This is a genomic window from Aliivibrio logei (assembly GCF_001691055.1).
GTDB classification, from domain to species: domain Bacteria; phylum Pseudomonadota; class Gammaproteobacteria; order Enterobacterales; family Vibrionaceae; genus Aliivibrio; species Aliivibrio salmonicida.
In genome coordinates, this window is sequence record NZ_MAJU01000024.1 from 181068 (window position 1) to 280484 (window position 99417).

Here is a 99417-nt window from a genome sequence, read left to right on the forward strand (position 1 = left end):
TGAATATGGATTACTTAATTCTAGAGACCGATTGCCCATATTTAGCACCAGTACCTCATCGTGGTAAACGTAATGAGCCAGCGTACACACAATTAGTCGCGCAACGTGTGGCGGATTTGCGTGAGATGAGCTTGGCGGATGTGGATGCGATTACGACGGCGAATGCGAAAAGACTTTTTGGGATTTAAGAGAAAAAAATAGAGTTCAGAATTAAACCCTGCATTCACAACCCCTCCTAGCCTCCCCTTATATCGACATTGGTGATCACATAAGATATTTACTCAAGGGGAGGAACGGTATTGTGATCGCTGAATATCCGCAACAATGAAAGTTCTCCCCCTTTGTCTATGAATTACTGGGATCGATAATATCAATATAAGGGGGAGTTAGAGGGGGTTGCTGATACCATATTTCATCAAGATTCTAAATCAGCTTTTGCTCTTATAGAAGCGAAGCGTTCTAGCCTCTAGTTAGCGCAGCGTATAGGTTTTTACTTTGTCCCAAACAAGAAAAACCCCGCTAGACTCTCGTCTAACGGGGTTATAACTTTACTCGCAGCAATCCAGCTACTAATGGTGCTCCATGCATCAAATCCTTGATAGTATGCTGATTCCTTCAGCTTATTCCTTTCTCGCCATCCTAGCGGTGTCCTTGATCTTATCCTGATCCGTTAACAATCCGTAGTTAACTCTCTTCGCTTGTTCCTTGAGCGGTATCCTTTACATCATCCTGATGTGTAATCCGTTTTGCCTCAATCCTAGAGGTGTCCATCGTCTTTCCTTAGTAGCAACCATCCTAGTTACTATTGCGTCCATTCAATGTCCATTTTGCTATCCGTGCCGATTACTAATCCTAAGTAACCGAGTGCCTCATCCTGAAGCGTACCAAATCCTTGGCTAGTTCCTGTTCCGTGTCAGCATCCTTCCGACACCAATAAGATTACGCTTTTCATTATTTTCAGCAATAGACTAAATTCAAACTTTTGCAAAAAGAATTATCCTACTTTCAATAGTAAAATTAAAAAAACATATACATCAATAACTTAACTAGTAATTAGTTCAATTTAGACATGAATAAAGCGAAAATGCGCACTTGTTTGTGAGAGATCTCGCACACGGGTAATGGGGTTTTGGGAATAAGGATTCAGATCGCTACGCTTAAAGGTTTCAAGAGTGAGCGTGGCAAGTGATAAATACAACTAGAAACGATACGCTTAGCTGACTAGAAACTATAAGATCAAGGCAAAATACGGAGCAATTAACACCTGCATTCGCAACCCCTCCTAACCTCCCCTTATATCAACATTGGAGATTACATAAGATACTTACTCAAGGGGAGGAACAGTATTGTGATCGCTGAAATATCCGCACAAAGAAGGTTCTCCCCCTTTATCTATGAATTACTGGGATCGATAATATCAATATAAGTGGGAGTTAGAGGGGGTTGCTGGCACCATAATCTATTAAATTCAGAATCAGCTCTTGCTCTTATAGAAGCGAAGCGTTCTAGCCTCTAGTTAGCGCAGCGTATAGGTTTTTACTTTACCCCAAACAAGAAAAACCCCGCTAGACTCTCGTCTAACGGGGTTATAACTTTACTCGCAGCAATCCAGCTACTAATGGTGCTCCATGCATCAAATCCTTGATAGTATGCTGATTCCTTCAGCTTATTCCTTTCTCGCCATCCTAGCGGTGTCCTTGATCTTATCCTGATCCGTTAACAGTCCGTAGTTAACTCTCTTCGCTTGTTCCTTGAGCGGTGTCCGTTACATCATCCTGATGTGCAGTCCATTTTCCTCAATCCTAGAGGTGTCCATCGTCTTTCCTTAGTAGCAACCATCCTAGTTACTATTGCGTCCATTCAATGTCCATTTTGCTATCCATGCCGATTACTTATCCTAAGTAACCGAGTGCCTCATCCTGAAGCGTACCAAATCCTTGGCTAGTTCCTGTTCCGTGTCAGCATCCTTCCGACACCAATAAGATTACGCTTTTCGCTTTTTTCAGCAATAGACTATTTCACTATTTTTGCAAAAAAAAACATGAGACATTCACCAATAAAAACAAATAGATTTAAATTCAACAACTTAACTAAAATTCACGCTAATAAGTGCAAAAATAAAGCGTTAAATCTCACTCGCTTGTGAGAGATCTCGCACAAGCCCTTTCCATTTTGTCTCTTAGTCTTCGTATAGCAGGAAAAATGAAGCGTGACGATGATCACTTTACATACTTTTTCATCAACACAAGACCCGATTTAAAATCCAAAAATCAGGCATAAAAAAAGCGCTGATATAATATCAACGCTTTTTATTTTCGCTTCAATCAAGCACTACGCTTCATCTTGCTCCAAATCATCATCTGTTTTCTCTCTCACATAGAAACGAGAGAAGAACAAACCAAACTCAAACAAAATACACATAGGCACTGCAAGTAAGGTTTGAGAGATAATGTCTGGCGGTGTTAGCATCATACCAACAACAAAAGCACCCACGACAATATATGGACGTTTTTGTTTTAACGTTTCAGGCGTTGTCGCTCCCGTCCAACACAATAAAATGATGGCAACAGGAATTTCAAACGCAATACCAAACGCTAAAAACAATGCTAATACAAAATCAAGGTAACTGGAGATATCCGTCGCTACTTGTACGCCTTCCGGTGCAATGTTCGTAAAGAAGCTAAACACCAATGGAAACACAATAAAGTAGGCGAAAGAAACACCTGCATAAAACAGCATTGAGCTTGAAAACAGTAAAGGCATGACAAGTTTCTTTTCATGCTTATACAATCCAGGAGCCACAAATGCCCACACTTGATAAAGAATCACCGGAACAGCGACAAATATCGATGCCACCAAAGTCAGCTTTATAGGCGTGAAAAATGGTGACGCGACATCAGTTGCAATCATGGTTGCACCCGCTGGTAATCTTTCAACCAAAGGGGCAGATAAGAACTCATAAATGTCGTTAGCAAACCAAACTAAACCTAAAAACACCACGATAACGGCAATTAATGCCTTTAAAAGACGGTTTCTTAACTCTAGTAAATGAGTGAGCAACGGCTGAGAGTGTTCAACTGATGACATAATTACTCTGCTTTTATTTTAGAGGTAGAGTCAGATGCAACGGAAGTTTCAGTGTCTGCACTCGGTGCTTTTACTTTTTCTTCTGGTTTTGCATATGGACGAGTGACATCTGCTGCCGCTTGTTTTAACTCTTCAACTGATTTTTTAAGTTCAGGTGATAAGTCATCCATATTCATCTGTTCTGCTTTACGCAAGTTCTCTTGAAGTTCTTGAATCTTCAATTCTTGAGTCAGCTCATCTTTGACGTTATTCGCCATGCTTTTTGCTGCCCCAACAAACTGCGCTACTGATCGGATCGCTTTTGGTAAACGTTCCGGTCCTAGTACCACTAGCCCAACAACAGAGATCAGTATCAGTTCCCAAAAACCGATATCAAACACGAATTATGCCTGCTCTTTGTCGTTTTGCTTTTGTTTTTCTACTGTTTCTGCTTCTTTTTTCTCTAAGTTCTGAGGAACAAAATCCGCGTCTTTCTTCGCGTCTTTCGCTGATTCATCTTCACTTATCGCTTTTTTAAAGCCTTTAACAGCAGAACCCAAATCACTGCCTACACCGCGTAATTTTTTCGTACCAAATAACAGAACGATAATTACTGCAATTATAAGAAGTTGCCAAATACTAATACCACCCATGCTTGTTTCCTCAGCGTGTTAGGGTTAAAAAATTGCTCATCAGAATAACGTTTATCGACGATATGCTCGCCAGCTTAATAGCCAAAACGTAATTCCTATAGCAGCACTAATTGATGCTAACGCAGTAATGTTACTGGTTAATAACACCGCAGAACAAATCAGCAGAGTTGCTCCAACATTAAATAGGAATTGTCCTTTTGCCTGTTGACGCTTACTTTGACGATAACCTGCGTAAAGTTTATCCATTCGTTGATTAAGAACTTTGCCTTGGCGCAAACTGTCATAAACTAAATCAGGTAGTTCTGGCAGTTTCTCAGCCCAAAATGGCGCTTTCTCAGTCAAAGCAGTCAAAAAGGCTGCCGGTCCAATTTGTTTTGCCATCCACGTTTCTAGAAACGGTTTGGCGGTTGCCCACAAATCCAATTGAGGATATAGCTGTCTGCCTAATCCTTCCACATATAATAACGTCTTTTGCAATAAGACTAATTGCGGTTGCACTTCCATATTAAAGCGACGTGCTGTGTTAAATAAATTCAATAACACATGACCAAAAGATATCTCACCTAATGGTTTAGCAAAAATCGGTTCACAGACAATACGAATAGCAAATTCGAATTCTTCGACATTAGTATCTGCCGGAACCCAACCTGAATCAATATGTAACTGTGCGACTTTACGATAATCGCTATTAAAAAAGCCAAGTAAGTTCTCCGCTAAATAGCGCTTGTCTTCTTTATTGAGTGTTCCAACAATACCACAATCTAACCCAATCCACTGTGGATTCTCTGGATTATCCGGATTTACAAATACGTTACCTGGGTGCATATCTGCATGAAAAAAGCTGTCACGAAATACTTGAGTAAAGAAAACCGAGACACCACGTTCAGCCAGTAGCTTCATGTTGGTGCCATTTCTCTCTAGTTGTTCGATGTCAGAAACTTGAATGCCATAAATACGCTCAGACACCATCAAGTGTTCAGAACTGACATCCAAAATAACTTCAGGGACATACAGCTCTTCACTGCCTTCAAAGTTGCGACGCAATTGCATTGCATTGCTCGCCTCTCTTCTTAAGTCTAGTTCATCGATTAAGGTTTTCTCATATTCTTCGATGACCTCGACCGGCTTAAGACGGCGCGCTTCTGGTATGTGCTTCTCTACCAAGGTAGCCATGCGATACATCAGGCGAATATCCGCCTCAATCACTGGACGAATATCAGGACGAATAACCTTAAGGACAATCTCACGACCAGACTCTTTCAGTTTTGCGGTGTGTACTTGAGCAATCGAAGCGGATGCTAATGGGACAATATCAAAATCCGTAAACCAATTTTCTAATGGTCCACCCAATGATAACTCCATTTGATCTTTTGCTAACTGGCCATCAAAGGGGGCGACCTGGTCTTGCAGTAAAGCTAATTGATCAGCTAAATGAGGAGGAAAAAGATCACGACGCGTAGACATCATTTGACCGAATTTGATCCAAACCGGACCCAATTCTTGCAATGCTAACCGTAAACGCTCACCCAATGGTTTTTCTGGATAGCGATTCTTAATCCAAAATAACCCTTTGCGTAAACGTTTTGGTAATTGAGTTAATGCATGATCAGGCAATAGCTCATCCAATCCATACTCAAGTTGAACCTTGGTGATTTGATATAAGCGTTTTAGCTCTGATGGGGTCATGCGCGCTCCATTGATGCTGTCTGTAATAATTGCGTCAAGCGAGCGTCTAATTGTGCGAGGTGTTTTTCAACATCAGACACTTGATCGCAGAAGTACGCAACCTCTAAAGGCGGCGGGGCAATCTTCCATTCTTCCGTTAGGACTTCTGCAGCATGACGAGTTTGACGCGTCACTTGCTTTTTAATCCAGCATGCACTGCCTTTAACGCCACTCACCAATGTATGTGCAACAATGTCTCCCGTATATTGAGACAATTTCTCTTCAACATCCGGTTTTAATTCTGTTAATAATGCAGAGAATTGCTGAGCGAGGTTAAGATCACCTTCAAGCACCAACTTATCTTGCTTTATTAATTGAGTAATATTGTTTTGCTCTCGCAATTGCGGCAACACCGACAAATTCAACGCAAGATAACAATCAACCTCACCTTCAAATTTAGACAAGATATCAACGTGCTGTTGGCTAAAGATAAAATAGAGATCTTTATTTAATTCATTCAGATGAACATGAATAATTTTCTCTTTTAATCGATGCAATGCAGCTTTGCTCTCTGGCGCTTCTTTTAGCAGGGCGTTTAACCCCGTTTCAATCACACCTGTTACAAACGGATCTAATGGCATCATTTTATCCTATTAAAATTTGTAACCACGATGCAGAGCAACAATACCACCAGTTAAGTTGTAGTAGTTTGCTTGCTCAAAGCCAGCCTCTTCCATCATGCCTTTCAGTGTTTCTTGATCTGGGTGCATACGAATAGATTCAGCAAGATAACGATAACTGTCAGCATCGTTCGCTATCAATTCCCCGATTTTAGGCAACAGGTGGAATGAATAAGCATCGTAGATTTTTGATAATGGTTCAAGGATAGGTTTTGAGAACTCAAGAACCAACAGACGACCGCCCGGCTTTAACACGCGAAACATCGAGCGTAATGCTTTGTCTTTGTCTGTCACGTTACGCAGACCAAAACTGATCGTAATACAATCAAAATGGTTATCAGGAAAAGGCAGTTCTTCAGCATTTGCTTGTACGTAGTTCACGTTACCAACAATGCCCATGTCTCTTAATTTGTCACGACCAACATTCAACATTGAGTTGTTAATATCAGCCAAAATAACTTGGCCTTTCTCACCAACAATACGAGAAAACTTAGCCGTTAAGTCGCCTGTACCACCAGCTAAATCAAGCACTTTATGTCCAGGACGTACGCCACTGCAATCAATAGTGAAGCGCTTCCAAATACGATGAACACCACCAGACATAAGGTCGTTCATGATATCGTATTTTGCCGCTACAGAGTGAAATACTTCAGCAACTTTCGCTACTTTTTCTTCTTTTGCTACTGTTGTAAAACCGAAGTGTGTGGTCTCTTCGGTAGAGTGCGTTTTGTCCGTCATTTTAAGTCCTCTAGAGATAATATGTTGCCCCCTTCTTATCCTGTGGGATCAACAGCGCTCTAGTCTACTTTATCCGACCCACTATCACCAAGCGTTTGCATGGCATCTGCTTCAAAAGATTGCTCAATAAGACGACGATTTATGTCTCGTTTTACTTCTACACCAAGCTCTTTAAAGCTTTCCGCTTGGCGAATAATGTTTCCTCTTCCTGTTGCCAATTTATTCATTGCGCCTTGGTAGCTTTGATTTGCCTTATCTAATGCACCGCCGACCGCTTCCATGTCATCCACAAACAATCGCATTTTGTCGTACAGCTTGGTGGCACGTTCAGCAATAATTTTCGCGTTTTGATTCTGTCTTTCATTGCGCCATAAGTTACTGATGGTTCTGAGTGCAACCAATAATGTTGTTGGGCTTACAATGATAATGTTCTGCTCCATTGCATCCGAGATTAACGAAGGATCGGCTTCAATCGCCACCTGAAAAGCAGGCTCAACTGGAATAAACATCAAGACATAATCCAAGCTGCGTAAGCCATTTAATTTGTGGTAATCCTTTTTGCTTAAACCACGTAAATGAGCACGAATGGCCATAAGGTGTTCATCAAGCGCTTGCTCTTTTTGATTAAAGTCATCACTGTTAAAAAATCGCTCGTAGGCAACTAAGGTCATTTTGGAATCGACCACGACATCTTTCTCGTCAGGTAAGTGAACAATCACATCAGGATAAAAGCGCTTACCCTCATCGTCATCCATACTGACTTGGGTATCGTACTCATGACCTTCACGTAACCCCGATTCTTTTAACACTCGACCAAGAACAACTTCACCCCAATTACCTTGTTGTTTGTTGTCACCTTTTAAGGCGTTAGTCAGGTTTACCGCTTCTTGTGTCATGCGTTCATTAAGCTGTTGTAAGCTGCGAATCTCATGCACTAAGGTGTGACGCTCTTTGGCTTCAAAACCAAAGCTGTCGTTAACCTGTCTTTTGAATCCTTCAAGCTGTTCTTTTAATGGCGACAACAAGCCCTCTAAACTCACTTTATTTTGTTCATCAACGGTTTTCGTTTTTTGCTCAAACAATTGGTTGGCTAAATTCTCGAACTGTTCCTTTAAACGCAGCTCTGCACGCTCTAGTATCTCGAGTTTTTCTTGGCTTGCTTTGCGTTCTTCTTCGTGTCGCGCTTCTTGTTCACGCAATTCAGCTTCAATATTGGAATTCGTTTGACGAGAAAACTCAAGTTGCTGTGTGAGAAATTCTTTTTCTTTTTGAATGGCATCAAAGTAACGCAGTTTTTCCATCGCAGCCATTAGACGACCATGAAATTGCTTTTGCTCTTGAACCAGTTTATCTCTTTCAATGTCTAGCTCATCAAGCTCTGCCTGTTGCTTATCTACCTGTTGATTAAGTTGACTCAACTGAGTACTCGCGAGTTTTTTTTCTGACTCTAATGATTGCTCTAATAATGCCAATGCTTGTTCGTTACGGCTTTTCGTTAATGTATAGGCGACTGCGTAAGCAACCACTGCTCCTGAAAAACCAAACAACAAATGCCCACCAAACTGATTCAAAAAATCCATAATTTACTCAACACAAAAACGAATCTTTATAGGATATTTTGATACTGGATAAATGTCCAGTTAACACTATTTCGTCACCGCAGGTAAACTCCAGATCTAAATGGATTTCTAATAGAGAAGAATAACAATGAATGAACGCCGTGCATTAGGATTTGGGATCGCTGCCGTCCTCTTATGGTCGACTGTCGCGACCGCATTTAAAATTACCCTAGAACACTTTACTCCCATCCAAATGCTGACGATTGCCTGTGCTGTTTCAATTTTAGCGTTAGTGGGGGTTGCCGCTTATCAAAAAACCTTATCACAACTAACAAGCACCTTTTTTGCCAACCCTTTGTATTACATTTTATTAGGTGCCATTAACCCATTGGCGTATTACTTGGTTTTATTTAAGTCTTACGACCTATTACCAGCCTCTCAAGCACAACCAATCAACTACAGCTGGGCAATCACATTAACATTAATGGCCGCTGTATTTCTTGGTCAAAAAATCCGAAAACAAGATTGGATTGCCTGTGTGCTTGGGTATGTTGGTGTCATTATTATTGCAACCAAAGGGGACGTTCTAGGTTTAGAATTTGACAGTCCATTAGGCGTTGGCCTCGCGTTATTTTCAACATTATTATGGGCAAGCTATTGGATTTTAAATGCGAAAAATAAAGCAGATCCTATTTTAGGATTATTACTGGGGTTCTTAGTTGCCTTACCCGTTGCGGTCGGTTTAAGCATTTATGAAGGTGCCCCTTGGGAGCAAATCCCAATGAGTGGCTGGTTGGCGGTGTCTTATGTGGGTCTATTTGAGATGGGCATTACGTTTGTATTGTGGTTATCTGCATTACGACTCACGCAGAATACCGCTCGTATTAGTAACCTAATCTTTGCTTCTCCTTTTATCTCTTTATTACTCTTGGCTAATATCATTGGTGAAGAGATCCACCCGTCCACATTAATCGGTTTGCTTATGATTATTTGTGGTCTGGTTGTTCAGCAATTCTATGGCAAGAAAAAAGAACCTATATCGGCCGCACAAGTTAAATAATAAAGTTATCAATAGAGGATTTGACGATAAAAAAAGCAGCGGAGTTCGCTGCTTTTTTTATTTATAACCTTTACTTGCTTGCTAAATACGCTTGGAAATCTGCTAAAGAGACCCCTTCTTTTGCCATTTCTTCTGCAAGTTTTTTTGTTGTCTCACCTTTGCGTTCTTCAATTACCACTTGGAATTGGTAAATCAGATCACGCAATGTAGGAACAGACACTTGACGCGCAGCACTTCTTACGCGCTCTTGGCTTTGGTTACCCAATTCAGAAAGAAGTTTACCAAACATTAATTTCTCTGGTGACTCTTCCATCTGCTCTAGGACACGAGCCATTTCAATAATAGACATCGACATTGCGTGTTTTGCCTTTTAATTAACGATTAAAACGAGATAAGGGGTGAATATACACTAAAACCATCTTATCTCGATCTATTAAAAAAGCAATATTGCTGTTTTTTTATTCATCAATTGAAATTATTCAGTAATTGGATCTGAATGCCATCGTTTACCAACGCGACTTAATAGAATCAGCAAGCCTGGGATGAGAAGCCACATCATTAGTGCTAAGAGTTGTGCTGAAGGGAGTGCTAATCTTTGCATTGTGCCAACAATGATTCCCGCACCACTCATTTGAAACAGCCCTAATAATGCTGCCGCAGTTCCTGCTCTATCACCGAATGGTGCTAGTGCCTTACCTGCCGCCGAACCCAGTACCCATGCGAAGCCTACTGACGAGAAGAAAATCGGGATCATAAACGCCCAAGCTTGCTGAATATGTTGGAACCCTAACATTAACCCACCAGCAACCACTAAAATACTGAGGCCGAAAAGTAATGCATTACGAGTTCCGAATTTGATCATGAATTTTGGTGCAGCAAAACATGCCATGATATTTAATACCGCATTTACCGCAAACCAATTGGTAAACTCTTGCATTGTAAGCCCAAGTTTATCCATCAGTAATACCGGTGCCGATGTTACATACGCTAAAATGACGCCCATCGCTAACATACATAATGTCGCATGGAACAAAAAGGCGGGATGCTTTAGCACTGACCAATAACGAGATGGACTGATCAATCGCCCTGTTTGTAAGGTATTTGATGGTTTTGTTTCTTTATAGTTCAACGCGATAATCACAAAACTAACTAATGCAAATCCGGCCATGAAACTGAAGTTTGAACGCCAACCAAAATGCATCGTTAAATAACTGCCTAAAATTGGTGCTAATGCAGGAATAAAACAAATCGCGCCATTCAAATAACTGATCATTCGACCACTCTTCTCTGCACCAAATGAGTCTCGTACTGATGCGAACGCCGCAACAGAAGTCGCACAGGCACCAAAACCTTGAAGTAAACGAGCCAATAACAGCATTTCCATTTCTTGAGCTGAATACGCTAATGCCGCACTCAAACCATAAATAACAATACCAGTAAGAGCGATAGGACGACGACCATAACGATCCGCTAGTGGACCAGCAAACAATTGGCCTAATCCCATACTGAACATGAACCACGTTATCGTGTCTTGTCCTAATGTTGATGCAACTTGGAATTCGCTTACCATCATCGGTAATGCAGGCAGATAAATATCAATCGCTAACGGACTGAATAAAACGAGCATCACCATAAGAGTGATCAATTGTTTATCTGATGGTCTTGAGCTTGGCGTGTGCATGTTTCGTGTTAACTCCTAATGTTTGAATCGGGAGTGTACTCAATTAGAGATATGAACAGAAATGGTTTATATTCAGATCTAACATTCTAATTTGGAATATCTCTATGTTCTTCGAAAAGTTAGCGAGAATCGACCTCAATTTACTTTTAACTCTTCACCTATTATTGGAAGAGAAAAGTGTTACTCGTGCCTCTCAACGATTGTGTTTAAGTCAATCGGCCGTCAGTAAAAACTTAGCTAAATTACGAGAACAATTTGATGATCCCCTTTTTACTCGTACCGCTTACGGGCTTCAGCCCACAGCAAAAGCAAGAAACCTTCATGGACAGCTTCATGTTTTATTAAGCCACTTAGAAAGTATTACTGAAGCGTCTGAATTTGACCCTCAATGCAGCCACTATCGCTTTCGGGTTGGTTTAGTGGAAAGTACCTATCCATTACTATTACCTCGTTTCATGTCCTACATATTAAATGAAGCGCCCAATGTTATGCTCGATACCCATGCATGGGATAAAAATACCTTAAAAAAATTGCAATCAGGTGAAATGGACATTGGTATTACCGGCAAAGATTTAGACCCGAAATACGCGAACATTACGATGCAAATGCCATCAGATGTTCGAGGACAAGAAATCTATCGAGATAATCAAATGTGTTTGGTGCGTCCTGGTCACCCTGTATTAGATCAAGAATGGAATTTAGATACGTATCTAGAACAACGTCATGTTCAAGTGCGGTGCGATGGCAAAGACCAATGGTTGCTTGATTATAAACTTGCTGATCGCGGCCTTGAACGCAGCATCAGTATTATCGTTCCTGACTTTAATAGCGCAGCAAGTCTATGCACTCACACAGACTTAGTGTTCACCGCCCCAAGTCACTTTATTAAACTCATCGCAAAACAACTTAATCTTGTTGTATTGCCCCTGCCCACAGAGTTACCCCAGATGGCCTACACACTGTTTTGGCATCAACAAAAAGACAATGATGCTGCCAATTGCTGGCTACGCAATACCATAATTAATCACTGCCAAGATTTATCAGCATCAACAATTGCAGACCTCGAATAAAAGCGCTAGGTTATAACCAAATAAAATCGATATTTTCTGCCTCTCCACATACGGACAGATCAATAATAAGGACACTTCAGATGCACCTACACACTTCTCAGCGTATTGAACAACTTCGCTCATGGCTTGCTCAACAACATTTAGATGCACTTATTATTCCTCATGAAGATGAATTTTTAGGTGAATACATCCCTGAGCATAACGAACGTCTGTTATGGGCAACAGGATTCACCGGTTCAGCTGGTGCCGCCGTCATAACAAAAGACAACGCCGCGATTTTTGTTGATGGCCGTTACACGGTTCAAGTTCGTAAACAAGTGCCAGCAGAGGTATTTGAGTACCGTCATTTACATGAAGAACCTTTATTAGAGTGGATTAAAAATTCTCTACCTACTGGCTCAAAAGTTGCCATCGACCCTCGTATGCATACCGCACAGTGGTTACGTAATGCTAAAGCAGTTATTGAAGGACACGCCTCTCTTGAGATGCTAAACAGTAATCCAATCGATCGCTTATGGTCAGATCGTCCAGCAGTTAAAGTGTCTGACGTTCGCTTAATGGGATTAGCGCTTGTTGGTCAATCAAGCGCAGATAAACGTAAAGAAATTGCAGGTGTCATCGCAAATAAAAAGGCAGACGCCGCTCTATTAACGCAACTTGATTCTATTTGTTGGTTACTGAATGTGCGTGGTTTGGATGTCTCTCGCCTTCCTGTTTTGTTATCTCACGCCATCATTCATGCCGACGAAAGTGTCGACTTTTTCCTAGACCCAACACGTCTTCCTACCAACTTCATTGAACATGTAGGTCAAGGGGTTCGAATTCACAAACCTGACGCACTGCAATCGACTCTGCAATCGCTTGTTGGTCAAAAAGTCTTGGTTGATTCAGCAACATCGAACGCATGGATGTCATTGATTTTATCTGACGCTAAAGCCGAAATTATAGAAGCGGCTGATCCATGCCTATTACCAAAAGCCGCCAAAAACGAAACAGAAAAATCAGGAATGAAAGCGTGTCACATTCGTGATGGTGCCGCGATGGTTAAGTTTTTAACGTGGTTTGATGCAGAAATCGATGCAGGAAAATTGCATGATGAAGCGGTACTTGCGGATAAACTTCAAGGTTTCCGTGAAGAAGATGACACTTTGGCTGATTTAAGTTTTGATACCATTTCAGCCGCCGCAGGTAATGCATCGATGTGTCACTACAATCACGAAAACCAACCTGAGCTAGGTAAGCTACAAATGAACAGCTTATACCTTGTTGATTCAGGCGGCCAATATCCAGATGGCACAACCGACATTACGCGTACACTTCCTGTTGGAACACCAAGTGATGACATCAAGCAGCAATTCACCCTTGTTCTAAAAGGCCACATTGGATTGGCATCAGCACGCTTTCCAAAAGGCACTTGTGGTCATCAGTTAGACATTCTTGCTCGTCAACATTTATGGGCACAAGGCTACGACTATGATCATGGAACGGGTCACGGCGTTGGACACTTCTTAAGTGTTCATGAAGGCCCACAGCGCATCGCTAAAGTCGTCAATAATACCGCTCTACTTCCGGGTATGGTTCTGTCTAATGAGCCAGGATATTACCGTGCAGATGAGTTTGGTATTCGTATTGAAAACTTAGAATTAGTTGTCGAAATAGAAACCAAAGGCGATTTCTCTGTTCTTGGTTTTGAATCATTAACACGTTGCCCAATCGACAAACGTCTCATTAATGTTGATATGCTAAATCGCCCAGAACTGGCTTGGTTAAATTCCTACCATCAGAAAGTGTGGAATGACGTCAGTCCATTAGTGAATGGCGAAGTAAAAGAATGGCTAAAACAAGCAACAGAAGCGCTTAGCTATGAAGATTAATACATCGCTTTAAACAACTAAAATAATACGACCACGTAATCGACAGTGGTCGTATTATTGTCTAAAACGTTTCACGTGAAACATGCTTGTTATCACGCTGCATTGTAATACGATGTATAACCTAGCTTCACCTACCGCACAATATCTCATTAATAACAGTCCTCTCAATTAAGTAATACAGAACGATAAACTGGTCACATACAAACAGCGTTTTATAGGTAATCCTCCCTTTGAATTTAAAGGAATAAACATAGGATTACGTATAATGAAAAAAACGCTTTTAGCTCTTACCGTGTCGAGTATTATCGTAAGTACCCCCTCATTCGCGTCGGCACCAAATACAGATTTAAATTTGATGCCATACCCTCAATCTGTAGAGTTAAAATCAGGGAAACTGCCCATTGATAACAATTTCAGTATTTATATTGATGGTTATAAATCGGAACGCATTCAACAACTGGCTCAACGAGTCATTAAACGCATCGAAGCACAAACCGGCTTACCTCTTCTTTCCCCATTTTCTAATTCAGAGAAAAACGCCACTTTAATTATTCGAGTCAATAAAGCCGCAAAAAAAGAGATTCAAGACAATCATATTGATGAGTCTTACCAACTATCCGTAAACCAAAAGCAAATCATCTTACAAGCTGAACGCCCTTATGGCGTAATTAGAGGTGCAGAAACTTTCCTTCAACTTATCACAACATCAAAGAATGGTTACTCTGTTCCTCAGATAATAATTGAAGACCAACCTCGTTTTCCATGGCGTGGCGCTTCATTCGATTCCTCACGTCACTTTGTTTCAATCGAAACGATTAAACGTCAGATAGATGGTTTCGCGTCTGCCAAAATGAATGTGTTTCACTGGCACCTTTGGGATGACCAAGCCATTCGCATTCAAATTGAAAGCTACCCTAAATTATGGCAAAAAACCGCTGACGGTGATGTTTACACCAAAGAAGAGATTAAAGACGTTATTGAGTACGCACGGTTACGCGGCATTCGAGTGATCCCTGAAATATCATTACCGGGTCATGCCTCTGCGGTAGCTCACGCCTACCCAGAATTAATGTCGGGTGAAGGTAAACAATCTTATGAGCAACAACGAGCTTGGGGAGTATTTGTCCCTTTAATGAACCCTCTCAACCCTGAGTTATATATCTTCTTCGACAACGTATTCAGTGAAGTTACCGAGCTGTTCCCTGATGAATATATTCACATTGGTGGTGACGAACCAAATTATCAGCAATGGAGTGAAAATAAAAAAATCCAAGCCTTCATCAAAGAAAATAACATTGATGGTAATCGAGGTCTTCAATCTTACCTAAACGCACGCATTGAAAAAATGTTGAATGACAAAGGTAAGAAGATCATGGGTTGGGATGAGATTTGGCACAAGGACCTACCAACTTCTATCGTGATTCAAAGTTGGCGTGGGCACGACAGTATTGGACAAGCTGCAAAAGAAGGTTACGCAGGATTATTATCAACGGGATTTTACTTAGATCAACCTCAACCGACTAGCTACCATTACCGCAACGATCCAATGCCAAAAGGACCACAAGTCGATGACCAACAGCATCAAGGTGAAAGCTTTGAAACCTACACATGGCAAAAACCAAGAGGCAAAGGTGGCCCTCGTAAATGGAGGAGATGTATCCTCTTTGGCTAGTTTTGCAAACTATGCTGAACCAGCGCAATATTACGCACGTAACTGGGCTAAATTTAATGCAACCAATCCTAAAGGCGAATTATACAATCAATATGAAAGGTTAAATCGTTTTGTTGATGCCGTACCTGTTGAAAGTTTGGCCGTATTAAAAATGATGAGTTTGGCAACAACGGCGACAAATACCCCCTCAGATTTACAAGAATTGAAACGCCACTATCAAACGGTGTTAGACAGTGCCATAAAATCAAAACCTATTTTTGAAAACAACATTGCTTCTATCGATACTGCACCATTAGCCGAAAAGCATAAAGAGGTGGCAACCGCCGCTTTAGGGCTTATTGCAATCCTAGAAAAAGGAAAGAAACCAACACCAACACAGCTTCGTCACGTTATCTCTGTAACCACAGCAGCATCAGGAATGTACGATGAAATGATCGTTGCAATCGTTCGTCCAACAGAAGAGCTAGTGCGTCAGCTACGTAAACAATAAAAACCACCCTCGACGATAAAAGAAAGCCGTCACCATCTTAATGGTAATGACGGCTTTTTAATTTCAATACAGCAAAAAAGAGGAAAGAAGTTTCACGTGAAACACGGTTCGTCGTGATAGTTCACTAACCCGAATAACTTCGCTCCCAATCTTTCCACACCGGTTCAAATCCCCTAGCCTTAACCGCTTGTGCAACCGCAGACGCTGATCGCTCATCACTAATAGCAAATTGCTCTAATGCCTCTTCGTTATTTGCGTAACCTCCAGGTTGAGTTTTTGATGCTGCAGAAACAGAGGTAATACCAAGCGGTAATACATTATTTCTAAAATGTTCAGACTCACGAGTAGACAGTGACAATTCAACTTCCGAATTTAATAAACGGTATGCACAGATTAACTGTACAAGCTGTTTATCACTCATGATTGATTTGGGTTGCAAAGCGCCTTCACATGGACGCAAACGTGGAAAGGAAATCGAGTACCTTGTTTGCCAATACGTACGTTCCAAGTAATCTAAATGTGCAGCAACATAAAAACAATCGGTGCGCCACTCTTCTAAACCAATCAAGGCACCAATGCCGATTTTATCAATCCCTGCTTTGGCTAATCTGTCCGGCGTTTCTAAGCGGTAGTTAAAGTCCGTTTTGTTACCTCGCAAATGATGTTCCGCATACGTCGATGGATGGTACGTTTCTTGGTACACCATCACGGCATCTAAACCCAATGTTTTTAGTTCTGCGTATTCGTGTTGATCTAATGGTTGAACTTCCATAGCCAAATAATTAAATGACCGCTTAATTTGAGGAACCGTATCACGGAAATAATTCATCCCAACTTTGGTTTCATGCTCTCCAGTCACCAAAAGTACACTGTCAAAATTCATCGCTTTAATCGCATCAATCTCATTAGCAATTTCATCTTGATTCAAGGTCTTTCGTTTAATTCGATTCTCCATCGAGAACCCACAATAAGTACACGCGTTTGCACATAGGTTCGAAAGATAAAGAGGAATATAAAACCCCATGGTATGACCAAATCGCTGGCGAGTCAGTCGTGCGGACTCTTGAGCCATTTGCTCTAAATACCCTTCAGCGGCTGGTGAGATTAACGCTTTAAAATCGTCTAAATTACGCTTTGGTTTGTTCAGCGCTCTTTCTACGTCTTGCGCTGTTTTACTGTAGATGGAGAGTTTGACCTCATCCCAATTCAGTTTTTTCCATTCATCAGTAAACGTCATCGTCTTTCCTTAGTCTCGGGAGTTAATCCAAGAATGCCGTTAATGGACTCGATGCCACCGCTTGAGAACTCACAGACGCCAACCCATTTTCATACGCTAACCGTCCAGACAGAACCGCCAACTTAAATGCCGTAGCCATCGCCACTGGATTTCTTGCTGCCGCAATCGCGGTGTTCACCAATACCGCATCAGCACCCAACTCCATCGCAAAGGCCGCATGCGATGGCGCGCCAATTCCAGCATCAACGACAACCGGCACTTTTGCTTGATCGATAATAATCTCTAAAAAATCGCGGCTCACAATGCCTTTGTTTGACCCAATAGGCGCCCCCAATGGCATCACTGCCGCACAACCGACTTCTTCAAGTCGTTTGCATAACACCGGATCAGCGTGACAATAAGGCAAGACAATAAATCCTTGGCGAACTAATTCTTCCGCCGCTTTTAATGTCTCAATCGGATCGGGCATTAGGTATTTTGGATCAGGGTGGATTTCCAATTTCAACCAATTAGTTTGCAACGCCTCTCTGGCTAACTGAGCCGCAAAGATCGCTTCTCGGGCATTTTTAGCGCCTGAAGTATTAGGCAGTAAATTAATGCCCGCCGTAATAATTGGCTTTAAAATATCATCCTCAGGATTGCTCACATCAACTCGTTTCAATGCCATCGTTGCAAGCTCAGAACCCGATTCAATTAATGCCTGCTGCATTATTAACGAATTGGGGAATTTTCCTGTTCCAGTAAACAAACGAGAATAAAATGGTGTATTTGCGATAATCAATGGTTGTGTCATATCAGCCTCCTGCAATGGCTTGGAATAAAGAAATCGATTCACCGTCAGATAAACCACGTTGTTGCCATTCACTTCGAGGAACAATTTGTTGGTCAATAGCTAACGCACACCCTTGAGTTTCTATTTGTTGATGAGACAGAAACATGAATAACGTCATTTTATTTTCAACCCGATGCACAACCCCATTTAATTCCACACTAATTAAATTACTCACTGACCGATTCTCTCTCTTTATGATGTGTTTCACGTGAAACACCTTGTAAATCACTTGGTGACTGACAGACAGGGCAACAATGGTCTTTGGGAATATCCATCGTCGACCAAGATAATGACTTACCATCAAATTGATGAAGTGAACTCCATTTCACCCACTCAGGTTGCGTTAAATACTTAATTGTCTCTAAGGCTTGTAGATTACCTATCATGCCAACCACTGGCCCAACAATTCCGAAAGATTGACAGTTCTTCGTTTGTTGGCTTTCAATAAAAGGGAACAGACAGTGATAACAAGACGACAATGTATTACCTAACTCATCACTCTTATTTGAAAACAACATCAATTGCCCTTGCCAACCAATCGCTGCGCCAGAAATTAAAGGCACCTGATGTTGAACACAGGCGGCATTAATATTGTGGCGTGTTATTAAGTTATCAGTGCAATCCAGAACAACATCGACCTGAGTAATGAATCGTGAAAGCGCAGGTTCTGTTAGATGCTTCGTTATCACCTCAATCGTGATCGTCTTGTTTATCGATTGCAGTTCTTGAGCCATCGCTAACGCTTTATTCTGTTTTATACTCTGCTCACGATAAACCACTTGCCTCTGTAAGTTACTAAGTTCAACGTCATCGCCATCGGCAATAATTAACGTTCCCACACCAGCAGCAGTCAAATACATTCCAACAGATGATCCCAACCCTCCGCAGCCAACCATTAGCACGGTGCTATTTCGAAGAGACAACTGTCCTCGCTCACCAATATCAGGCAACATGATTTGTCGGCTATAACGAAGGAAATCTTGATCATTTAATCCTTCCATCAATAAATTACTCATCCATCACCTCCAGTGTATTTTGCGATTTAATAAGGTAATCGGATGTTCTTGGTTGGGCTAAAATCGCAGAAAACTGATTGACGGCTTTTTCTATATTGTCGGCTTGAGTGATAGCTCGAACGACCGCAATGCTATCAACTCCGGTTTGCCACACTTGCTCAGCCACCGTTAAATCAATACCACCGATAGCAACGGTTGGTGTTTCACCCGCTAATTTTCTGTTGTTCGCTAAGTTAACTAAACCTTGAGGTTCTGATGGCATTTCTTTGGTCGGCGTAGGGAAAACATGACCAAGAGCTAAGTAACTTGGGTTCAATGCTTTAACGGTCATTAACTCACTGTCATCGTGAGTAGATAATCCTAAACAAATACCGGCATCAGAAATGGCAAGTAAATCCGCTACTTCAATGTCTTCTTGCCCAAGGTGAATACCAAACGCGCCATGCTTTATTGCTAGTTGCCAATAATCATTAATAAAGACTTGAGCATCATATTCACGACCGAGTCTAATCGCTTCAATGATCTGATTTTCTAAATCAGGTTGTTCCGGGGTTTTAATTCGTAATTGAATGGTTTGAACATTAAGTTTAAGTAATGTCTCTATCCATGACACATCATCTACCACCGGGTAAAGGCCAAACTTTTCTCTATCGATTGCAGGAAAAGAATACATCGTTTGATCTCCTGAGTGGTGTTCCACGTGAAACACCACCATTCATGATTAAAATAATAATGGTAACTGTCGTTAGCTTTTCACGGGTTCTGCATCTACAGCAGGATGGTACAACTCAGAACCAGAGGCCTTAAACTCTGCTGATTTTTGGCGCATACCTTCAAGTGGGTCATCGAGCATTTTGATATTAATCGCTCGGTCTAACGCCACTTGTTCTGTGTCTTTGGCATACTCTCGAACTTCTTGTGATATTTTCATTGAACAGAATTTAGGCCCGCACATTGAACAAAAGTGTGCAACCTTGCCTGACTCTTGAGGCAGTGTTTCATCATGAAATTCACGAGCGGTAATCGGATCAAGTGACAGATTAAACTGGTCTTCCCAACGAAATTCAAAACGGGCTTTTGATAAGGCGTTATCTCGAATTTGGGCACCCGGATGACCTTTGGCTAAATCACCCGCATGAGCGGCTAATTTATAGGTGATCAAACCAATCTTAACGTCTTCTTTATTTGGTAGGCCTAAATGTTCTTTCGGTGTGACATAACAAAGCATTGCACAGCCATACCATCCAATCATGGCCGCACCAATCCCCGAAGTAATGTGGTCATAACCAGGGGCAATGTCAGTCGTTAATGGACCTAATGTATAGAACGGAGCTTCATGACAATGCTTGAGTTGCTCATCCATGTTCTCTTTGATCATATGCATTGGTACATGACCCGGCCCCTCAATAATCACTTGAACATCGTATTCCCAAGCAACTTTAGTTAACTCACCGAGCGTTCTCAATTCAGCAAACTGTGCTTCATCATTCGCATCCGCAATTGAGCCCGGACGTAAACCATCCCCTAAAGAAAGAGAAACATCGTACTTTGCACAAATCTCACAAATTTCACGAAAATGCGTATATAAGAAACTTTCTTGATGATGCGCTAAACACCATTTTGCAATGATAGAACCGCCACGAGAGACAATTCCGGTGACTCGTTTCGCCGTCATTGGTACATAACGAAGCAGTAAACCGGCATGAATCGTAAAGTAATCTACACCTTGCTCCGCTTGCTCAATTAAGGTATCTCGCATGACTTCCCAGTTTAGATTCTCAGCCACGCCATTCACTTTCTCTAGTGCTTGGTACATCGGAACCGTGCCAATGGGTACTGGGCTATTACGAAGGATCCATTCACGTGTTTCGTGAATATTACGACCTGTCGATAAGTCCATCACCGTATCACCGCCCCAACGTGTAGACCAAACCAGCTTCTCTACTTCTTCTTCAATCGACGAACTGACCGAAGAATTACCAATATTGGCATTAACTTTAATTAAAAAATTACGACCAATGATCATTGGCTCTGTTTCTGGGTGGTTGATATTGGCAGGAATAATGGCTCGCCCTTCGGCGACTTCGTTACGTACAAATTCAGGGGTAATTTCTTTTGGAAGGTTGGCACCAAAACTGTGGCCAGGATGCTGATGATTTAGTTGTTCATCTGCAAATTTTTGACGACCCATGTTTTCACGGATCGCGATGTATTCCATTTCTGGGGTAATGATACCTTGGCGAGCATAGTGTAATTGCGTCACACATTGTTGAGGTTTGGCTCGTCGAATCGTGGGTAAATTGCCATAACGAAGTTCATCAAGTGTTTCATCAGACAGGCGTTCTTGAGAATAAACAGAGCTTACCCCTTTCAACACTTCAGTATCAGTGCGGCCTTCTATCCAACGTTCGCGTAATTTAGGCAACCCTTGGTAAACATCAATGTCGTAATTTGGGTCGGTATAGACCCCTGATGTGTCATAGACTTGAATGGGTTCGTTTGGTATCAGCGTTGGATTTTCTTTTGTTCCACCGACTAAGCTATCAGCCAATGATATTTCACGCATTGGAACACGAATATCAGGACGAGAACCGTCGATATAGATTTTTTTTGAATTGGGATAAGGTTGAACAGAAAGCGACTCAATGTTTGATTTAGCATCCAAACGCGCTTGTTTACGACTTGACGACATAGCAAAATTCCTTGTAATAATTAGGATAATTGCTTGTCGGATTATGTAGCAAGAGGTTCTTAGTGTGCGTAAATATAAAGTAGAAAAATCGTCTACTTAATTCAAGGTATCTGCTGAAAATGACACTTTGCAGTTACAATGATATGACAGCACTAAGTGATAAATTATCTCTTGTTCCCTTCGCAGGTATTAGCCTGATCAGGTTCTACGGATCCCGCAACGCGGTCTCAGCTCGTACTTTAAAAAAGTACTAAGCACTCCGACAAGTTTCTTTCAGAAGTTCTTGGTGAAAAACTGAACGAGTGCGGAGTATAAAGAAAGGAATAAATCACAGCAAATATTCCATTGAAGAAATAATAAAATATCGAGAAAAAGAAAAAGCCACATTAATATGCGGCTTTGTTAGCGATTTGTATCAGATTCGACTAAGTAAAGAATGTCTTATTGAGCAATCATGACATCACATTTCAATTTATCAGAAACTTCATCACCAAGAGTACGCCCCCAGTGAATTTTACTTTTATGGTAACCAATGATCACGAGATCGGTATTGATTTTATCCCCAATCTCACTGATGTGTTTTACGATATTTCCATCAGCAATATGTACAGCGCGAACAGGATAAGGTGATTCTTTAGATAATATAGATAACTGCTCTATTCGCTTAAACTCTAACGCGTTATGGCTCGATTCTAGCTCTAGCTCAACATCCATGTAATTAACATCACCGATGCCGACCTCTACAAAAATGACATGCAATTCTGCGTCATTTTGTTTTGCAAGAACCCCTGCTTTAACCATTAACTTATGTGCTTTACTGTCATCAGGATTTAATGCGAGTAAAATGGTTTGGTATAACTTCATATCTTGCTCCTGTGAAAGAATAACTTACGACGCTGATACTATAAAACTATAATCAACCTGCTGCAATTAGAAGCATGATTAAGTAATCACTGCCATTTTTGTATTTAAAAGAGATATTGATAAAAATTCATATCCAACTATGTTATTAATAAGCTAGCTTTCTATTTTAATCGAGGTATCAATGAATCAATTTATGCTATTGGGCTTTATTGCTTTTGGTGGCGCATTTGGGGCTTGTGCCCGCTATTTGATCTCAGAACTTTGTGTCGTTCTATTAGGTAAAGGCTTTCCGTATGGAACCTTAACCGTCAATATTGTCGGCTCTCTTATCATGGGTGTATTAATGTCTTCTCTTAACCAAGGCATTATTGAAGCCGCGCCTTGGCGTCCAATTATAGGGCTTGGATTTCTTGGAGCACTAACGACGTTCTCTACATTCTCGATGGATAATGTAATCTTGATGCAACAAGGAGAAGTAATCAAAGCGGGTCTAAATATTTTACTGAATGTAACCTTAAGCATCACAGCCTGCTTTATTGGCTTTCAATTAATGAAAAGCTAATCTATCTGCTTTTTAGTATGTTCTTTACGAGCAGACATAAAAAAGACGCTTAATAATAAGCGTCTTTTTTAGTTTCAATGAGTCGTTATTATCACCACGTTCTTACGGGTGTGTAACCACTTATCATTATAGCCATTTTCGTATTTACGCTTTCGAATCCTTTCCAAAGTTTTTTCGTTACTGCTGTTTTTTTATTTCTTGGTTGTTGCTTACCGTACATAGCTTCATTAAGCATGTTCTTTGCAGCAATTTGACCAAGATAAACAGAACCTAAATCGTAATTCATTTTATAAAACCTTAGAGATTAATTAAGCAGCGAATTGTACTGCTTACCCTCTAAAAAACAAGATCTAGATCACACTTTTATTTCAGTAATAAAATAGGACATTATCGAATAGTTGGCGTTGCTAAGTATGTAGACTTACGAACACCTTCCCCAAATGTACTCTGGATTAACGCCGTCATCTCTTGCGAATTTATGGAATCAGCCGTCTTTTGAATATTCAATAACGCATCAATTCCATAGCCATGTATTGTGTACCTCGTAAATAACCAGGCTTGTTGTGATGAGTTATTTTTCATTGGAGACAAATCAACCACTAACTGTTTTGCAGCAGAACGGGTTTCTTCCTCAGACACTCCTTTTAATAAATCAGTAATCACTTTATCTATCGCTGATTCAATAAGCTCCGCATTTTTTGGAGCAACTTGAGCGCCAACAATCCAATTACTTCGTAATTCACCATCAGAGTTTATGATTTCTGTATAAGGCGCATAATCTAAGCTCAGCTCTTCACGTACATAAGACATCAAACGTTTAGAGACAATGCGTTGCAGCATATCTTCCATAAACAAGGATTTTGCAGATTGCTTCTCATCAGCCTTATTCGCAATAAAATGAGCAATATAGTGACTGTTGTTTTCGGTATTAACTGCCATTGTAAAACTAGGCTTAAATGGTTCTTTGTAACCAGCGGCATAATCAACAGGTTCAGAATTAACGAATTGAATACTAGCAACATACTGACGCAATAACGGTTTTAACTCTGTTGGTTTAAGATCAGCAACAATCACTAATTGATAATTTCTATTCTGTTGGAATAATAATTGATGAACTTGTTTTATTTGCTCATCAGTGACGTCAACCACTCCATCGCCTTCCAGTAATCGATGACTGCTCGTTACTACATACGTATTGTGGTTAATGGCTTGAGTAAATTTACCCAGTGGTGTTTTTAGGTAGGCAGTGCGGTTTTGATTAAACTCCTGTTTTACCGCTTTAAGCTGCTCTCCATCGACTTTAATCTCAGACATCAATGCTGATAAAACGGCAAAACTTTCAGCAACCCCTTCTCTATTAGTTAAGACTTCAAGACCATGATGAGTAAAGTTAATATATGGATAAAGCTCAATATCATTACGTCTTAGGTGTGCATCTAACTGAGACCCGGTAAGGTCGCCCAATCCACTGCGACTAACAACAGGAATCGCTATGTTTGCTGCGGGAAGTAAATTCGGAGTCAACGCGGCCATCCCACCTTTACTCGCTAACGAGATACTGATGTCATTTCCAGAGTTTACATCTCTTAAATACAGAACATTAATGCCATTATCTAACGTCCAACTTGTTAAGTTTCTTTCGCTCGATATCAACGTTTCTGAAAGAATACTTCCAGACATAGCAGGAACAGGGAAAGCGGAGGTAATATTATTAAGCAAAGGTTTATTACCCTGCTTGTTATACAGAGACCTTAACTCAGGGATCGCTAGTTTAGTGGCTTCAATACTTTCACTCGCATCTAAACTAATACCAAATTGGTAAGAACTTGATAGAAAATCATGCATATGTTGATTAATAGCCGTAAGGTCTACCATAGAAATAAAGGCTTCCAAGCTTTCTTTATAACCTAAAATAGACTGACTTGGTTGCTGGTTAACAATATTCATTGATTTGTTTTCTGCATGATCAACCGCGTTTAAATCGTCTCGGTTTTTACCCATATTATCTAATTCATATTGATAATATTTTACGATGTCCTCTAACTCATTAGCCGTTGCACCATAATCACGTAAAGAAGCCAACACCTCTAAAAATTGCGTTTCGCTTTGCTCTCTATAACGTGTCGGAAATGATACTGAAGAAATGGAGTAACGACGGTCTGAAACAAAGTATTCTGTCGAATAAATCCATTGAGCGGGCATTGCTGCATCTAAAAATGCAGCATTCATTCTTTGTTCAATTAATTCTTGAGAAATATAATCTAACCAAAGCTGGTGTTGTTTTTCTCTACTTTGAACATTCGCGTTTCCACGATCAATAATCATATTGATGCTTGGCGCTTCACCACCCGCAATATAGCCAATAAAATCAGATGTATTTAATACCTCCTTTTCCATTGTTGTTGCCGCAGTTGTGCCTTTTTCCCAAGAAGTGAAGTGTTTTTTAACGAGCTCAGTCGCTTGCGCTAAAGTAACGTCCCCCGTGATAACGATCTCAGCCAATTGTGGTTGATACCATTTCTTATAAAACTCGCTTAATGTTTCTGAAGACGCGGACACGACCGATTCTTTATTACCAAGAGGATCATAAGCATCATATGAGTTGTTGGTCATGTGCTCATAAAATTGTGTCGATGTATCCTTCTCTTCAAACCGAGAATATCTAAACTCACCAAGAATAACGTCTTTCTCTTTCTCTACCTCTTTAGAAGAAAGCTCGATACCATCCCCAATATCTCGCATCCATGTAAGGGCGTTATTTAATTCACTGTTATTTGGAAGATCTAACTTATAAACGGTTTCTTCATAAGAAGTATAAGCATTAATATCAGCACCGAAGCTGAGTCCTGCATTTTCAAATAAAGAAATGACGTCATTTTGAGAAAAGTGCTCACTTCCATTAAACGCCATATGCTCAACAAAATGTGCATATCCTTTTTGATCTTGTGTTTCTTGGAATGAACCAGAATGAATAATCAATCTTACTGATACCTCTTTTTCAGTATCTGGATAGATATGATAACGAAGTCCATTATCAAGTTGTTCGCTGACCCAATTAGGATCTGTTTTTATTGGTGTAACGGAGTGAGTTGCGCAGCCTGTAACGAATAAAGAAAAAGCTATTGGTAACCAATAAGTTCTCATAATACATCCTAGTTATTATATTTATATTTTATAAGGCTCTGATCTAAATATAAAGTATCTATAAATGCAAGGAATTAACGTAAATGATTGCTATTCTCAATGGTTTTTTTGTTACTTGCGAAATCCGCCACAATTTACTCAAACCGCAGACAGCAAAAAGGCTTGTATCTTTCGATACAAGCCTTCTCTAAATATGGCAAAGCTAGAGTAATTCGAACTCCCAGCACGCGCGTTCTTATGGTGGGGGAATCCGTTGCTCTTTTCTATACTCTAGAAATGGAAAAACCCCAGCATTTCTGCTGAGGTCTTAAATATGGCAGGGGTGGAGAGATTCGAACTCCCAACACGCGGATTTGGAATCCGCTGCTCTGCCAGTTGGAGCTACACCCCTGTTATGCGTGCTATTGTAATGACTTAAACAATAAAATCTACTATTTCTGCGCTAAAAATATGAATCTAAATGAAAAATTCTACTTCTATCGCACTATTCCATCCAAAACGAACAGAAATTAGCCTTGTTTAACTTTCTCTACAAATTGATCCACTCGTTGCCAGTTCGTATATTCCACTTCTTTCGTTGGGTCAGTCTCTCCCCCCGTCATTCTCATGATTAATTGAATCATAAATCGATCAAAGAAGTTATAGCGCGGATAAAATAAGGCGCCAGCAAACGTGTCTTGCAAACAAGGGACCCAAGGAGATCTCATTAAAAACTTTTTAAAATACGCACTGGTTTCTGGCGTATCTTTCCCCTCTTTACGAGCCGTCAGATTTACAATGAAAAATGACGCTTTGGCTTGTTCTAATGAAATTTGGTGCTGTTCGATAAACTGATACAACTTCTTATTTAAATGCCCATAACGAACAGATGCACCAATAACAACGCGGTCATAATCTGAAAATGCAACGCTCAATGGTTGATGCACATCCATTAAGTCACATTGACAATCTGAACCTAACTTCGTTGCTATGTAATTCAAAATTTTAATCGTTTGACCTTCACGGCTCGAATGAAGAAGTAATACTTTTTCCACAATAACCTCTTTTATTAATCTTGAGTGTTAACTACGCCAAAACGTCGGCGTAAATAAAATAAGGAGTGTAAACACTTCCAAACGACCAAATAACATCGAGATGATTAAAATCCATTTCGCTGAATCATTTATATCACCAAAGTGTACAGCAACCTCACCTAAACCAGGCCCTAAATTGTTTAATGTTGCCGCCACCGCTGAGAATGCGGTCAATTCATCAATGCCTGTCGCAATCAATGCCAACATACAAATAACGAACACTAATGTATAAGCAGAGAAAAATCCCCATACGGCATCAACCACTCGTTGTGGTAATGCCTTACTGCCAATCTTAATCGTATAAATAGCTCTTGGATGAATCAATCGTTTAAGCTCACGCATTCCTTGTAATGACAATAATAAAATACGTATCACTTTCATTCCACCGCCGGTAGACCCCGCACAACCACCAATGAATGAAGAAAACAGCAACAACACAGGTAAAAATAATGGCCACTCAGCAAAACTGGTGGTTGTAAAACCCGCCGTTGTTGAGATAGAAACGGTTTGAAATAATGCCTGATCAACAGCGGTACCTATCGAATCATAAGTACTGTGTTTCAATAACAACAAAAACGTAATTAAAAATAACAACACTTGAATAAAGATAAATGCTCTGAATTCTGGATCTTTCCAATAGTACTTAGGATGTACACCACCAGACGCAAAAGCGGCAAAGTGTAGAGAGAAATTACACGCTGAAATAAGTAAGAACACCACTGTAATCGCATTAATTACGGGGCTATTAAAATACCCCATACTTGCATCATGGGTAGAGAAACCACCAATAGCGATTGTTGAGAAACTATGAGAGATGGCGTCAAACCAATCCATCCCCGCAGCCCAAAATGCCAATGTACAAGCAATGGTTAACGTTAAATAGATATACCAAAGCACCTTAGCGGTTTCAGCTATTCGCGGAGTCATCTTAGAATCTTTTACCGGTCCAGGAATTTCAGCACGATAAAGCTGCATCCCACCGATACCAAGAACAGGAAGAATCGCAACGGCGAGTACAATGATACCCATACCGCCAAACCACTGAAGCAGTTGTCGATAGAATAAAATCGCTTTTGGTAAGTGGTCTAATCCTGTAAGAACGGTAGCACCAGTTGTCGTCAAACCAGAAAAGGACTCAAAAAAGGCATTGGTTATCGAAATATCAGGTGAACCAGATAATAAAAACGGCAATGCACCCGCACTACCAATTACCATCCAAAATAAGACTACAATGAGAAACCCATCGCGAGATTTTAATTCTTGTTTGTGCTGTCTATTGGGGAACCAAAGTAGCCCTCCACCGGCAAGTAACAAGAAAAAAGTAATAACAAAAGGCACACCGGCACCATCACGATAAATAAACGCGACAAGAGCGGGGGCTAACATGAAAAAACTGAACACCGCGAGTAAAATACCCACAATGCGGATTATTGATCGAAACTGCATGATTTATTGAACGCTTCGCGTCACTCACATCCTAATGGTTTATATGAATTGAATTTATTATTGTGTTGGAAATTCAATTTTGGCCCCGCTTTTATTAATCACAGCGGTTTTAAATTCGTTAATAACGCGTTTTTCTAATTCTAAGGTCATGACAACCCTATCACTATAGTCAGCGCTAATTTGTTGCCCTTCAAATTGATGTAGTAATGTTTCGACCAAGCTCACTAAGTTATAGTCACAATGTAAAACAACCGTCGCCGTAATTCGTTTTTCTTCTGTTTCAATCAGCTTTAATGCTTGTTGTACACCGCCGCCATACGCCCTTACTAACCCACCAGTACCAAGCTTGATACCACCGGAGTAACGCGTAACTACCGCGGTAATTTCACCAATACCACAACCACTTAATTGAGCCAGAATTGGTTTACCTGCAGTTCCTGAAGGTTCACCATCATCACTAAATCCCCACCTCATTGAGTCTTCAGGTCGTCCAGCTACAAAGCCCCAGCAATGATGTCTTGCTCCGGCGTGTTTCGCTTTAATTTCGGCAACAAATTGTTTTGCTGCTTCAACAGAGGAAGTTCTCGCGAGGTAAGTAATAAATACGCTTTTTTTGATCTCTTCTTCAAACACCGCCATTGCTTTAGGTACTTGATATGGTTGATCACTCATAGACTACACTGATAGCAAAAATGGAACCTTAAAGTGTATCACTTCTGATGAAATTTATTCTTTTAAGCTGAGCTTTATTCTTTTCATCACAAAAACAAATTTGTGATCAACCAATACAAACGTAAATAAAATGTTAAATTTAGTTTGCCATCTGTTTAAATTAGCACCACTATTAACTGGTCAAACCAGACTACTATAATAATGAATACTCAACTCTGGTTCTCATTTCATGGAGATAGAAAATGATTTATCAAGGTGAAAACCTCTCTGTAGATTACATCGAAAACGGCATTGCTCACTTAGTCTTTAATGCGGCTGGCAGTGTTAATAAGCTCAATATTGCGACCCTACGCTCGCTAGGTGAAGCCATTGATGTTCTCTATAAGCAAAAGGATTTACAAGCACTGTTACTTTCATCAGGTAAAAGTGCTTTTATTGTTGGTGCTGATATTACCGAGTTCTTAGGGTTGTTTGATACACCAGAAGAAGAACTCAGTGATTGGTTACATCAAGCTAATGTAATTTTTAGTCGACTGGAAGATCTTCCTGTACCGACACTATCTGCAATTACTGGCTTTGCTCTGGGCGGCGGTTGTGAATGTGTACTTGCTACCGATTTTAGATTGGCGGATGACACCGCGTCGATTGGCTTACCAGAAACCCAACTCGGAATCATGCCTGGCTGGGGCGGTTCTGTTCGTTTACCTCGCTTAATAGGTGCCGATCCCGCAATGGAAGTCATCACAACAGGTAAACCAAAACGCGCTAAAGATGCATTAAAAATAGGAATGGTCGACGGTGTTGTTTCACGTGAAACATTGATTGATGCCTCAGTATCTATACTGAAACAAGCGATCGATGGTCAACTAAATTGGCAACAACGTCGTGAACAAAAGAAAGCCCCTATTCAGCTATCCCCTCTAGAAGCCGCTATGTCGTTCAATGTCGCCAAAGGCATGATAATGAAAATGGCTGGGAAACATTATCCTGCACCACTAACTGCCGTTAAATCTATCGAGCAAAGTGCAAACATGCATCGTGATGACGCTTTGGCGATTGAGAACAAACACTTCGTGGCTCTCACTCGTACTGACGTCGCAAAATCATTGGTTGGTATTTTCTTAAATGACCAATTAGTAAAAAGCAAAGCAAAGCAAGCCGTCAAAAACAGCGAGCCAGTTAAAAATGCCGCGGTACTCGGCGCAGGGATCATGGGCGGTGGTATAGCCTATCAATCGGCATCAAAAGGCGTGCCTGTCTTAATGAAAGACATTGCACAAACGTCATTAGATTTAGGGATGAACGAAGCCTCGAAACTGCTTAATAAGCAATTAGAACGCGGGCGATTATCTGGACTAAAAATGGCACAAGTACTTTCATCTATCACACCATCACTCAATTATGGTGGCATAGAGACGAAAGACGTTATCGTTGAAGCCGTCGTCGAAAACCCAACCATCAAAGCGGCGGTATTAGCTGAAGTCGAAAATGAAGTTAATGAACACGCCATCTTAGCGTCAAATACCTCAACCATTCCAATTTCACTGCTCGCTAAATCATTAAAACGTCCAGAAAACTTCTGTGGTATGCATTTCTTTAACCCTGTTCACAGAATGCCATTAGTGGAAGTTATTCGTGGCGAGAAAACCTCACAACAAACCATTGATCGCGTAGTGGCTTATGCTTCTCAAATGGGCAAAACACCTATCGTTGTGAATGATTGCCCAGGGTTCTTTGTGAACCGTGTTCTTTTTCCTTATTTTGCTGGCTTTAGTTTATTGCTGCGTGATGGCGGGAATTACCAACAAATCGATAAAGTGATGGAAAAAGAGTTTGGTTGGCCAATGGGCCCTGCTTATTTACTAGATGTCGTGGGGATTGATACCGCTCATCATGCACAAGCGGTTATGGCGCAAGGTTTCCCAGAACGCATGGCGAAAAATGGCCGAGACGTTATCGATGCGATGTTTGAAGATGAACGCTATGGCCAAAAAAATGGAATTGGCTTCTATGCTTATGCCCTTGATAAAAAAGGCAAGCCGAAGAAAAACATTGATGAAAAAACCAATGCCATTATTGCCACAATAACCGACTCAACTCAACCTTACACCTCTGAGCAAATTAGCGCTCGTATGATGATCCCAATGATTAACGAAGTCATTCGTTGTTTAGATGAGGGGATTATCGCTTCTCCAGCAGAGGCTGACATGGCCTTAGTGTATGGATTAGGTTTTCCTCCATTTAAAGGCGGCGTATTCCGCTATCTGGATTCTATCGGTCTAGAAACGTATTTAGACATGGCCACAGAGTTTGAGCAATTAAGTCCGGTTTACCAAGTGCCTGACAGCATCAAACAAAAAGCAGCGGCTGGAGAGTGTTATTACCCGGCCCCGAAATCATCTGTTTCATCACCATCGGTTTAAGGAAGAATTTATCATGAAAAATGTCGTTATTGTTGATTGCATTCGAACACCGATGGGACGCTCTAAAAATGGGGTATTTCGTCATACTCGTGCCGAAGATTTATCCGCACACCTCATGAAAGGGTTATTAGAAAGAAACCCAAACGTTGACCCAAACCAAATTGAAGATATCTATTGGGGTTGTGTGCAGCAAACCTTAGAACAGGGCTTTAATATTGCTCGTAATGCATCGTTATTAGCAGGATTACCCAAATCCATTGCCGCAACAACAGTTAACCGCTTATGTGGTTCATCGATGCAGGCTCTACATGATGCCTCTCGTGCCATTATGGTTGGAGATGCCGACATCTGCATTATTGGTGGTGTCGAGCACATGGGCCATGTACCAATGAACCATGGGGTTGATTTCCACTCTGGCTTATCAAAAAACGTAGCTAAGGCTTCAGGTATGATGGGGTTAACGGCTGAAATGCTCGGCAAGATGCATGGTATCTCTCGTGAACAACAAGATGCCTTTGCTTTTGCTTCTCATCAAAAAGCACATAGAGCGACGATTGAAGGTCACTTCGATTCTGAGATTCTTCCGATGGAAGGTCACGATGAGAATGGGGCGCTAACGCTAGTGAAACACGATGAAGTCATTCGTCCAGAAACAACCCTTGAAGGTTTGGCAGCTCTGAGGCCGGCTTTTGATCCCGCTAACGGTACCGTTACCGCAGGTAGTTCATCAGCATTATCGGATGGGGCTTCCGCCATGCTGATCATGAGCGAAGAAAAAGCAAATGAACTAGGATTAACCATTCGAGCGAAAATTCGTTCAATGGCGGTCTCTGGCTGCGATCCCGCCATTATGGGTTATGGACCTGTTCCTGCTACAAAAAAAGCATTAAAACGTGCTGGCCTATCCATAGATGATATTGACCTATTTGAGCTGAACGAGGCTTTTGCCGCTCAATCACTGCCTTGCATTAAAGACTTAGGTTTATTTGATGTGATGGAAGAAAAGATAAACTTAAATGGAGGGGCAATTGCGTTAGGTCACCCATTGGGTTGCTCAGGTTCTCGTATTGCCACCACATTAATTAATAATATGGAGCGCACAGGTGCAAAACTGGGCGTAGCCACCATGTGTATTGGTTTAGGGCAAGGTATTGCAACGGTCTTTGAACGACCTTAGGAATAGATTGATACGCTAGAAACTAAAAAAGTCGCCTTCTGGGCGACTTTTTTCGAGTTGATACCTTATTCGGTATCGCTTGTTATCTTATTTTTTTAAGATAACTTTAGTATCACGCGCTTGGTGGAACCAAAAACGCTTTCTGCCTGTTGATTTAGACATGAGATATCCTTCTTAACTTTAGTATAAACATGCATCAATACGATGCGCTTGTTTAGCCTGAGAAGAGATATTTATCTTATGTAATTTATACATAGAGAAGTTGTACGTTCTTTACCTTTTCCATCTATTTACACTTTAAAAAGAGATTCTCTTTAAAAAAATAAGTAGGTAGCCTAATAACGATATTAGGTATAAAGCCAACGCATTTCACAACTTCGATAGCACACGGTCATATTACATTATAAATAGATCCAGTTAGGCTTATTCGCTGCTAACGATCTGCTGAAATGTTCAATTATTAATAATTGGAAAAGTGAAATGAAACACGGAGATAATAGCTTTTTCGAAGATATTTTTCTGAGGGTTTGACTTGTACTTATTGCTTGTATTAATAACTCTATACATCAGAGCAAGGGTGCAAAATAACACGATCCAATAAAAAGTAAAGATCTTATTTGCTCTTTTCGAATTTTTTTTCATACAATGATCTATGCATAAAATGCATAGTCACCATGTTTAAGTATCATTTTTTTTCCGAAAAACACTCACCTATACTTAACCCATCAATCAAATGCAGAGTTTGATTCTCTATTTAATATCATTGGAGTTCGTTATGTTTAAAGCACTCATTTTGAATCAAGAAGAAAGAAACACTATTGCCGCAGTTACTAAAATCGATGAATCTCAACTGCCAGAAGGCAATGTGAAAATTGATGTTAGCTACTCTTCTCTTAACTATAAAGACGGTTTAGCGATTACAGGTAAAGGGCGTATTGTTCGTAACTTCCCGATGATCCCTGGTGTTGACTTAGCCGGTGTCGTTTCTCACTCTGATGATGCTCGCTACAAAGCAGGCGATGAAGTCGTTCTTACTGGTTGGGGTGTTGGCGAAGGTCACTGGGGCGGCATGGCTGAAAAAGCAAGCCTAAACGGTGATTGGTTAGTTCCTATGCCAAAAGGCCTAGACGCTAAAAAAGTCATGGCGATTGGTACTGCTGGCTTCACTGCAATGTTATGTGTACAAGCGATTGTTGATGCAGGCATTAACCCAGAAGACGGTGAAATTTTAGTGACAGGATCAAGCGGCGGTGTGGGCAGCGTGTCTATCACATTGTTAAACCAACTTGGTTATAAAGTAGCGGCAGTAACAGGCCGAGCTTCTGAAAATGGCGAGCTACTTAAATCACTAGGAGCAACTCGTATTGTTGAACGTAGTGAATTAGAAGAACCAGCAAAACCACTAGAAAAACAACTGTGGGCTGGCGCGATTGATACCGTTGGCAGTAAAGTACTTGCTAAAGTATTAGCTCAGATAAATTACAACGGTGCCGTAGCGGCGTGTGGCCTTGCGGGTGGATTCGATCTACCAACAACAGTCATGCCATTCATCCTACGTAACGTTCGTTTACAAGGTATCGATTCGGTTATGTGCCCTCGCGAAAAACGCATTAAAGCATGGGAACAACTATCTACGCTTCTTCCTGAGTCATTTTATGCTCAAGCAACAAAAGAAGTGTCATTAGATGGTGCTATCCAAGCTGCTGAAGACATTACGAACGGTCAAATTACAGGTCGTGTCGTTATCAAAATCTAGTTTTATAATTAGATAAAAAATTTAACGCTGAGCCCTACCTAGCTTGGTGTTAATGTGAAAACATCAGTAAATTAAAGGCAGCTTAATCGCTGCCTTTTTATGCTTAGTCTCTGCAACACCAATCAAACAAAACCAATATCTTCAATGCGTTTTTCAATTAATTTCCCACACTCTTCTTTTACAACTCTACGTAACCAACTTTGCGCGGGCGATGTATCGCAACGAGAATGCCAAATTAATGAATAATCAAACGGTGTAAATTCAAAAGGTAATGGTTTAATCACTAAGTCATAACGTTCAGCAACTAAATAAGCTAAATCGGCTGGAACCGTAATAATTAATGGCATCCGGTCGACAATCGCTAAAGCCGCTTCTAAATGGTAAGCCCTTAATACTTGTTTGCGATCTCGTTGGCCAATCAACGCGGTATCTAACAATGCTTTTACACCATCACTGATCGCAATCATCGCATGTGGATACGATAAATAATCGTCCAATGTCAGTAATGCATGAGACAACGGATGATGCTTTGATAAAAGACATAACACTCCAACCTGCCCTAATACTTCTTGTTTTAATGGAGATACGGACCCGATAGGACGACAAATTGCCATGTCGACTTTCTCTGTACTCAATTGTTTAAACAAGTTTTCATGATTAAGAGACGTAAACTCTAAAGATATATTTGGGGCTTGTTCGTAAATCTTAGGTAATGCATAAGGTAGAATTGTCTGCATTGCATAATCGGTCGTTGCGATCAAAAAGTGTTGATCACAATGCATAGGGGTAAAATCACTGGGCGTAAGCAACTGACGTAACGACTCTAAAGGTTGATTTATTTGCGCACAAATTTCTAATGCTTTTTCTGTTGGAACCAGATGCTGCCCTTGTCGAGTAAATAAAGGATCACCTAGTAAATCACGCAGCCGACCCAGCACCCGACTCATCGCTGATTGACTTAAATTCAGGCGAATCGCCGCTTGGCTAACGCTGTTTTCTTCTAACAGAACTTTTAACGCAACCAATAAATTTAAATCACGACGATAAACTTCTTCTAATTCCATAACCTAACCCATCAATAGAGAACGCCTTTATGGCATTACCGACATTTTAACGGTTTTATAGATAAAAAAAATCCCGCTTTTCACCTACGTCTTATTTAATATCAAGAATACGTGATAATACGGGAAACTGGAGTCGATATATTTCAGTTACATTCTGAGGTTAATGATCTTTATCTTCAATAGCCTCTGATTCACTCCATGTTTTTAGTTCAATCGTTAACGCTATCATAACTGAAGCTAAACTAATTAATGGAAAGAGGCTCATGGTGTTAGGTGTGCTGAAAACCAATGAACAGATAGTGACAAAACACAGCACGCAGTAAATAGTAAGGCGATCTATTTGAGTAAGCATAATGGCGATCCTTCTTTTATTACTTTTCTACAGGAGATGTTATAAACCATAAAAACAACAACTTAACCGTTCCATGTTAATTTATTGTTACTTTAAACCTACTCCATTTTCAGTTCTTTGCCAACGCGTATTGATTATTTTTTTTACAGCAGTATGATCTGGCTCGCCTTTAACTGTAAAGAGATATAAACATGACCATCAATTTTGATAATGCGACACACATACTAGAAGCTGAAGGATTACGCTGTCCTGAACCTGTCATGATGGTTAGGAAAACAATTCGACAGATGGCCGATGGCGATACATTACTGATTAAAGCTGATGACCCATCCACCACCCGAGATATTCCAAGCTTTTGTCGCTTTATGGATCACGAACTCATTGCAGAAGACACTGAAACACTCCCTTTTCGATTTCTGATCCGTAAAGGGCTTTCTGCGTAAAACAAAAAAGGCAGCCACGAGGCTGCCTTTTCTTAATCTGTTCGAGAATTAATGTCTCTTATTTCTCTTTGAAGTATGTCCATCTGATGTTGCAGATCACGCATTTCTGTTTTCATCGGTAATATATAACGAACTCGAACCCAAGCTTCAACGGATAGCCCCAAAGTAACAAGAGCACCTACAACCATAGGTAACCACATCTCGGTTAGCACCATAGCCAATAAATTCAAAGCAAATGCGGTCGAAAATAAGTAACACTGGCTTTGAGGAGAAATAGCTAAAAAACGTGTCATGATATGCTCCTTTCCTTAAGAAACGTCTACCAATACAACAAATCCTAACCGTAGATTACCACCTTATTTACTTAACCAACGTGGCGATTATCACACTCTACTCCGGTATTTTGTGAAACTTTAATGACAGTAAAAAACCTACTTTTTCTCACCGGTATACACCACCATGACACTGTCTGATTCATTCTTTCGAATAAACGCATAGTAAGGCTCACGCTTGATCACTTGATGCTCACCATTCGCAATTGATGAGTGATTATTTCTAAATTCGATGAGCTTTTTCCAATGAGACTGCAACGACCAACGTTGATCTTTTATCTCATTCCAATTCATCTTACTGTATATCCCTCCCATTTTGGCCGTTTCATCCCCATACCAAATAGAAACCGCATTAGGAGAAAGTAGTAACGCCGTTGCTGCATCACGGTAATCCGCGTAATTATCTGCGTTTACACTGCCCACTGAAGAATCAGATAACGATTTACCATCAAACCAAGTCAATCGAGTCATACTTGGTTTTTCAGCTTGGCTTTGAGTTACGTACTCAGCATTAAGCTTAGTGAGGCAGTGCGGTTCATCATTGCTTTTTAAAGACAGCATTTGATCGCTAAAGTAATTCTGTTGCTGTAAATCAATCACACGAAAAGACGCATTTTCTAACGCTTTGTACGCGTTGTCTTTGTTCCACAGAGTAAAAGCGTCTTTCCCTTCTTGCTCGATCTTCTGAGTTAACTCTGGTGTTGAATTAGAAACAACAAAACCATCAATCCCAAACTCTGACACCCATGCACTCATCCATCCAGCTAGGTACTCATTTTTTGTCTTTTCACTGCTTTTTACTTTAGTTGACGGCTTATTCGCAAAAAATGCAGGCAACGTGATCGCGTTTTCATTATTTTCTTCCATCCATGCTTCTGACCACCAATCAGGTATATCACCATTCTTATTTTTAAAAGCATCTAAATAATGTGTTAAGTTTTGACCTTCTTGTGGTTGCCATTCACTCCAATAGCTTGGTAACGCATCCGGATTATTCGGCTGAATTGAAAATTGCTGTAAATCCGATAAGGTTGGTATTGACGGTGCCGTATCCACACTCCACATCACTCGCATACCCAATTGGTGCGCTAGGTCGACAAACGTTCGCATTTCTTGCTCACTCCCCATGTTGGTATCCAGTTGCGTCCAATCGAGAGTCGCACCACCGGCATAAGGGTATTCAGGAGAATTGCCGCTCTTATTGGGTAACCACCCATGCACTTGCTCTAGAGGAGTGGAGATCCATACGACATCAACGCCTAATTCGGCTAAGTAATCGAGTTTTTTTGTTAAGCCAACAATATCTCCGCCCTGAAAGCCCTCCTTTGTGCTTTGGCGTCCATAACTGTGATCATTCCAACTGTTCCCATTAAAGAATCTATCCGTTGCGATGTGGTAGAACGTCGCACCATCCCAAGAGAAGCGCGCTTTTTCTTCTTCTGATTCCAACAGTAATACGCCACCACTGTGGCGACTTGGTGTTAGCGTTATCTCTCCATTAACCACCTGAGCAATATTCCCAGTATAAGCATCGGTGATCACATCACCGTTTGCCCATAAATCAGACACAGAAACAGTCACTGGTTGAATGCCTAATACGGGACAAATAGCGGTGTTATTGTTTGAGCTTGTGGTTGATTCAATTTGATTTGATGAATCAGCTGTTGATATTGAATCAGAACTATCTGTCGAGGTTAATGACGTACTTTGACATCCTACCAATAGCGAAAGGGAGATAAACGTTGCACAAACAGATAATTTCATCGAAATCAGCAGCCTAAATAAAAGAGAAGAGTGCCAATTGTAGTCACTGTTATCGATATAATTAACCTCTAATTTTCGAAAACACGATATTTAGACAAAAAAATACCCCGCCATAGCGAGGTATTTCATCAGATATATGAATTTCTATTTTTGAAGAAGAGAAATATCAGCAATATCTAAGAATAAGTTACGTAGCTTATTCAACAAAGTTAGACGATTCAGCTTAAGCGCCTCATCGTCAGCCATTACCATTACACCATCAAAGAACGCATCGACAGGCTCACGTAGCTCAGCTAAGCGGCTTAATGCTTCTTGATAATTACCAGCAATAAATACTGGCTCTAGTGCTTCTGCTAGGATTTCAACTTTCTCAGCCAATACTTTCTCAGCGTCTTCTTGAAGAAGAGCTAGATCGATTTCTTGAGCCAGTTCGCCATCGAATTTCGCCAGGATATTACCTACGCGCTTATTCGCTGCCGCTAGAGACTCAGCCGCGTCTAATTCACGGAAGTGAGATACCGCTTTCACACGTTGATCAAAATCAGCAGGCTTGGTTGGACGACGAGCAAGTACCGCTTGGATGATGTCTACACTGAAACCTTCATCTTGGTACCATGCACGGAAACGACCTAACATGAAATCAATCACATCAGTGTCTACGTTTGCATTCGTTAATTTATCGCCAAACAAAGATTGTGCTTTAGCAACAAGGTCAACTAAATCTAAGTTGTACCCTTTTTCAACGATGATACGTAAGATACCTAACGCAGCACGACGAAGTGCAAATGGATCAGAGCCCTTAGGAGCTTGACCAATGCCGAAGATACCCACTAGCGTATCTAGCTTATCTGCCATTGCTACTGATGCAGACACATCGGTACTTGGTAAGTCATCACCCGCGAAACGAGGCATGTATTGCTCGTAAAGCGCTAATGCGACTTGTGCATCTTCACCATCGTGAGTTGCATAGTGCATACCCATAACACCTTGAGTATCTGTAAATTCAAATACCATTGAGGTCATTAAGTCACACTTAGCCAGTAGACCTGCACGTTGCGATTTCTCAACGTCCGCACCAATTTGCTCAGCGATGTAGCCAGCAAGTTCAGTAATACGGTCTGTTTTGTCTTTGATTGTACCCAATTGCTTCTGGAATATTGCTTGTTCTAGTTCTGGCAGACGATCGATAAGCGGACGCTTACGGTCTGTATTGAAGAAGAATTCAGCATCAGCAAGACGTGGGCGAACCACTTTCTCATTACCTTCGATAATGTGACGAGGTTCTTTAGATTCGATGTTAGTAACAAAGATGAAGTTAGGAAGTAGGTTCTTCTCTTGGTCGTACACAGGGAAGTACTTTTGATCGCCCTTCATTGTGTAAACCAACGCTTCAGAAGGAACATTCAAGAACTCTTGCTCAAACTTAGCGGTTAATACCACTGGCCATTCAACAAGAGACGTTACTTCTTCAACTAATTCGTCTTCTAGATCCGCAATACCGCCAACCGCTTCTGCTGCTTTTTTAGCACCAGCAAGGATGATGGCTTTACGCGCATCGTAGTCAGCCATTACTTTACCGCGTTCTTCTAAGATCGCAGGGTATTGGTCAGCAGAATCAATCGTAAACTCGCTTTCACCCATGAAACGGTGGCCACGGATAGTACGAGTAGAAGCAACACCTAAGATAGTGCCTTCAATCAGTTCGTCACCCAATAGGATTGTCAGTGTTTTCACTGGACGAATAAATTGAATGTCTGAGTTACCCCAACGCATTGCTTTAGGAATAGGTAAACCAGCCAGGGCTTTTGCTGCTAATTCAACAACAAGTCCTTTAACCGGTTGGCCTTTTACTTCTTCTTTATGAAGTAGCCATTCGCCTTTGTCTGTTTTTAGACGCTCAGCCTGCTCAACCGTAATACCGTTACCACGAGCCCAGCCTTGAGCTGCTTTAGTCGGATTACCGTCAGCATCAAATGCAGAAGCGATTGCAGGACCACGCTTTTCAACGATTTTGTCTGCTTGGCCTTCATCTAATTCAGCGATTTTAAGCGCTAAACGACGAGGCGTTGCATACCACTTAATGCCTTGATGAGCTAAACCAGCTGCTTTAAGGCCGGCTTCAAAATTTGCAGCAAACGCTTCAGCTAATGAACGAAGTGCTTTCGGTGGAAGCTCTTCAGTCCCTAATTCGATTAGAAAATTCTTCGCCATGATTACTTCTCCTCTGTCGCTGTTGGTTTAGTTGAGCGACACATTGGGAAGCCTAGCGCTTCACGTGATGCGTAATAAGCTTCTGCAACCGATTTAGTTAGGTTACGAATACGAAGAATGTAACGCTGACGCTCTGTTACAGAGATCGCTTTACGAGCATCTAGCAAGTTAAATGCATGACCGGCTTTTAGAATGCGCTCGTACGCTGGAAGAGGTAGCGGCTTTTCAAGTTCAAGCAACTCTTTACACTCTTTCTCGCACTGATCGAAGAATCCAAATAGGAAATCAACATCGGCGTGTTCAAAGTTGTACGTCGATTGCTCTACTTCATTTTGGTGGAAAATATCACCGTAAGTAACTACGCCTTGAGGGCCATGGTTCCAAACAAGATCATAAACCGAGTCTACTTCTTGAATGTACATAGCAAGACGTTCGATACCGTAAGTGATTTCACCTGTTACAGGTTTACACTCAAGACCGCCAACTTGTTGGAAGTACGTAAATTGCGTTACTTCCATGCCGTTTAGCCAGATTTCCCAGCCTAAACCCCAAGCACCCAATGTTGGGTTTTCCCAGTTGTCTTCTACGAAACGAATATCATGGACAAGAGGATCGATACCAAGCACTTCTAAAGAACCTAAGTACAGTTCTTGAATATTATCTGGAGAAGGCTTTAACGCTACCTGAAATTGATAGTAGTGCTGCAGACGGTTAGGGTTTTCACCATAACGGCCATCCGTAGGACGACGAGATGGTTGAACATAAGCGGTAGCCATTGGCTCTGGGCCAAGCGCTCGCAGACATGTCATTGGGTGAGATGTACCTGCGCCCACTTCCATATCTAATGGCTGTACAATCGTACAACCCTGTTGTGCCCAATAATCCTGCAGCGCGAGGATCATTCCCTGGAAGGTTTTGATATCGTATTTTTGCATAATTTAATTCGCGCGATCGTTGATAAATATAACCAAGAAGTATACCTCGCAGACCTCTTGGGGAGTAGTGAAAATAGACACTTTGTGTAAATTCACCTCACCTTTGTGGCTGAATATATAAAAACACGACTCATCTTGGTGCTTTATCTCTGTTTGGTGTTGAGGTATGTTGTTAAAACAATCAATACATCCACTCTCTAATTATCACGGTAGTCGTAATGAAGTTTACTCAATTTGGCGAAAAATTTACTCGTTACAGCGGGATCACCCAATTAATGGATGATTTAAATGATGGCTTGCGTACCCCTGGTGCAATCATGCTCGGTGGCGGTAACCCTGCGGGTATTCCTGCCATGCTCGACTACTTTAAAAGTGCCTCACAAAAGATGCTCGATTCAGGTGAGCTGATCGCTGCCATGGCAAATTATGACGGCCCACAAGGTAAGGACAGCTTTGTTAAGGCCCTAGCTAAGCTGCTTAAAGAAACCTATGGTTGGGACATCAGTTCTAAAAACATTAGCCTAACCAATGGTTCTCAAAGTGCGTTCTTTAGCTTATTCAATTTATTAGCGGGAACTTATGCTGATGGCTCTAAAAAGAAAATTTTATTGCCCCTCGCGCCTGAATACATTGGTTATGCCGATTCTGAATTAGAAGTTGATAGCTTTATTTCTTACCGTCCAGAAATTGAATTGCTCGATAATGGTCAGTTCAAATACCACGTTGATTTTAGCCAATTAAAAGTGGATGACACCATAGGCGCTATTTGTATCTCTCGCCCAACAAACCCAACAGGCAACGTGATCACCGACGATGAAGTGATTAAACTGGATAAATTGGCACGCGAGAATAATATTCCCTTAATTCTTGATAATGCTTATGGCACCCCTTTCCCAAATATTATTTTTGAAGAAGTCACGCCGTTTTGGAATGAAAACACCATTCTTTGCATGAGCCTTTCTAAATTAGGTTTACCGGGCTTACGCTGTGGCATTGTGATTGCCAGTGAAAAGATGACAGCAGCCATGACCAACCTAAATGGCATTATCAGTTTAGCGCCGGGAAGTATGGGACCTGCGATAGGTTTACACATGATTGAGTCTGGTGATTTATTACGTTTAAGTGAAGATGTCATTCAGCCTTTCTACCGTCACAAATCTCAAGCTGCGGTTAAGATGCTACAAACGGCGATTACCGATCCTCGTTTCCGCATTCATAAACCTGAAGGCGCGATTTTCTTGTGGCTATGGTTTGATGAGCTGCCAATCACAACCATGGAACTGTACAAACGCTTGAAAGCACGCGGCGTGCTGATCGTCCCGGGCGAGTATTTCTTTATTGGTCAAGACGACAGCTGGGATCACGCTCACCAATGTTTGCGTATGAACTACGTGCAAGATGAAGCAATGATGCAAAAAGGCATCGATATTATTGCGGAAGAAGTGTTGAAGGCGTATTCAGAATAACCAAAATAGACTTAGCCTTGAGTCATTAATATGATGACTCAAATAATGGTTTGTTGCTTTGGAATCAGCAATTCTGTTTGTCATCATCAAATGAACAGCGCTTACAAATGCCATCTATTGATGATGGAAAAGCAATAATCCATAAATTCATAGCTCAGCGAATAGCAGACACAAAAAAGGCGCTATCACAGCGCCTTCATTTCAAATCTTTACCAATCTACGATTAGCTTTCCAGTAAATTATTGCCGTTAATAGCAATCTTACGTGGTTGCATCGCTTCTGGAATTTCACGTTCTAAATCAACATGCAGTAAACCATTTTCCATGGTTGCGCCCACCACTTTCACGTAATCCGCTAATTGGAATTTGCGTTCAAAGTTACGCTCTGCAATCCCTTGATATAGGTAGGTTTTTGTTTCATCCGTTTCAGGACGTTCACCACGCACAATCAGCATATTTTCGTGTTGAGTCAAATCGATTTGTTCTTCAGCAAAACCCGCCACCGCCATGGTTATACGGTAGTTATGTTCTGATTTTTGCTCGATATTGTACGGAGGGTAACCGCCATTTGTTTTTGCCGTGTTATTTTCCATTAGATTGAAAAGACGATCAAAACCAATTGCTGAACGGTACAGTGGAGTGAAATCTACATTACGCATAATACTATCCTTTACTTTAAGCAATAGTGAGGACAACTACCCCAAACTTGGGTCCTTAGTTGACTCTATCAAATTATAAGACTTTCCATTTTGGACAAGTCATTTTCAAAAGACCCTTTCGGCATCCTCTTCATAACTAGATATGCGGCTCAGTGGGTTTACTTTCAAGAGAATAGCCAAAAATATTTTCCATTCCCGTTCAAAACCAACACTAACCAACTGAACGATAAACGAAAATAAAATCCAAATTTCAGACAAAAAAAAGCACCGCCAACAGCAGTGCTTTCTAATAACTCTAAATTCTAAGTTGAGATAAATTGCCGCTGTAATCGCTTAGTTCAAGGAGAAGGCGCGGAGCTTATGAACATAAGTGAGCACCTTCGACGCAGAAGTCAGTGATTACAGCAAATATTTACTCAAATTAAACGTCTAGGTTAGCAACGCGCAATGCATTTTCTTCAATGAAGTTACGACGCGGCTCAACATGATCACCCATTAGCGTCGTAAACAACTCATCCGCACTTACTGCGTCATTAATCGTTACTTGCATCATACGGCGAGAATCAGGATCCATCGTTGTTTCCCAAAGCTGCTCAGGGTTCATCTCACCCAGACCTTTGTAACGCTGTAAGTACACACCACGACGAGAGTCTTTAATTAACCATGCAATGGCTTCATCTAACGTTTCGATCGTTAGTTTACGCTCTCCACGCTGTACGTAAGCGCCTTCTTCAATCAGACCATTCAGTGATTCTGACAATTCAGCAATACGGCCGTACTCTTTCGAGTTAAGTAAATCAGCACTTAGTACGTATTCATGTTGAACACCGTGAGTACGAACAACAAGCTTCGGCTGGTGAATGTTTAACTCTTCGTTAAACTGCAGCGCAGCTGTGTATTGGCTTGCGCCTGTTTCATGCTCATTCAATGCGATAACTAACGCTTCAGTCCATGCTTGAACTGTTGCTTCGTTTTCACACTCATCTTGTGTTAAACGTGATGTATAAACTAAACGATTTAACAATGGCAAAGGGTAACGGCGACTCATACGGTCAAGCAGTTTCATTACACTGTTAAATTTACGAATTAAGTTTTCAAGCTCTTGACCAAAAATTGATTCGTGAGGATTAACAAAAAGCGAAGCATTATCTAACGCTTGCGTTATTTGATATTCAGCCATCGCTTCTTCATCTTTAATGTATTGCTCTTGTTTGCCTTTCTTTACTTTGTAAAGAGGTGGTTGAGCAATGTAGATGTAGCCACGTTCAATCAATTCTGGCATTTGACGATAGAAGAACGTCAATAGCAAAGTACGGATGTGTGAACCATCGACATCGGCATCGGTCATGATGATGATGTTGTGGTAACGCAATTTATCCGGATTGTATTCGTCACGACCAATACCACAACCTAATGCAGTGATTAGCGTACCAACCTCTTGAGAAGAGATCATTTTATCAAAACGTGCTTTTTCTACGTTTAGAATTTTACCTTTAAGCGGAAGGATCGCTTGGTTTTTACGGTTACGTCCCTGCTTGGCTGAACCGCCAGCAGAGTCCCCTTCCACTATGTATAGTTCAGATTGAGCAGGATCTTTTTCCTGACAATCCGCAAGCTTACCAGGAAGACCAGCGATATCTAACGCGCCTTTACGACGAGTCATTTCACGAGCTTTACGAGCCGCTTCACGTGCGCGAGCCGCATCAATGATTTTAGAACAAACCATTTTAGCTTCGCCTGGGTTTTCCGCTAAGAATTCAGCTAATTTTTCATTCATTGCCGATTCAACCGCAGACTTCACTTCTGAAGAAACCAGTTTATCTTTAGTTTGGCTTGAGAACTTAGGATCAGGCACTTTAACAGAAACAACGGCAGTTAGGCCTTCACGAGCATCATCACCTGACGCAGATGATTTTGCTTTCTTAGAAAAGCCTTCTTTGTCCATGAACGAATTCAAAGTACGTGTTAACGCAGAGCGGAAGCCAGATAAGTGAGCACCGCCATCACGTTGTGGGATGTTATTCGTATAACAGAAAATGTTCTCTTGGTAAGAGTCATTCCACTGCATCGCTACTTCTACAACAATACCGTCTTCTTTGCGCTCAGCATCAAAATAAAATATTTTCTGGTGAACTGGTGTTTTGTTACGGTTCAAGTGAGTAACAAACGCTTTGATGCCGCCTTCAAACATGAAGTGATCAGATTTATCTTCTTCACGCATGTCTTGTAGACGGATAGATACGCCAGAGTTTAAGAAAGAAAGCTCACGTAAGCGTTTTGCTAGAATGTCATACACAAATTCAATATTTGCGAACGTTTGGTCACTCGGCCAAAAACGGATTTTAGTACCCGTAGTATCGGTTGTACCAATAACGGCTAGTGGCGCCTGAGGAACACCATGACAATAAATTTGTTGGAAAATTTCGCCTCGACGATTAATCGTCAGCTCCACTTTCTCTGATAATGCGTTTACAACCGAAACACCAACACCGTGAAGGCCACCCGATACTTTGTATGAGTTATCATCAAACTTACCACCTGCGTGAAGTACCGTCATGATAACTTCTGCAGCAGATACGCCTTCTTCTTCGTGAATTTCAGTTGGTATACCACGACCATCATCACTTACAGAAACAGAGTTATCTTCATGAATCGTAACTATGATGTCGCTACAGTGACCAGCAAGAGCTTCATCGATTGAGTTATCGACAACCTCAAACACCATGTGGTGAAGACCAGTACCGTCGTCGGTGTCGCCGATATACATACCCGGACGCTTACGTACCGCATCCAGACCTTTTAGTACTTTAATACTCGATGAATCATAATTTTCTGACATGAGTTACTCTCGCGTTTTTATCCTTGGGCTATTTTGCCATGTTCTATCTCAAACATCTTGCTTTCTTCATCATGCATATCTGCAATCTGTTCAGCAGTAATTGAACTAATAAACACCTGTGCCTTTGTTTGTTTCAAATATTGAGCCAACAATTGGCGGCGGTGGCTATCCAGTTCAGAAGCAAAATCGTCTATTAAATAGATGCACTGTTTTCCTGTTGCTTCAGTTAAATGCTGTCCTTGTGCTAATCGTAACGCACATACCATCAACTTTAGTTGACCTCTAGACAGCACATCTTCAACAGGAGTACCGGCAACTTTAATTCTTAAGTCGGCTTTATTTGGGCCGCCGACGGTATAACCCAGCTGCTTATCTCGCTCAAAGTTTCGTTTAAGCAATTCCGCATAAGGAGTCTCTCTCTCCCAACCACGGTAGTATGACAGCTTTATGTCGTATTCTGGTAAGAATGCCTGACATATTTGTTGAGTTGCTTCAGATATGTGATTGATGTAATCCACTCGCCACTGATCTATCTTCTCAGCAAGGCTGGCAAGTTCCAAATCCCAATAACTCAACTCTCGATAGCTTTGTGCCGTTTTTAATAAGGCATTTCGTTGTTTGGTTAACCGTTTCACTCGGCTCCATGCTTCATAAAAAGCAGGTTCCACGTGAAACACTCCCCAATCAATAAAGGCACGACGGAACTTAGGTCCATCAGTTACCAACTCAAACCCTTCAGGATGAATCAGTTGCAGTGGTAAAACCTTGGCTAATTGTGCCAGTTTTTGACCACTTTCTCCGCCTATTTTTACTTCCGTTGTGCCGTCTCTCTGTTTATTTATGCCAATTGGCAATTCAAACTGCTCTGGCGTAGTAAATCGACCATGAATAAAAAGCTCGTCACAGCTATTTCGAATAATTCGACCTGTTAACGAGCTTTTAAAAGAACGCCCGTGTCCGAGCAAGTATATCGCTTCAAGGACACTGGTTTTCCCACTTCCATTAGGACCGATAACAAAATTAAAGCCGGTAGATAATTGAATATCACACGTTTCAATATTGCGAAAATCATTAATAATTAAACGTGATAACGGCATCTATTTTTGTCTTTTACAGACGAATTGGCATAACAACATATTGTGCTTCATCGTTCGCACAATCTTCCACTAATGCACTCGCATTTGCTGTTGTCATCGAAATTCGTACTCGTTCACATTTCAACGTATTAAGTACATCTAGTACATAGCTAACGTTAAAACCAATTTCAATGTCTTCACCTTGGAAATCGACATCTAAGATTTCTTCTGCTTCTTCTTGCTCTGGGTTGTTCGCTGTAATACGCATTTGGTTGTTTGCCAAATTAACACGAACACCTCGGAATTTTTCATTCGATAAAATAGCAGCACGCGCAAACGCTTGACGCAATTCATCACAATCGGCTTCTAGTGTTTTATTACTGCTTTGCGGCATTACTCGTCGATAATCAGGAAAACGACCATCAACAAGCTTAGAAGTGAAGATAAAGTTATTCACTTCAGCCCGTACATTTGAATTACCAAACTGTAACGTAACACTCTGTTCTGGCGAGTCAAGAAGGCGCACTAGCTCTTGAATACCTTTGCGTGGCATGATCACTTGTTGCTCAGGAAGTTCTGACTCTACTGGCATGTTACATACTGCCATTCGGTGCCCATCTGTCGCAACGGAGCGAAAAATAGTCCCCTGAGTTTCAAACATCATGCCATTAAGGTAATAACGAACATCTTGGTTTGCCATTGAGAATTGCGTACTTTCAATTAGCTTACGAAGTTGTGCTTGAGAAAGCGTAATTTCAACTTCACTTTGCCAGCCTTCTATATTCGGAAAATCTTGAGCTGGTAAGGTTGCTAATGTAAATCGGCTACGTCCAGAACGAACTAAAACACGATCGCCTTCCAAAACAATAGTAATATTTGCACCGTCAGGTAAACCACGACAGATATCTAAGAACTTACGAGAAGGCACCGTAATCGCACCCGCTTCAAAATCCCCTTCTAACAGAATATTACTAATAAGTTCTACTTCAAGATCTGTTGCTGTCATCGACAGTTGACCATTTTCAACTTGAAGCAAAATATTACCTAAAATAGGCAATGATGGACGGCCACCTAAGGCTCCAGATACTTGTTGCAGCGGTTTTAATAAATGGCTGCGTTCAATAGAAAATTTCATAATACTCGTTTATATAAAAGTAGATAAATAGCTTACGATGATAATGTTCTGATCAGATTAGAGTAATCTTCTTTAATATCATGGCTTTCTTCGCGTAACTGAGCGATTTTACGACAAGCGTGAAGCACTGTCGTATGATCTCTGCCACCAAATGCATCACCAATCTCAGGTAAACTGTGGTTCGTTAGTTCTTTTGATAACGCCATCGCTAGTTGACGTGGACGAGCAACTGAACGAGAACGGCGTTTAGACAATAAATCAGCCATTTTAATTTTATAGTATTCAGCGACTGTCTTTTGAATATTATCAATTGTCACTAGCTTTTCTTGCAAGGCTAATAAATCTCGCAACGCTTCACGAACAAAATCAATCGTAATCGCACGACCAGTGAAGTTAGCATTAGCAACGACACGGTTCAAGGCGCCTTCCAGTTCACGTACATTCGAACGTAAACGCTTCGCTATAAAGAACGCAACTTCATCCGCTAAGTGAATCTGATGATCTTCTGCTTTCTTCATCAAGATAGCAACACGGGTTTCTAATTCTGGTGGTTCAATCGCAACCGTAAGACCCCAACCAAAACGAGACTTTAGACGGTCTTCTACGCCATTAATCTCTTTAGGGTATCGATCTGACGTTAGGATAATTTGTTGATTGCCTTCCAATAGCGCATTAAACGTATGGAAGAACTCTTCTTGGGAACGCTCTTTATTAGCAAAGAATTGAATATCATCGATCAATAAGGCATCAACACTGCGGTAATAACGTTTAAATTCTTCGATCGCGTTATTTTGCAATGCTTTTACCATATCTTGCACAAAACGTTCTGAGTGCATGTAAACCACTTTTGCGTTTGGTTTACGTTCAAGAATGGCATTACCAACCGCTTGCAATAAATGCGTCTTACCTAAACCAGTGCCGCCATATAAAAACAATGGATTATAAGCCGTTCCTGGATTATCAGAAACCTGACGAGCAGCAGCCAAACCAAGTTGGTTTGATTTACCTTCTACGAAGTTAGTAAATTTGTGTTTAGGGTTCACGTTTGAGCGGTGATTTAGATCATCAACAGGCTCTGGTCCTCTTGATTCCCATGGTTTATGCAATGATTGTCTTGCTTGCATTTGTGCAGGAGCCGACGTTGCAGCAGCGACATCAGCCGCCGTTCTTTGTGGGCGAGGTGGTGCAGATATAGGTTTGCTTCCCACTTCAAAACGTAAAGTAGGTATATCACCACCACAGAACTCATTTAATAACGAGTTAATGCTATTTAAGTATTTATCACGAACCCAATCGAGAACAAATCGATTTGGGGCAAATAGCGTAAGGGTATTGTCATTTAATTCAGCTTGTAGGGGTCTAACCCACATACTAAATTCTGCGGAAGGTAATTCTTCTTGAAGGCGCTGTAAACACTGCAGCCAAAGCGATGAAGACACGGACAACCCCACTCATTATATTAATTGCAAAAGGTCGTTAATTTTATACTGTGGATAACTAGAGTGCCAGTGTTAGATCGAAGATCCAGTGAATAAGATCGAAGTTATTCACACTGATCACGCTTTTTTACCTAGATCGACACACTTTTTACCTTACTTATACCCAAAACCATCAACAGGCGGTTAAAAAATGACTTAAATGATTATTTAGTTATTAAAAATAACCATAGGGTATTTAGAGCTCACTCGCAAAAAACGTATCATGCATATCACAGTCGATAACGAGATATCATTATGAAATGGACAAAACAAATTCTAACCGGTTTAGCACTCACTTTAGCTGCAACTCAATTTGCTCAAGCCGCCACTGAAGTTAAAGTTGGGATGTCTGGTCGCTATTTCCCATTTACCTTTGTTAAGTTGGACAAACTGCAAGGGTTTGAAGTGGATTTATGGGATGAAATTGGTCGTCGTAATGACTATAAAATAGAATATGTAACAGCGAGTTTCTCTGGCTTATTTGGTTTATTAGAAACGGGTCGAATTGATACCATTTCAAATCAAATAACAAAAACAGAAGCACGTGAAGCAAAATATCTATTTGCTGACCCTTATGTTGTCGACGGCGCTCAAATTACCGTACGTAAAGGCAATGAAAGCATTAAAGGCATTGAAGACCTGGCCGGCAAAACCGTTGCCGTGAATTTAGGGTCTAACTTTGAGAAACTGTTGCGAGATAACGACAAATCGAATCAAATTGACATTAAAACCTACGATACAGGCATTGAACACGATGTCGCTTTAGGCCGCTCGGATGCGTTTGTAATGGATCGTCTTTCTGCTGCACAATTGATTAAAAAATCAGGTTTGCCTCTACAACTTGCTGGCGAACCTTTTGAAACCATTGAAAACGCTTGGCCATTTGTAAAAAATGAAAAAGGCCAAAAACTTCAACAAGAAGTAAATAAAGCCCTGTCAGAAATGCGTACTGACGGTACCTTGGCTGAAATATCTCAAAAATGGTTTGATGCAGACGTAACAAAATAACCGCAGTAATGTAAAAGTGAGTATTCACTTCGATAAAAATGACACAAAACCCACTATCATTACCCTTTAGTGGGTTTTGTGTTTATTGCTTATCTGATTTATATAGCTGACACTATCTACCGCACTTTTCTTTAAACCAATAATAGAGAGCATCATGGGATTTGATTTTGCGTATATGATTGAGCTCTTACCTATACTATTTAAATACTTAGGTACGACACTCGAAATGGCAGTATGGGGGTTATTCTTTGCCTTAGCGCTCGCGTTAGTGTTAGCGAACCTAAGAGTATTTAAAGTCCCTGTACTTGATCAACTCAGCCAACTTTACATCAGTTTCTTTCGAGGTACGCCTTTATTGGTGCAATTGTTTCTTCTTTATTATGGGCTTCCTCAAGTCTTTCCTATTTTTGTTGGCTTAGATGCATTTAGTGCTGCTGTCATAGGCTTAACACTTCATTTTGCTGCCTATATGGCAGAAAGTATTCGTGCCGCGATTATCGGTGTTGATCGCAGTCAAATGGAAGCCAGTCTTTCGATAGGAATGACAACCTCTCAAGCGATGCGCCGAATCATTCTTCCTCAAGCCACACGAATTGCGTTGCCTTCTTTAATGAATTATTTCATTGATATGATTAAATCGACGTCATTAGCTTTTACACTCGGTGTTTCTGAGATTATGGCAAAAGCACAGATGGAAGCTTCTTCCAGTTTTAAATTTTTTGAAGCGTTTTTAGCGGTTGCTCTTATCTATTGGGGTGTCGTCATTATTCTTACTCAAGTCCAAACTTGGGCTGAAAAAAAATTAAATAAGGCCTATGTACGATGATAAAAATAACCAATCTACATAAAAGCTTTGGAACCACAGAAGTCCTCTCTGGCATCGATTTAACGATTAATAAAGGAGAGATAATTGCGATTATAGGATCGAGTGGAACGGGTAAATCAACGCTACTCAGATGCATCAATTTTCTTGAAACCGCAGACAAAGGCACCATAACAATCGATGATGTCAGTGTTAATACAGAAAAATATACCAAAACAGAAGTACTCGCATTACGACGAAAAACAGGGTTTATCTTTCAAAACTACGCCCTTTTCGCCCACTTAACGGCAAGGCAAAATATTGCAGAAGGCTTAATAACTGTCCACAAGTGGAATAAAGCCGATGCATTAAAACGATCACAACAAATCTTAGATGATATTGGACTCCGAGACAAAGGGGATAGCTATCCTGCGGCCCTCTCTGGAGGACAACAACAACGTGTTGGTATTGGTAGAGCAATGGCATTAGAAACAGAGTTGCTATTGTTTGATGAACCCACGTCAGCACTCGATCCTGAATGGGTAAATGAAGTTCTGACATTGATGAAAAAACTGGCTACCCAACATCAAACGATGTTAGTCGTTACGCATGAAATGCAATTTGCCAAAGAAGTGGCTGATCGTGTTATCTATATGGCCGATGGAAAGATCGTAGAACAAGGAACACCAGAGCAGATTTTTGGTTATCCACAGGATCTGAAATTAAAGAAATTCTTAAATCAAGTTGGGATCGCATAAAGATCCTTGCGCTCTCGCTCACAAAAAGTATAATTCACCGTCCGGAAAATACGTGGAACCTCTTATTGACTATTTTTCTGCCAATGATTACAATTCCGCCTCTTTGTTGAGAGGCGTCGGAATGTACGTCCCACGCCGGGTTTAAATTAAACCTAAAAACTACTGATCAGTAATAAGGTAATACCAATGAAACGCACTTTCCAACCTTCAGTTCTTAAACGTAAACGTTCTCACGGTTTCCGTGCTCGCATGGCAACTAAGAACGGTCGTAACACAATTAACGCTCGTCGTGCTAAAGGCCGTAAGCGTCTATCTAAGTAATCACCAGATTATTTTGATGAATTACGACTTCTCTCGGGAGTTACGCTTGTTAACTCCCGAAGATTACAAATCAGTTTTCAAGCAAGCTCACCGAGCCGGCTCACCTCACTTCACCATTCTTGCCAGAGAAAATTCACTATCACACCCTCGTTTAGGTCTTGCTGTTCCTAAGAAGCAAATTAAAACTGCTGTTGGTCGCAATAAGTTTAAACGTATAACTCGTGAAAGTTTCCGCAATAAGCAACATTCCTTACCTGCGAAAGACTTTGTGGTTATCGCTAAAAAGAGTGCTCAAGAATTGAGTAACGAAGACTTTAACAAGCTATTAGATAAATTATGGCATCGCCTGTCTCGCCCTTCTCGTGGATAGCAATCGGTCTTATCCGTTTTTATCAACTCGTCATCAGTCCAATGATTGGACCTCGCTGTCGATTTACTCCAACGTGTTCACATTATGCAATTGACGCACTAAAGTCACACGGTTTAGTAAAAGGGTGTTGGCTAACTGGCAAACGTCTATTAAAATGTCATCCTTTGAATGATGGGGGCTATGACCCCGTCCCACCCAAGCAGCATAAAGACAGAGAACAATAACGATGGATACCCAACGTAATATTCTGTTGCTTGCACTGGCTTTAGTTTCTTTTTTACTTTTCCAACAATGGCAAGTAGAAACTAATCCGCAGCAACCAGCTACAGTTAGTACCGTTCAACAGACACACAAGAACGGTGATGTTCCAACTTCGTCAACAGCAAACAGTGATGCACCAGTGGATTCAGCTCAGTCTGATAAACTGATCACAATTACGACTGATGTGCTTACTTTAAAAGTAGATACATTAGGCGGTGACATTATTGAATCTGTTCTTAATAAATACGATGCTGAATTAGACTCTAAAGCAAAATTCGTTCTTCTTAAGAATGATGCTGATCATAGCTATATTGCTCAAAGTGGTTTGATCGGTCCTCAAGGTATTGATTCAAATACCGGCCGTGCACAATTTACGGCTAAAAAAACAGATTACGTTTTAGCTGATGGCCAAAACGAATTACGCATTCCTTTAACATTAGAGAAAAACGGTATTACTTATACTAAAACTCTAATCGTTAAGCGTGACAGCTACGCAATTGATGTTGAATATACGGTGAACAACCAATCTTCAGCACCAGCGACAGTAGAAATGTACGCAAACTTAAAGCAAAACTTATTGGATGACGGTGGCAGTTTAACAATGCCTACGTACCGTGGTGGTGCTTATTCAACTGAAGACACTCGCTATAAAAAATACAGCTTTGATGACATGGAAGATAAGAACTTATCTATCGACATGACAAATGGTCAAGGTTGGGCTGGTATGTTGCAACATTATTTTGCATCCGCTTGGATCCCTCGTAACGTTAATGACGCAACACTGACGACTCGTGTTGCTGGTGATTACGGTTACATTGGCGTTCGTATGCCTTCAGTAACGATTCCTGCAGGTCAAGAAGATACGTTGACTGCTACGCTTTGGACAGGTCCAAAACTTCAACCACAAATGGCAGCGACTGCTAAATACTTAGATTTAAGTGTTGATTACGGTTGGTTATGGTTCATCGCTTCTCCACTTCACAAACTATTGTCTTTCATTCAAAGCATCGTTGGAAACTGGGGTCTAGCAATTATGATCCTAACGTTCATCGTTCGTGGTGCAATGTACCCGCTAACGAAAGCACAATATACATCAATGGCTAAAATGCGCATGCTTCAACCTAAGTTGGCAGCAATGCGTGAACGCATTGGCGATGACCGTCAACGCATGAGCCAAGAAATGATGGAGCTTTATAAGAAAGAAAAAGTAAACCCATTAGGTGGTTGTTTACCTATCGTTCTTCAAATGCCAATCTTTATTTCGCTATATTGGGCACTAATGGAATCCGTTGAACTTCGTCATGCACCATTCTTTGGTTGGATCACGGATTTATCAGCACAAGACCCGTACTACATCCTGCCGTTGTTAATGGGTGCGAGTATGTTCTTAATCCAGAAAATGAGCCCTACAACAGTAACGGATCCAATGCAACAGAAGATCATGACATTCATGCCTGTTATGTTCACCGTGTTCTTCTTATGGTTCCCTGCTGGCCTAGTTCTTTACTGGTTAGTATCAAACGTCGTAACGTTAATTCAGCAAACTCTGATTTATCGTGCACTTGAGAAAAAAGGCTTACATTCTAAGTAAGTTAACTTTCTAAAGAAATAAACAAAAGGCGGCCATTGGTCGCCTTTTTTGTTTTATCGGCTTACAATATGCTCAAGCAATAGACATTAAGAATAATCATGACATTACATACAGACACCATCGTTGCACAAGCAACTGCCCCTGGACGAGGCGGCGTAGGCATCATTCGAGTATCAGGTCCTAAAGCTCAACAAGTCGCCCTAGAAGTCGTAGGAAAGACACTTAAGCCGCGTTACGCTGAGTACACGCCATTTAAAGATGATAATGGTTTAGAACTTGATCAAGGTATCGCCCTGTATTTTCCTAATCCACATTCTTTTACTGGTGAAGATGTTCTAGAGCTTCAAGGACATGGCGGTCCTGTCGTTATGGATATGTTGATTAAACGCATCTTAAAAATTGAAGGGATCCGAACGGCTCGCCCAGGAGAGTTCTCAGAAAGAGCTTTTTTGAACGATAAAATGGATTTAGCCCAAGCAGAAGCCATTGCCGATTTAATTGATGCAAGTTCAGAAGAAGCAGCAAAATCAGCACTTAATTCATTACAAGGTGTTTTCTCTAGAAAAATAAACACCTTAGTTGAATCACTTATTTATCTGCGTATCTACGTTGAAGCTGCGATAGATTTCCCAGAAGAAGAAATCGACTTTCTGGCGGATGGCAAAGTGAGTGGTGACTTACAAGGCATTATTGATAACCTTAACGCGGTTCGCCAAGAAGCGAATCAAGGTGCCATTATGCGTGAAGGTATGAAGGTAGTTATTGCAGGTCGCCCAAACGCAGGTAAATCGAGCCTTCTGAACGCATTATCAGGCAAAGACAGCGCTATCGTTACTGATATCGCAGGCACAACCCGTGATGTCTTGAGAGAGCATATTCACATTGATGGTATGCCATTGCATATTATTGATACCGCAGGTCTTCGAGAAGCGTCAGATGAAGTAGAACGTATTGGTATAGAACGCGCGTGGCAAGAAATAGCCCAAGCAGACCGAGTTTTATTTATGGTTGATGGCACAACAACTGATGCAACTGACCCTAAAGTTATCTGGCCTGAATTTCTAGATCGATTACCTAAGAATATGGGTATGACAGTCATTCGAAATAAAGCCGATCAAACCGGTGAAAATCTTGGTATTTGCCACGTTAACGATCCTACTCTTATTCGCTTATCAGCAAAAACAGGTGAAGGTGTTGATGCTTTGCGATTGCATTTAAAAGAATGCATGGGCTTCTCTGGCAATCAAGAAGGTGGCTTTATGGCACGCAGACGTCATCTCGAAGCATTAGAAAAGGCATCTGAACACCTTGATATCGGTCAGCAACAACTTGAAGGTTATATGGCAGGAGAAATCCTTGCTGAAGAACTAAGAATCGCTCAACAACACCTAAGTGAAATAACCGGTGAATTCAGTTCTGATGACTTATTAGGGCGGATTTTTACTTCTTTCTGTATTGGTAAATAAATCCTTCCAGCATAAACACAATCAATAATGGGCTATTACGGCCCATTTTTTATAGGAAAAATTCATGAAAAACGCATCAATTATTACAGGTAGCACCCTTGGTGCTGCTGAATACGTTGGCGACCATATCGCAGATTTATTAGAAGAAATGGACTTTGCTACTGATATTCATAATCAACCAATTCTCTCTGAAATTGATACAAAAGGCCTCTGGATTTTGGTCGTATCAACACATGGTGCAGGGGATTATCCAGACAACATAAAGCCTTTTATTCAAGAGTTAGAAGAAGGTTCGCAAGACTTATCAGACGTCGAGTTCGCCATCATCGCTATTGGTGATTCTAACTACGATACCTTCTGTGCTGCTGGAAAATCATTACAAAAAGTACTTCATAATCGCAATGTAAAAGAAATATTTCCATTATTAGAGATTGATGTCACTCAAAATCCAATACCAGAGGAACCTGCTGAGTTGTGGTTAAAACAACACATATGTTAATAAAATGATGCAATGCATGAGTGAAAGTTATTAAATAAGCAAAACCTTTATTGTGGATAACTAGGCTATGATCCAGTGATCAAGTCATAGTTATCCATTGAATAAGATCTTACCCTCTCCCACCTTGTGGATAAGTAAGCTTTTTACCCACAAGCAGTCCGATCGAAGATCAACGTTAAATAACATCTTTAGATCGATCCAAAGATATTGATCTCGTTGATCATTTAGCACTTATCCACAGAGATCGACGATCTATATAATAGATCTAATAAGAGATCTCTTTAAAAGATCTTATATATATTAAGTGATCTTAAATTTTAAAACTTCATCATTTTTTCATTTCTCTCAAGCCTAGAAAAAGGGTAAAATACTCCTCCTTGATTAAATTCATCCAACTCTTTAAAACACCTAAGGTCTAATCATGTTTTACCAAGAAAACTTTGATGTCATTGTTATTGGCGGTGGTCATGCTGGTACAGAGGCAGCACTTGCTGCAGCTAGAACCGGACAAAAGACACTCTTACTTACTCATAACATTGATACATTAGGTCAAATGTCGTGTAACCCAGCAATTGGTGGGATCGGCAAGGGCCATTTGGTAAAAGAAGTCGATGCTTTAGGCGGGTTAATGGCTGAAGCCATTGATCACAGTGGTATACAATTTAGAACACTGAATGCATCGAAAGGACCAGCAGTTCGAGCAACTCGTGCCCAAGCCGATCGCGCGTTATACAAAGCCTACGTACGTTCTGTATTAGAAAATCAACCAAACTTAACCTTGTTTCAGCAAGCGGTAGACGATTTGATCATTGAAAATGATAAAGTTATCGGTGCTGTCACTCAAATGGGCCTTAAATTCCGTGCTAAATCAGTTGTACTGACTGCTGGCACATTTTTAGGGGGTCAGATACATATCGGAATGGAAAACTTCTCAGGAGGCCGTGCAGGAGATCCTTCTTCGATCACTCTTGCTCAACGTTTAAGAGATCGTCCGTTTAGAATAGATCGTCTGAAAACAGGTACTCCACCTCGAATTGATGCAAGAAGTGTTGATTTCTCCAATTTAGAAGCACAACCCGGTGATAATCCAACCCCTGTATTTTCCTTTTTAGGTAACCGTCAACAACATCCACAACAAGTAAATTGTTTTATTACTCACACTAATGAAAAAACGCATGATGTCATTCGTAAAAATTTAGACCGTAGCCCTATGTATGCGGGAGTTATTGAAGGTATTGGTCCACGTTACTGTCCTTCAATTGAAGATAAAGTAATGCGTTTTGCAGATAAAGACAGTCACCAAATATTCATTGAGCCAGAAGGACTAACAACCCACGAATTGTACCCGAATGGCATTTCAACAAGCCTTCCCTTTGACGTTCAATTACAAATTGTTCGTTCAATGAAAGGATTCGAAAATGCACACATTGTGCGTCCAGGTTATGCGATAGAATACGATTTCTTTGATCCTCGAGATTTAAAAGCAACGTATGAAACGAAGTTCATTGAAGGCTTATTCTTTGCTGGTCAAATAAACGGAACGACCGGTTATGAAGAAGCGGCTGCGCAAGGCTTAATGGCTGGTTTAAATGCAAGCTTATTCTCTCAAGGAAAAGAAGGCTGGAGCCCGCGTCGTGATGAAGCCTACATGGGCGTATTAATTGATGATTTATCAACGCTTGGCACAAAAGAACCTTACAGAATGTTCACTTCTCGTGCTGAATACCGCTTATCATTACGTGAAGATAACGCTGATTTACGCTTAACTGAACAAGGTCGAGAACTTGGACTTGTTGATGATATTCGTTGGTCTCGTTTTAATGAAAAAGTAGAAAATATTGAAAAAGAACGCCAACGTTTAAAAGATATTTGGATCAATCCAACGTCTGAAAATATAGATCAAGTTAACTCGATCTTAAAAACACCGATCGTTCGTGAAGCAAGTGGTGAGGATCTTCTTCGTCGCCCAGAAGTTACGTATTCATCATTAATGACAATTGAAAAATTTGGTCCTGCTAGTGATGATCAACAAGCGTCTGAACAAGTTGAAATTCAAACTAAGTACGCGGGTTATATTCAACGTCAACGTGATGAAATTGAAAAATCATTACGTCATGAAAATACAAAATTGCCGTTTGATTTGGAATACAACAAAGTTAAAGGTCTTTCAAATGAAGTAGTCGCAAAATTAAGCGACGCAAAACCTGAAAGTATTGGTATAGCATCTCGAATTTCAGGAATTACACCGGCTGCGATTTCAATTTTGTTAGTTCATTTAAAAAAACATGGTTTATTGAAGAAAGGTGAGTAACGTGACCGATTTATCTCAACAATTCGATCGTTTGATTGCTCAAACTGATTTAACTGTCTCTGAATTGCAAAAAGAACAATTACTTGGTTATGTCGCTCTACTTCATAAGTGGAATAAAGCGTATAACTTAACCTCAGTAAGAAACCCAAGTGAAATGGTAATTAAACATATCTTGGATAGTATTGTTGTTAGTCCAAATCTATCTGGTGAGCGATTTATTGATGTTGGTACAGGTCCTGGTTTACCAGGGATACCATTAGCTATCATGAATCCTGAAAAGTCATTTACACTGCTCGATAGCTTAGGAAAGCGAATTCGCTTTATTAAACAAGTGATTCATGAATTAAAAATAACCAATGTCACTCCGATTCAAAGTCGTGTTGAAGACTTCCAACCGGAAGAAAAGTTTGATGCAGTCCTAAGTCGTGCGTTTGCGTCAATGACAGACATGGTGAATTGGTGTCATCATCTACCAAAAGAAGATGGTGTGTTTTTGGCATTAAAAGGGATCTACTCAGAAGAAGAAGCAAATGATCTTCCTGAATGGTGTTCAGTCAGAGATGTAGTGACATTGATCGTTCCGGAGTTAGAGGGTGAAAGACACTTAGTCACCTTAACCGGAAAAAAATAATGGAATGAGGTTAATGTGGGAAGAGTTATCTCTATTGCGAACCAAAAAGGTGGCGTAGGCAAAACAACAACGGCGGTGAACCTTGCCGCTTCAATGGCTGCAACAAATCGTAAAGTATTACTGATTGACTTAGATGCTCAAGGTAATGCTACTATGGCCAGTGGCGTAGATAAATATGATGTAGATGCAACGGCTTATGAGTTGTTGGTTGATGAAGTGCCTTTTGATAAGGTAGTTATAGAAGAAACCTCTGGTGGTTATGATCTCATAGCCGCTAATGGTGACATTACAGCTGCTGAAATTAAATTGATGGAAGTGTTTGCGCGTGAAGTTCGTTTACGCAATATGATCTACCCAGTTCGTGGTAACTATGATTTCATCTTTATTGATTGCCCTCCTGCATTAAATCTCCTTACAATTAACGCCATGGCTGCGTCCGATTCTGTATTAGTCCCTATGCAATGTGAATATTATGCACTAGAGGGGCTAACCGCATTAATTGACACTATTAGTAAATTAGCGGCAGTAGTTAATGCAGATTTGAAAATTGAAGGTCTACTTAGAACCATGTATGACCCTCGAAATCGATTAGCTAATGATGTGTCTGATCAACTTAAAAAACATTTCGGAGATAAAGTGTATCGCACTGTTATTCCTCGTAATGTTCGATTAGCGGAAGCGCCAAGTCATGGTAAACCTGCAATGTATTATGATAAATACTCAAATGGTGCAAAAGCATACCTTGCTCTTGCCGGAGAGATAATCCGCCGTGACGAACTGGAAAAAGAAAGGGAAACAAAAATTCATGAGTAATAAACGTGGTTTAGGGAAAGGACTTGATGCGCTATTAGCGACAAGCTCATTAGCTCGTGAAAAGCAGACTGCCGCTGTTCAAAGTGAGTCATTAGCAAAAAATTCTCAATTAATTGAGCTTGGTATTCATCAATTAACTCCTGGTCAGTATCAACCGCGTAAGATCATGGAAAAAGAAGCCTTAGATGAACTTGCTTTGTCTATTCGTTCTCAAGGGATTATTCAACCTATCGTTGTTCGTGAAATTGCACCATTACAATATGAAATTATTGCAGGTGAACGACGTTTTAGAGCGGCAAAACAAGCTGGGTTAAAACACATTCCATGTGTTGTTAAAGTCGCTGAAGACAAAGCCGCTATTGCGATGGCTCTGATTGAAAACATTCAACGTGAAGATTTAAATGCGATTGAAGAAGCTCAGGCGTTAGAACGTTTACAGAGAGAATTTGAATTAACGCATCAACAAATTTCGGATGTGATAGGTAAATCTCGCACTACGGTTACTAACCTATTACGCTTGAACGCATTATCTGATGAAGTTAAAGCATTAGTTGAAGCTAAATCTTTAGAAATGGGTCACGCCCGTGCTTTGTTAGCTTTAGAGTCTGAATTACAGATTGAATTAGCGCATATTGTCGTGAAAAAGAAGCTGACTGTTCGTCAAACTGAACAACAAGTGAAGAAATTATTAGCGCCTGTTGTTGAAGTGGAAGTCAGTGAGAAAGACGCTCAAATTGAAGCTCTATCTACAAAACTGTCAGAGACTTTGGGTTCAAAAGTCGTTATTACGCAAAATACGTCGGGTAAAGGTAAGTTAACGATTAGCTTTGACGAGGCTCACAAATTAGAACAACTGATTACAAAGCTAGAAAGTTAAATGTGATATAAAGCAGTAGTTGACATTATTATTGTATTTTTCATCGTAAAACTTACTGTTTTGTTCTCATAAATGTAACTATTTGATGCTATTTGATTGCATTCATATTAGTGCAACGTATAATTTTTGCAAAATCTTCACCTTGTGTTGATTTATATCAAGGTAAAGATGCTTTTAAGGAAGAATACATGGTAGCTACGTTAGCTAGACCTGGCCGTTTGCTAGCCAAACGACTGATTATGATCCAGCTTAGCGTGGTTATTTTCATGGCAGTAGGAATGAGCTTAGCCGTTAGTGCTAGCTGGGGGATCTCTGCGTTTATTGGGGGTGGCATTTATGTCATTGCTAATGCGGTATTTGCAGGGTGTGCATTTATGTTCAGTGGAGCAAGAGCGGCTAAAAAGGTTGCTGTTTCTTTCTATGCTGGCGAAGTGTTAAAAATTCTTATAACAGTCGTCTTATTTTCTGTTGCCTACGTGTATATGGAGGTGGAACTTGTTCCCCTCAAACTAACCTATTTGCTGGTACTGGGTATTAATATCTTTGCACCAGTTCTCTTTATTAACAACAGAAAATAGGAAAAGTTATGGCTGCGCCAGGCGAAGCGCTAACACAATCTGGATATATTGAGCATCACCTATCAAACCTGTCTCTTGCGAAACTAGGTATGGTTGCTGATGAAACAAGCTTCTGGAACGTACATATCGATAGCCTGTTCTTTTCTGTGCTTACAGGGATGTTATTCCTTTGGGTTTTTCGTTCTGTAGCAAAGAAAGCAACAACAGGAGTACCAGGAAAGCTACAATGTTTTGTTGAAATGGTCGTGGAATTCGTTGCTGACAACGTTAAAGAAACTTTCCATGGACGCAATCCATTAGTTGCTCCACTGGCACTAACTATCTTCTGCTGGGTTATTTTAATGAACTTGATGGATTTAATTCCAATCGATTTCTTACCATACTCTGCAGCGCATTGGTTAGGTATCCCTTATCTTAAGGTGGTTCCTTCTGCTGATGTGAATATCACCATGGCAATGGCGTTAGGTGTTTTTGCGTTGATGATCTATTACAGCATCAAGGTTAAAGGACTTGGCGGGTTCGCTAAAGAATTAGCACTTCACCCGTTTAATCACCCAATCATGATTCCATTCAACCTACTATTGGAAGTTATTTCGTTATTAGCGAAGCCTCTTTCTTTAGGTATGCGTTTGTTTGGTAATATGTTTGCTGGTGAGGTGGTGTTTATTCTTATTGCGGCAATGCTACCGTGGTATTTACAATGGGTAGGTGCACTACCTTGGGCTATCTTCCACATTTTAGTTATTTTGATTCAGGCGTTCGTATTCATGATGTTGACAATCGTTTATCTGTCAATGGCTCATGAAGATCCTGATCATTAATTTTAATAAAATATATTTATCAATGGCACTTTGCCGACAACAACAAAACTGGAGAAAGTAAATGGAAACTTTACTGAGCTTTTCTGCAATCGCCGTAGGCATCATTGTAGGTCTTGCTTCACTTGGCACAGCGATTGGATTCGCAATTCTTGGCGGTAAATTCCTTGAAGGCGCTGCACGTCAACCTGAAATGGCTCCAATGCTACAAGTTAAGATGTTCATCATCGCTGGTCTATTGGATGCGGTTCCAATGATCGGTATCGTTATCGCGCTACTATTCACATTTGCTAACCCATTTGTTGGTCAACTAGCGGGCTAATTGCCACTGCTAATTGAATTTTTGTAGCTGATTCTTAACGAGGGGTAGCTGTTTTGAATATGAACGCAACTCTGCTTGGTCAAGCAATCGCTTTTGCTCTGTTTGTTTGGTTCTGCATGAAATATGTATGGCCACCAATCATGGAAGCGATAGAGGAACGTCAGAAGAAAATTGCTGACGGTTTATCTGCCGCTGAACGCGCAGCTAAAGACCTTGACTTGGCACAAGCGAATGCTTCTGATCAATTGAAAGAAGCAAAGCGCGCTGCAACTGAGATCATCGAACAAGCAAATAAGCGTAAAGGTCAAATTTTAGATGAAGCTCGTGAAGAAGCTCTGACAGAACGTCAGAAGATTCTTACTCAAGGTGAAGCTGAACTTGAAACTGAACGCAACCGTGCTCGCGATGAACTGCGTAAACAAGTTGCAACTCTGGCTGTGATTGGTGCTGAGAAAATCTTGGAGCGTTCTATTAATTTAGAAGCGCAGAAAGATATTCTTGATAACATCACTGCGAAATTGTAAGTAAAAGGGGCCAAGATATGTCGACAATGACAACCATCGCACGCCCCTACGCGAAAGCAGCTTTTGACTTTGCGGTCGAAAAGAACGAATTGAACCAATGGGTTCAAATGTTAACTTTTTGTTCAGAAGTTACAAAAAATAAAGACATGGCTCAATTGCTAGATGGTGCAGTTGCACCAGAAAAATTAGCGGAAATCTTTATTTCTATTTGTGGCGAACAACTGAACGAGTTTGGACAGAATCTTATTCACATAATGGCTGAAAACGGTCGTTTGAAGGTTCTACCTGATGTGTTAGATCAATATATCTTTTTACAACATGAGTTTGAAAAAGTGATTGATGCTGAAATTATTTCGGCAATTGAACTAACTGAACAGCAGAAAGCTGACATTGGCGCCAAACTTGAAGCTCGTTTAGAGCGCAAAGTGAAGCTGAATTGTAGCGTAGATGAGGCCCTGTTAGCTGGGGTCATAATTCGAGCCGGAGACCTAGTCATTGATAACTCAGTTAGAGGCCGTTTGAGCCGACTGAGTGAAACATTGCAGTCTTGATGGGGAATGGAGCATGCAACTTAATTCCACGGAAATTAGCGATCTGATCAAACAACGTATTGAAAAATTCAACGTTGCAAGTGAAGCTCGTAATGAAGGTACAATCGTTTCTGTAAGCGACGGTATTATTCGTATCCACGGCCTTGCTGATGTTATGCAAGGCGAAATGATAGAACTACCTGGTGGCCATTATGCACTAGCACTTAACCTTGAGCGTGACTCAGTGGGTGCTGTTGTAATGGGCCCTTATGCTGACTTACAAGAAGGCATGAAAGTTACAGGTACTGGTCGTATCCTTGAAGTACCAGTAGGCCCAGAAATGTTAGGTCGTGTTGTAAACACACTTGGCGAGCCTATTGATGGTAAAGGACCTATTGATGCGAAATTAACTTCTCCAGTAGAAGTGATTGCACCTGGTGTAATCGATCGTAAATCAGTAGACCAACCACTACAGACTGGTTATAAGTCAGTTGACTCAATGATCCCAATCGGCCGTGGTCAGCGTGAGCTAATCATCGGTGACCGTCAGACTGGTAAAACAGCAATGGCGATCGATGCGATCATTAACCAGAAAGATTCTGGTATTTACGCTATCTATGTTGCGATTGGCCAAAAGGCATCAACAATTGCTAACGTAGTTCGCAAATTGGAAGAACATGGCGCACTAGCGAACACTATCGTTGTTGTTGCCTCTGCTTCTGAATCTGCTGCGCTGCAATATCTTGCACCGTATTCAGGTTGTGCGATGGGTGAATACTTCCGTGACCGCGGTGAAGATGCTCTGATTGTTTATGATGATCTATCTAAGCAAGCAGTAGCTTATCGTCAGATTTCTCTACTATTGAAACGTCCACCGGGCCGTGAAGCGTTCCCTGGCGATGTATTCTATTTACACTCCCGTCTACTAGAGCGTGCTGCTCGTGTAAGCGAAGCGTACGTTGAGAAATTCACTAATGGTGAAGTGAAAGGTAAAACAGGTTCTTTGACTGCTCTACCTATCATCGAAACTCAAGCTGGTGATGTATCTGCATTTGTACCAACTAACGTAATCTCGATTACTGATGGTCAGATCTTCCTACAAACAGAACTGTTCACCGCTGGTGTTCGTCCTGCTGTAGATCCAGGTATCTCTGTATCTCGTGTAGGTGGTGCTGCGCAAACTAAGATCATTAAGAAACTGTCTGGTGGTATTCGTACTGCTCTTGCACAGTATCGTGAACTTGCAGCATTTGCTCAGTTCTCATCTGATCTTGATGAAGCGACTAAAAAGCAACTTGATCACGGTGAGAAAGTAACTGAGCTTATGAAGCAGAAACAGTACGCTCCAATGTCTGTTTTTGATCAAGCATTAGTTATCTTTACAGCTGAGAAAGGCTATTTGAATGACATCGAGCTTTCTAAGCTTGCGGATTTCGAAGAAGCGTTGCTGTCGTATGCTCGTGGTCAATTTGCCGATCTAGCAAAAGAGATCGACTCATCGGGTGCTTGGAATAAAGAAATTGAAGATCAGTTCGTGAAACTGGTTGAAGATTTCAAAGCAACCCAGACCTGGTAATTCGTTGGTGGCCTGTTATGGGTCACCCGAAAACGGAGAGTAACGATGGCCGGTGCGAAAGAGATTCGTAACAAGATCGGGAGTGTTAAAAGCACTCAAAAGATCACGAAAGCAATGGAAATGGTAGCCGCTTCTAAAATGCGTCGCTCGCAAGAGTCGATGGCAGCGTCTCGTCCGTATGCTGACACAATGCGTAAAGTAATCGGTCATTTAGCGCTTGGTAACCTTGAGTATCGTCATCCGTATCTTGAGGAACGCGAAGCTAAGCGTGTTGGTTACATTGTTATTTCTAGTGATCGTGGTTTGTGTGGTGGCTTAAACATTAACTTGTTTAAAAAAGTCATGGCAGGAATGAAAACATGGTCAGAAGATGGTGTTGAAATTGATTTAGCCGTTATCGGCTCTAAAGCAACAGCATTCTTTAATAACTATGGTGGTAACGTGATTGCTCAAAATTCTGGTCTAGGTGATAAACCTAGCTTAGAAGAGCTGATCGGTACTGTTGGCGTTATGCTTAAGAAATACGATGAAGGCCAACTGGATCGCTTGTATGTAGTGAACAATAAGTTCATTAATACTATGGTACAAGAGCCAACAATTGACCAATTACTTCCTTTGCCTAAATCTGAAGATGAAGCAATGAAACGCACTCATGCTTGGGACTATATTTATGAGCCTGAGCCAAAACCATTACTAGATGCCCTATTGGTTCGATACGTTGAATCACAAGTGTATCAAGGTGTGGTTGAGAATTTAGCCTGCGAACACGTAGCGCGAATGATTGCGATGAAAGCAGCAACTGATAACGCTGGTGACATTATTGATGAACTGCAACTTGTGTATAACAAAGCCCGTCAATCGGCTATTACACAAGAGCTTTCTGAAATTGTTTCAGGCGCATCAGCGGTTTAAGCATAGGTATTTAAACAGTTTAGAGGATTAACGATGACTACAGGTAAGATCGTACAGATCATCGGTGCGGTAGTCGATGTAGAGTTCCCACAAGGCAGTGTACCTCGTGTATACGATGCTCTGAATGTTGTTGATGCAAAAGAACGTCTTGTTCTTGAAGTTCAACAGCAGATTGGCGGTGGCGTTGTTCGCGCAATCGTAATGGGTAGCTCAGATGGTTTACGTCGTGGCTTAACAGTAGAAAATACTGGCGCGCCAATTACTGTTCCAGTGGGTACTAAAACGTTAGGCCGTATCATGAACGTTCTTGGGGACGCGATTGATGAGTGTGGTGAAATTGGTGCTGAAGAGCATTATTCAATTCACCGTGCAGCGCCTAGCTATGAAGAGCAGGCAAACTCGACTGAACTTCTAGAGACGGGTGTTAAAGTAATCGATTTGATTTGTCCATTCGCTAAGGGTGGTAAAATCGGTCTATTCGGTGGTGCTGGTGTAGGTAAGACTGTCAACATGATGGAACTTATCAATAACATCGCACTACAGCACTCTGGCCTATCTGTGTTTGCAGGTGTAGGTGAGCGTACTCGTGAAGGTAATGATTTCTACTTTGAAATGCAGGAAGCAGGTGTTGTAAACATCGAACATCCTGAAGAATCAAAAGTAGCGATGGTTTACGGTCAAATGAATGAGCCACCGGGTAACCGTTTACGTGTTGCTTTGACTGGTCTAACAATGGCAGAGCGTTTCCGTGACGAAGGTCGTGACGTTTTACTATTCATTGATAACATCTATCGTTATACGCTTGCCGGAACTGAAGTATCAGCTCTGCTAGGTCGTATGCCATCAGCAGTAGGTTACCAACCTACACTAGCTGAAGAGATGGGTGTTCTTCAGGAACGTATCACTTCAACTCGTAGTGGTTCTATCACTTCAGTTCAAGCGGTATATGTACCTGCGGATGACTTAACGGATCCATCTCCAGCAACAACGTTTGCTCACTTAGATGCGACAGTTGTACTTAACCGTAATATCGCATCTATGGGTTTATACCCAGCGATTGACCCGTTAGATTCTACATCTCGTCAACTTGATCCACTTGTTGTTGGTCAAGAGCACTATGATATCGCACGTAATGTACAATCTACATTACAGCGTTATAAAGAGCTAAAAGACATCATTGCTATCCTAGGTATGGACGAGCTATCTGAAGAAGATAAGCAAGTTGTATCTCGTGCCCGTAAGATTGAGAAGTTCTTAACTCAACCTTACCATGTAGCAGAAGTATTCACAGGCGACCCTGGTATTTACGTATCACTTAAAGACACATTAGCTGGCTTTAAGGGTTTATTAGCTGGTGATTACGATGACGTTCCTGAGCAAGCCTTCATGTACTGCGGTAGAATTGAAGATGCGCTTGAGAATGCGAAGAAGCTATAAGGCTGATTAGGAGGCGATATGGCAGCAATGACCTTTCATCTGGACGTTGTAAGTGCTGAGAAAAGTTTATTCTCAGGGCTTGTTGAAACGATTCAGGTGACCGGTAGCGAGGGTGAACTTGGTATTTTCCATGGACACACACCGCTGCTGACCGCTATCACGCCTGGTATGGTGCGTATTGTTAAACAACATGGCCACGAAGAGTACATTTATGTCTCTGGTGGTATTGTTGAGGTTCAACCTGGTTCGGCAACTGTTCTCGCAGATACCGCTATCCGTGGTGAAGACCTAGACGCAGCTAAGGCAGAAGAAGCTAAACGCAAGGCTGAGGAAAATATTAAGAATCAGCATGGCGACATTAACTTCGCTCAAGCGGCCAGTGATTTGGCTAAAGCGATCGCACAGCTTCGAGTTATCGAACTGACAAAACGTTCGCGTTAATCAAGCACCATTAGAAAGAAGGCGGCCTATTGGTCGCCTTTTCTTTGGCTGTTTTTCGCAATTCTTACTTATCTTTCATCTTATTCCATGCTTTTTAGCATATAATTTAGCCCGCATATTAATTCCATTGGTTATTTATGAATAATATTCATGAAGTAAATAATGGATTTAGTGTTTTTGGTATTTAATAAAGCTAGGCAAATTAAGTCAGCATAAAAAATAGAATGGGCTTTTTATGAACTTCAGTGCAGTAATTCTTGCAGCGGGTAAAGGCACTCGCATGTATTCAAATAAACCTAAAGTACTTCATACTTTAGCGGGTAAACCGATGGCGAAACATGTGATCGATACGTGTGAAGGCTTAGGGGCTAAAAATATTCACCTTGTTTATGGTCACGGTGGTGATCAAATGCAAGCTGAGTTAGGCCAAGAGAGAGTAACTTGGGTACTTCAGGCTGAACAACTGGGTACAGGTCATGCCGTTAATCAAGCATCACCAGAATTTTCTGATGATGAAAAAGTATTGATCCTTTATGGCGATGTTCCATTGATCAGTACTGCAACGGTTGAAAACTTATTAGATGCTCAACCTACTGGTGGTATTGCTCTTTTGACTGTCGTCTTAGATAACCCGATGGGTTATGGTCGTATTATTCGTCGTAATGGCCCTGTCATTGCGATTGTAGAGCAAAAAGACGCGACAGAAGAGCAGAAGCTCATTAAAGAGATTAACACCGGTGTGATGGTTGCTACGGGCGGTGATTTAAAGCGCTGGTTAGCGGCGTTGAAAAATGAAAATGCACAAGGTGAGTATTATCTAACGGATATCATTGCTGCTGCTCATGATGAAGGTCGTGCAGTTGAAGCGGTACACCCTGTTAGCCCTATTGAAGTTGAAGGGGTGAATGATCGTGCACAATTGGCTCGTTTAGAGAGAGCATATCAAGCAGCGCAAGCTCAGAAACTGCTAGAGCAAGGCGTAATGCTTCGTGATCCTAGTCGTTTCGATCTTCGAGGATCATTGCAATGTGGTATGGATATTGAGATCGATGTCAATGTGATCATTGAAGGCAATGTTACCTTAGGTGACAATGTTGTCATTGGTGCTGGTTGTGTACTTAAAGATTGTGAGATTGATGACAATACAATTATTCGTCCGTACAGCGTGATTGAAGGCGCAACGGTTGGTGAGAAGTGTACTGTTGGTCCATTTACTCGTTTACGTCCAGGTGCAGAATTGTGTAATGATGCGCATGTAGGTAATTTTGTTGAAGTCAAAAATGTACGTTTAGGTGAAGGCTCAAAAGCAAATCATTTAACGTATTTGGGTGATGCAGAGATTGGTAAGCGTGTAAATGTTGGTGCTGGTGTTATTACTTGTAATTATGATGGTGCAAATAAATTTAAAACCATTATTGGTGATGATGTGTTTGTTGGCTCAGATAGCCAATTAATTGCTCCTGTTACTATTGGTAATGGTGCAACGATTGGTGCGGGTTCTACAGTGACTAAAGATGTCGCCGAAAATGAATTGATGATCAGTCGTGCAAAAGAGCGCCGAATTGAACATTGGCAACGACCAACAAAAAAGTAAGATGAGTTAATCAAATTAAGAAGAAGTCATTATGGCTTCTTTTTTTATGCCTATTCGCTTGATATTTATTCGTGTTATTTAAATAACAGGTAAAAAAAATGCTGACCGAAGTCAGCATTTTTTAAAATTCAATTCGAAAGTTCGAATTATTCGCCAACAACGTTGCTAGCTTGTGGGCCTTTTTGACCTTGTTCAACTTCGAAAGAAACCTTTTGGCCTTCTTTCAGAGTTTTAAAACCTTCAGATGCGATTGCACGGAAGTGAACGAATACGTCAGCGCCGCCGTTATCTTGAGTAATGAAGCCGAAACCTTTCTCTTCGTTAAACCACTTAACGATACCAGTTGTTTTAGACATAGTGTATATCCTAATTTTTTTAATTAAATAATTCGCATAATGCGAAGTTGTAGCCATAAAGAATTATTTATTTGAGGTAAAACATATGTAAAAAAGCTTCAAGCATAACTGGTAAAGCAGTATAACGAAGGTTTCAAAATCATAATATTACAGATAAATAGGTCTGTTTACAGGCCGAGAAAAATAATAGCACTTTTTAACTGATTGTATAGCATAATTTCAAAAATCTATGAAAATAAGGCCAGTTTTTTTCTGACCTTACTCATTACTTATGGTGTTATGAGAGAAAGAATTGATAAGCTGGGTTATTAGTTTCATCTTTGCATTGATAGCCAAGCTCTTCTAAATGCTTAGAAAAATCAACAAGATCTGAATCTCTCAACTCAAAGCCACATAAGACTCGACCGTAATCAGCACCGTGGTTACGGTAGTTAAATAAGCTTATATTCCAATGTGTACCTAATGTACTTAAAAATTTAACAAGTGCACCGGGGTATTCTGGAAATTCGAAGCTGTATAGACGTTCTTTAAGTGGTTTTAGTGGTTTTCCACCGATCATATAACGGATATGAAGCTTTGCCATTTCATCATCAGAAAGATCAACAACAGGATAGTCACCTTGTTGTAAGTCATGAATGATATTATTCAGCTCTTCTTGCCCATCTTGTAAACGAACACCCACAAATATATTGGCTTTTTTATCGTCATGATAACGATAATTGAACTCTGTAACCGCCCTTCCACCAATAAGATTACAAAACTCAAAGAATGCTCCCTGACGTTCTGGAATAGTAACGGCAAGTAACCCTTCTCGTTTTTCGCCTAATTCACAGCGTTCTGATACATAACGTAACCCATGAAAATTAGTATTTGCACCTGAAAGCACCGTACTTAGTTGTTTATCTTTGAGTTGATGCTGGTCAGCGAATTTCTTTAATCCAGCTAAAGCGAGTGCACCTGATGGCTCGGCAATTGCTCGAGTGTCTTCAAAGATGTCTTTTACTGCGGAACAAATCTCATCGCTAGAAACGGTAATATGACCATCAATATATTGTTGGCATAAACGGAACGTTTCATCACCAATTCGTTTAACGGCAACCCCATCAGCGAACATACTCACTTGATCGAGAACTACAGGCTCTCCAGCATCTAAAGCGGCTTTTAAACAAGCTGAATCTTCTGGTTCTACGGCGATGACTTTTATCTCTGGCATGAGCTGTTTAATGAGAACGGCAACTCCCGCGGCTAAGCCACCACCACCAACCGGAACAAAAATATAATCTAAATGCCCATTTTGTTGCAGCATTTCCATTCCAATCGTTCCCTGACCAGCAATCACTAAAGGATGGTCAAATGGGGGAACAAACGTATAACCGTGAAGTTGTGATAATCGTTCGGCTTCGGCTTTGGCTTCATCAAAGTTACTGCCGTGAAGGATTACTTGGCCACCAAAACCTTTAACCGCTTCTACTTTTATATCAGGGGTGGTACGTGGCATAACTATTGTGGTTTTAATTCCGAGTTTCGTGCCTGATAATGCCATTCCTTGCGCATGATTTCCGGCAGAGGCTGCGATAACCCCTGCTTTCTGTTGCTCTTCGGTTAAGCTCGACACCATATTGTAAGCGCCGCGAAGTTTAAACGAGTGAACGGGTTGACGATCTTCTCGTTTTAATTGAACTCGGTTTTGAATTCGTTCAGACAAACGGGGCATGTCTTGAAGCGGCGTTACTGTCGCCACATCATAGACCGGTGCCCGTAAGATCTGACGCAAGTATTCTGCGCCAGTTTGATAAGAAGGTGTTGTCATAAATTTACCCTTCTAACTTAGATCTATCACGTACCGCGCCTTTATCTGCACTGGTCGCCATCATTGCGTAAGCTTTTAGTGCAAAAGAGACTTCACGTTGACGATTAACAGGCTTCCAACCTAACTTATCTTGCTCTGCACGACGCTCGCTTAATTCCGCTTCTGGTACATCAAGCGTGATAGAGCGGTTTGGAATATCAATAGTGATGATATCCCCTGTTTTGACTAAACCAATTGTGCCACCACTTGCGGCTTCAGGTGAGGCGTGGCCAATAGAAAGACCAGAAGTGCCACCAGAGAAACGGCCATCAGTAAGAAGTGCACACGCTTTACCTAATCCCATTGATTTTAGATAAGTCGTTGGGTACAACATTTCTTGCATACCTGGGCCGCCTTTAGGACCTTCGTAGCGAATAACAACCACATTTCCTGCTTTTACTTTTCCGGCTAAAATACTTTCTACAGCGGTATCTTGGCTTTCAAAAACAATGGCAGGGCCTTGGAATTTAAGGTTATCTTCATCAACACCAGCGGTTTTTACAATACAGCCGTCAACCGCGATATTACCAGAAAGAACCGCTAGGCCACCTTCTTGGCTAAAGGCATTTTCTTTGGTTCGAATACAGCCATTTTCACGGTCATCATCAAGGCGATCCCAACGACAATCTTGTGAGAACGCTTTTGTAGTACGGATTCCTGCAGGGCCAGCACGGAAGAATTTAAGTACCGCTTCATCGTCTGTTTGCATGATGTCGTATTGTGCTAATTGTTCTTTCATGGTTAAACCAAGCACAGTATTGGTATCGTTATTAAGTAACCCTGCACGATCTAACTCACCAAGGATAGCCATAACGCCACCTGCACGGTGAACGTCTTCCATGTGATATTTAGGTGTTGAAGGTGCCACTTTACATAGATGAGGTACTCGACGAGACATCTCATCAATATCATCCATATCAAAATCGATTTCGCCTTCTTGAGCGGATGCTATTAGGTGAAGAACGGTATTACTTGAACCACCCATCGCAATATCTAGCGCCATTGCATTTTCGAACGCCGCTTTGTTGGCAATATTACGTGGCAGAGCCGAATCATCGCCTTGCTCGTAATAACGCTTAGTTAGAGTAACGATGCGTTTACCTGCATTGATAAACAATTCTTCACGATCGGCATGAGTAGCAAGCATTGATCCATTACCCGGTTGAGATAACCCTAATGCTTCAGTTAAACAGTTCATTGAGTTGGCGGTAAACATACCAGAACATGAACCACAAGTTGGACACGCTGAACGTTCTATTTGCTCGCTTTGTGCATCAGAAACCGTTGGATCAGCGCCTTGGATCATGGCATCAACTAAATCAAGTTTAATGATTTGATCTGAAAGTTTAGTTTTGCCTGCTTCCATTGGGCCGCCAGAGACGAAAATTACTGGGATATTTAGACGCATTGCCGCCATCATCATTCCTGGAGTAATTTTGTCACAGTTTGAAATACATACCATGGCATCAGCACAGTGTGCGTTTACCATGTATTCAACGGAATCTGCGATCAGTTCACGAGATGGCAATGAGTACAACATGCCTCCGTGTCCCATTGCGATGCCATCATCGACAGCAATGGTATTGAATTCTTTGGCGATACCACCTGCTTTCTCAATCTCGCCTGCCACTAATTGCCCCATGTCTTTAAGATGAACATGACCGGGTACAAATTGGGTGAATGAATTTACTACGGCAATAATTGGCTTGCCAAAGTCTTCTTCTTTTACGCCAGTAGCACGCCATAATGCGCGTGCGCCAGCCATATTACGGCCATGAGTGGTGGTAGCTGAACGGTATCTGTTTTTAGGAGTGGTAGACATATTGTTTAATCCTTTAAATTTTTATCTTATGTTCGATGTAATGTAGCGACATTAACGGTGGTTATGTCCCAAAGCTTCTCTATTTGATTCGTTAGAAGGCTAATGGGACGATCGCTTTCAACAATAATTTCGATAGCAGCGACACCATCTGATTGGTTTTGAGTCGCAAGCACTTGTTTAATGGCAAAGCCACGGTGACGAATGACGCGCAATACTCGTTCTAATAGAACGGGCTTATCCGTCGCTTTTATCTCTAAAATATAACGTTGTTGCATGCTCTATCCCTCTACCATGTCTTGGTTTGCTGCACCCGGTGGAACAAGTGGCCATACGTTCTCTTCTTCAGAGATAAGTACATGCAACATATAAGCTGTTTTGCTTTCTAACATCTCTTTTAATGCTGGTTCCACTTCTTCTTTGCGTGTGATCGTTTTACCTGGAATGTTGAAGGCGGCGGCTAATGCGACAAAGTCAGGGTTGTCATCAAGAATCGTTTCACTATGGCGGCCATCGAAGAACAGTGATTGCCATTGGCGAACCATGCCTAAACGTTGGTTGTTTAGTAGAACCATTTTTACAGGAATTTGCTTACGTTTTAATGTACCTAATTCTTGAACGTTCATCATGAACGAACCATCACCAGTGATAAGAATGGACTCATCATTAGGGCGAGCGACTTTCGCGCCCATGGCAGCCGGTAAGCCAAAACCCATGGTGCCAAGGCCTGCTGATGTTAAGTAATTTTCAGGAGCTCTTGGTTGAATGTGTTGTGCAGCCCACATTTGGTGTTGACCAACATCGGTAGCAACAATAGAACTGTCAGGCATCATGTCTGATAATTGTTTAAGCAATAATGGGGCGTAGATAAGATCACCAGGATGATCGTAGGACCACTTAAACTCACTGCGGAGTTCTGATACATGAGCGAGCCACAATGATAAATCTTGATTAGCATGAAGTTGTGGCAAAATCACATTAATATCACCACGTAATGTCGCATGGGCATGACGCAGTTTATTAAATTCAGCCGCATCAATATCAATATGAATGACTTTTGCGTGAGGTGCAAAGCTTTCTAGTTTTCCAGTTACTCGGTCATCAAAACGAGCGCCGACTACCACCAGTAAATCCGATTCTTGAACGATTAAGTTTGCGGCTTTTGTTCCATGCATCCCAACCATCCCCAAATAATGAGGGTCGTGACGTTCAATGGAACCAAGTCCTTTTAATGTACTAACTGAAGGCATTGGATTGGAGATTAAGAAATCACGAACGGCATCTGTCGCATGACCTAATTGAACACCACCACCGACGTATAGTACTGGTTTCTGGCTTTCTTGTAGTAATGCGATCGCGGCATCGAGACTTGCTTGGCTTGCTACTGGGATTTTTGGTGGCTCAAAATGAGGCAATACCGTCACTGGCGCTTCAGCGACTTGCACATCTTTGGCTATATCAATCAGAACAGGCCCGGGACGACCTGATTTAGCGACTTCAAATGCCTCTGCAATAACAGGAGCGAGATCATTAATATCAGTCACTAGGTAGCTGTGTTTCGTACAAGAAAGTGACATACCAATGACATCCATTTCTTGGAAGGCATCAGTACCAATAAGGTGACTAGCGACTTGGCCAGTAATTGCAACGAGAGGGATAGAATCAAGCATGGCATCAGCAAGACCAGTAATTAGGTTAGTCGCACCCGGCCCAGAAGTCGCAAGACATACTGCGACACTTTTAGTAGAGCGAGCCATACCAATAGCTGCCATTGCAGCCCCTTGCTCATGACGGCAGAGAATGTGTTCTACGCCACCATCATAGAGTGCATCATAAATTGGCATGATGGCTCCACCTGGATACCCAAATACGGTAGTGATCCCTTCTTGTAATAAGGCATTAACAACTAACTGTGAGCCATTCATACACTGTCGCTCCCTGCGTGAGTGATTGTTTCTCTATTCTTGCACATCATGCGCTCCCATTTCTTCCTGAATTCATAAAAAAACCCCCTTGCTTTTGGCTTGGGGGTTTTAAGTGTGCGTTGCAATTGCGACTTTTTGCTCACTCATCCCCGAGCGGTGATCAGAATCACCACTAGGACGTTTATAATGAGAATATTGAGCTGAGCAAAAAAGGTCATGGTATTTATCCGTATACGTGTTTTTTTTGATATTTCGTTACATTAACTAAGTGGTAACACAGACATGCCTCTCATGACAAGAAAAAACTCTCATTTTATTCACAATTCTCGTTCATTTAGCGCTTATATATAACAAATCAATGAAAGACGTTGAGATTATTGGGTTATAAATAATTGGGAATAAGAATGGGATTAGCAATAATACACAGTCGAGCATGCGTTGGTGTTGAAGCGCCAGAGGTTACCGTTGAAGTTCATATTAGTAATGGAATGCCGGGTTTTAATTTAGTTGGGTTACCAGAAACAACAGTAAAAGAAGCCAAAGACAGAGTAAGAAGCGCGATAATAAATTCAAACTTTGAATTTCCATCAAAAAAGATCACCGTAAACTTAGCGCCTGCTGATTTACCAAAAGAAGGTGGGCGATTCGATCTCCCGATAGCCTTAGGTATTTTGGCTGCCTCAGATCAAATCCCAAATCATAAATTAAAAGATCATGAGTTCGTGGGTGAGCTTGCTTTGTCTGGTGAATTACGACGAGTGAAAGGTGTGCTACCTGCGGCTCTCGCGTCATTAAAAGCCAATCGCAGTTTAATTGTTCCTGATGAAAATGGAGATCAAGCGGCTTTGGTTGGTGCGAATGTACATAAGTCTGCGCCTCACCTTCTATCGGTTTGTGGCTTTTTATGTGGGCAACAGCAATTGGGTTTATTTACGTCTCCGGTTATTGAGCACATTGATTTGCCTTTAGAGCGTGATCTCCAAGATATCATTGGACAGCAACAAGGTAAGCGAGCGTTAGAAATCGCAGCGGCGGGGGGACATAATTTATTGTATTTAGGCCCTCCAGGAACGGGGAAAACAATGTTGGCGTCACGAATGAGCGATTTGCTGCCTGAAATGACAAACGATGAAGCGTTAGAGACTGCCGCCGTCGCGTCACTGACTCATCAGCATATTAATGAATCAAACTGGCGTACTCGTCCTTTCCGTTCACCACACCATTCGAGTTCAATGGCGGCTTTGGTTGGTGGTGGTTCGATTCCCAGACCGGGTGAAATATCATTGGCTCACAATGGCATCTTATTTTTAGATGAAATGCCAGAGTTTGAAAGGAAAGTATTAGATTCTTTGCGAGAGCCATTAGAGTCGGGTGAAATTATTATTTCTCGTGTCGCTAGCAAAATGCGGTTCCCTGCCCGATTTCAATTGGTTGGTGCATTAAACCCGAGTCCGACTGGATACTATGAGGGGAACAATACGAGAACAAACCCTCAATTGATTTTACGTTATTTGAATCGAATATCCGGTCCCTTGCTTGATCGTTTTGATATGTCATTGGAGATCCCTCTTTTGCCTAAAGGGACGTTAACAGAAGGCGGAGATAGAGGTGAATCAAGTCTCCAAGTTAAAGAAAGGGTTAGGCTTGCTCGTGTGAAAATGCTAGAGAGAAGTGGAAAAATTAATGCATTATTGAGTAGCCGAGAGGTTGAAACTTATTGCCCACTAGAAAAGGAAGATGCGGTTTTTCTAGAAGATACACTATATCGATTGGGGCTTTCTATTCGTGCGTATCATCGAATAATTAAAGTGGCCAGAACCATTGCTGATTTATCTGGATCAGAGAACATTCAGCGTATCCATTTGGGTGAGGCCGTTGGTTACCGTGCTATGGATAGATTATTGAAACAATTAAGTGCTCAAGCGGTGTAGTGTCTTTTTCTTAAGATGAGAGAAAAGAGGGATAACAAAAAAAAGTCAGTCTTGGTATTATTAGCGCAATTTTTATCCCGCTAATCAATGAAGATTTTTATGTTTGCTAATATTCGACTCGTCATTAGTGCTTTGCTTGTAATCCTAAATACGGCTCTGACGTCATTTATTATCAGCTTTTTTGCTGTAATTAAACTTATTCTGCCTTTTCCTTTCGTGAAGAAATTAATGGTATCAATGGCGAATAAAACCTTATGGTGTTGGGCTACGTTGAATTTATGGATGCTCAATATTAACAATACAATTGATTGGGTTGTTGATGGGGGGGAAACGCTATCCCAAGAAAAGTGGTATTTATTATTATCTAACCACGTAAGTTGGGCTGATATCGTTATTTTATCCTCCGTGATGAAAGATAAAGTGCCAATGACTAAGTTCTTTTTGAAATATGAATTGCTCTATGTTCCCTTTGTCGGACTTGCATGTTGGGGGGCGGATATGCCCTTTATGCGCCGAAACCCTGAACGCAAAGACGATGACTTTAAAGCGATTCAAAAGTCGTGTGAAAACTTTCGCTCAGTGCCGACGACGGTGGTTAATTTTGTTGAAGGAACACGAGCGACGCCTGATAAATTAAAAGAAGCGCGTACGCCTTATCAACATTTGTTCAAGCCAAAGATTGGTGGTGTGGCATTTACGTTATCAGCGATGGGTGAACTGTTTGATGGAATCGTTGATGTGACGTTAGCTTATCCTGAAAATCAAGACTCTCCATTTATAGATATGCTACAAGGCAAATTAACCAAAGTGGTTGTTCGGATAACACTTCATGCTAATGATGAAAAAGTGAACGGCGATTATTTTGGAGATAAAGTATTTAGACGCGGTTTTCATCAATGGATTAATGAGTTATGGAAAGAAAAAGATGAGTATCTACAGCGTATCTTGAAAAGATAACCTCTTTATTCTATAGATAAAAAAAAGGGAGCGATTATCGCTCCCTTTTCTATTTAAATCGTTAATTTACTTTTTAAGCAACCAGTTAACTAATTCGTAGTATTCTTCGGTGCTTTTGATTTTGCTTGTCTCAACCAGATATTTATTATTAACAATAAGCGCTGGAACACCAGTCAATCCACTGTCTTGGAATGATTTATCGAAACGGTTAACCATAGAGTTAATAGCAAAGCTGTTGTATGTGCCATCAAACTCATCTGCATTTACGCCTTCATCTAAGAAAATTTGACGTAATTCTTTGTCATTACGTGGTGGCTTTTGCATAGAATGGATACGATTAAACATCACAGGAACCATCTTGTCTTCAATACCAAGAGAAACCATTGTTGCGTATGCTTTACTCATTGATAGGCCCATTTTTCCGCCCATGAATGAAACGTGAGTTTTCTTAAAAGTAGCGTTTTCTGGCAGCGTTTTTTTGAGACCTTGGATCAGTGGTTCAAAGCTATTGCAGTGTGGACAATAGAAAGAAAAGAACTCATTTACTGTCGGTGTTTTTGATTCTGGAAGGTTAAGAACCTTGTAATAATCGCCTTCAGTGAAGTTTGCTGCATTCACTGAAAAACTAAGAACTAAAGCACCAAACAGTGCCATCATTGTTTTCATCATGTTTAACTTTCTCCAATCCATTTGTGTTTGTTTTATTGTATTTTTATTACCATTGAGGCATCAACTCTAAAGGTGCTTCGTTTAACGCTGCTATTTGCTCTTTAAAACCAAGTACCTGACTTTCCCAATATTTTGCATCTGAAAACCATGGGAAAGCAATAGGAAACGCGGGATCTTGCCAACGTTTTGCTAGCCATGCCATGTAGTGTACCATTCGTAGACCACGCAAAGGCTCAATTAGTTTCAATTGGCTATGGTCAAAATCGCAATATTCAGAATAAGCTTCAACGAGAATATCTAACTGAACTAACTTATCTTGACGATCGCCATTAAGCAGCATCCACATATCTTGTGCTGCAGGGCCATTTCTTGCGTCGTCCAAATCGACGAACAATGGACCATCACGCCATAAAATATTGCTTGGGTGGCAGTCACCATGTAGGCGAATCGCTTTACTTGGTTGCCAATGTTGTTCAATTCGATTAATTAACAGGTCGAGATCGGAGAAGAAACTGTTTTCTAAATAAGAGGGAATGAATGAACTATTCTCTAACAGCTTTCGTGGTTGATAGAGGTACTCATCTAAGCCTACCGTTGGACGATGAGTAAATAACTCTGCTTCACCTACTTTATGAATTCGGCCTAAAAATCGCCCTACGCATTCAAGCTGATCAAAATTATCCACTTCAAAGGTGCGCCCGCCTAGGCTATCAAAAAGAGCAAACCAATAACCTTTAGCGAAATGAAGTGTTTTGCCATTTATTTCTAACGGTGCAGCAACGGGAATGTCTTGTTGTACAAGTTGTTTCGCAAATAAGTGTTCTTCTAATATTTGGGCTTCTGACCAGCGTTGAGGTCGATAAAATTTCACAACGAACCGACGCTTGTGTTCATCGCTAAATTGATAAACGCGATTCTCATAACTGTTTAAGGCGAGGAATCCTGATTCAGCTCTTACGCCAATATCTGCGAGGGCATACCACAATAAATCAGGAGTAAGTGTACTGAAATTAAAAGCGTGTTCAGACATAGGGTGCTCTCAAATAAAAAGGGCTCATCATGAGCCCTTTGAGTCAATAATAGAGTGATTATAGCGGTTTAAAGAAACGGCTTTCTGTTTTTATCACTTGTTCATCATCATTTTTAATCTCAAAAACAATCGTGGTTATCGTCTTAGTTAAGTTCTCACTACTCGCCCCTAGGCTCATTGGAAGACTTAATACCTCACCGGGTTTAACGTTCACATTTTGTGGGCCGTACCAAGTTGTGTTTTCAATACCAGAAACAGATAATTGGTAATGTTGTGGTTGTTGGGTTTTATTTATAATTTTTAAAGTATAAGTGTTTTCAACCAAACCAGAATTGTTCATACGCGATAACTGATTTCTGTCGCGCAAGATATCAAGCCCCATCGGATCGACTGTCGCTATTTGAGCTAAGAACAACCCAACCATTAAGATCATGACAATGCCATAACCTATCAGTTTTGGTCGCATTACGTGCGTTTTGTGTCCCGCTAATTTATGTTCCGTGGTGTAGCTAATGAGATTTTTTTCGTAACCCATTTTATCCATGGTTTCGTTACATGCATCGATACAAGCGCCGCAGTTTATGCATTCATATTGAAGACCATCTCGAATATCAATTCCCGTAGGACAAACCTGAACACATAAATTACAGTCAATACAGTCTCCTAACCCTAGTGCTTTGTGGTCTTTTTTACGAGAGCGAGGTCCTCTGCTCTCTCCACGCTTTGGATCGTAACCAACGATGTAGGTGTCTTTATCAAACATGGCTGATTGAAATCGAGCGTAAGGACACATATGCAAACAAACGATAGAACGCATCCATCCCGCGTTTCCATAAGTACATGCGGCAAAGAATAAAATCCAAAATGCAGGTAGAAAATCGATATTTAAGGTGAAAAAATCAATAACGAGTTCTTTTACAGGCACAAAATACCCAATAAAAGTGATGCCAGTAGCAATGGCAATAGCAATCCACGCACAATGTTTGAGTGTTTTTCTAAGCAATAAACTCGATGTCATTGGTAGTTGATCTTGCTTTCTTCGTTTATTGGCTGAACCCTCTAATTTTTCTTCGAACCAAATGTACATAAATGTCCAAACCGTTTGAGGACATAGATAACCACACCAAACACGGCCTAAAAAGGTGGTGATAAAAAAGAGACCGAAGGCGGCAATGACAAATAAAAGAGCAAGTAACGTGAGATCTTGAGGAAATAAGGTCGTGCCAAAAAAGTTGAATTGTTGGCTTCCAATATCCAATAAAATGGCTTGACGATCACCAAAGGAAATCCATGGGGTTAATACGAATAGAGCTAATAAAAACCAACCACCGTAACGGCGTAATTGTTGAAATGTGCCTTTACTTTGGCGAACATAAATACCCGTGCTGGGATTAAAGCGGTCACCGCTGGATTTGTGGGTTTTTGGGTTGAATTGCTTTGGAGTCACATCCTTGATGTCGATTTTATCCTGACTCATGTTTATTCCTAATTATTATTATGGGGTATATATCAGCGATATTATGTTGAGCATTGTTGTATTTATGCAGATATATAAAGACATTGCGGTTGAATTATAACTTGATGATGAGAAGGAATACGTAAGAGGGTTCAAATTTAGTTAAAAAAGTGTGTTTTATTTGGTTGGAAAACGATCTAATTCGTTAGAATAAATTAGATCGTTAAACGGAAATAAGCGAAAGGCCTACAGTAACCCGCGCGCTTTTAAGATGGCCGTTTTAAAATCGGTTTCGTGGTCTTTGGCTAAACCTGGGATCATGTCTGTTTTTTTGCTGTTACGCATTTTCAGATGATAGATAAGAACATCATCGGTTAGATCTTCAATTTTCCCTTCGTATTTTGTTTCTTCTGCTAGTTTTACAATAAATTGCATTAAGTTTAGTTCGGGTTCTTTTTTCCATTCTGGATGAATGAGTTCGATTAATTCGTTAACGCGATGGCATTTCATTGAGCAGTCTCCTTATAATTATTAAGGATAAGTATATCGAAATTTTATGGGAAGTTAGAGAGGGAATTGCAGGATTATAAAAAGAAAAAAGCGCAGACAAGCTGCGCTATTTTATTATGCCGCACATGAAACTACTTTCGGAGCTTCGATTTTTTCTGAAACAATTAATGTCATTTCAGGAACGTTCTTTTTTGCTACCGATGCTTTTACAAAATGAGAACGGCGGCGATCCACACTGTGCGTTGAAGCAGAGTGTGAAGACCTGACAGTCATAGGACGCATGTATTATCTCTATAGCCAGGCTCATCCATGGCCAAATTAATGACCTAACTATTCATGAGAACACGTAAAGTGAACTCTTTTAGCTTGCGCTAATCCAAATGAATAGTCAGGAGTTTGTGTTTATAAAACACCCATTAAGAGTATCATAAACTGCCTATTAGTCGAGGTACATCTCAGTGTGATATTGGGATGTAGGTAATAATATTTGTATAATAAATTTGTCGATAGAACAAAATTAATGACGGAGGGAATATGTCATTTTTAAAGAAAACACTCGCATCGTTAGGAATAGGTTCTGCTAATGTAGATACAATTATTCACCATGAAGCCTTAATACCTGGGCAAAAAATAAAAATCACGATTGATATTACGGGTGGAGCAACGGCTCAAAGTATTGATAATATTGCGTTGAAACTGTGTTGCCAATATAAAAAAGAAGTTGAGCGACAAGGTGAGAATAATTCACGTAAAGCAATCATCAAGCAAACCTATGTGCTTGCTGATTGGAGCTTGCCCTATGCGTTTACGATTGAACCTAAGCAACAGCGTCAATTTGATATTGATTTGGATCTGCCATTAAATACACCGATTACGATTGGTGAGACAAAAGTATGGGTAGAAACGGGGTTAGATATTTCTTTGGGATTAGATCCCACCGATAAAGATCCGATAACCGTTAGACCAGATGAATTATTTGAGGGTGTATTAAGTGCGCTTGAAGGCGAAGGGTTGCGAATTCGTCAAGTTGAATGCGAAGCGGCGAGTGGATTTGAATTGCCTTTTGTACAAGAATTTGAATTTGTTCCATTTGATGGACCTTATCATGGTCGCTGGCGTGAGCTTGAAATTATTGCTTATAGAGACAGCGATAAACTCCAACTGTGGTTTGAGGTTGATAGACAACAAAAAGGATTGTCAGGTTTATTATCTACTTTTATTGGTAGTAATGAGCTGAAACGTTATTTGGAAATACCATCTGATACCCCTTCGGATATTGCGGGTCAGCAAGTGATTGATTTTTTAAATCAAACCACGTAAAGCAATAAGATGTATTTTAAATTGCCACATTTAAGCTTACAGTTGTACGCTTAAATGTGGCATACTGCTTTTATGTTGAGTAATCACTCTATGAGAGTCCTATGTCTACCACTACTCCTTATTCAAAAAAAGAAGAATTAGCCAATAGTTTAAGCCATGGTTTAGGGCTTGTTTTTGGTGTTGTTGCGTTAGTTTTATTATTGGTAAAAGCAAATGCAGTGGATGCAGACTGGTTAACTATCGCAAGTATGTCTGTTTATGGGGCCAGTATCATTTTATTGTTTTTGGCTTCAACGCTTTATCATTCTATTGCCGCACCTAAAGCGAAACGTTTATTAAAAACGCTCGATCACTGTGCCATCTTTTTACTTATTGCTGGCAGTTATACGCCATACTTATTAGTGAGTTTACGTACTCCACTTGCATACTGGTTAATGGCTGTGATCTGGGCTATCGCGTTGATAGGTATTATTGGAAAGATTGTTTTTGTCTATCGTTTTAAAAAACTATCCCTTATTACCTACCTTATCATGGGTTGGTTATCGGTTATTGCGGTGTACCAATTAGTGATTCATATCGATATTAATGGGGTGATTTTATTAGGCCTTGGAGGGGTAATTTATTCTCTTGGGGTTATTTTTTATGTGTCGAAGAAGATCCCATACAATCATGCTATTTGGCATCTGTTTGTTTTAGGCGGTTGTGTGACGCAATTCTTATCTATTTATTATTATGTTCAACCAGTATAAATAATTAGTATCGTTACTATAAAAAATGGCACTAGAGAGTCTCTGTTTATAAAGAGATCCTAGCGCCATTTTTGTATTGAGTTGAATGCGCACTTACCCTTTCCAAAAAGCAGGGAAGAAAAGAACCAATACCGTTAATATTTCTAGTCGGCCCATTAGCATTCCAATACTTAATATCCATTTAGCCGCATCAGGTAAGGTCGAAAAGTTACCTGTTGGCCCGACAATATGCCCCATTCCGGGACCTACGTTGGCAACTGCCGTGACGGCACTTGTTATGCTCGTTATTGGGTCAAGTCCTAGACTGCCTAACAATGCAGAGATAACGATGATGGTTAAGAAAAAAGTAAAAACCAAAGCAACGACAGAGCGTGCGATATCATCAGTAACTTGTCGTCCGTTATAACGTTGAACAAAAATACCGGATGGATGAATTAGCTTCATCATTTGTTTTTTCAACATGGTTGCTGCTATTTGAAAACGGAATATTTTTATCCCACCAGCCGTTGATCCTGAACATGCGCCCGCCATCATAACAAAAGCAAAGATAATTGCTGGGAATGCGCCCCAAGCGGTAAAGTCATCTAAACCAAATCCCGTCGTCGTAATCACTGAAATGATGTTAAATACGGACACTCGCAATGCATCCATAATTTCATAGTCATTATGATAAACCAACCACGCGGCTACCGATAAGCTAGTGATCAATATGAGTTTGAGATAACCAATAACTTGGGCATCTTTAAATAGGACTTTTGGATCTCGTTTTTTCAATACTTGGATAAAAAGTAAAAACGGTAAACCGCCGGTAAACATAAAGAAGGCTGCAACCCAATGGGTGCTATTGGAGAAGCGATTCATTGAGCTATCAGAGGTAGAGTACCCTCCTGTCGATAGCGTAGTGAAGGCATGGTTTATGGCTTCGAACGGTGTCATACCAGTAACGAGATAACTTAGAAAACAAAGTAAAGTTAAGGTTAAGTACACGTTTACAATGTATTTTGCGACATATTTAGTTCGAGGAGCACTTTTATCTGACCAGTCGGAGGACTCCGTTTGGAAAAGCCTCATACCACCGACATTCAGCATTGGAAGTACGGCCACTGCCATTACGATAAAGCCAACGCCACCTAACCACTGCAACGTCGATCGCCACAATAGAATACTTGGAGCCATCTCATCAAGACCACTGAGAACAGTCGAACCTGTCGTTGTAATACCTGACATTGTTTCAAAGTACGCGTCAGTAAAACTGATGTGGTTGATGAAGACAAAAGGCAGGGCAGCAAAGGCACTGGCAATCGTCCAGACTAGTGTCGTGATAAGGAACATATCCCGAACGCTCATTTTAAACTGTTTACTGCGACCAAAAGTTAAACAAGCAAATGCTACTATGTGAGTAATAGCAACCGCTTGTGCAAACTCAATAAAGCCAGCTGTACCAGTAAAAAGAGCAACAAGAGTTGGGATATACATGAATAGGGCTAGCTTAGACAGCACAAGCCCTATAACAAATAAGATCGGTTTATAATTGACCATAATTACAGAAAGAACGGGCTCGGTTGGAATAGGCGTTCAACATCCTGAACGTATTTTTTATCCACTAGGAACATAACAACGTGATCATCCTGTTCTATCACGGTTTTATCGTGAGCGATCAAAACTTCTTCGCCACGAACGATGGCACCAATGGTGGTACCCGGGGGGAGTTTAATATTTTGTACTTCTTTCCCGACGACCTTAGAGGTTGTTTCGTCACCATGCGCAATGGCTTCTATCGCTTCTGCAGCACCACGACGAAGAGAGGATACATTGACGATATCAGCACGACGAACATGGGTTAGTAAGGCTGAGATGGTTGCTTGTTGTGGAGAAATAGCAACATCGATCACTCCACCTTGAACTAAATCGACGTAAGCACTGCGTTGGATCAGTACCATTACTTTTTTGGCTCCCATGCGCTTGGCGAGCATGGCAGACATAATATTCGCTTCATCTTCATTGGTTACGGCGATAAAGACATCCACTTGGTCGATGTGTTCTTCACTGAGCAACTCTTGATCTGCCGCATCGCCACAAAAAACGATACTTTCTTCGAGTAATTCGGATAATTGCTCTGCACGTTTTAAATTACGTTCGATCAGTTTTACGCTGTAATTCTGTTCTAAACGTTTTGCTAAACCGGCTCCAATATTACCGCCACCAACGATCATTATGCGTTTATATGGTCGTTCAAGGCGTTGTAATTCACTCATTACAGAACGAATATGATTACTTGCCGCAACAAAGAAAACCTCATCATCCGCTTCAATAACGGTTGTTCCTTGCGGACGAATGGGACGTCCTTGACGGAAAATAGCGGCTACGCGAGTATCAATATGAGGCATGTGGTCGCGAAGCGCTGATAACGCATTACCAACCAATGGGCCTCCATAGTAGGCTTTTACCGCAACTAAGCTGACCTTCTTTTCGGCAAAGCTAGCCACTTGCAGTGCCCCTGGGTATTCAATCAAACGTTCAATATAACCGGTAACCAATTCTTCAGGAGCAATTAAGTGATCCACAGGAATTGCATCAGATTGGAATAAACGTTCTTTTTCTTTTAAGTATTCTGGTGAACGAATACGAGCAATACGGTTTGGTGTATTAAATAAGGTAAATGCGATCTGACAAGCGATCATATTCGTTTCGTCAGAGTTGGTGACAGCAACCAACATGTCTGCATCTTGTGCCCCTGCTTCTCTCAAAGTATCAGGATGGCTAGCAAACCCTTGAACAACGCGTAAGTCATACTTATCTTGCAGCTCACGTAATCGCTCTGAGCTTTTATCTACAACGGTAATATCGTTGTTTTCGCCCACCAAGTTTTCAGCTAATGTGCCACCAACCTGCCCTGCACCTAAGATTATAATTTTCATACCGATTGCTCGCTCGTGAGTCGATTATGCTTTTTGTAGAACGGCGTAATAGAAGCCATCCATATTTTCTTCACCAGGAAGAATTTGACGTCCAGGTTTTGCTGGGTCTGTATTATCCACTAGAGACGCGTTTTCAGTACGTTCTAAAAAGGCTTTTACTTGATCACAGTTTTCTTGTGGTGTGATTGAGCAAGTTGCATACACCATGGTGCCGCCTGATTTTAGTTGTAGCCACATTGCATCAAAGATTTCACTTTGTAATTCTGCAAGTGCCTTGATGTCTTCTGAACGACGTAGCCATTTAATATCTGGGTGGCGGCGGATAACTCCGGTTGCAGAACAAGGTGCATCTAATAAAATGCGATCAAATTGTTCACCTTGCCACCATTCTTCAGGGTGACGAGCATCGCCACAAATCACTTTAGCTTCAAGGTTTAAACGTTCTAGATTTTCGTAAACACGGGTTAAGCGAGTTTCATCACAATCAATAGCGACAACGTTTGTGTTTTTAGTGCGCTCTAGAATGTGCGCTGTTTTACCACCTGGAGCGGCACAGCAATCTAAAATCAGCTCACCATCTTGTGGTTGTAGATACTCAACAGATAGCTGTGCAGCGGCATCTTGTACGGATACCCACCCTTTTTCGAAGCCTGGCAATGTAAATACATCACGCGCTTTATCTAATAACAAAGCGTCTGTTGCTTGGCTGTGAGGGGTTACTGCAATCTCTTCTTTTTCAAGTAATGCAATGTATTCATCACGAGTGTGGTGTTGGCTATTAACTCGTAACCACATAGGTGCTTTGCTGTTGTTTGCTTCAACAATCGATTCCCATTGTGTTGAGTACGCTTCTTTTAGCATTTTTAGCAACCAACCAGGGTGACCGTATTTACCTGAATCGTGACTGATTGATTTTGCATCTAATTCTTCTTGGCTACGTTGGTAGCTTCGAAGTACACCGTTGATCAAACCACGCAGTTTTGGACCTTTTAGGTTTTTAGTGCCTTCAACGGTTTCGCCTACCGCAGCGTGTGCAGGAATACGCATGAAACTAAGTTGATAAATACCAACTAGGATCAGATGATGGAAAACACGTTGCTTTCCTTTTAATGGTTTATCCATTAAGGATTGAGCAACCGACTCTAAACGAGGAAGAAAGCGCAGTACGCCGTAGCAAATTTCTTGCAATAAGGCTTGGTCACGAGGTTTGATCTCAGATTGAGCCTTTGGAAGCGCTGAAGAGAGAGAATGACCCTGATCGACAACTTGATAAATAACTTTGGCTGCCGCAGCACGAACGTTCATGTCATCACCTAAATATGATTGGCAAAATAAAATGGCAAATACGATATTTGCCATTTAAAAAGTAAGGTGGCGATTATGCCACCTTTTTTATGTTTTGAAGAGTTAGTTCAGTGTATTACCCACTTCGAACCATTCTTTACGAGAATTCAAAATATCTTGAACGCCCATTGCTTTCTTTCCGGGTACTTGCAATTGTTCAAATACGATCGCATTTGAGCTTGTTGCTACATAAATACCGGTTTTATCTGCCTGAATGATCGTACCAGGCGTTGCATCACCTTCGTAGGTTTCAACACGGGACTCCCATACTTTGATGGCCTTATCGTCCACAGAGAAGTGACTCATCGGCCAAGGATTAAACGCTCGAACACAACGTTCAATCGTCTCTGCATCCATTGTCCAATCGATTTTAGCTTCTTCTTTACTTAATTTTTTTGCGTAGTTGGCTTTTTCATCATTTTGTTTTTCTGCAAGGGCATTGCCGTTTGCAATATCTGATAAGCAATTAACTAAAGCAATAGGACCAAGCTCTGCAAGTTTGTTGTACATCGATGCGCTTGTATCGGTCGCTTCTATTGGCAGAGTGGTGATATTTAGCATGTCACCAGTATCTAAACCGATGTCCATTTGCATAATTGTCACGCCAGTTTCTGCGTCGCCAGCCCAAATTGAACGTTGGATAGGAGCGGCACCACGCCAGCGAGGTAAAATAGAGCCGTGAACATTAATACAACCGAGTTTTGGTGTATCAAGCACTGCTTGTGGTAATAATAAACCATAAGCAACCACAACCATTAAATCTGCATTTTGGTCAGCTAATTCTTGTTTCGCGTCATCGCTTTTAAAGTTCTCTGGTTGGAAAACTGGAATCGCATGTTTTAGTGCCAATTCTTTCACAGGACTTGCCGTGAGTTTCTTCCCTCGACCCGCAGGGCGATCTGGCTGTGTATAAACACCAATAATCTCGTGATGAGAATCAAGTAGAGCTGCTAAATGGCGAGCCGCGAAATCAGGCGTACCTGCAAATATAATGCGTAAGGGTTTGTTCAAGTTAACCTCGGTCATCATGACTAATTTTTTTCGTTGAATTTTTTGATTTTTTCTAGCTTCTCTTTGATGCGTTTGCGCTTTAATGGCGACAAGTAATCAACGAATAATTTACCTTCAAGGTGATCTAATTCGTGTTGCACGCAGATTGCTAGTAAATCATCAGCATCAAAGCTAAATTCATTTCCATCACGATCCAATGCCGTTACTGACACTTCAGCAGAACGAGGAACCATTCCTTTTGCGCCAGGAACAGATAAACAACCTTCTTCTATACCGTCATCACCACTTTTTTGTGTAATAACAGGATTGATTAATACCATTGGTTCATCGCGTGTCTCTGATACATCGATAACCACGATACGTTGATGGAAATCGACTTGCGTTGCAGCAAGGCCAATGCCTTCTTCGTCATACATGGTTTCAATCATGTCATCGATGAATGTTTGGATTTCAGGTGTTACTGTTTTTACCGGTTTTGCTACGGTGCGTAGACGGTCGTCCGGGAACGTTAATACTTCTAATACGGCCATAATTACTCTAAATATTGAACTGCGCCGAAAACGGCATAAACCTAATAGCTCCAATTCTAGACATTTTATTAAGCAAATGACAGCATCGGTTCGAATGTCTGACAAGGAAAGCGGACCATGTTTAAAAAAATGCTGATATTAACCTCACTATTCACCACTATAACGCTATCTCCACTGTCTTTTTCTAACGAAGATAAGTTGATGTTAAAAAAGGATTACCCTGACACGTATACCGTAGAAAAAGGGGATACGTTATGGGATATATCCGCTCTCTTTCTTGATAACCCTTGGTTTTGGCCAAAGCTATGGAAAATTAACCCTGGTATCAATAATCCTCATTTAATTTATCCCGGAGATAAGTTGAGCTTAAGTTGGCATAACGGAAACCCTGTTTTAAGTCTTAAGCCGTTGCAAAAATTATCACCCAAAACTCGGATCATAGAAAAAGAAGCGGTTCCGACGTTAGCGCCTAGTTTAGTTGTCCCCTATTTAAAATCAGATCGTTTAATTGATGATGTTAATTATCGAGCGGCTTATCGAGTGTTGGGTACGAGTGACGGACGTAAGTTTCTTAGTTCAAATGAGCGAATTTATGTTGATGGTGAACTTTCACATAAGGAATGGGGTATTTATCGCGTAATTAATGAATTTAAACGTAGAGATAATAAAGAAAAAGCGTACGCACTGAAATCGATAGGTACTGCAGAATTGGTAGACAGCACGGAAGAATTTAGTGGATTGAGAGTCCTTAAACAACAACAAGAAATCACGATAAATGACATTGTTTTACCGTTAGACGGTAAGAGTAACTTATCACTAACCACTACGTTTTATCCGTTGCCCGCACCAACAAATAGTAAGGCTTCATTATTGGGTTCTATTGATGGCGGAGACTATTTGGCGGTTAATCAAGTGGCGGTGATAGATAAAGGGACAAATGACGGGTTACAACAAGGAAGTATGTTCGCATTAAAAGAAAAAGGGTACGCAGTAAAAGGAGATAAAGGTGAATATCATTATGATGACGAAAACAATAAAAAGAGTATTCAGTTACCAGAAACGGTGGTTGGAGAGCTGATAGTGATTCGTCCTTATGAATCATTTAGTTTAGCGTTAATAACTCGCAGTGAAACGCCTATTCATAAGCGAATGATTGTGACCTCACCACAGACAAAATAGAGGGATTGATGTTTAACTCAGATAAACACTTATCTGCATGGTTAACTCTGTGCTTTTGTCCTCGAATTGGTGGGAAGGTAATGTCTCGCCTACTTGCCATTGATTCTGTTGAAAATATTGTAAAGTACGATAAGGATAAATTGCAATCGATAGGGCTTTCTTGTGCGCAAATTGCTTACATCCAGGCTGTGAATCATGAAGAAGTAGATAAATGCTTATTGTGGGAAGATGGAGATTCTCTTAATACCATTTTAACGTTATCTGATCCTCGCTATCCGAAGTTATTATCTGAAATAAGCGCCCCGCCGCCAGTATTATTTGTTAAAGGTGATGTTTTGGCGCTATCTGAACCTCAAGTGGCTATTGTCGGTAGCCGTAATGCTAGCCTAGAAGGTTTAGAATGTGCGAAGCAATTTGCGGCTTCCATTGTGCAGCATAATTATGTCGTTACTAGTGGTTTAGCTCTTGGGGTTGATGGATACGCCCATCATGGGGCGATTGAAGCGAAAGGACAAACTATTGCAGTACTTGGTTCAGGGTTAAACAAGGTATATCCAGCAAAACACAGAACGCTGGCTGATCGTGTGATTCATAATGGGGCTTTAGTTTCTGAGTTTAGGCCAGATTCTCCCCCACGAGCGGACAATTTTCCTCGTCGAAATCGCATTATTAGTGGGTTATCTACCGGGGTACTCGTTGTGGAAGCGGCTGAACGTTCTGGTTCTTTGATTACTGCAAGGTATGCGAATGAGCAAGGGCGAGAGGTGTTTGCTTTACCGGGATCAATACATAACCCTACAGCTCAAGGTTCTAATTCTTTAATTAAAGCCGGTGCAAAGCTGGTTTCGTCACCGGAAGACATTTTTGAAGAGATCGGAGCATTAACCTATTGTGCAATCTCTCATCAACCTTCGCTTTTTGAGCAAGAAGTTGTCACAGAACAATTGCCATTTCCCAAAGTGTTCGCTACCGTAGGCATAGAGGCGACGCCTGTTGATATAATAGCAGAGCGATGTCAGACGCCTGTATATGAAATCATGATGCAATTACTTGAATTAGAGTTGCAAGGTTTCATCACTGCAGTCCCAGGGGGTTACATTAAAAAGCGGAGGGGCTAATCATGATGGATGTTCTGATGTATCTATTTGAAACGTATATCCATAGCGATATCGAATTAACAGTAGATCAAGAAAAACTAGAAGACGAATTACTAAAAGCAGGGTTTCACCAAGAGGCGATATATAAAGCGCTTGATTGGTTAGAAGACCTTGCTCATTTACAAGAAACTGACTCTCATGAGCATATTGCTAAGAGTACGTCGACGGCCATGCGAATTTATACTCAGCAAGAAATTGATGGTATTGATACGGTTTGCCGTGGGTTCTTATTGTTCCTTGAGCAAATTAAAGTATTAACGTGTGAAACTCGTGAAATGGTCATTGAACAAGTCATGACGTTAGAAACGGAAGATCTTTCTCTTGATGATCTGAAGTGGGTTATCTTAATGGTGCTATTTAATGTACCAGGACAAGAAAGTGCGTATACCCAGATGGAAGAGTTACTTTATACTTCAGATACAGGTATGACTCATTAAGGTTAATGAATGTCAGGTAAAATAAACAAGCAACTGTTTCAAGCGCATGAACATGCATTAGATCATGAATCTTGCCCACAATGCAGTGGTGAACTTGCCATTCGTTATGGTAAGCGTGGTCCGTTTTTAGGTTGTGGTAATTACCCTGAGTGCGATTATATTCGCCCTCTTAAAAGTAATGACGGTCATGTAGTTAAAGAGCTTGGTATTCCCTGCCCTGAATGTGACAGTGAACTTGTTTTACGACAAGGCCGATATGGAATGTTTATAGGGTGTTCTTCATACCCAGAGTGTTCTCATATTGAATCGTTAGAACAGAAAAAAGAAGAACCTAAAGAGCTATTGGCTTGCCCTAGTTGTCATTCTGGATCTTTGCATGAGAAACAGTCTCGTTTTGGTAAGACTTTCTATGCTTGTGATGCTTATCCTGTTTGTCGTTTTGTTGTTAATTTTGCGCCAGAAAAAGGCATATGTCAGCAATGTGGTTTTGAGTTGTTGCTAAGAAAAGAAATGGCAACAGGTTTAAAATTGGTTTGTGCAGATAAAAAGTGCAGTGTGGTACAAGATATAAAAAAATAGAGCATTGATGAATGCTCTATTCTATTGAGGTGTATCTGTTTATTTTGATAATACTTGAAATGCGTTTTTATCTAATAATTCAGAGAGTGCCATTAATTCTTTTTCTAAAGCCTCTGGTGATGATGCACATACATTTATATGTCCCATCTTCCTACCAACACGTTTTTCTTTGCCATACCAGTGAATATGGCAATGAGGCATAGTGAGGAGTTTTTTCGGTAAGGAGTCTTCACCTAAGATATTAATCATGGCGGTTGAACGAATCAATTCTGCTCCGACTAATGGTAAATCACATACTGCACGAATATGCATTTCAAATTGACATACATCGGTTCCCTGTTGGGTCCAATGGCCAGAGTTATGTACTCTAGGTGCAATTTCATTAACAAGCAGTTGACCATCTACATCAAAAAACTCAATAGCAAGTACGCCAATATAATCAAGTTCATTCACGATTGCAGAGAACATGTCATCAGCTTGTTGCTGTAATAAGCTTGTTCCTTCTAATGCGGTAGATAACGCTAATACACCATTAACATGAACGTTCTCTGTTAATGGGTATGTCACTATATCGCCATTCTTATTACGGGCACCAATTAAAGAAACTTCGCGATTAAACGGAATAAATTGCTCAGCAACGATGGCTTGATTTGGTGTGCTCTGAATTAGTTCATTCATTTCTTCCCAAATATGATCAATTTGAGAAGCTTCCTTTAAGCGCCATTGCCCTTTTCCGTCGTACCCACCTAGAGCACTTTTTAACACCATAGGAAGACCTACGCTACTAATTGAGTCTAAGAAGTCTTGCTTAGTTGTAATTATATGGTGTGTTGCATTGGCCACATTGGCATTATCAAGTAGTGTTTTCTCAATACGACGATCGCCGCCAGCTTTAATGGCTTCGGGGGTTGGCTGAAACTTACCACTTTGACTGCAAATATCTAAGATGTCGTAAGGAATGTGTTCAAATTCTGCGGTAATAACATCTACGCTATTAATTGTTTGCTCTAAAGTCGTATCCATGACCTGTTGCGTTAATGGGTGTACAATTTTGTTGTTGTTCACATCATAAGCGATAATGTCGATATTTAGTGGAGCACTCGCTAAAGACATCATGCGAGCGAGTTGACCAGAACCGAGTACAAGAACTTTCATCATTAATCCTCTGATGGATCTGGATTTGCTAAGACAGTATCTGTTTGTTCTTTACGGAAAGCTTCTACTGCTGCCATTACTGCTTCATTTGATGTACCAATGATTTGAGCTGCGAGGATACCTGCATTTGCAGCGCCAGCCTCACCAATCGCGAGTGTACCTACAGCGATCCCCTTTGGCATTTGAACGATAGAAAGTAGAGAGTCTATCCCTTTTAATGCTTTTGATTGAACAGGGACGCCTAAAACAGGAATACTCGTAAATGCAGCTGCCATGCCTGGGAGGTGAGCTGCACCACCAGCACCTGCAATAATAACTTTGATACCGCGATCTTTTGCTTGAGTTGCATAATCAGCAAGTAATTGTGGAGTTCTATGAGCAGAGACCACTTTGGTTTCGTAAGGAACATTAAAACGCTCAAGCATTTCAGCGGCTAGTTTCATTGTTGGCCAATCTGATTTCGAACCCATGATAATACCGACTTTCATTGTGAACTCCTTGGATAAAGATAATGGCAATATATAAAAAGTTGGCAGCATTATACGGTTATTTAATAGGAAGGAAAACGTTTGCGTCAGGAAAAGTACAAGTTATTAACGATTATTCACAATTGAAAAATGGAAAGCGGTTGTTTGATTTCGTCTTATGAATAGAATAGAGCGATTAATAGAGTTAATAATGGTGCAAGAGTGAAGAATCTAGATCAAGTCGTAAAAGCCTTAAATAACGGTGATGTAATTGCCTATCCTACGGAGGGGGTTTTTGGTGTTGGCTGTGATCCGGATAATGAATTTGCCCTCCATCAATTATTAAAAGTGAAACAACGCCCGCGAGAAAAAGGGTTGATTTTAATTGCGGCCTCTATTGAGCAATTGCTTCCTTATATTGATTTAGCGCAATTAAATAATGATCAAATTAATAGAATTAAATTCACTTGGCCGGGTCCTGTAACTTGGATTGTCCCTGTTAATAAGAACACGTTACCTTTAGTGACTGGCCAGTTTGATAGTATTGCCGTTAGAGTCTCAGATCACCCTCAAGTTAAAGCTATTTGTTCTGCGTTTGGGAAGCCGATTACGTCAACTAGTGCAAATCTTTCAGGTTATGAACCTTGCCGAACGGTTTTAGAAGTTGAAGAGCAGCTAGGTGATTTAGGCGTGGTGGTTTTTCAAGGCGAAATTGGCAACCGAACTCAACCAACAGAAATCCGTGATGCAAAAACTGGAGAGACATTACGCCAAGGCTAATGCATCTACTATTTCTTTCAGGTAAGGTTGGTTCAGTTTAACTTTAATCATTGAAAGGAATCACTCATGGATAAGTATGCAGTCTTTGGTCATCCCATTAAGCAAAGCAAATCTCCTTTTATTCATACATTATTCGCTCGTCAAACAATACAACCTTTGGAATATGTTGCTATTGAGGCTCCAGTGGATGGCTTTCTTAATTCGGTAACTCATTTTTTTTCTAATGGGGGTAAAGGCTGTAATATTACCGTACCCTTTAAAGAAGAAGCATTTCAATTTGCCGATCAATTAACAGATAGAGCAAAATTGGCTGGTGCGGTTAATACGCTAAAAAAGCTGGATGATGGAATTATTCTGGGTGATAACACGGACGGTGAAGGATTAGTTCAAGACTTACTGCAATATCAGGTACCACTTCAAGATAAGCGTATCTTATTAATTGGAGCAGGAGGGGCAGCACGAGGTGTACTTCTTCCCTTATTAAAACAAAACCCCTCTTCTATTACCGTAGTTAATCGCACTTATGAAAAAGCAGAAGCACTAGCTGAAATATTTTCAGCGTATGGTGCTGTAGAGGCGGTTTGCATGAGTGACGTGACACGATCGTTTGATGTGATAATTAATTCAACGTCTGCCAGTTTATCTGGAGAGTTACCTAATATTAGTCCAGTGATTTTTTCTAAAGGCAGTATCAGCTATGACATGATGTATGGCAAAGGTAAAACGGTCTTTAATCAATGGGCATTAGATAATGATGTATACCAAGCTTATGATGGATTAGGAATGTTAGTTGGGCAAGCTGCGGAAAGCTTTACTGTATGGAGAGGATTACGTCCTAGCAGCAAACAAATACTACGAGAACTTCGCAAAAATTTAGAAGGTATGTAATGAATCAATCAATTCTCTTTTCTGATGGGCAACAATGGAACCCTGAAAAGCAATGTATTATTTTATATGCTCAACAAATGGGTAATTTAATACCATGTCTTGTCTTTGTTTCATGGCTTGCGTCAGAAAGTGGAGAAACAATAACAAATGAGCTTGATGCTTTGCGTATTTTTGAGGAATATCGTTTTGATATAGAGGAACATGCAGAAGCATTGATTGAAGATGAAGAGTTCAATGCTTCTGGGGAAGTTGAGATTAAATAGCTTCCTCTTTTATATAACTATTTTTAAATGAAACGTAATTCATCGCTGATTTTTTTAGAAAGCCAATTTCATCAGTTGATAACGATCTTACTTGTTTTACCGGGCTACCTATATAAAGGTAGCCACTCTTTAATATTTTATTGGGTGGAATTAAGCTACCAGCTCCAATCATGACATCCGATTCAATAATAGCATTATCTAAAATGATGCTTCCCATACCAACAAGAACACGATCCTTTATTTCACACCCATGAAGCATAACTTTGTGACCAATAGTTACGTCATCTCCAATAAGTAATGGGGCTCCTTTCGGGTTTTCTGGATTTTTATGTGTGACATGTAAGATGGAACCATCTTGGATATTGGTTCGTTGTCCTATTACTATTGAATTCACATCACCTCGAGCTACAACTAAAGGCCAAACACTGCAATCATCACCAATATTGATATCTCCAATTAAAATACTTGATGAATCTATATAAGAGCGTAAGCCAATAGTAGGAAAGGTTGATTTATAGCTACGTAATGATGAATTCATATGATATCCCTTGAAAATGATAATTTAGTGTTAATTAAATGGGGTGATAAAGCTAATTTAGTATTGGTTTGTACGGACTTTAACCATAAAAACATAAAATCAAAATAATAGTAAAAAAGAACTTGCCAATGTGATCGAACTCTCTATAATGCGACCTCACTGACACGGAGAGCCCATCCCATAAGGGATTCGCAATCAGGTTAGTCAGGATGGTTTAGAAATTAAGTTTCGAATAAGTGCTTGACACTGAGGCTTAAAACGATAAAATGACCGTCCTCTTCACAGAAAAGCGAAAACGCTTTGAA

The 99417-nt window shown here is 40.8% G+C and carries 94 protein-coding genes, 1 tRNA gene, 2 pseudogenes and 1 riboswitch (1 of these 98 cut by a window edge); of the genes and pseudogenes, 46 read left to right on the forward strand and 51 right to left on the reverse strand.

Features of this window, described 5'->3' with window-relative positions:
• A protein-coding gene (locus A6E04_RS16445) for a TatD family hydrolase (RefSeq protein WP_026025261.1) crosses the window boundary here: on the forward strand, positions 1-188 show its end. Its footprint begins 574 nt before the window's first position; only the last 188 of its 762 coding nucleotides appear in the window; its start codon lies off the left edge, out of view; it ends in the stop codon at positions 186-188.
• 2143 nt (positions 189-2331) lie between these two features.
• Here the strand turns inward: A6E04_RS16445 and tatC are convergent.
• The 7 genes from tatC to rmuC are packed head-to-tail and all read right to left on the reverse strand — an operon-like array spanning position 2332 to position 8382.
• Positions 2332-3087, reverse strand: coding sequence for a Sec-independent protein translocase subunit TatC (gene tatC, locus A6E04_RS16450; protein ID WP_017022938.1), 756 nt, complete (start codon positions 3085-3087; stop codon positions 2332-2334).
• 2 nt (positions 3088-3089) lie between these two features.
• The gene (tatB, locus tag A6E04_RS16455; RefSeq protein ID WP_065611916.1) at positions 3090-3467 is read right to left on the reverse strand and encodes a Sec-independent protein translocase protein TatB; all 378 of its coding nucleotides are present in this window, start codon (positions 3465-3467) and stop codon (positions 3090-3092) included.
• A 3-nt stretch (positions 3468-3470) separates the two neighbouring features.
• Positions 3471-3719: a Sec-independent protein translocase subunit TatA gene (tatA, locus tag A6E04_RS16460; RefSeq protein WP_012551400.1), complete on the reverse strand. Its 249-nt coding sequence runs from the start codon at positions 3717-3719 to the stop codon at positions 3471-3473.
• A 51-nt stretch (positions 3720-3770) separates the two neighbouring features.
• The gene (ubiB, locus tag A6E04_RS16465; RefSeq protein ID WP_023604426.1) at positions 3771-5405 is read right to left on the reverse strand and encodes a ubiquinone biosynthesis regulatory protein kinase UbiB; all 1635 of its coding nucleotides are present in this window, start codon (positions 5403-5405) and stop codon (positions 3771-3773) included.
• On the reverse strand, positions 5402-6025 hold the full coding sequence (locus tag A6E04_RS16470) for a ubiquinone biosynthesis accessory factor UbiJ (RefSeq protein WP_065611917.1): 624 nt from the start codon (positions 6023-6025) through the stop codon (positions 5402-5404). Before A6E04_RS16470 ends, ubiB begins: the two co-directional genes overlap by 4 nt.
• 12 nt (positions 6026-6037) lie before the next feature.
• Positions 6038-6802: a bifunctional demethylmenaquinone methyltransferase/2-methoxy-6-polyprenyl-1,4-benzoquinol methylase UbiE gene (gene ubiE, locus A6E04_RS16475; RefSeq protein WP_017022934.1), complete on the reverse strand. Its 765-nt coding sequence runs from the start codon at positions 6800-6802 to the stop codon at positions 6038-6040.
• A gap of 59 nt (positions 6803-6861) precedes the next feature.
• Positions 6862-8382, reverse strand: coding sequence for a DNA recombination protein RmuC (rmuC, locus tag A6E04_RS16480; protein WP_065611918.1), 1521 nt, complete (start codon positions 8380-8382; stop codon positions 6862-6864).
• 127 nt (positions 8383-8509) lie between these two features.
• Between rmuC and A6E04_RS16485 the strand changes: the two genes are divergently transcribed.
• Positions 8510-9421 (forward strand): DMT family transporter, encoded by a 912-nt coding sequence (locus A6E04_RS16485; protein ID WP_065611919.1) that lies wholly within the window; start codon positions 8510-8512, stop codon positions 9419-9421.
• A 70-nt stretch (positions 9422-9491) separates the two neighbouring features.
• Here the strand turns inward: A6E04_RS16485 and tsrA are convergent, their stop codons facing one another.
• Positions 9492-9776, reverse strand: coding sequence for an H-NS-like global regulator TsrA (gene tsrA / locus A6E04_RS16490; protein WP_012551394.1), 285 nt, complete (start codon positions 9774-9776; stop codon positions 9492-9494).
• 120 nt (positions 9777-9896) lie between these two features.
• Positions 9897-11102 carry a multidrug effflux MFS transporter gene (locus tag A6E04_RS16495; RefSeq protein ID WP_065611920.1) on the reverse strand — a complete coding sequence of 402 codons (1206 nt, stop codon included), beginning with the start codon at positions 11100-11102 and terminating at the stop codon, positions 9897-9899.
• A 104-nt stretch (positions 11103-11206) separates the two neighbouring features.
• On the opposite strand from A6E04_RS16495, the gene A6E04_RS16500 reads away from it, so the two are divergent.
• The 4 genes and pseudogenes from A6E04_RS16500 to A6E04_RS21660 all read left to right on the forward strand — a co-directional run bounded on the left by A6E04_RS16500 (position 11207) and on the right by A6E04_RS21660 (position 16208).
• Entirely contained in the window at positions 11207-12172 is a 966-nt protein-coding gene (locus tag A6E04_RS16500; protein WP_017022931.1) for a LysR family transcriptional regulator, read from the forward strand.
• An 80-nt stretch (positions 12173-12252) separates the two neighbouring features.
• On the forward strand, positions 12253-14046 hold the full coding sequence (locus tag A6E04_RS16505) for an aminopeptidase P family protein (RefSeq protein ID WP_065611921.1): 1794 nt from the start codon (positions 12253-12255) through the stop codon (positions 14044-14046).
• Positions 14047-14311: 265 nt separating this feature from the next.
• Positions 14312-15691 (forward strand): annotated as a pseudogene (locus tag A6E04_RS16510) (family 20 glycosylhydrolase); the annotation flags it as partial.
• A gap of 19 nt (positions 15692-15710) precedes the next feature.
• A complete protein-coding gene (locus A6E04_RS21660) occupies positions 15711-16208 on the forward strand; it encodes a hypothetical protein (protein WP_479686184.1) in 498 nt (165 codons plus the stop codon).
• 124 nt (positions 16209-16332) lie between these two features.
• Here the strand turns inward: A6E04_RS21660 and thiH are convergent, their stop codons facing one another.
• The 7 genes and pseudogenes from thiH to A6E04_RS16545 form a co-directional block, all read right to left on the reverse strand.
• Positions 16333-17445 carry a 2-iminoacetate synthase ThiH gene (gene thiH / locus A6E04_RS16515; RefSeq protein ID WP_012551389.1) on the reverse strand — a complete coding sequence of 371 codons (1113 nt, stop codon included), beginning with the start codon at positions 17443-17445 and terminating at the stop codon, positions 16333-16335.
• Between the two features lie 22 nt (positions 17446-17467).
• Positions 17468-18238 carry a thiazole synthase gene (locus tag A6E04_RS16520; RefSeq protein ID WP_065611922.1) on the reverse strand — a complete coding sequence of 257 codons (771 nt, stop codon included), beginning with the start codon at positions 18236-18238 and terminating at the stop codon, positions 17468-17470.
• A 1-nt stretch (position 18239) separates the two neighbouring features.
• Positions 18240-18452, reverse strand: a complete 213-nt coding sequence (gene thiS, locus A6E04_RS16525; RefSeq protein ID WP_017022926.1) for a sulfur carrier protein ThiS — start codon at positions 18450-18452, stop codon at positions 18240-18242.
• Positions 18445-19293 carry a HesA/MoeB/ThiF family protein gene (locus tag A6E04_RS16530; RefSeq protein ID WP_065611923.1) on the reverse strand — a complete coding sequence of 283 codons (849 nt, stop codon included), beginning with the start codon at positions 19291-19293 and terminating at the stop codon, positions 18445-18447. The genes thiS and A6E04_RS16530 overlap by 8 nt, the downstream gene beginning before the upstream one ends.
• Positions 19286-19960, reverse strand: a pseudogene (gene thiE, locus A6E04_RS16535) (thiamine phosphate synthase); the annotation flags it as partial. The pseudogene thiE and the gene A6E04_RS16530, both read right to left, overlap by 8 nt.
• A 78-nt stretch (positions 19961-20038) precedes the next feature.
• Positions 20039-21985, reverse strand: coding sequence for a phosphomethylpyrimidine synthase ThiC (gene thiC / locus A6E04_RS16540; RefSeq protein WP_065611925.1), 1947 nt, complete (start codon positions 21983-21985; stop codon positions 20039-20041).
• Positions 21986-22143: 158 nt separating this feature from the next.
• Positions 22144-22257, reverse strand: a riboswitch (TPP riboswitch).
• Between the two features lie 169 nt (positions 22258-22426).
• Positions 22427-22849 carry a universal stress protein gene (locus A6E04_RS16545; RefSeq protein ID WP_012551383.1) on the reverse strand — a complete coding sequence of 141 codons (423 nt, stop codon included), beginning with the start codon at positions 22847-22849 and terminating at the stop codon, positions 22427-22429.
• A 181-nt stretch (positions 22850-23030) separates the two neighbouring features.
• On the opposite strand from A6E04_RS16545, the gene crcB reads away from it, so the two are divergent.
• Entirely contained in the window at positions 23031-23411 is a 381-nt protein-coding gene (crcB, locus tag A6E04_RS16550; protein WP_017022922.1) for a fluoride efflux transporter CrcB, read from the forward strand.
• Positions 23412-23502: 91 nt separating this feature from the next.
• Here the strand turns inward: crcB and A6E04_RS16555 are convergent, their stop codons facing one another.
• From A6E04_RS16555 to A6E04_RS16585, 6 genes are all read right to left on the reverse strand, one after another.
• Positions 23503-23697 carry a hypothetical protein gene (locus A6E04_RS16555; protein WP_012551381.1) on the reverse strand — a complete coding sequence of 65 codons (195 nt, stop codon included), beginning with the start codon at positions 23695-23697 and terminating at the stop codon, positions 23503-23505.
• A 101-nt stretch (positions 23698-23798) separates the two neighbouring features.
• Positions 23799-26555 (reverse strand): M16 family metallopeptidase, encoded by a 2757-nt coding sequence (locus A6E04_RS16560; RefSeq protein ID WP_065611926.1) that lies wholly within the window; start codon positions 26553-26555, stop codon positions 23799-23801.
• Positions 26556-26869: 314 nt separating this feature from the next.
• Positions 26870-26946: transfer RNA gene (locus A6E04_RS16570), tRNA-Trp, on the reverse strand.
• 118 nt (positions 26947-27064) lie between these two features.
• Positions 27065-27589 carry a menaquinone-dependent protoporphyrinogen IX dehydrogenase gene (gene hemG / locus A6E04_RS16575; RefSeq protein WP_017020764.1) on the reverse strand — a complete coding sequence of 175 codons (525 nt, stop codon included), beginning with the start codon at positions 27587-27589 and terminating at the stop codon, positions 27065-27067.
• A gap of 27 nt (positions 27590-27616) precedes the next feature.
• Entirely contained in the window at positions 27617-29074 is a 1458-nt protein-coding gene (locus A6E04_RS16580) for a TrkH family potassium uptake protein (protein WP_017020765.1), read from the reverse strand.
• A 57-nt stretch (positions 29075-29131) separates the two neighbouring features.
• Positions 29132-29746, reverse strand: coding sequence for a YigZ family protein (locus tag A6E04_RS16585; RefSeq protein WP_017020766.1), 615 nt, complete (start codon positions 29744-29746; stop codon positions 29132-29134).
• Positions 29747-29988: 242 nt separating this feature from the next.
• On the opposite strand from A6E04_RS16585, the gene fadB reads away from it, so the two are divergent.
• From fadB to acuI, 3 genes are all read left to right on the forward strand, one after another.
• Complete coding sequence (gene fadB, locus A6E04_RS16590; protein WP_065611928.1) at positions 29989-32169, forward strand: fatty acid oxidation complex subunit alpha FadB; 2181 nt, start codon at positions 29989-29991, stop codon at positions 32167-32169.
• Positions 32170-32182: 13 nt separating this feature from the next.
• Positions 32183-33346, forward strand: a complete 1164-nt coding sequence (fadA, locus tag A6E04_RS16595) for an acetyl-CoA C-acyltransferase FadA (protein ID WP_012551374.1) — start codon at positions 32183-32185, stop codon at positions 33344-33346.
• Positions 33347-34121: 775 nt separating this feature from the next.
• Complete coding sequence (gene acuI, locus A6E04_RS16600) at positions 34122-35102, forward strand: acrylyl-CoA reductase (NADPH) (RefSeq protein WP_065611929.1); 981 nt, start codon at positions 34122-34124, stop codon at positions 35100-35102.
• A 122-nt stretch (positions 35103-35224) separates the two neighbouring features.
• Here the strand turns inward: acuI and A6E04_RS16605 are convergent, their stop codons facing one another.
• Together A6E04_RS16605 and A6E04_RS16610 are read right to left on the reverse strand one after the other, a co-directional pair.
• Complete coding sequence (locus A6E04_RS16605; RefSeq protein WP_012551372.1) at positions 35225-36166, reverse strand: LysR family transcriptional regulator; 942 nt, start codon at positions 36164-36166, stop codon at positions 35225-35227.
• Between the two features lie 160 nt (positions 36167-36326).
• Entirely contained in the window at positions 36327-36518 is a 192-nt protein-coding gene (locus tag A6E04_RS16610; RefSeq protein WP_012551371.1) for a hypothetical protein, read from the reverse strand.
• Between the two features lie 191 nt (positions 36519-36709).
• On the opposite strand from A6E04_RS16610, the gene tusA reads away from it, so the two are divergent.
• On the forward strand, positions 36710-36961 hold the full coding sequence (gene tusA, locus A6E04_RS16615; protein WP_017020771.1) for a sulfurtransferase TusA: 252 nt from the start codon (positions 36710-36712) through the stop codon (positions 36959-36961).
• 32 nt (positions 36962-36993) lie between these two features.
• Here the strand turns inward: tusA and A6E04_RS16620 are convergent, their stop codons facing one another.
• The 4 genes from A6E04_RS16620 to glyQ form a co-directional block, all read right to left on the reverse strand.
• Positions 36994-37254 carry a hypothetical protein gene (locus A6E04_RS16620; RefSeq protein ID WP_012551369.1) on the reverse strand — a complete coding sequence of 87 codons (261 nt, stop codon included), beginning with the start codon at positions 37252-37254 and terminating at the stop codon, positions 36994-36996.
• A gap of 138 nt (positions 37255-37392) precedes the next feature.
• Positions 37393-39057 (reverse strand): alpha-amylase, encoded by a 1665-nt coding sequence (locus A6E04_RS16625; protein ID WP_065611930.1) that lies wholly within the window; start codon positions 39055-39057, stop codon positions 37393-37395.
• A gap of 144 nt (positions 39058-39201) precedes the next feature.
• Entirely contained in the window at positions 39202-41268 is a 2067-nt protein-coding gene (gene glyS, locus A6E04_RS16630; protein WP_012551367.1) for a glycine--tRNA ligase subunit beta, read from the reverse strand.
• Between the two features lie 2 nt (positions 41269-41270).
• Positions 41271-42203, reverse strand: a complete 933-nt coding sequence (gene glyQ / locus A6E04_RS16635; RefSeq protein ID WP_023604442.1) for a glycine--tRNA ligase subunit alpha — start codon at positions 42201-42203, stop codon at positions 41271-41273.
• A 218-nt stretch (positions 42204-42421) separates the two neighbouring features.
• Between glyQ and A6E04_RS16640 the strand changes: the two genes are divergently transcribed.
• Positions 42422-43669, forward strand: a complete 1248-nt coding sequence (locus tag A6E04_RS16640; RefSeq protein WP_065611931.1) for a valine--pyruvate transaminase — start codon at positions 42422-42424, stop codon at positions 43667-43669.
• A 223-nt stretch (positions 43670-43892) separates the two neighbouring features.
• Here the strand turns inward: A6E04_RS16640 and ibpA are convergent, their stop codons facing one another.
• The 5 genes from ibpA to dnaA form a co-directional block, all read right to left on the reverse strand.
• Positions 43893-44327: a small heat shock chaperone IbpA gene (gene ibpA, locus A6E04_RS16645; RefSeq protein WP_065611932.1), complete on the reverse strand. Its 435-nt coding sequence runs from the start codon at positions 44325-44327 to the stop codon at positions 43893-43895.
• 421 nt (positions 44328-44748) lie between these two features.
• On the reverse strand, positions 44749-47166 hold the full coding sequence (gene gyrB / locus A6E04_RS16650; protein ID WP_065611933.1) for a DNA topoisomerase (ATP-hydrolyzing) subunit B: 2418 nt from the start codon (positions 47164-47166) through the stop codon (positions 44749-44751).
• A 17-nt stretch (positions 47167-47183) separates the two neighbouring features.
• Complete coding sequence (gene recF / locus A6E04_RS16655) at positions 47184-48263, reverse strand: DNA replication/repair protein RecF (protein ID WP_017020778.1); 1080 nt, start codon at positions 48261-48263, stop codon at positions 47184-47186.
• Positions 48264-48276: 13 nt separating this feature from the next.
• Complete coding sequence (dnaN, locus tag A6E04_RS16660) at positions 48277-49377, reverse strand: DNA polymerase III subunit beta (RefSeq protein ID WP_017020779.1); 1101 nt, start codon at positions 49375-49377, stop codon at positions 48277-48279.
• A 32-nt stretch (positions 49378-49409) separates the two neighbouring features.
• Entirely contained in the window at positions 49410-50816 is a 1407-nt protein-coding gene (dnaA, locus tag A6E04_RS16665) for a chromosomal replication initiator protein DnaA (protein ID WP_017020780.1), read from the reverse strand.
• A gap of 294 nt (positions 50817-51110) precedes the next feature.
• Here dnaA and A6E04_RS16670 point away from each other — a divergent pair, with 294 nt between their 5' ends.
• The 23 genes from A6E04_RS16670 to glmU all read left to right on the forward strand — a co-directional run bounded on the left by A6E04_RS16670 (position 51111) and on the right by glmU (position 71295).
• Positions 51111-51863 (forward strand): amino acid ABC transporter substrate-binding protein, encoded by a 753-nt coding sequence (locus A6E04_RS16670; RefSeq protein WP_017020781.1) that lies wholly within the window; start codon positions 51111-51113, stop codon positions 51861-51863.
• 154 nt (positions 51864-52017) lie between these two features.
• The gene (locus tag A6E04_RS16675) at positions 52018-52689 is read left to right on the forward strand and encodes an amino acid ABC transporter permease (RefSeq protein WP_012548917.1); all 672 of its coding nucleotides are present in this window, start codon (positions 52018-52020) and stop codon (positions 52687-52689) included.
• Positions 52686-53423, forward strand: a complete 738-nt coding sequence (locus A6E04_RS16680) for an amino acid ABC transporter ATP-binding protein (RefSeq protein WP_065611934.1) — start codon at positions 52686-52688, stop codon at positions 53421-53423. The genes A6E04_RS16675 and A6E04_RS16680 overlap by 4 nt, the downstream gene beginning before the upstream one ends.
• Positions 53424-53609: 186 nt before the next feature.
• Entirely contained in the window at positions 53610-53744 is a 135-nt protein-coding gene (gene rpmH, locus A6E04_RS16685; RefSeq protein WP_012548915.1) for a 50S ribosomal protein L34, read from the forward strand.
• Positions 53745-53760: 16 nt separating this feature from the next.
• A complete protein-coding gene (gene rnpA, locus A6E04_RS16690) occupies positions 53761-54114 on the forward strand; it encodes a ribonuclease P protein component (RefSeq protein WP_012548914.1) in 354 nt (117 codons plus the stop codon).
• The gene (yidD, locus tag A6E04_RS20975) at positions 54081-54338 is read left to right on the forward strand and encodes a membrane protein insertion efficiency factor YidD (protein ID WP_081091604.1); all 258 of its coding nucleotides are present in this window, start codon (positions 54081-54083) and stop codon (positions 54336-54338) included. The genes rnpA and yidD overlap by 34 nt, the downstream gene beginning before the upstream one ends.
• A gap of 2 nt (positions 54339-54340) precedes the next feature.
• Positions 54341-55966 (forward strand): membrane protein insertase YidC, encoded by a 1626-nt coding sequence (yidC, locus tag A6E04_RS16695; RefSeq protein WP_017020783.1) that lies wholly within the window; start codon positions 54341-54343, stop codon positions 55964-55966.
• A 98-nt stretch (positions 55967-56064) separates the two neighbouring features.
• Entirely contained in the window at positions 56065-57432 is a 1368-nt protein-coding gene (mnmE, locus tag A6E04_RS16700) for a tRNA uridine-5-carboxymethylaminomethyl(34) synthesis GTPase MnmE (RefSeq protein WP_012548912.1), read from the forward strand.
• Between the two features lie 64 nt (positions 57433-57496).
• A complete protein-coding gene (gene mioC, locus A6E04_RS16705; RefSeq protein ID WP_012548911.1) occupies positions 57497-57931 on the forward strand; it encodes an FMN-binding protein MioC in 435 nt (144 codons plus the stop codon).
• Positions 57932-58352: 421 nt separating this feature from the next.
• Complete coding sequence (mnmG, locus tag A6E04_RS16710) at positions 58353-60242, forward strand: tRNA uridine-5-carboxymethylaminomethyl(34) synthesis enzyme MnmG (protein WP_017020784.1); 1890 nt, start codon at positions 58353-58355, stop codon at positions 60240-60242.
• A 1-nt stretch (position 60243) separates the two neighbouring features.
• Positions 60244-60873, forward strand: a complete 630-nt coding sequence (rsmG, locus tag A6E04_RS16715; protein ID WP_012551452.1) for a 16S rRNA (guanine(527)-N(7))-methyltransferase RsmG — start codon at positions 60244-60246, stop codon at positions 60871-60873.
• A gap of 15 nt (positions 60874-60888) precedes the next feature.
• Entirely contained in the window at positions 60889-61686 is a 798-nt protein-coding gene (locus tag A6E04_RS16720) for a ParA family protein (RefSeq protein WP_012551451.1), read from the forward strand.
• On the forward strand, positions 61679-62563 hold the full coding sequence (locus A6E04_RS16725; RefSeq protein ID WP_023604447.1) for a ParB/RepB/Spo0J family partition protein: 885 nt from the start codon (positions 61679-61681) through the stop codon (positions 62561-62563). The genes A6E04_RS16720 and A6E04_RS16725 overlap by 8 nt, the downstream gene beginning before the upstream one ends.
• Positions 62564-62751: 188 nt before the next feature.
• On the forward strand, positions 62752-63141 hold the full coding sequence (locus A6E04_RS16730) for a F0F1 ATP synthase subunit I (protein ID WP_023604448.1): 390 nt from the start codon (positions 62752-62754) through the stop codon (positions 63139-63141).
• Positions 63142-63149: 8 nt separating this feature from the next.
• Entirely contained in the window at positions 63150-63962 is an 813-nt protein-coding gene (gene atpB / locus A6E04_RS16735) for a F0F1 ATP synthase subunit A (protein ID WP_012551448.1), read from the forward strand.
• A gap of 61 nt (positions 63963-64023) precedes the next feature.
• Complete coding sequence (atpE, locus tag A6E04_RS16740) at positions 64024-64281, forward strand: F0F1 ATP synthase subunit C (RefSeq protein WP_012551447.1); 258 nt, start codon at positions 64024-64026, stop codon at positions 64279-64281.
• Between the two features lie 53 nt (positions 64282-64334).
• Positions 64335-64805, forward strand: a complete 471-nt coding sequence (atpF, locus tag A6E04_RS16745; protein ID WP_017020785.1) for a F0F1 ATP synthase subunit B — start codon at positions 64335-64337, stop codon at positions 64803-64805.
• 17 nt (positions 64806-64822) lie between these two features.
• On the forward strand, positions 64823-65356 hold the full coding sequence (gene atpH / locus A6E04_RS16750; protein WP_023604449.1) for a F0F1 ATP synthase subunit delta: 534 nt from the start codon (positions 64823-64825) through the stop codon (positions 65354-65356).
• Positions 65357-65369: 13 nt separating this feature from the next.
• On the forward strand, positions 65370-66911 hold the full coding sequence (gene atpA / locus A6E04_RS16755; RefSeq protein WP_017020787.1) for a F0F1 ATP synthase subunit alpha: 1542 nt from the start codon (positions 65370-65372) through the stop codon (positions 66909-66911).
• A 45-nt stretch (positions 66912-66956) separates the two neighbouring features.
• Complete coding sequence (gene atpG, locus A6E04_RS16760; protein WP_017020788.1) at positions 66957-67823, forward strand: F0F1 ATP synthase subunit gamma; 867 nt, start codon at positions 66957-66959, stop codon at positions 67821-67823.
• Between the two features lie 33 nt (positions 67824-67856).
• A complete protein-coding gene (gene atpD / locus A6E04_RS16765) occupies positions 67857-69260 on the forward strand; it encodes a F0F1 ATP synthase subunit beta (RefSeq protein WP_012551442.1) in 1404 nt (467 codons plus the stop codon).
• An 18-nt stretch (positions 69261-69278) separates the two neighbouring features.
• The gene (locus tag A6E04_RS16770) at positions 69279-69701 is read left to right on the forward strand and encodes a F0F1 ATP synthase subunit epsilon (protein WP_012551441.1); all 423 of its coding nucleotides are present in this window, start codon (positions 69279-69281) and stop codon (positions 69699-69701) included.
• A 235-nt stretch (positions 69702-69936) separates the two neighbouring features.
• Positions 69937-71295, forward strand: a complete 1359-nt coding sequence (gene glmU, locus A6E04_RS16775; protein ID WP_012551440.1) for a bifunctional UDP-N-acetylglucosamine diphosphorylase/glucosamine-1-phosphate N-acetyltransferase GlmU — start codon at positions 69937-69939, stop codon at positions 71293-71295.
• A 146-nt stretch (positions 71296-71441) separates the two neighbouring features.
• Here glmU and cspE read toward each other — a convergent pair whose 3' ends face one another.
• The 5 genes from cspE to ilvG all read right to left on the reverse strand — a co-directional run bounded on the left by cspE (position 71442) and on the right by ilvG (position 77244).
• The gene (gene cspE / locus A6E04_RS16780; protein WP_012548956.1) at positions 71442-71651 is read right to left on the reverse strand and encodes a transcription antiterminator/RNA stability regulator CspE; all 210 of its coding nucleotides are present in this window, start codon (positions 71649-71651) and stop codon (positions 71442-71444) included.
• Between the two features lie 277 nt (positions 71652-71928).
• On the reverse strand, positions 71929-73461 hold the full coding sequence (gene ilvA / locus A6E04_RS16785) for a threonine ammonia-lyase, biosynthetic (protein ID WP_065611935.1): 1533 nt from the start codon (positions 73459-73461) through the stop codon (positions 71929-71931).
• A 4-nt stretch (positions 73462-73465) separates the two neighbouring features.
• The gene (ilvD, locus tag A6E04_RS16790; RefSeq protein WP_017023499.1) at positions 73466-75322 is read right to left on the reverse strand and encodes a dihydroxy-acid dehydratase; all 1857 of its coding nucleotides are present in this window, start codon (positions 75320-75322) and stop codon (positions 73466-73468) included.
• Between the two features lie 26 nt (positions 75323-75348).
• Positions 75349-75597: an acetolactate synthase 2 small subunit gene (gene ilvM / locus A6E04_RS16795; protein ID WP_012548959.1), complete on the reverse strand. Its 249-nt coding sequence runs from the start codon at positions 75595-75597 to the stop codon at positions 75349-75351.
• 3 nt (positions 75598-75600) lie between these two features.
• Positions 75601-77244, reverse strand: a complete 1644-nt coding sequence (gene ilvG / locus A6E04_RS16800) for an acetolactate synthase 2 catalytic subunit (RefSeq protein WP_017023500.1) — start codon at positions 77242-77244, stop codon at positions 75601-75603.
• Between the two features lie 404 nt (positions 77245-77648).
• Between ilvG and A6E04_RS16805 the strand changes: the two genes are divergently transcribed.
• Together A6E04_RS16805 and A6E04_RS16810 are read left to right on the forward strand one after the other, a co-directional pair.
• Positions 77649-79175, forward strand: a complete 1527-nt coding sequence (locus A6E04_RS16805; RefSeq protein WP_012548947.1) for a YifB family Mg chelatase-like AAA ATPase — start codon at positions 77649-77651, stop codon at positions 79173-79175.
• A gap of 99 nt (positions 79176-79274) precedes the next feature.
• Positions 79275-80132, forward strand: coding sequence for an acyltransferase (locus A6E04_RS16810; RefSeq protein WP_023604452.1), 858 nt, complete (start codon positions 79275-79277; stop codon positions 80130-80132).
• A 66-nt stretch (positions 80133-80198) separates the two neighbouring features.
• Here A6E04_RS16810 and A6E04_RS16815 read toward each other — a convergent pair whose 3' ends face one another.
• The 5 genes from A6E04_RS16815 to A6E04_RS21205 all read right to left on the reverse strand — a co-directional run bounded on the left by A6E04_RS16815 (position 80199) and on the right by A6E04_RS21205 (position 84079).
• Entirely contained in the window at positions 80199-80798 is a 600-nt protein-coding gene (locus tag A6E04_RS16815) for a thiol:disulfide interchange protein DsbA/DsbL (protein WP_026469807.1), read from the reverse strand.
• A 49-nt stretch (positions 80799-80847) separates the two neighbouring features.
• Positions 80848-81831, reverse strand: a complete 984-nt coding sequence (locus A6E04_RS16820; RefSeq protein WP_065611936.1) for a serine/threonine protein kinase — start codon at positions 81829-81831, stop codon at positions 80848-80850.
• Between the two features lie 58 nt (positions 81832-81889).
• The gene (gene ccoG, locus A6E04_RS16825; protein ID WP_017023504.1) at positions 81890-83308 is read right to left on the reverse strand and encodes a cytochrome c oxidase accessory protein CcoG; all 1419 of its coding nucleotides are present in this window, start codon (positions 83306-83308) and stop codon (positions 81890-81892) included.
• Between the two features lie 225 nt (positions 83309-83533).
• Positions 83534-83797: a YihD family protein gene (locus A6E04_RS16830; protein WP_017023506.1), complete on the reverse strand. Its 264-nt coding sequence runs from the start codon at positions 83795-83797 to the stop codon at positions 83534-83536.
• A 114-nt stretch (positions 83798-83911) separates the two neighbouring features.
• Complete coding sequence (locus A6E04_RS21205; RefSeq protein ID WP_017023507.1) at positions 83912-84079, reverse strand: hypothetical protein; 168 nt, start codon at positions 84077-84079, stop codon at positions 83912-83914.
• A gap of 252 nt (positions 84080-84331) precedes the next feature.
• Between A6E04_RS21205 and A6E04_RS16835 the strand changes: the two genes are divergently transcribed.
• Both A6E04_RS16835 and trhA read left to right on the forward strand, forming a co-directional pair.
• Positions 84332-85117, forward strand: a complete 786-nt coding sequence (locus A6E04_RS16835) for a sporulation protein (protein WP_017023508.1) — start codon at positions 84332-84334, stop codon at positions 85115-85117.
• Positions 85118-85218: 101 nt separating this feature from the next.
• On the forward strand, positions 85219-85866 hold the full coding sequence (gene trhA, locus A6E04_RS16840) for a PAQR family membrane homeostasis protein TrhA (RefSeq protein ID WP_017023509.1): 648 nt from the start codon (positions 85219-85221) through the stop codon (positions 85864-85866).
• A 93-nt stretch (positions 85867-85959) separates the two neighbouring features.
• On the opposite strand, the gene A6E04_RS16845 is transcribed toward trhA, so the two are convergent.
• From A6E04_RS16845 to def, 5 genes are all read right to left on the reverse strand, one after another.
• The gene (locus A6E04_RS16845; RefSeq protein WP_023604457.1) at positions 85960-87405 is read right to left on the reverse strand and encodes a TrkH family potassium uptake protein; all 1446 of its coding nucleotides are present in this window, start codon (positions 87403-87405) and stop codon (positions 85960-85962) included.
• A gap of 2 nt (positions 87406-87407) precedes the next feature.
• Complete coding sequence (gene trkA / locus A6E04_RS21210; protein WP_012548968.1) at positions 87408-88784, reverse strand: Trk system potassium transporter TrkA; 1377 nt, start codon at positions 88782-88784, stop codon at positions 87408-87410.
• 24 nt (positions 88785-88808) lie between these two features.
• On the reverse strand, positions 88809-90089 hold the full coding sequence (rsmB, locus tag A6E04_RS21215) for a 16S rRNA (cytosine(967)-C(5))-methyltransferase RsmB (protein ID WP_065611945.1): 1281 nt from the start codon (positions 90087-90089) through the stop codon (positions 88809-88811).
• Positions 90090-90191: 102 nt separating this feature from the next.
• Positions 90192-91139 (reverse strand): methionyl-tRNA formyltransferase, encoded by a 948-nt coding sequence (gene fmt, locus A6E04_RS16860; RefSeq protein ID WP_026025619.1) that lies wholly within the window; start codon positions 91137-91139, stop codon positions 90192-90194.
• Between the two features lie 20 nt (positions 91140-91159).
• Positions 91160-91669 (reverse strand): peptide deformylase, encoded by a 510-nt coding sequence (gene def / locus A6E04_RS16865; protein WP_012548971.1) that lies wholly within the window; start codon positions 91667-91669, stop codon positions 91160-91162.
• 117 nt (positions 91670-91786) lie between these two features.
• Between def and A6E04_RS16870 the strand changes: the two genes are divergently transcribed.
• The 4 genes from A6E04_RS16870 to A6E04_RS16885 are packed head-to-tail and all read left to right on the forward strand — an operon-like array spanning position 91787 to position 95021.
• Positions 91787-92848: a LysM peptidoglycan-binding domain-containing protein gene (locus A6E04_RS16870; protein WP_065611937.1), complete on the forward strand. Its 1062-nt coding sequence runs from the start codon at positions 91787-91789 to the stop codon at positions 92846-92848.
• Between the two features lie 8 nt (positions 92849-92856).
• Positions 92857-93966, forward strand: a complete 1110-nt coding sequence (dprA, locus tag A6E04_RS16875) for a DNA-processing protein DprA (RefSeq protein WP_065611938.1) — start codon at positions 92857-92859, stop codon at positions 93964-93966.
• Positions 93967-93968: 2 nt separating this feature from the next.
• On the forward strand, positions 93969-94442 hold the full coding sequence (locus A6E04_RS16880; RefSeq protein ID WP_012548974.1) for a DUF494 family protein: 474 nt from the start codon (positions 93969-93971) through the stop codon (positions 94440-94442).
• A gap of 9 nt (positions 94443-94451) precedes the next feature.
• Entirely contained in the window at positions 94452-95021 is a 570-nt protein-coding gene (locus tag A6E04_RS16885; RefSeq protein ID WP_023604462.1) for a DNA topoisomerase family protein, read from the forward strand.
• Positions 95022-95060: 39 nt separating this feature from the next.
• Here the strand turns inward: A6E04_RS16885 and A6E04_RS16890 are convergent, their stop codons facing one another.
• Together A6E04_RS16890 and purE are read right to left on the reverse strand one after the other, a co-directional pair.
• The gene (locus tag A6E04_RS16890) at positions 95061-96176 is read right to left on the reverse strand and encodes a 5-(carboxyamino)imidazole ribonucleotide synthase (RefSeq protein ID WP_023604463.1); all 1116 of its coding nucleotides are present in this window, start codon (positions 96174-96176) and stop codon (positions 95061-95063) included.
• 2 nt (positions 96177-96178) lie between these two features.
• A complete protein-coding gene (gene purE, locus A6E04_RS16895) occupies positions 96179-96664 on the reverse strand; it encodes a 5-(carboxyamino)imidazole ribonucleotide mutase (RefSeq protein ID WP_023604464.1) in 486 nt (161 codons plus the stop codon).
• A 201-nt stretch (positions 96665-96865) separates the two neighbouring features.
• On the opposite strand from purE, the gene tsaC reads away from it, so the two are divergent.
• From tsaC to A6E04_RS16910, 3 genes are all read left to right on the forward strand, one after another.
• The gene (gene tsaC / locus A6E04_RS16900) at positions 96866-97423 is read left to right on the forward strand and encodes an L-threonylcarbamoyladenylate synthase type 1 TsaC (protein WP_017023516.1); all 558 of its coding nucleotides are present in this window, start codon (positions 96866-96868) and stop codon (positions 97421-97423) included.
• Between the two features lie 66 nt (positions 97424-97489).
• Positions 97490-98311, forward strand: coding sequence for a shikimate dehydrogenase (aroE, locus tag A6E04_RS16905; RefSeq protein ID WP_065611939.1), 822 nt, complete (start codon positions 97490-97492; stop codon positions 98309-98311).
• A complete protein-coding gene (locus A6E04_RS16910; protein WP_065611940.1) occupies positions 98311-98574 on the forward strand; it encodes a DUF1488 family protein in 264 nt (87 codons plus the stop codon). The genes aroE and A6E04_RS16910 overlap by 1 nt, the downstream gene beginning before the upstream one ends.
• Here the strand turns inward: A6E04_RS16910 and A6E04_RS16915 are convergent.
• Positions 98567-99112: a gamma carbonic anhydrase family protein gene (locus A6E04_RS16915; protein WP_023604467.1), complete on the reverse strand. Its 546-nt coding sequence runs from the start codon at positions 99110-99112 to the stop codon at positions 98567-98569. The two genes, A6E04_RS16910 and A6E04_RS16915, sit on opposite strands and share 8 nt — an antisense overlap.
• Positions 99113-99417: the final 305 nt, after the last annotated feature.

Excerpts from the sequence above, each read along its gene's own strand:
- tatC (WP_017022938.1), bottom strand. The coding sequence starts at position 3,087 with ATGTCATCAGTTGAACACTCTCAGCCGTTGCTCACTCATTTACTAGAG.
- tatA (WP_012551400.1), bottom strand. The coding sequence starts at position 3,719 with ATGGGTGGTATTAGTATTTGGCAACTTCTTATAATTGCAGTAATTATC.
- ubiB (WP_023604426.1), bottom strand. The coding sequence starts at position 5,405 with ATGACCCCATCAGAGCTAAAACGCTTATATCAAATCACCAAGGTTCAA.
- A6E04_RS16470 (WP_065611917.1), bottom strand. The coding sequence starts at position 6,025 with ATGCCATTAGATCCGTTTGTAACAGGTGTGATTGAAACGGGGTTAAAC.
- ubiE (WP_017022934.1), bottom strand. The coding sequence starts at position 6,802 with ATGACGGACAAAACGCACTCTACCGAAGAGACCACACACTTCGGTTTT.
- rmuC (WP_065611918.1), bottom strand. The coding sequence starts at position 8,382 with ATGGATTTTTTGAATCAGTTTGGTGGGCATTTGTTGTTTGGTTTTTCA.
- A6E04_RS16485 (WP_065611919.1), top strand. The coding sequence starts at position 8,510 with ATGAATGAACGCCGTGCATTAGGATTTGGGATCGCTGCCGTCCTCTTA.
- tsrA (WP_012551394.1), bottom strand. The coding sequence starts at position 9,776 with ATGTCGATGTCTATTATTGAAATGGCTCGTGTCCTAGAGCAGATGGAA.
- A6E04_RS16495 (WP_065611920.1), bottom strand. The coding sequence starts at position 11,102 with ATGCACACGCCAAGCTCAAGACCATCAGATAAACAATTGATCACTCTT.
- A6E04_RS16500 (WP_017022931.1), top strand. The coding sequence starts at position 11,207 with ATGTTCTTCGAAAAGTTAGCGAGAATCGACCTCAATTTACTTTTAACT.
- A6E04_RS16505 (WP_065611921.1), top strand. The coding sequence starts at position 12,253 with ATGCACCTACACACTTCTCAGCGTATTGAACAACTTCGCTCATGGCTT.
- thiH (WP_012551389.1), bottom strand. The coding sequence starts at position 17,445 with ATGACGTTTACTGATGAATGGAAAAAACTGAATTGGGATGAGGTCAAA.
- A6E04_RS16520 (WP_065611922.1), bottom strand. The coding sequence starts at position 18,238 with ATGACACAACCATTGATTATCGCAAATACACCATTTTATTCTCGTTTG.
- A6E04_RS16530 (WP_065611923.1), bottom strand. The coding sequence starts at position 19,293 with ATGAGTAATTTATTGATGGAAGGATTAAATGATCAAGATTTCCTTCGT.
- thiC (WP_065611925.1), bottom strand. The coding sequence starts at position 21,985 with ATGTCGTCAAGTCGTAAACAAGCGCGTTTGGATGCTAAATCAAACATT.
- A6E04_RS16545 (WP_012551383.1), bottom strand. The coding sequence starts at position 22,849 with ATGAAGTTATACCAAACCATTTTACTCGCATTAAATCCTGATGACAGT.
- crcB (WP_017022922.1), top strand. The coding sequence starts at position 23,031 with ATGAATCAATTTATGCTATTGGGCTTTATTGCTTTTGGTGGCGCATTT.
- A6E04_RS16555 (WP_012551381.1), bottom strand. The coding sequence starts at position 23,697 with ATGAATTACGATTTAGGTTCTGTTTATCTTGGTCAAATTGCTGCAAAG.
- A6E04_RS16560 (WP_065611926.1), bottom strand. The coding sequence starts at position 26,555 with ATGAGAACTTATTGGTTACCAATAGCTTTTTCTTTATTCGTTACAGGC.
- A6E04_RS16580 (WP_017020765.1), bottom strand. The coding sequence starts at position 29,074 with ATGCAGTTTCGATCAATAATCCGCATTGTGGGTATTTTACTCGCGGTG.
- A6E04_RS16585 (WP_017020766.1), bottom strand. The coding sequence starts at position 29,746 with ATGAGTGATCAACCATATCAAGTACCTAAAGCAATGGCGGTGTTTGAA.
- fadB (WP_065611928.1), top strand. The coding sequence starts at position 29,989 with ATGATTTATCAAGGTGAAAACCTCTCTGTAGATTACATCGAAAACGGC.
- fadA (WP_012551374.1), top strand. The coding sequence starts at position 32,183 with ATGAAAAATGTCGTTATTGTTGATTGCATTCGAACACCGATGGGACGC.
- acuI (WP_065611929.1), top strand. The coding sequence starts at position 34,122 with ATGTTTAAAGCACTCATTTTGAATCAAGAAGAAAGAAACACTATTGCC.
- A6E04_RS16605 (WP_012551372.1), bottom strand. The coding sequence starts at position 36,166 with ATGGAATTAGAAGAAGTTTATCGTCGTGATTTAAATTTATTGGTTGCG.
- A6E04_RS16610 (WP_012551371.1), bottom strand. The coding sequence starts at position 36,518 with ATGCTTACTCAAATAGATCGCCTTACTATTTACTGCGTGCTGTGTTTT.
- tusA (WP_017020771.1), top strand. The coding sequence starts at position 36,710 with ATGACCATCAATTTTGATAATGCGACACACATACTAGAAGCTGAAGGA.
- A6E04_RS16620 (WP_012551369.1), bottom strand. The coding sequence starts at position 37,254 with ATGACACGTTTTTTAGCTATTTCTCCTCAAAGCCAGTGTTACTTATTT.
- A6E04_RS16625 (WP_065611930.1), bottom strand. The coding sequence starts at position 39,057 with ATGAAATTATCTGTTTGTGCAACGTTTATCTCCCTTTCGCTATTGGTA.
- glyS (WP_012551367.1), bottom strand. The coding sequence starts at position 41,268 with ATGGCGAAGAATTTTCTAATCGAATTAGGGACTGAAGAGCTTCCACCG.
- glyQ (WP_023604442.1), bottom strand. The coding sequence starts at position 42,203 with ATGCAAAAATACGATATCAAAACCTTCCAGGGAATGATCCTCGCGCTG.
- A6E04_RS16640 (WP_065611931.1), top strand. The coding sequence starts at position 42,422 with ATGAAGTTTACTCAATTTGGCGAAAAATTTACTCGTTACAGCGGGATC.
- ibpA (WP_065611932.1), bottom strand. The coding sequence starts at position 44,327 with ATGCGTAATGTAGATTTCACTCCACTGTACCGTTCAGCAATTGGTTTT.
- gyrB (WP_065611933.1), bottom strand. The coding sequence starts at position 47,166 with ATGTCAGAAAATTATGATTCATCGAGTATTAAAGTACTAAAAGGTCTG.
- recF (WP_017020778.1), bottom strand. The coding sequence starts at position 48,263 with ATGCCGTTATCACGTTTAATTATTAATGATTTTCGCAATATTGAAACG.
- dnaN (WP_017020779.1), bottom strand. The coding sequence starts at position 49,377 with ATGAAATTTTCTATTGAACGCAGCCATTTATTAAAACCGCTGCAACAA.
- A6E04_RS16670 (WP_017020781.1), top strand. The coding sequence starts at position 51,111 with ATGAAATGGACAAAACAAATTCTAACCGGTTTAGCACTCACTTTAGCT.
- A6E04_RS16675 (WP_012548917.1), top strand. The coding sequence starts at position 52,018 with ATGGGATTTGATTTTGCGTATATGATTGAGCTCTTACCTATACTATTT.
- A6E04_RS16680 (WP_065611934.1), top strand. The coding sequence starts at position 52,686 with ATGATAAAAATAACCAATCTACATAAAAGCTTTGGAACCACAGAAGTC.
- rpmH (WP_012548915.1), top strand. The coding sequence starts at position 53,610 with ATGAAACGCACTTTCCAACCTTCAGTTCTTAAACGTAAACGTTCTCAC.
- rnpA (WP_012548914.1), top strand. The coding sequence starts at position 53,761 with ATGAATTACGACTTCTCTCGGGAGTTACGCTTGTTAACTCCCGAAGAT.
- yidD (WP_081091604.1), top strand. The coding sequence starts at position 54,081 with ATGGCATCGCCTGTCTCGCCCTTCTCGTGGATAGCAATCGGTCTTATC.
- yidC (WP_017020783.1), top strand. The coding sequence starts at position 54,341 with ATGGATACCCAACGTAATATTCTGTTGCTTGCACTGGCTTTAGTTTCT.
- mnmE (WP_012548912.1), top strand. The coding sequence starts at position 56,065 with ATGACATTACATACAGACACCATCGTTGCACAAGCAACTGCCCCTGGA.
- mioC (WP_012548911.1), top strand. The coding sequence starts at position 57,497 with ATGAAAAACGCATCAATTATTACAGGTAGCACCCTTGGTGCTGCTGAA.
- mnmG (WP_017020784.1), top strand. The coding sequence starts at position 58,353 with ATGTTTTACCAAGAAAACTTTGATGTCATTGTTATTGGCGGTGGTCAT.
- A6E04_RS16725 (WP_023604447.1), top strand. The coding sequence starts at position 61,679 with ATGAGTAATAAACGTGGTTTAGGGAAAGGACTTGATGCGCTATTAGCG.
- A6E04_RS16730 (WP_023604448.1), top strand. The coding sequence starts at position 62,752 with ATGGTAGCTACGTTAGCTAGACCTGGCCGTTTGCTAGCCAAACGACTG.
- atpB (WP_012551448.1), top strand. The coding sequence starts at position 63,150 with ATGGCTGCGCCAGGCGAAGCGCTAACACAATCTGGATATATTGAGCAT.
- atpE (WP_012551447.1), top strand. The coding sequence starts at position 64,024 with ATGGAAACTTTACTGAGCTTTTCTGCAATCGCCGTAGGCATCATTGTA.
- atpH (WP_023604449.1), top strand. The coding sequence starts at position 64,823 with ATGTCGACAATGACAACCATCGCACGCCCCTACGCGAAAGCAGCTTTT.
- atpA (WP_017020787.1), top strand. The coding sequence starts at position 65,370 with ATGCAACTTAATTCCACGGAAATTAGCGATCTGATCAAACAACGTATT.
- atpG (WP_017020788.1), top strand. The coding sequence starts at position 66,957 with ATGGCCGGTGCGAAAGAGATTCGTAACAAGATCGGGAGTGTTAAAAGC.
- atpD (WP_012551442.1), top strand. The coding sequence starts at position 67,857 with ATGACTACAGGTAAGATCGTACAGATCATCGGTGCGGTAGTCGATGTA.
- A6E04_RS16770 (WP_012551441.1), top strand. The coding sequence starts at position 69,279 with ATGGCAGCAATGACCTTTCATCTGGACGTTGTAAGTGCTGAGAAAAGT.
- glmU (WP_012551440.1), top strand. The coding sequence starts at position 69,937 with ATGAACTTCAGTGCAGTAATTCTTGCAGCGGGTAAAGGCACTCGCATG.
- cspE (WP_012548956.1), bottom strand. The coding sequence starts at position 71,651 with ATGTCTAAAACAACTGGTATCGTTAAGTGGTTTAACGAAGAGAAAGGT.
- ilvA (WP_065611935.1), bottom strand. The coding sequence starts at position 73,461 with ATGACAACACCTTCTTATCAAACTGGCGCAGAATACTTGCGTCAGATC.
- ilvD (WP_017023499.1), bottom strand. The coding sequence starts at position 75,322 with ATGTCTACCACTCCTAAAAACAGATACCGTTCAGCTACCACCACTCAT.
- ilvM (WP_012548959.1), bottom strand. The coding sequence starts at position 75,597 with ATGCAACAACGTTATATTTTAGAGATAAAAGCGACGGATAAGCCCGTT.
- ilvG (WP_017023500.1), bottom strand. The coding sequence starts at position 77,244 with ATGAATGGCTCACAGTTAGTTGTTAATGCCTTATTACAAGAAGGGATC.
- A6E04_RS16805 (WP_012548947.1), top strand. The coding sequence starts at position 77,649 with ATGGGATTAGCAATAATACACAGTCGAGCATGCGTTGGTGTTGAAGCG.
- A6E04_RS16810 (WP_023604452.1), top strand. The coding sequence starts at position 79,275 with ATGTTTGCTAATATTCGACTCGTCATTAGTGCTTTGCTTGTAATCCTA.
- A6E04_RS16815 (WP_026469807.1), bottom strand. The coding sequence starts at position 80,798 with ATGAAAACAATGATGGCACTGTTTGGTGCTTTAGTTCTTAGTTTTTCA.
- A6E04_RS16820 (WP_065611936.1), bottom strand. The coding sequence starts at position 81,831 with ATGTCTGAACACGCTTTTAATTTCAGTACACTTACTCCTGATTTATTG.
- ccoG (WP_017023504.1), bottom strand. The coding sequence starts at position 83,308 with ATGAGTCAGGATAAAATCGACATCAAGGATGTGACTCCAAAGCAATTC.
- A6E04_RS16830 (WP_017023506.1), bottom strand. The coding sequence starts at position 83,797 with ATGAAATGCCATCGCGTTAACGAATTAATCGAACTCATTCATCCAGAA.
- A6E04_RS21205 (WP_017023507.1), bottom strand. The coding sequence starts at position 84,079 with ATGCGTCCTATGACTGTCAGGTCTTCACACTCTGCTTCAACGCACAGT.
- A6E04_RS16835 (WP_017023508.1), top strand. The coding sequence starts at position 84,332 with ATGTCATTTTTAAAGAAAACACTCGCATCGTTAGGAATAGGTTCTGCT.
- trhA (WP_017023509.1), top strand. The coding sequence starts at position 85,219 with ATGTCTACCACTACTCCTTATTCAAAAAAAGAAGAATTAGCCAATAGT.
- A6E04_RS16845 (WP_023604457.1), bottom strand. The coding sequence starts at position 87,405 with ATGGTCAATTATAAACCGATCTTATTTGTTATAGGGCTTGTGCTGTCT.
- trkA (WP_012548968.1), bottom strand. The coding sequence starts at position 88,784 with ATGAAAATTATAATCTTAGGTGCAGGGCAGGTTGGTGGCACATTAGCT.
- rsmB (WP_065611945.1), bottom strand. The coding sequence starts at position 90,089 with ATGAACGTTCGTGCTGCGGCAGCCAAAGTTATTTATCAAGTTGTCGAT.
- def (WP_012548971.1), bottom strand. The coding sequence starts at position 91,669 with ATGGCCGTATTAGAAGTATTAACGTTCCCGGACGACCGTCTACGCACC.
- A6E04_RS16870 (WP_065611937.1), top strand. The coding sequence starts at position 91,787 with ATGTTTAAAAAAATGCTGATATTAACCTCACTATTCACCACTATAACG.
- dprA (WP_065611938.1), top strand. The coding sequence starts at position 92,857 with ATGTTTAACTCAGATAAACACTTATCTGCATGGTTAACTCTGTGCTTT.
- A6E04_RS16880 (WP_012548974.1), top strand. The coding sequence starts at position 93,969 with ATGATGGATGTTCTGATGTATCTATTTGAAACGTATATCCATAGCGAT.
- A6E04_RS16885 (WP_023604462.1), top strand. The coding sequence starts at position 94,452 with ATGTCAGGTAAAATAAACAAGCAACTGTTTCAAGCGCATGAACATGCA.
- A6E04_RS16890 (WP_023604463.1), bottom strand. The coding sequence starts at position 96,176 with ATGAAAGTTCTTGTACTCGGTTCTGGTCAACTCGCTCGCATGATGTCT.
- purE (WP_023604464.1), bottom strand. The coding sequence starts at position 96,664 with ATGAAAGTCGGTATTATCATGGGTTCGAAATCAGATTGGCCAACAATG.
- aroE (WP_065611939.1), top strand. The coding sequence starts at position 97,490 with ATGGATAAGTATGCAGTCTTTGGTCATCCCATTAAGCAAAGCAAATCT.
- A6E04_RS16910 (WP_065611940.1), top strand. The coding sequence starts at position 98,311 with ATGAATCAATCAATTCTCTTTTCTGATGGGCAACAATGGAACCCTGAA.
- A6E04_RS16915 (WP_023604467.1), bottom strand. The coding sequence starts at position 99,112 with ATGAATTCATCATTACGTAGCTATAAATCAACCTTTCCTACTATTGGC.